The following is an 89,954-nucleotide window of genomic DNA, read 5'->3' as shown; positions in this document are numbered from 1 at the left end:
TTCTCAAAGAACAGACACACAAACCGCTCACACCAGAACACACAGTCCCAGCACTTGCCGAAAGGTTGTTGCCCTCTTCTCCCGAAGGGGCTTCGTTAGTCTAGCAGTCAGTTTCCCTGGCCGCAACTCGACTCGCCGTCGCGCTGCACCTCTTCATCTGACCGTCACGTGAGCGTCCATCCGAGGATGTTCCGCCTCAAGCGACGAGTTACTACTCTAGGTGATCGCGCCTCCGCTTCGCAAATCCCACATCGTGTGACCCGCTCGGCGCTGCGACTGCAAGAGTCGCTCCCGCTCGATCTCCGCCGCTCTCCTGTTCCACTTCCGCAGGCGCTTCACCTGCGGTTTCACCGCTAGATCCGCTTCTGCGTCATGCGTTCCGTGGAGGCAACGAGGACTAACTTATGCCGGGGGCGCCGCTCTCCGCAAGTCGGGGGACCGTGATCTGCGTCGCGCTCCGTTTCCGGAGGGACCTGCTCAGCGTCAACTCGACCCCCACGTCTCCGCAGGCCGCACCGCCCTCACTGCAGCGGCAGTGCGAGCTCCGGCCCTTCGTTCCGCACGTTGCCGACAGCTGTGCCCACTCGATGCCGCGAGACGGATCCCGGGTCGAATGAGGCGAGCAGGCGCTGAAGTGCCGCCTCCGCCCCCTCGCCGTCCAGGCTGGGGTCCGTCCACTCCCCCACACTGCCGACCGGCAGCATGACGGGCATCCGCTCGTGGACGTCGGAGAGGTGGCCCTGAGCCTCGGCCGTCAGAATCGTCGCACTCACGAGCCACCCCGATGCAGCGGCGGGATCGTCGCCGACCTCCGCAAGCTCCGCATCGGACAGCCTCTTGAACTCGAAGAGACCCGCCATGAACAGGTGGTCGTGGGCCGCGGAGTGCATCATCCACGGCTCCTTGCCTGCCGGCCCCGGCACCCACTCGTAGTACGCGTGGACGGGAACGACTGCCCGCTGGCGGGTGAAAGCGGAGCGGAACATCGGCTTCGTCCTCGCGGTCTCCGAGCGGGCGTTGAACGCCCGGTAGCCGAGCTTCAGGTCCTTCGCCCACCCCGGAACCAGACCCCACCGCGCCGATTCCAGCCTGCGCGACACGACTCCGTTCGCGTCCGCACGCTCGACGAGGATCGGGAGGGTTCCACCCGGTGGCACGTTGTAACGTTCCCTGTGGACATAGGAGCTGTGCTCGATGTCGAGCTCGCCCACGAGATCCGCGGGGTCGAGGCCCATGTTGATCCGACCGCACATGCGCTCGATCATTCCACCTCTATAGACTCTGGCCAACCCCCGTCGCACCCCGCCGGCGGGTCAGCGAAGAAGGGCTGGGACGATGACCGCCGGTTTCGATCCGATCGACGAGTCGCGCCGCCAGTGGGTCCTGCGCGGTTGGGAGGACGCGGCGGACGGCATGTCGCTCGTGATCTCCGTCATGCGCGTGCACCAGCTGTTCCTCGCTCAGGTCGACCGGGTGCTGCGTCCGCTGTCCCTCACGTTCTCCCGGTACGAGGTGCTGGCCCTTCTGTCCTTCACCCGCCGCGGAAGCCTCCCGATGAACAAGGTCACCAAGAGGCTGCAGGTGCATGCGACCTCGACAACGAACTCCGTCGACCGCCTCGAAGCCGCGGGACTCGCCCGCCGTCGCCCCCACCCCGAGGACGGCAGGACCACCCTGGTCGAGATCACGGAGGAAGGACGCACGCTGGTCGCTCGCGCGACGGACGAACTCAACCGCTCCGTCTTCCAGCATCCGGGCATCCCGGAAGAAGGGGTCCGCGACGTCCTCCAGCGGGTCACCGAGCTGCGCTCCTTCCTCGAGGGGGACCTCGCGGACCCCTCCCCCTGAGTCGTCGCGCCCCTGAGCCGCGCCCCTCCGCCTGGGGAGGGGCCCCCGCCGCCTGGGGAGGGGGCCCCGCCGGCTGGGGAGGGGGCCCCGCCGGCTGAGGTGAGTGCCCCTTCGGCCGGTACCGCGCCCCCGGATGCACACAGCCGTGACCTGCATTACTTGGACGTCCTAGCAATTCTGCGTACGATGTGAACCATCCCCGCACCTCGCGGCTGAGACCGTCGTTCCACCATCCGTGCTGGTTCACGCCTCGCAGTCGCTCCAGAAGATCGGAGGCTCGCATGTCGCGCAGCACAGCATCGGTCATTCCCTTCGGGCTCACGGAAGAACAGCAGGAGCTGTTCGCCATGTGCCGAACCTTCGCGGACGAAGAACTCGCCCCTCACGCACTGGACTGGGACGTCGAATCGCACTTCCCCGTCGACACCCTCCAGCAGGCGGCGGAGTTGGGCATGGGCGGCATCTACATCGACGAGGAGTACGGCGGCGCCGGCTTGGGCCGGATGGACGCCGTCCTCGTGTTCGAAGCCCTGTCGACCGGCTGCCCCTCCGTCGCGAGCTACATCTCGATCCACAACATGGTGGCGAAGTGTCTCGAACTGTTCGCCGACGAGGAGCAGAAGCAGAAGTGGCTGCTCCCCCTCGCCTCGTTCGAGAAGCTCTCCAGCTACTGCCTGACGGAGCCCAACGCGGGATCCGACGCCGCAGCGCTCAAGACCTCGGCCCGACGCGACGGCGACAGCTACATCCTCAACGGGGTCAAGCAGTTCATCTCCGGGGCGGGCAGCTCCGACCTGTATCTCGTCATGGCGCGCACCGGCCAGGACGGTGCACGGGGGATCTCCGCCTTCATCGTGGAGGACGGCACCGAAGGTCTGAGCTTCGGTCCCAACGAGAAGAAGATGGGGTGGAAGGCTCAGCCCACCCGGCAGGTCTTCATGGAGAACGTCCGCGTTCCCGTCGCCAACCGGATCGGCGAGGAGGGGACGGGTTTCAAGATCGCCATGTCCGGCCTCGACGGCGGCCGTCTCAACATCGGCGCGGCCTCGCTGGGCGGTGCGCAGTCCGCGCTTGAGAAGGCGATCACCTACATGGGTGAGCGGCAGGCGTTCGGGCAGGATCTCACGGGGTTCCAGGCACTGCGCTTCGAGGTCGCGGACCTCCAGACGAAGCTGGAAGCGGCCCGGTCCCTCCTGTGGCGCGCGGCCTCGGCCTATGACGCGAACGACCCCAGCACCAGTCTCCTGTCCGCGATGGGCAAGCTCACCGCCACGGACACCGGGTTCGAGGTGGCCAACCGGGCCCTGCAGATCTTCGGCGGCTACGGCTATCTGGCAGAGTACGGAGTGGAGAAGCTGGTGAGAGACCTGCGGGTCCACCAGATCCTCGAAGGAACCAACGAGATCATGCGCGTGATCATCTCGCGCAGGAGCACAGGAGTGGGATGACGATGGCAGCAACCGGCGACGAAGCCGCAGTTCTCACCCGTGTCGACGGAGGGCTGGGGCGCATCGAGCTCAACAAGCCCAAGGCGATCAACGCCCTGTCGGCCGACATGGTGACGATCATCGACGACACGCTCACGGCGTGGAAGGACGACGACGCCGTGCGGGCGGTCCTCGTGACGGGCAGCGGCGACCGCGGGCTCTGCGCCGGCGGTGACATCAAGGCCATCCACCGGGGCATCGTCGAGGGCACGAACGAAGCCGTCGACTTCTGGGCGGACGAGTACCGCATGAACCATGACATCGCCCACTACCCCAAGCCGTACATCGCGATCATGGACGGCATCACGATGGGCGGCGGTGTGGGCATCTCCGTCCACGGCTCCCACCGGATCGTCACGGAGACCTCGAAGATCGGGATGCCGGAGACGGGGATCGGCCTGTTCCCCGACGTGGGCGGCACGTTCCTGCTGGCCCGCATCCCCCAGAAGGGTGTGGGCATGCACCTCGCGCTCACAGGCCAGCCGATCGGCGCGGGCGACGCGATCCGCTACGGCCTGGCCGACACGTTCGTCCCCCGTGAGCGGATCGAGGACCTCGCCTCCGCCATCGCGGGGTCGGACGACGACGTCGATGCCGTCATCGCGCGGTTCGCGGAGGAGCCGCCTGCTTCCGAACTGGTCGCCGACGAAGACTGGATCGCCTCCGCGTACGACGGAGACACCGCCGCCGAGGTCGTCGCCGCCCTGCGTGCGCACGCGGACGAACGCGCCCGGGCCGCGGGCGACCTCATCGCCACGAAGTCGCCTCTGTCCGTCACCGTCACCTTCGAGATGGTGCGGACCGCGGGCGACATGAGCCTCGACGAGGTCCTGGAGCGCGACTTCCGTGCGGGAAGCGGCATCAGCGCGCAGCCCGATCTGCGGGAGGGCATCCGCGCACAGGTGATCGACAAGGACCGCAACCCGCAGTGGTCGCCCGCTTCCCTCGACGAGGTCGACCCCGCACTCGTGACATCCATCCTCTCCACAGAGCAGACGCGAAAGGTCTTTTCATGAGCACTCCCGCCACCTACGAGACGATCCTCGTCGACTACGCCGACGGCGTGGCGACGATCACTCTCAACCGGCCTGACTCCCTCAACGCCCTCAACATGGCGGTCCTCGAGGACGTCACCGCCGCAGCGGCGGCGGCGGACGCGGACGACAGCGTCCGCGCGATCATCCTCACCGGCGAGGGCAAGGCCTTCGCCGCCGGTGCGGACATCAAGGAGATGTCGTCGCTCGATTTCGCGACGGCCTACCGGAAGAACTGGTTCGCCGGCTGGACGCGCCTCGAAGAGGTGTCGAAGCCGATCATCGCCGCGGTCAACGGCTTCGCCCTGGGTGGCGGCTGCGAACTCGCCATGATGGCGGACATCCTCATCGCCTCCGACAAGGCGAAGTTCGGGCAGCCGGAGATCAACCTCGGTGTGCTCCCCGGCATGGGCGGGTCGCAGAGGCTCACCCGCGCGATCGGGAAGGCAAAGGCGATGGACCTCTGCCTGACCGGCCGCATGATGGACGCGGAAGAGGCGGAGCGATCCGGGCTGGTCGCCCGCGTCGTGGCCCACGATTCCCTGCTCGAGGAGACGAACGCGGTCGCCGCGACGATCGCCTCGAAGTCCCTCATCGCGTCGAGCATGGTGAAGGAGGCCGTCAACGCCGCGTTCGAGACCACGCTGCAGCAGGGCCTCGCGTACGAGCGCCGCCTGTTCCATTCGTCGCTCGCGACGAATGATCAGACGGAGGGCATGACAGCGTTCGTGGAGAAGCGGAAGCCGAACTTCACGGATTCCTGATCCTCCCCTGAATCTTCACCATCACACCCGTGGGCTCCGGTGCGACTTCCCGTCGCCCGGAGCCCACGGTTATGCCGGTCCCGGACGCATGACGCTCACTTTTCGAGCGTTCGACTAAGGGATAAGGTGTGGACACACGTCACAGCAGACGACAGAAGGAGCAGCATGTCACTTCCGGAAGCACTCGCACGCCCGATGAGCGTGCCCGTCATCGCCTCACCCATGTTCATCGCCTCGGGCCTCGATCTCGTGAAGGCGCAGTGCCAATCCGGCATCGTCGGATCGTTCCCCACGCTCAATGCACGTCCGGCAGAGATGCTCGCCGACTGGTTCGACGAGCTCTACGAGGAGAACACCGCGTTCGCCGCCGCGAACCCCGGCAAGCCCGTGGGCCCGGTCGCAGCGAACCTCATCGTGCACCGCACGAACGATCGCCTCGAACACGACCTCGGCGTCGTCGTCGACAAGAAGGTCCCCATCGTCATCACCTCGCTGGGTGCGCGGGAGGACGTCTACGAGGCAGTGCAGTCCTACGGCGGGATCGTCCTCCACGACATCATCAACAACCGCTTCGCCCACAAGGCGATCGAGAAGGGCGCGGACGGTCTCATCGCGGTCGCCGCCGGCGCAGGCGGCCACGCCGGTGCGCTGTCCCCCTTCGCCCTCGTGCAGGAGATCCGTGAATGGTTCGACGGCCCCCTCGCGCTGTCCGGCGCGCTGGGACACGGCCGATCGGTGCTCGCGGCCCAGGTCATGGGCGCGGACTTCGGCTATGTGGGTTCGGCGTTCCTCTCGACACCCGAGGCGAACGTAGTGGACGGCTACCGTCAGATGATCGTCGACTCCACGGCATCCGACGTCGTCTACTCGAACCTCTTCACCGGTGTGCACGGGAACTATCTGCGCGGCTCGATCGAGAACGCCGGACTGGATCCTGACAACCTCGAGGAATCCGATCCGTCGAAGATGTCCTTCGGCTCCGACCGCGACGCGAAGAAGCCGAAGGCGTGGAAGGAGATCTGGGGCTCCGGTCAGGGAATCGGCACCATCAAGGACTCTGTCTCCGCCCGCGATCTCGTCGCCAGGATCGCCGCCGAATACCAGCAGGCCCAGTCCGGACTGGTGCAGGCGGGACTGGTGCAGGCGGCATGAGCACCGTTCGCGTCGGGATGCGCTGGGCGGCCGCTGCGGCCACCGTCCTCCCCCTGCTGGCGGTGACGGCCTGCGGCGGCGGCTCCTCTGAGCCGGAATCCGACGACTCGATGGGGCTCGTCGAACCAGGGGTCCTCACCGTCTGCACGACGATGCCCGCTCCCCCGTTCGAGTTCGAGGAGGGCGGTGAGGCCAAGGGTCTCGAGATCGACCTGGCTCGCGCGCTGGCGGAGAAGCTGGAGGTCGAACCGGAGTTCATCAACTCGCCCTTCGAGTCGATCCAGTCCGCTGCGGCGCTGGAGACCGGACAGTGCGATATCGCACTCGCCGCGATGACCGTGACGGAAGAGCGCGAATCGAAGATGCTGTTCTCCGATTCGATCGTCTACGACAACCTCGCGCTCATGGCGAAGAAGGATGCCGGGTTCACGTCGCTCGACGACATGGGCGACGCGAAGGTCGGAGTCCAGGACGCGACGACCAGCTCCGAGTTCGCGGCCGAACGCGGCCTCAACACGGTCCAGTTCGAAGCGTCGTCGCTCCTGCAGCAGTCGCTGCAGGCCGGACAGATCGAGGCGGGCATCGCGAACATCTCGCTGGTGCTCGCGGTGATGCAGGCGGATGACTCCGTCGAACTCGTCGAAGGATTCGACACGGACGAGCACCTCGCCGCCGCGGTCCAGCTGGACGGCAGCCCGGTCCTCGACGAATTCAACGCACTCCTGGCGGAGATGCGTGAAGACGGCAGCTACGACGAACTCGTCGAAGAGTGGTTCGAAGACGCAGCAGAGCCCGCGAAGGTTCCTGCGGAGGAAGCGAGTCGCGACTGACCGTCGGATCGTTCTTCCTCAGCTGTAGAACACTGGCCGCCCGGTGGATTGTCCACCGGGCGGCCCGTTCGCTTGGCGGACATGAATGGGCGGGGTCAGTCGCCCTTGACGTTGAGGAGCTGCCGGAACTGGTGGACGACGGTCACCAGATCGGAGGCGTCTTCCATGACGCGGTCGATGTTCTTGTATGCCGCGGGGATCTCGTCGATGAAGGCGGCGGAGTTCCGGTACTCGATCCCCTTCATCGCCCGCTGCAGGTCCTCCAGGGTGAACGTCTTCCGTGCGCGGGTCCGTGAGTATTCGCGCCCTGCCCCGTGCGGGGCGGAGCAGAACGCATCGGCGTTCCCCTTGCCTTCGACGACATAGGACGCCGTACCCATCGAACCGGGGATGAGGCCCGCCTGCCCCTGGTGTGCGGCGATCGCCCCCTTCCTGCTGATCCACAGCTCGCGATGCCCGTGTGTTTCCTTCTGCGTGAAGTTGTGGTGGCAGTTGATCCTCTGGGACTCCTGCGGCTCCTCCCCCATGTGGCGGCTGAGCGCCGCAAGCACCCGCTCCATCATCTCGTCACGATTCAGTGCGGCATACCGCTGAGCCCAGTCGAGTTCTGCGATGTAGCGGTCGAACGTCGCCGTCCCCTCGGTGAGGTGTGCGAGGTCGCGGTCCGGCAGGTCGATGCCGGCGTCCTCGCATTCCTGCTGCGCGACACGGATGTGGTGCTGGGCGATCCGGTTCCCCACGCCTCGGGAGCCGGAGTGGAGGAACGCCCACACCCGCGATTCTTCGTCCACGGTGACCTCGATGAAGTGGTTCCCCGACCCCAGCGTTCCCAGCTGCAGGTCCCAGCGCTTCGCGTAGTCGGACGGATCACCCGCAATGCCGCTGTCCGCCCACAGCCGGCGCAGCTCGTCGACCCGCCGGTGCGCTGACACGGACAGATTCCGGTTGCTCTTCCCCGCTGAGAGCGGGATGCGGGCTTCGATGTCCTTCCTCAGACGCGAGAGGTCTCCAGCACCCTTCACCTGTTCCTCGACCCACTGCGTGCGCACGGCGATCATGCCGCAGCCGATGTCGACACCCACGGCAGCCGGGATGACCGCGCCGACGGTGGGGAGCACCGACCCGACGGTCGCTCCCCGGCCCAGGTGCGCATCCGGCATGAGGGCGACGTGAGGCTGCACGTAGCTGAGGTCCGCGGTCTGCTGTGCCTGCCGCAGTGCCGCCGGGTCGATCGCACTCGCCCAGTTGATGAGCTTCGAACCGATCCACTGTCCCGACACGTCATCCTCCTTCTACCCGCCCGGTCGTCATCGGGGCTCTCCACCGGACCCATATGTGTGCCGCCGTCTACGGGCGGCTTCGATCGTCACCGGTCTCTCACCGTATCCCGGCCGGACTGTTCCGTATGGCGCAACAGCGAAGCGCCCCCGCTCCTGCAAGGGTTCTTGCAGGAGCGGAGGCGCTGTCAGACGCAACCGGACTGAACGGCCCGGGGGGCGGGTCAGAAGTCCCAGTCCTCGTCTTCCGTCGATTCGGCCTTGCCGATGACGTAGGAGGAGCCGGACCCGGAGAAGAAGTCGTGGTTCTCATCCGCGTTGGGCGACAGGGCCGCCAGGATCGCCGGATTCACATCCGTGACGTCCTTCGGGAACATCGGCTCGTAGCCCATGTTCATGAGCGCCTTGTTCGCGTTGTAGTGGAGGAACTTCTTGCAGTCCTCCGCCAGGCCGACCTCGTCGTACAGGTCGTGCGTGTACTGGACCTCGTTCTCGTACAGGTCGTAGAGCAGGCTGAACGTGAAGTCCTTCAGCTCGTCCTTCAGCGCCTGATCCGCACCGTCCAGCCCGCGCTGGTACTTGTAGCCCACGTAGTACCCGTGCACCGCCTCGTCACGGATGATGAGCCGGATGAGGTCCGCGGTGTTCGTGAGCCGTGCCCGCGACGACCAGTGCATCGGCAGGTAGAAGCCCGAGTAGAAGAGGAACGACTCGAGGATCACGGAGGCGATCTTCCGCTTGTGCGGGCAGTCACCCTCGTAGTAATCGACGATCACCTGCGCCTTCTTCTGCAGGTGCGTGTTCTCCGCGGACCAGCGGAACGCCTCGTCGATCTCCCGCGTGTTCGCCAGCGTGGAGAAGATCGACGAATACGACTTCGCATGCACGGATTCCATGAACGCGATGTTCGTGTAGACCGCCTCTTCGTGCTGCGTGAGCGCATCGGGGATGAGCGACACAGCACCCACGGTCCCCTGGATCGTGTCCAGGAGCGTGAGCCCCGTGAAGACGCGCATCGTCAGGAGCTTCTCCGGCTCCGTCAGCGACGACCACGACTGCACGTCGTTGCTCAGCGGGACCTTCTCCGGCAGCCAGAAGTTGGCGGTGAGACGGTCCCACACCTCAGCGTCGACCTCGTCCTCGATGCGATTCCAGTTGATCGGATCGATGGGCGAGACCACCTGCGGCATCTCAGTCATGTGATCTCCTCTTGGTCTGTGTGAGTGCGGTGACGGTCAGAGCATGCACGAAACGCAGCCCTCGACCTCAGTGCCCTCCAGTGCGAGCTGGCGCAGGCGGATGTAGTAGATCGTCTTGATCCCCTTGCGCCACGCGTAGATCTGCGCACGGTTGATGTCACGGGTCGTCGCGGTGTCCATGAAGAACAGCGTGAGGGACAGACCCTGATCCACGTGCTGGGTGGCTTCGGCATACGTGTCGATGATCTTCTCGTAGCCGATCTCGTACGCATCCTGGTAGTAGTCCAGGTTGTCGTTCGTCATGAACGGCGCCGGGTAGTACACGCGGCCCAGCTTGCCCTCCTTGCGGATCTCCACCTTCGACGCGATCGGGTGGATCGACGATGTCGAATTGTTGATGTAGGAGATCGAGCCGGTGGGCGGCACCGCCTGGAGGTTCTGGTTGTAGATCCCGTACTCCGCGACATCCGCCTTGAGCTGACGCCAGTCGTCCTGCGTGGGGATGGCCACACCGGCTTCCGCGAACAGCTGCGCCACACGATCCGTGCGGGGCGCCCATTCCTGATCGGTGTACTTCTCGAAGTACTCACCCGTCGCGTACTTCGACCGCTCGAAGCCCGCGAACGTGCGTCCGCGCTCCTTCGCGATCTCCATCGACGCGCGCACCGCGTGATAGGTGACCGTGTAGAAGTACATGTTCGTGAAGTCCAGACCCTCGTCGGAACCGTAGTAGATGTGCTCCCGCGAGAGATACCCGTGCAGGTTCATCTGGCCCAGCCCGATCGCGTGGCTCATGTCGTTGCCACGGGCGATCGACGGCACGGATTCGATGTCCGACGTGTCCGACACCGCGGTGAGACCACGGATCGCCGTCTCGATCGTTCCGCCGAAGTCCTCGGAGTCCATCGTGAGTGCGATGTTGAGCGAGCCCAGGTTGCAGGAGATGTCCTTGCCGACCGTGTCATAGCCCAGATCCGCGTCGTACTGGCTGGGCTCCGAGACCTGGAGGATCTCCGAGCACAGGTTCGACATCGTGATCCGCCCGTCGATCGGGTTCGCACGGTTCACCGTGTCCTCGAACATGATGTACGGGTAGCCGGACTCGAACTGGATCTCCGCCAGCGTCTGGAAGAATTCGCGCGCACTGATCTTCGTCTTGCGGATCCGCGCGTCGTCGACCATCTCGTAGTACTTCTCCGTCACAGAGATCTCCGTGAACGGAACGCCGTAGACACGCTCCACGTCGTACGGGCTGAAGAGGTACATGTCCTCGTTGCTCTTCGCCAGTTCGAACGTGATGTCCGGGACGACGACGCCCAGCGAGAGGGTCTTGATCCGGATCTTCTCGTCAGCGTTCTCACGCTTCGTGTCGAGGAACCGGTAGATGTCCGGGTGGTGGGCGTTGAGGTAGACCGCGCCGGCACCCTGACGTGCGCCCAGCTGGTTCGCGTACGAGAAAGAGTCCTCGAGCAGCTTCATGACCGGGATGACACCGGACGACTGGTTCTCGATCTTCTTGATGGGCGCCCCGTGCTCACGGATGTTCGTGAGCGAGAACGCCACACCACCGCCGCGCTTCGACAGCTGGAGAGCGGAGTTGATCGACCGGCCGATCGACTCCATGTTGTCCTCGATGCGCAGGAGGAAGCACGACACGAGCTCGCCGCGCTGCTTCTTCCCCGCGTTGAGGAATGTGGGGGTCGCCGGCTGGAAACGGCCGGCGATGATCTCCTCCACGAGACGCGTCGCGAGTTCCTCGTCGCCGCGGGCCAGGAACAGGCCCACCATGACGACACGGTCCTCGAAGCGTTCGAGGTAGCGCTTCCCGTCGAACGTCTTGAGGGTGTACGACGTGTAGTACTTGAAGGCGCCCAGGAACGTCTGGAAGCGGAACTTCTTCGAGTACGCGAGATCGGACAGCTGCTGGATGAACTCGAACGAGTACTGGTCCAGCACCTCCTTCTCGTAGTAGTCGTGGTCGACGAGGTAATCGAGCTTCTCCCGGAGGTTGTGGAAGAAGACCGTGTTGTTGTTGACGTGCTGGAGGAAGTACTGGCGCGCCGCCTGACGGTCACGCTCGAACTGGATGCGGCCGTCCGCATCGTACAGATTGAGCATGGCGTTGAGTGCGTGGTAATCGAGGTCGGTCTCTTCGCGGATGATCGCCTCGACGTCTTTTTCTACGCTGATGCTTGACACAGTTCGTCCAATCCCTTGTTGACGTTCTCCGCGTCCTCGGGCATCCCGAGGAGCTCGAAGCGGTAGAGGACCGGCACGCCGCACTTGGCGGCGACGGTGTGCGCCGCACGGCAGTAGTCCTCACCGAAATTCGTGTTCCCCGCGCCGATCACACCGACGAGCCTGTCGCGGTTGTTCTTGACGTTGAGGAACTTGATGACCTGCTTGGGCACCGAGCCGCGGTTGATGCCGGCGCCGAATGTAGGAGTGATGAGCACGAACGGCTCATCGATGACGGGTGTGGGATCCTTCGTCATCAGCGGCAGACGCAGCACCGGATGATGCAGCTTCTGCGCGAACTTGTGGGTGTACTCGGACGGGCTCGAATAGTAGACGACGAGCAAATCTCGTTGCACCACTCAGGCCACAGAGGACGCTGCGCCTGCCTGCTGGCCGAGCGTCCCGATCTTGTCAGGGCGGAAACCTGACCAGTGATCGTCTTCGGTCACCACAACGGGTGCCTGCATGTACCCCATCGCCTTGACGACGTCGAGGGCGCCCGGATCCTTGCTGAGGTCGACCGAGCGGTACTCGACACCACGCGCGTCGAGGGCGCGGAAAGTCGCATTGCACTGCACGCATGCCGGCTTCGTGTACACGGTGATCATAGGGTTTTCCGTCCTTCTCCGCCGCCTGACCGCTGAATGCCCCCCAGCCGTCAGACCACTAGATGTTGTGCTTGCCGCCAACAGTACCCCCATATGGTGTGTTACACCAGTGTGATTCCGGTCGGCCCCGCGTGTCGTGCACACGGGGTGCACACAGCCCGGCCGACTTCTCCACAGGCTGTGAATGACACGCCTGTCGTTCGCTCTGCGGCGTCCCGCGCGGGATGTGCAGCCCTCCCCCTCAGCCCGACGCGGTCGTCGTCCCCAGCCCGTCCCCAGGTCGGACCCACCCGTCCACATTCAAAAATTCTTTTGCGTCGGCCCGCTTGTCGGCACCCCCTGATACGTACCGGCAGGTAACTATTTCCGTCCGGGGCCGCACGGCACTCGTGACGGTCGTTCGGGCGCTCCCTGTGAGCGCCTCCGCTGTTCCCGATCCGGCACACGGGAGCACGCATCGAGTCCGTGCCCACCTATACCGTGGTGTCCAGAGGCGAGCAGGCCCCTCGACAGCAGACACCTCGACACTGCACCACACTGGAGGAGACAGCATGACAGCGCACCAGCCGTCGACGGCGGACACTCGGGAGATCGCCTCTGCCGCAGAGGTCCTCGCCCGGGTCCAGGCCTACCTGGACACCTTCGTCGTCGGACAGCGCCGGCTGTGCGAATCCCTGCTCATCGGCCTCCTCACGGAGGGCCACCTGCTGCTCGAGAGCGTCCCGGGTCTGGCGAAGACGACCGCCGCGTCCGCCCTGTCAGGTGCGGTGTCCGCATCCTTCGCCCGCATCCAGTGCACGCCGGACCTGCTGCCCAGCGACATCATCGGCACGCAGATCTACAACTCGTCGACCGGTGCCTTCGACACCCGGCTGGGCCCGGTGCACGCCCACATCGTCCTGCTCGACGAGATCAATCGCTCCAGCGCGAAGACCCAGTCCGCGATGCTCGAGGCGATGCAGGAGCGGCAGACGACGATCGGCGGCAAGCGCTACGACCTGCCGGACCCGTTCCTCGTCATGGCCACGCAGAACCCCATCGAGCAGGAGGGCACCTACCCGCTCCCGGAAGCGCAGCTCGACCGGTTCATGCTCAAGGACGTCCTGGGGTACCCGACGCCGGACGAGGAGCTGGAGATCCTCCGGCGGCTGGACGACGGGGTGTTCGAGTCGAACCCGGCGCCGGCCTGCACGATCGAAGAGCTGCGGAGCATGCAGGAGTCGGCACGGAACATCTACATCGACCCGGCGATCAGCCGGTATGTCGTGGAGCTCGTGTGGGCCACGCGCGCGGCGGACCGCGTGATCGGGCACCGCGGTGCCTTCATCGAGGCCGGGGCCTCTCCCCGCGCGTCGATCGCCTTCACGCGAGCCTCGCGTGCTCTCGCGCTGATCCGCGGCCGGAACTACGTGATCCCGGAGGACGTGAAGGACCTCGCCCGGCGGATCCTGGGCCACCGGATCGCGTTGACGTTCGAAGGCATCGCAGAGGGTGTCACCACCTTCCAGCTGGTGACGGAGATCCTCAATCGTGTGAGGACTCCCTGATGACCGCGCTCCTCACACGCATCCGCGCCCGGCTCACCCTCCACACGCACAGGCGTGTGGCGAGCCTGCTCGACGGCGGGTGGGCATCGGTGTTCCACGGGCAGTCGCTCGACTTCGACGACCTGCGCGAGTACGTCGACGGCGACGAGGTCCGCGACATCGACTGGAAGGCGTCCGCACGCCACAGCGTCCCCCTCGTCAAGCGGTACACCGACCACCGTCGTCTGCGCCTCGCGCTCGTCGTGGCCACCGGCCGGTCGATGGACGCGATGTCCGCGGGCGGCGAAGTGAAACGCGATCTCGCCATCCTGCTGGCGGGCATGGCCGGCTGGTTCGCGGTGCGCGGGGGCGACGAGGTGTGCCTCGTCGCGAGCGACGGCCACCGCACGCGCCTGGGCCGTCCGGAGTCGAGCGAGGCCGGTCTCGAGCACATCCTGCGCCGGATCCTCGCGCATCGCGGCACGGACGACCGCTCGACGGTCCTCGACCACCTGGAGTGGCTGAGCTCCCGACTCCGCAGGCGGCACCTCGTCATCGTCGTGAGCGACGAGATCGACCTGACGGACGCGCACCTGCGCCTGCTGCGCAAGGTCTCTTCCCACCACGAAGTCCTGTGGCTCACGGTGCTGGAGGCGGACCCCCTCGCGCTCGCGGCGACCGAGGACATCCCGTTCGACATCGGGGCGACGCTCGCAGGCGCCGCGGCAGGCACGGTGAAGGCCGGTGCCACGGTCCCGCGGCTGCTGGCCGCCGACCCCTCCGTCAGCCGCGCCTACCGGGAGGCGGAGGAGGCCCGTCGGCACGACTCCGCCCGCGTCCTGCGATCGGCGGGAATCGTCGAAGAACGGGTAGGGGCCTCGGCGCAGGCGCTGCCGGCCTTCCACCGGGCGGCGGAGAGGCATCGTCGTGCCCGATGAGCTCATCCCCCCGTTGGCGGCTTCCGACCTCTGGGTCGCGGCCGCCGTGTTCGGCGTCCTGCTGGCGGTGTTCGTCGCCTTCCTCCCCCTCATCGGCCGGCTGCGCGGCCGCAGCGTGGGTCCGCGGACCGTTCCCGTCCACGTCCGCAGCCGCTACGGCTCACTCATCGACGACGTGGAGGCCCGCTACCGGGACGGGGAGCTCACGACGAAGGCGACCGCGCAGGAGCTCAGCGCCCTGCTGCGCGACTTCGCGTCCGAGGCGTGGGGCGCGAAGGCGAAGCACATGACGCAGCGCGAGATGCGTGAGGCGGGGATCGCGCCGCTCGCGGACGCGGTCGCGCGGCTCTACGCTGCAGAATTCGAGCGCGATGTCCCGGAGACGGCCGCGGAGGAGCTCCGTGTCGCACGGGAGGTGATCACCCGATGGTGACCACCCCTCTGCTGTGGCTGGCGATCCTCCTGGGCGTGCTCGGCCTCGTCGCCCTCGGGATCGCCTTCGCGCTCCCCGCCCGCAGCCGAGGCCGTGCCCCCGTCGCGTTCCTCACCCGCCTCACGGCCCTGCCGGCGTACGTCCGGGCGCGGCGCCGCATGCTGTGGGGGAGCCTCGCCGGCATCGCCGTCATCTGTCTCACCGCCGCGTTCGCCCTTGCCGGCGTCGCGCGGCCCACCACGATCGAGACGATCAGCCCCAAGCGCCACCTGCGCGACGTCATGCTCTGCCTCGACGTGTCCGGTTCGATGATCGAGTACGACTCGGAGATCGTCGAGGCCTACCTCGAGATCGTGGATTCCTTCGACGGCGAGCGGATCGGGATGACGGTCTTCAACGCGACGGGCGTCACCGTCTTCCCCCTCACCGACGACTACGACATGGCGCAGGAGTTCCTCGAGGAGGCGCACGAAGGCCTCACGTCGTACGGCACGACCGGAATGGACTTCCTCACGTCCACCCAGCCGGAGAACGTTCCCGGCTCCTCGCTGATCGGCGACGGCCTCGTCAACTGCGTGGAGGCCTTCGACCGGAAGGACGAGGAGAGGTCCCGGTCCGTCATCTTCGCGACGGACAACGAACTGGCGGGGGACCCCCTCTTCACCCTCGACGAAGCGGCCCAGCACGCGATCGATCGAGAGGTCCGTGTCTATGCCCTCGCACCCTCGCGGTACTTCTTCCCCGCCTACCTCGAGGAGCTCGAAGCCGCCGTGGACTCCACCGGGGGCGACTTCCACTCGATGTCCGACGGGAGGGCGATCGACCGCATCGTGTCGTCGGTCCAGGCGACGGAGGCCCGGCTGACCGATGGGCGGCTCGTGACACTCTTCCACGACAAACCCGTCGTCCCCCTCACGGGCACGGGTCTGGGCGTCCTGGGACTGCTGGTCCTCGTCTGGAGGCTGCGCCTGTGACCGAGCTCGTCTTCAACCCGCTGCTGCCATGGGCGGCACTCGTCCCGGTCACCGTCGTCCTGATCGCCGGATGCGTCACCCTCGCGGTCCGAACCCGGGGCCGGCGGATGCAGTGGATCGTGCGCTCGACAGCCGTCCTCGTGCTCGCGCTGGCATTCACCCGCCCCGGTGTCCCGGTCACCGCCGTCACGGAACGCAGCGAGGCCGCCCTGGACGTGTTCGTCGTCGTCGACGTCACCGCCTCGATGATCGCAGAGGACTGGGACGGCGACTCGCCACGGCTCGACGGTGTCGAAGCAGACGTCACGGCGCTCATGGAGCAGGCCCCCGAAGCCCGGTACTCGCTCATCACCTTCGCGTCGACCAGCCAGACCGTCCTGCCCCTCACGACCGACGATTCGGCGATGCGGTCCGCCCTCGACGTGCTGCGACCCGAAATCACGCTGTATTCGTCGGGGAGCTCCGTCACCGCTCCTCGCGACCACCTCGTCGCCCGCCTCGAACGCGCAGCCGAGGACCGTCCTGACAGCGCCCGCGTCGTCTTCTACCTGGGTGACGGCGAGCAGACCACGGGCGACGACCCGGAGCCGATGGGCGGGATCGCGGACCTCATCGACGGCGGCGCGGTCTGGGGCTACGGCACCGCGGGCGGCGGCAAGATGAAGGAGACCCGGGGCTACTGGACAGACGAGGACGTCGACTACATCGTCGACCCGTCGACCCGGGCGGACGCCGTGTCGAAGATCGACGAGGGGAACCTCCAGGACATCGCGGACGACATGGGGGTCGACTACGTCCACCGCACAGCGGGCTCCCCGGTGTCCTTCGACTTCCCGGACGTCGACAGGGTCGTCGAGGAGAGACAGGAGACGACCCAGGCGGTGAACGAGTTCACGTGGGCCCTCTTCATCCCGCTCGTCGCGTGGCTGGCGGTCGAATCCGTCCTCGCCGCACGGCGCATCCGCGGCCTGGGACTCCTGAGCGGACCGAGGAGGGCACCGTGAGCGACCCGAGGACCATGCACGGCACGCGGCAGGGCACACAGCAGGACACGCACGACGCACCGCAGCCGCAGCGGCCCCGCCGCGGCAGGCTCATCGCCGTCGGCGCGATCGTCCTTGTCCTCCTCCTGCTCGCCGCGTGGTCGGGATTCGCGCACTGGCAGCTCACCCGGTCCGCTTCGCAGTTCGCCTCCGGCGACTACACGGCGTCCCAGTCGTCGGCACGGACGTTCCTCCGCGTGAGTCCGTTCGAACAGTACAAGGGGCACTTCGCGGAGGGGACCGCGCTGGCGGCCGACGGCGACCTGGACTCCGGTGAAGCCTCGCTCCTCACCGCGCTGTCGAGCTCGCCGCTGCACGCCGAGTGCGCGGTCCGCGTCAACCTCGCGCTCGTCCAGGAGGAGCAGGGCAGCACGTTCCGCGATGCCGAGGAGACCGACGCGGCGAACGAGCGCTACGACACCGCCCGCGCGACCCTGTCCGATGCGCCCGACGAGTGCCGGCCGTCCGGGTCGAGCGCGGACGAGCGGATGACGTCCCAGGAGGAGCGGGTCGGCGAAGCGCAGGACGAGATGAACGACCCGTCCTCCACGGGAGAGGACGAGGGCGGCGGCGATTCCGGCGGCGGCTCGTCCAGCGGTGAGGGGGAGTCCGCGGGCGGCGACAGCCAGACCGGCGGCTCCTCCGGCGACGAATCCGAGGGGTCGCAGGGAGGGTCCGGGGGCGACACCCCGGGCAGTGGGGAGTCCGAGGAGGACCCTGACGAACGGATGGAGGAGCTCGAGGAGCGCCGTCGAGAGTCCGAGGAGCGCCATTCCCAGACGAACGGGGGCGGTTCCGGCTCAGGCGTGCGCGAACCCGGGTCGAAGCCGTGGTGAGCCGACGGCCACCTGTGCCACCATGGCCGTATGGTCACCGCTGATCCCGTCCGGCTCCGCGCCGAATTGCAGACGTTCCCTCCCTACGTTCCCGGCCGCGCGCCGGCAGAGGTCGCGGGGCTCGCCCCGTACCGCCTGTCGTCGAACGAGAACCACCTGGACCCGCTCCCCGCGGTGCTCGAGGCGATCTCCCGACCCGGCGCCGCACCCACGCGGTACCCCGACGACGCCGCGGTGGCGCTGCGACAGCGGATCGGCGAGGTTTTCGGGGTGTCCCCCGACAGGACGATCGTCACGACGGGGGCCTCCGAACTCCTCGTCGCGATCACCCAGATCACGTCGGACATCCGCACGGAGGCCGTGTACCCGTGGCCGTCGTTCGAGATGTATCCCCAGGTGACCGGGCTGGCCGGGGCGAAGCGCCACGCGGTGCCGCTGCTGCCCGACGGACGCCACGACCTCGAGGCGATGGCCCGTGCCGTCACCGGTGACACCGGGATCGTCTTCCTCTGCTCCCCGAACAACCCGACGGGGCCCGTCCTCACGCACGAGGAGCTGACGTCCTTCCTCGCGCGTGTCCCCTCCCACGTGCTCGTCGCCCTCGACGAGGCGTACTGGGAGTTCGCGACGGATCCGCACACCGCCCGCGGGATCGAGCTGCTCGACGAGCACCCGAACCTCGTCCTCCTGCGGACGTTCTCCAAGGCGCACGGCCTCGCCGGGATGCGCGTGGGGTACGCGATCGCCCACGAGGACGTCATCGCGGGGCTCCTCAAGGCCGTCATCCCGTTCGGTGTGACCCAGGTGAGTCAGACGGCCGCAACGATCTCCCTCGACCACCACGACGAAGTCCTCGCCCGCGCCCGCGTCATCGCGGACCAGCGCGATGAGTTCGCGGATGCGCTCCGCGCGCAGGGGTGGACCGTCCCCCAGGCCCAGGGGAACTTCGTCTGGCTCCCCCTGGGCGACCTGTCGGACGAGTTCGAGATCGCGGCGAGCCTGCAGGCCCTGGCGGTCCGCAACCTCGGCGACGGTGTGCGCATCAGCGTGGGGCCGCAGGAGGGACTCGAACGGGTCCTCGAGGTGAGCGCCGCGTTCCTGCGCGACCACCCCCGCCTGGCCCACTGAACCCGGCCCACTGACACGACCCGACGCACCACGACAAGGAGGGCCATGACCCACGATCAGCCGCTCGGACCCGCCGACTACAGCGCCACGCCCCGCTTCGCAGGACCCTCGACGTTCGGCCTGCTCCCCCGCCTCGACGAGGTCGAGGCCGCCCGTCCCGGCGCGGACGTCGACGTGAAGATCCTCGGAGTGCCGTTCGACGCCGGTGTCAGCTACCGGCCCGGCGCACGCTTCGGACCCGACCACATCCGCACGTCCTCGAAGCTGCTGCGGCCCTACAACCAGGCCGTCGACGTGCACCCGTTCGCTGCCCAGCAGGTGGCGGACTGCGGCGACCTGGGTGTGAATCCGTTCGACATCGAGGCGGCCATCACGACCGTCGAGCAGACCGCGGACGCCCTGCGGGCGGACGGGTCGAAGCTGCTCATGCTGGGCGGGGACCACACCCTCGCACTGCCGAACATCCGCAGCGTCCACCGCACGCACGGACCCGTCGCGGTCCTGCACTTCGACGCGCACCTGGACACGTGGGACACCTACATGGGTGCCCCGTACACGCACGGGACACCGTTCCGGCGCGCCAGCGAGGAGGGGCTGCTCGACCTCGAGCGCTGCCTCCACGTGGGGATCCGGGGACCCCTCTACGGCAAGGAGGACCTGGAGGCGGACGGGGTGCTGGGCTTCCAGATCATCCGGTCGGACGACTTCCAGTTCCAACCGCTCACGCAGATCATCGAGCGGATGCACGCACGCCTGGGCGACGCACCCGTGTACCTGTCGATCGACATCGACGTGCTCGACCCGGCCGCCGCACCCGGCACCGGCACTCCGGAGACCGGAGGGCTCACGAACCGCGAGCTGCTCAACGCGGTCCGCGGCCTGGCGGGGCTCAACGTCGTCGGCGCGGAGATCGTCGAGGTCGCCCCCGCCTACGACCACGCGGAGATCACGGGACTGGCGGCCGCCCAGCTGGGCTACGAGATCCTGTCCCTGTGGGCGGGGCAGAAGGCCGGACGCACCGCGGTCGCGGGTCCCGTCGCGGAACACCTCGCGCGCGACGCCGCAGGAGCGCAGCCGGGCAGCAGTCCGACAGGAGGCACACGATGACGGACGCGAACGACAACGGCAACCTCGCCTACGAGAACGGCGGCCTTGCAGTCGTCGCCGCACTCGCGGCCCACGGGGTCGACACGGTGTTCGGCATCCCCGGCACCCACAACCTGGAGTTCTACCGTCACCTCCACCGGTTCGGGATCCGCGCGATCACGCCCCGGCACGAGCAGGGCGCGGGCTACGCGGCGGACGGGTACTTCGTCGTGTCGGGGCGTCCGGGGGTAGTCATCACGACCTCGGGCCCGGGGCTCACGAACGTCATCACCGCGGCGGCGACCGCGTACGCGGAGTCGCGTCCCATGCTCATCCTGTCCCCCGGTGTGCCGACGGGACTGGAGCGGGCCGACGTCGGCATGCTGCACGAGACGAAGGACTCGTCCGGCGCGCTCAGCCACCTGCTGGTCGCCGCGCACCGGACACGGACGGCGGAGGGTGCGGCCCAGGCCATCGCGGACGCGTTCGCCCTGTTCGAAGGGTCGCGTCCGGGTCCGGTCCACATCGAGGTCCCGCTCGACGTGCTCGAAGGGGGCTGGCACGGCACGACCGCCGCCCCCTGGCCGTCCCGCCCGCGTCCCCTCGACGAGGACGCGGTGGACACCGCCGCCGAGGCCCTGGCCGGCTCCGTCCGTCCCCTCATCATCGCGGGGGGTGGGGCCCGCCGTGCCGCCGACCGGATCACTCGGCTGGCCGAGCTGCTGGACGCTCCCGTGGCGACGACGGCGAACGGCAAGGGGATCGTCGACGAGACCCACCCGCTCGCGGTGGGCGCGAACGTGCGGTTCCCCTCGGTGCAGCAGGCGTCGCGCGAGGCCGATGTCCTTCTGGTCCTCGGCACGGAGATCGCGGATTCGGACCTGTGGGGCGGGATGATCGGCATCCAGGAGGAGAACACCACCCAGACGGTGATCCGATGCGACATCGACCCGGACCAGCTGCACAAGAACCTCCGCGGGCAGGTGCTCGTCCTGGGCGACGCCACGGCGTTCGTCGACGGTCTCCTCACACGACTGGGGAAGGGCGACGGCTCCCGGGAGGACGGCACGGCACGGGCCGCGCAGCTGCGCCGGGAGGTCGCGCACGACTTCGATGCGACGCACATCGGGGCGCGGGTCACCGCGCTCGTGCAGGAGGCGGCCGGCCACGACGTCGTCATCGCCGGTGACTCGTCGCGCGTCACCTACGACGGGACCGTCCACGCGCTCGTCGCCCGCACACCCGACCAGCTGCTCTACATGCCCGGCTACGCGACGCTGGGCTACGGGATCCCTGCGGCGATCGGCGGCAGGCTCGCCGCGCCGGACCGCCCTGTGGCCTGCATCGTGGGCGACGGGGCCGCGATGTTCGCGATCCAGGAGATCGCCACCGCCGTCGAACTGGCCCTGCCGATCCCCTTCGTCATCGTCGACAACGGCGGGTACGAGGAGATCGAGCACCAGATGGTGGAGCGCGGCATCGAACCGTTCGCCGTCCGCCTGCACCGGCCGGATTTCGCTCTGCTCGCGGAATCGATGGGTGCCCGCGGTGCGACAGTGGCCCACACGGATCTCGACGAGCATCTGCCGCGGGAGGTCCGCACCGCGCTGGCAGCCGACCGTCCCACCGTCATCCACGTCCTCGAGCAGCAGGCCTGACCGCCCCCGACTGACCCGGACGGAGCCCCCATGGACATCGCCGTCGTCCTCCTCTATCTGCTGGCCATGATCGGGTTCGGCGTGTGGGGCATGCGCCGTGCCCGCACGCAGGAGGACTATCTCGTCGCCGGCAGGCGGCTGGGCCCCCTCCTGTACACGGGCACGCTCGCGGCGGTCGTCCTGGGCGGTGCGTCCACCGTGGGCGGTGTGGGGCTGGGCTACGAGTTCGGCCTGTCCGGCATGTGGCTCGTCTTCTGCATCGGTCTGGGCATCGTCGCGCTCAGTCTCCTCTTCGCCCCGAAGATCCAGCGGCTGGAGATCTACACCGTCTCCCAGATGCTGGAGCTGCGGTACGGCCGCGGGTCCCGCGCGGTGTCCGGCATCATCATGTCCGCGTACGGCCTCATGATCGCCACGACGTCGACCGTCGCCTACGGCAGCATCTTCCACGCGCTGCTGGGCATCGACCGGGTGCCCGCGATCCTGCTGGGCGGATTCGTCGTCATCCTCTACTCGCTGCTGGGCGGCATGTGGTCGATCACGCTCACCGACTTCGTCCAGTTCATCATCCAGACGATCGGGATCTTCCTCATCCTCCTGCCGATCGTCCTCGTGCAGGCCGGCGGCTTCTCCGGCATGAGCGAGGCGCTGGGTCCGGAGGTGTTCGACCCCGTCGGCATCGGTGCCTCCACGATCCTCACGTATTTCCTCATCTACACGCTGGGGCTGCTCATCGGTCAGGACATCTGGCAGCGCGTGTTCACCGCCCGCTCCCCCGGCGTCGCCCGCTGGGGCGGTCTGTCCACTGGCCTCTACTGCCTCCTGTACGCGATCGCCGGTGCTCTCATCGGCACCGCCGCACGCATCCTGGTGCCCGGCATCGAGGTGACCGATGACGTGTTCACCGCCGTCGTCGACCATTCGATGGCGCCGCTACTGGCGGGCTTCGTGCTCGCCGCGGCGCTGTCGGCCGTCATGTCGACCGCCTCCGGCGCCCTCATCGCCGGTTCCACCGTGTTCCGTCAGGACGTCGTCGAGCAGCTCACCCGTCGCCGAGGCCGGGGTGACGACGCGGACACCGGCCCCGCCCACGAACTGGGCGGCGTCGACGAATCGGCCGGCCGCCTGGCCGCGTCCCGCGTGTGGCTCGCGGTGTTCGGTGTCGTGAGCATGGGGCTCGCGTGCGTCATGCCGAGCGTCGTCGAAGCGCTCACCGTCGCCTACAACATCCTCGTCGCGGGTCTGCTCATCCCGATCCTCGGCGGGCTGGTGTTCCGTCGGGGCACGATCGTGGGCGTGCTCGCCGGGATGATCGCGGGATCCGTCACCACCATCGTCATGATGATCACGGTGGGGATCTTCGCGGACTCCCCCATCTACACGGGCCTGGCCGCCTCGATCATCGCCTACCTGGTCGGCTCACTCGTCTCACGCCCCACACCGGAGCCGGTGCTCACGGCGTGGGACGCCCGGCTGCGCCGCTGACCGCATACAGCACGCGGAACGGTCGCCGGCAGTTCACCGAACCGGAGCGGGCTTCCGCAGTGTGACCGCGGCGATGCCGGCGGCGATCACCATGAGGGCCGCGGCGATCGCGGATGTGACCACCACGCCGGAATCGAAGGCGTGCTGCGCGGAGGTGAGCAGCGCCTCGGCGGCGGGGGCCGGCAACCGGTCCGCTACCTCGACGGCACCGCCCAGCGTCTCCCCCGCAGTCGCCGTGTCCGCGGCGCCGAGGTCGCCCGGGACGTCCACCCGGGTGCGGTAGGCGGCGGTGAGGATGCTGCCGAGCACGGCCGTGCCCAGCACCGCACCCGCTTCGTAGGCGGTCTCCGAGATCGCCGAGGCCGAACCCGCCTTCTGCGCTGGCACCGCGGACAGGATGACGTCGTTGGAGATCGTCTCTGCCGCACCCACGCCCGCACCCAGGATCACGAAGGCGACGAGCAGGCCCGTGTCCGACCCCGCTTGGCCGCTCACGAGCACGACCCCGTAGCCCACCGCATTGAGCAGCAGGCCACCGGCGACGACCGCCGCCGCCGGCACGAACCGGACGACCTGCACGACCGCCAGTCCCGCGACGACCGTGACGACGAGCCCCGGCAGCAGGACGAGACCGGCTTCCATGGGGGTCCGTCCGCTCACCAGCTGCAGGTGCTGGGCGATGAAGAACAGGAACCCGACGAGCGAGAACACGCTCAGCAGGTTCGCGATGATCGCCCCGCTGAACGCCGGCACCGTGAAGAGGCGCACGTCGAGCATCGGCTTCGCTCGAGCGAGCTGACGCCTGACGAAGAGCGTGCCGCAGACCGCGGTGACGGCGAGCGCGCCCAGAGGTGCCGCGCCCACACCGTTCTGCGAGGCGTCCTTGATCGCCCACACGAACGGGGTCATCGTCGCCATGACGAGCAGGATGCTCACGGGATCGATGGGACCGGGGTGCGGATCCCGCGATTCGGGGATGAGCCAGAAGCCGAGCGCGAGCAGCGGGACGAGGACGGGGACGGCCAGGAGGAAGACGGAACCCCACCAGAAGTGCTCGAGCAGGAAGCCCCCGACGATCGGGCCCAGTGCGGCACCGCCGGAGAACCCTGCGGCCCAGACCGCGATCGCCGTGCGGCGCTCCGTCGGGTCCTCGAAGACGTTGCGGATGATCGACAGGGTCGCCGGCATGAGCATCGCGCCGAAGAACCCCAGCGCCGCACGGGCCGCGATGAGCGCCCCCGCAGTGGGCGCGAAAGCCGCGACCGCGGACACGACCGCGAAGCCCAGGGAACCGGTGAGCAGCAGCCGCCGCCTGCCGAACGCGTCCCCCGCACTGCCCATGGGGACGAGCAGGCTCGCGAGGACGAGCGGATAGGCGTCGACCACCCACAGCAGCTGTGTGCCCGTGGGTGCGAGCGCCGCAGAGATCCCCGGCACCGCGAAGGCGAGCACCGTGTTGTCTACGGCGATGAGGATGACCGGGAGCATGAGCACGGCCAGCGCGGCCCAGCGGCGGCGGGGGCTGAGGGTCGTCGCGGTGGTCGGCATGAACAGCGTCTTCACGGGTGCTCCGTCGAGAGGGGTCGATCCGGGGTGTGGATCTGAGATGAGTGGGTGAGGTCTGCGGGAGGGATCCTGCGGACAGGAGGTCCCGAACGACCACCCCGAACTTTACCGTCCAGTCGGTACAGTGGCGAGCCCGCAGGATGTGACGTTCGTCAGCCTGCGGTCGTCCGCGGTGCGCCTCCGATAGGGTCGCCAGCATGACGACGGCACGCGAAGGACTCCTCGACGCATTCGAGGGGATGCTCATCGACGAGGGCGAGCGCTCCACGACACTCGACGCGGTCGCCGCGCGGGCACAGGTCTCCAAGGGCGGGCTGCTGTACCACTTCGCCTCGAAGAGCGCCCTGGTCGACGGACTCCTGGAGAGGCTGCATGAGCGGGCGGAGCTCGACGTGGCGGAGATGGAGGGGGCACCGGAAGGTGCCGCAGCGCACTACGTGACGACGTCCGCTGAGGTCGGGACCCCGTTCGACCAGACCTTCCTAGCCGTATTCCGCCTGTCGCTGAGCGCGGAGCCCCGGGCGACGGAGGCGATCCAGCGGATCCGCACCCGCTGGCTGGAGCTCATCGAGGACGAGATCGGCGATCGGGACGTGTCACTCGCCGTGCTCCTCATGGGCGACGGGCTCTACTACAACGCCTCCCTCACCGCGGACACGGACAACGCTGACGACCCCAGTGGGTTCCCCGACATCGACGCGCTGCTGCGCACCCTGGAGCTGCTGCGCTCGAGCGTGCGCGGCTGACGCCCAGCAGACACGCGCGCGGCCCGGCGGGAGTCTCCTCCCACCGGGCCGCGTGCGGTCGGCCGCGTCACATGTGCGACACAGTCGACTCGTGCCGGTCCTGACGCATCGTCCTGGTCGTGTCCGCCAGAGCGTGTCAGTACTCGATGACGACGCGTCCGTCGATCTTGCCGTGGCGCATCTCGTCGAGGATCGCGTTGATGTCCCCGAGCGGACGCTTCGAGAAGGTCGGCTTGATCTTGCCCGCCGCGTAGAACTCGAGCGCCTCGACCATGTCCTGGCGTGTGCCGACGATCGATCCGCGGATCGTGAGGCCCTTGAGGACGATGTCGAAGATCGGGGCGGGGAACTCGCCCGGGGGAAGACCGTTGAACACGATCGTCCCGCCGCGCCGGGTCATCCCGATCGCCTGACCGAACGCGTCCTTGTGGACCGCGGTGACGAGCACGCCGTGGGCGCCGCCCACCGCCTCCTGCACCGCGGTGGCGGGGTCGCCGTCCATCGCGTTGACCACGACCTCGGCGCCGTGCTTCTTCGCGAGCGCCAGCTTGTCGTCCGCGATGTCGACCGCGACGACCCGCATGCCCATCGCGACCGCGTACTGGACGGCGATGTGGCCGAGCCCGCCGATACCGGAGATGACGACCCACTGCCCGGGCTTCACCTCGGTCCGCTTGAGCCCCTTGTACACCGTCACCCCGGCGCAGAGCACCGGTGCGATCTCATGCGGATCAGACCCCTCCGGGATGATCGCCGCGTACGGTGCGTCGACGAGCATGTATTCGCCGAACGACCCGTCGGTCGAATAGCCGCCGTTCTGCTGCTGCTCGCACAGGGTCTCCCACCCCTGCCGGCAGTGCTCGCAGTCCCCGCAGGCGGTCCACAGCCACGCGTTGCCGACCATCTGGCCGACCTCGAGATTCTCGACCCCCTCGCCCAGCTCTTCGACGATGCCCACACCCTCGTGGCCTGGCACCAGCGGGAGCTTGGGCTTGACGGGCCAGTCGCCCTCCAGCGCGTGGAGGTCCGTGTGGCAGACACCGGAGGCGATGAGCTTCACCAGCGCCTGTCCGCGTCCGGGGGTCGGCTTCTCGTACTCGCCCACCGTCAGTTCATGTCCGAAATCTTCGACGATCGCTGCCTGCATTGCAGTCATTGTCCTGCTCCTTGTGAGTCACTCGTGATTGAAACATGGGTGAAACGTCTGGGGTTGGGGACAGCACAGGGCCGGGCGGAGGACCGCCCGGCCCTGGTGATGCGGTGACGACTGCGTGGGCTCAGAAGAAGCCGAGCGCGCTGTCGCTGTAGCTCACCAGCAGGTTCTTCGTCTGCTGGTAGTGATCGAGCATCATGAGGTGGTTCTCACGGCCGATGCCCGACGACTTGTAGCCTCCGAACGCGGCGTGCGCCGGATAGGCGTGGTAGTTGTTGACCCAGACGCGGCCCGCCTGGATCTGACGACCGGCCCGGTAGGCAGTCGTTCCGTTGCGCGCCCAGACTCCGGCGCCCAGTCCGTAGAGGGTGTCGTTCGCGATGGACATCGCGTCGTCGTAGTCCTTGAACTGCGTCGTCGCGACGACCGGGCCGAAGATCTCCTCCTGGAAGATCCTCATGTCGTTCGTCCCCTCGAAGACCGTCGGTGCCACGTAGAACCCGCCGGACAGGTCTCCGCCCAGGTCCACAGCGTCCCCACCGGTGAGGATCTTCGCCCCTTCCTGCTTGCCGATGTCCAGGTAGGACATGATCTTCTCGAACTGGTCGTTCGACGCCTGCGCGCCGATCTGGGTGTCCGTGTCGAGCGGGTTGCCCTGCTTCGTCGCCTTCACCCGCTCCAGTGCGTCCGCCATGAAGCTGTCGTACATGCTCGACTGGATGAGTGCGCGTGACGGGCACGTGCAGACCTCGCCCTGGTTGAGGCTGAACATCGCGTAGCCCTCGAGCGCCTTGTCGTAGAACGCGTCCTTCTCCTGGGCGATGTCGTCGAAGAAGATGTTCGGACTCTTGCCGCCCAGCTCCAGCGTCACGGGGATGATGTTCTGCGACGCGTACTGCATGATGAGGCGGCCGGTCGTCGTCTCACCCGTGAACGCGATCTTGGAGATCCGCTTGTTCGAGGCGAGCGGCTTGCCCGCCTCCGCGCCGAAGCCGTTCACGATGTTGACGACGCCCGCGGGGATCAGGTCCGCGATCAGCTCCATGAGGACGAGGATCGACGCGGGTGTCTGCTCCGCCGGCTTGAGGACGACGCAGTTGCCCGCAGCGAGTGCCGGCGCGAGCTTCCACACCGCCATGAGGATCGGGAAGTTCCACGGGATGATCTGCCCGACCACGCCCAGCGGTTCGTGGAAGTGGTAGGCGACAGTGTCCTCGTCGATCTGCGACAGACCGCCCTCCTGAGCGCGGATCGCTCCTGCGAAGTAGCGGAAGTGGTCGATCGCCAGCGGGATGTCCGCAGCGAGCGGTTCGCGGATCGCCTTGCCGTTGTCCCACGTCTCTGCGACGGCGATCATCTCGAGGTTCTCCTCGATCCGGTCCGCGATCTTGTTGAGGATGACGGCCCGCTCCGCAGGCGTCGTCTTGTTCCATGACGGTGCCGCCTTGTGGGCGGCGTCCAGGGCCAGTTCGATGTCCTCCGCCGTGGATCGTGCGACCTCCGTGAAGGCCTTCCCGGTGATCGGGGTGACGTTCTCGAAGTACTCGCCCTTGACCGGTGGCACCCATGCGCCGCCGATCCAGTTCTCGTAGCGGGGCTTGAAGTCGACGAGTGCTCCCGATGTCCCGGGCTGTGCGTAGACGGCCATGCCGGTCTCCTTCTTCTGCACGACTGTGTGCGTCCGAGCGCCCCGGCCGGATGATCGCGGATCCGCGTCGCATCCGCCGGGCTGTGACTCCAGGATAGGGCGAGCGCCGTTGCACCGACGTTGCGTGGATCACACGGAGGTTCGCTGCGTGGACGACGCGTCTGCTCGTTGCGCGGGGCCCCCGACAGCTCAGTGCGGGGGCCCGCGACGGATCAGCTCGTGGATCCCACCACGGTTCAGTGTGCGGCGTGCTCCGCGTCGATCGCGTCGAGCCGGGCGACGGCCGCGGCCCTGCGCACGTCGTCGGCCGGCAGCAGGCGCAGCGCGAGCATCCACGCCTCCTGGTCGTCCTGCGCGTCCTGACGGCGCAGGTAGGCCCACAGGAGGTCGTGGTCCGCGAACTGCATGACCGCTTCCCGCAGCGATGTGGACAGTGCCGTGCGGAGGTGGGCGATCTCCGGCGCCTCCGATGCGGGCAGCACGTCGCCCCGGCACAGGTGGACGGCGCGTTCGATGTCGCCGTCGGTGAGCGCGTCGTGCGCGGCACGGGCGTCCGTGAGCGGGGGGCGTTCCCGGCCGGTGCCCGCGACCAGCCGGTACGGCCGCGAGGCGAGTTCGACGGACCCGTCCGACGCCTCCGCAAGCACCCTGCGCAGGCGGTGCATCTCCACGCGGACCGTCGTGGCCTCCGGCGCGTCCGCGTAGACCATCTCGCTCAGCTGGGGGCCGCTCAGCCCGTCGTCGTACCAGTCGAGGAGCGTGAGGATCTCCGCGTGCCGCAGGCCGATCTGCTTCTCGCGGCCGTCCTGGGCGACGGCGGGTGCCCCCGGCCCGGTGACCCGCACGACGGGCCGCAGCAGCGTCCCGGACCCCGCCGCCGAGGTGCCGGTCACCACGAGCGGCTCCCCCGCCTCGGCGAAGGCGGCGTCTTCCCCGACCAGCCCGGCCGCAGGCCGTCCCGCAGCGGGATCGTCCGCGGCGGTCAGCGGCGGGGAGCCGGGCGCTGCCCCCTCCCCCACGCCCGCGGCGGGTGACAGCGAGACACCGGAGAACGCGGTGGTCGTCGCCGTATCGGACGGGGCACCCGGCCTCGAACCCGCAGGTTCGGCCGTACCGTCGAAAGCGCCTGGGGGCTGGGCGGCGAGCTCCGCTTCGATCGCGGCGGCGGCAGCGGTGAGGAGCGGGAGGCTGAGAGGGGAGACCGCCTCCGGCCCGCCCGTGATGTCGAGGACGCCCATGAGGGCACGCGTGTGCGGGTCCATGAGCGGCACTGCGGTGCAGCTCCACTCCCGCACGACCGGCGAGAAGTGCTCCTCCCGTGCGACAGAGGCCGATGCGCCAGTGGCGACGACGATGCCGGGGGCGGAGGTGCCCATGCCGGTCTCCGACCAGTCGGCGCCCACCGCGAAGCCCATCGATTCGGATCGTCGCAGCGCGGAGTGGTCCCCCTCGACCCAGAGGAGACGGCCCTGCGCATCGCCGATCGCGACGACCAGGCCCGTGTCCCGTGCGGGTTCGATGAGGAGGCGCCGGACGATCGGCAGAGCGCGCGCCAGCGGACCCTCCCGGCACATCCGCTCCAGTTCGTCCGCGTCGATGCCCAGCGAGGCGCTGTCACGACCCGTGGGCGGCAGCGCGCTGAGCGACCGCTGCCACGACTCCGCCACGATGCTGCGCACCGCGTCCAGACCCTCATCCGAGGCGCGTTCGGACAGACGGCTGAAAGCGCGTGTGACTTCGCGCTGATACTCGCGGGCGAGGACGCCCTCGCCCGCCAATCGAGCCATCTGCATCCTCGCGGCCTTTCGCGTACGGAACCTGCGGTCGCGCCCCTGCGACCGATGCGATGCCACCCCTCCGGGTTGGTGCGAACCCTAGTCGACTTCGCGCAGACCTTCCATCCGGGTTCCGGAGGATGAGCGCGGGGTGGCGAGGCTCCGCCGGACGCGGGCCGTCGCACGCATGAGCAGCAGGACGACGCAGATCGTCACGCAGGTGCCCACGGCGGCCCCGGCGATCACATCGTGCGGAAAGTGCACGCCGTCGATCACACGTGACACGGCAGCGCAGGCGGCAACGCCGTACGCGATCCATGCCCACCGCGTCACCGCCATGAGCACCACCGCGGTGGCCAGAGCGAAGGCGATCGTCGTGTGGTTGCTGGGGAACGACCAACTGTCGGGGCCCGGGCACCGCGGGTCGACCACCAGCTCGACACAGGGGCGCACCTGCGCGAACAGGCGCTTGAGCACCTCGTTCGTCGCATATGCGACGACGACGGATATGCCTGTCACGAGGACGACGAGCACACGGGCGAGGTCCACACGGCGGAAGCCCCAGGCGGTGAGGAAGAACCCTCCGGCGAGCACGTACAGCAGGATGTCGGCCAGCCCGTACGGCAGGTCGATCCCGCTGTGGGCGATCGCGAGGTGCAGCGTGGTGGACGGCCCGACGCCCAGCAGGCAGACGGCAACGACGACCGCCCCTGTGACCAGCCACAGGGCCGCGCGCAGGAGTGTGGATCCGACGCTGCGCAACCGCAGCGCCGCCCGGTCCCGTCGCAGAGGGACGCCTTCGCCCGGCGAACCGCCCGGCAACCGAGAATGCTGGATGACTGTTCCACCTCTTCATACAGTGTGCCCATGGAGTTCAGGCACAGAACCGCGCGTACCTCGCCTCCACTTCCGGAAGCAGCCGACGACCGATGACCCCGCGCAGCACGCACGCGGAGGACGGTCGTCGCACCGCCAGCGACGACCGTAGCAGTCGACCCGGCAGGTGGAGGTCGATCGGGGCGGACATGCGGGCCACCCTGGACCTGCCGCTCACCAACTACTACCTGATCCTCACGTCGTCCATCGCGCTCGTCGTGGTCGGTCTCATCATGGTGCTGTCCGCGACGTCGATCACGGCCTACGACGGGACCGCCGTCTCGTCCTACACCATCTTCTTCCGGCAGGCCCTGTTCGCCGCGACGGGCATCACCGCCATGCTCGTCCTCGCTGCGCTCTCACCCGCGCTGCTGCGCCGACTCGCCTGGCCCGCGATGATCGTGAGCATCGGCCTCGTCGTGCTGCCCCTCATCCCCGGGATCGGGCGCACGGTGAACGGCAGCACGAACTGGGTTCAGATCGGACCCATTCAGGGGCAGCCGTCGGAGCTCGCGAAAGTCGCCGTCGCCCTGTGGCTGGGGGTGATCCTGGCCCGCAAGGCCGGTCGCCTCGACTCCTTCAAGGAATTGGCCGTGCCGATCATCCCCGTGCTGGGCGCCGTGCTTGCGTGCGTTCTGGCCGGCGGTGACCTGGGCACCTCCCTCATCCTGATCCTGCTGAGCCTCGTCGCGCTGTTCACCGGCGGTGTGCCGCTGCGCTGGTTCGCCGCCGCCCTGGTGCCGCTGGCCGTCGGCGTGACGCTGCTGATCGTCACGAGCCCGTATCGCTTGGCGCGGGTGAAAGCACTGTTCGCCGGTCCGGACGCCGCCACGGAGGCCGACGCCCTGGGCCAGAACTGGCAGTCCAGCCACGGCCTCTACGCACTGGCCTCCGGAGGCTGGGCAGGGGTGGGCCTGGGCGCCAGTCGTGAGAAGTGGTCGTGGCTGCCGGAGGCGCACAACGACTTCATCTTCGCGATCATCGGCGAGGAGCTGGGGTTCCTGGGCGGCTGCGTCGTCATCGGGCTCTTCGCGATCCTGGGCTTCGGCCTAGTCCGCCTGGCTCTGCGGGCCGAGGACACGATGGTCCAGGTGACGACGATGGCGGTCTTCGCGTGGGTCATCGGTCAGGCCGCGGTGAACATCGGTGTCGTCACCGCGCTGCTGCCCGTGATCGGGGTGCCGCTGCCGTTCGTGTCGTACGGCGGGTCGGCCATCATCGGGTGTCTGCTGGCGGTCGGGTTGACACTGTCGTTCGCGCGGGCGGAACCCGGCGCCCGGGAAGCACTGGCCCGCCAGCGCCGCAGAACGCGTGAGGCGCTCACCCCGCGCTTCCTGCGCCGACGCCAGGAAGCCTGAAGGCGACGGTCAGCGGTCCTGCGCGGGCGATTCGCCGAGGACGTACCGCAGCACCGCGTGCCCGATCGCACGCATGTGCCCCTCGACCGCCACACGCACCGGCATGGGGCCCGTGTCCGCCCCCGGATCCCAGTGCGCGCCGACAGCGTAGGCCGCGCCTCCGGCTCGCCCGGTGACGACGCCGGCGTCCACCCGCACCCCCGCGTCGTGGCCGGTCTTGTGGCGGAGCACCACTCCCCCGTCAGGCTCGATGTGTGCCAGCGGGTCCAGGTGGAGACCGCCTGCGACCATCGACGTGTCCACCCCTGCCGCGAGCACGTCGAGCACCTGCGCGGAGACCTCCGCTGAGACGATCTCACCCGCGTGCAGCAGCGCGAACAGGCGCGCGAGTTCGTGCGCCGTCCCGCACGACGGCGCCCACGGATGCTCCGGGCCGCGCACGTCCCGGATGGTGTCGAGGAACCCCGTGCTCCCGAACCCGAGGTCCCGTGCCACTGCGCGCACCGCACCCAGTCCGCAGAGGTCGGCGAGCGCGTTCGTCGCGAGGTTGTCGCTCACCGCACCCACGAGCAGGCACGCGTCCTGGACCGTCACCGTCCTGTCACGGAAGAGGTGGAGCAGCCCGGAGTCCGCGACCACGTGGACCGGCAGGACGGGAAGCTCCGCGCCGAGGTCGAGGCGGCCGGCGGCGGCCTGAGAGAAGACCTCGATGAGCAGGAACACCTTCCCCATACTCGCGGTCGGCAGGACGGTGCGGGGTGCGTGCTGGAGCAGCGGGCGGCCCGACGCGAGGTCGGTGACGGCGATCGACCAGGTGACCGGCACCTCGGCGGCGGTGTGCACGACGGGCGGGGGCCCCACGACCGGCGGGCTTTCCACGGCAGAGAAGGGATTTCTGTCCATGACGTCAGGGTATGTCCGCCCAGCACACCCCGCTGTCCCCGTGACGTGTCCTATCGTGGACGGTGCCACCAGACTGTCGACCCAAGGACAAGGACGGATGTCACCGGAAGCGGTGAATCACCCCGACCGCCTCGACCCGGCACGGGGCGGGTCCTCGACGACGGAGAGGCACGCCGCCCTCACGGCCGCTGCACAAGAGGAAGCCCGCGAACTCCCTGCTGGTCATCGGAGGGACCTACGCGGCCAGCGCGCTCCTCTGCTTCCTCGTCTGGTTCCTGATCCTCTTCCTGCTCTTCAACTCGCTCCAGGACTCTGTGGACAGCAGCCAGCCGGCCGGGGCGACTGCCCTGGGAAGCGCGGACCCGGCAGATGCAGCACCTCGCCACAAGTGGTCCGTCGACCGGCAGCGTGCCACCCGCCGCGATCGCTGCAGCCGAACTGGAGCAGTTCCTCATCACGGATGCAGAGACGGAAGATGCCTTCTGAACCCGGACATGACGAATGGCCCCAGCGGCGAGGCCGCTGAGGCCATTCGGATCACAGATGTGGAGATGGCGGGAATCGAACCCGCGTCCGTCGGCGAATCGCCGGGTCTTCTCCGGGCGCAGTCCGTGAAGAGTTTCTTAGGTCCTGGTCACCGCACGAACACGTAGACCAACGGACGGAGTCGAGTAAGAGTCCCACAGACACCCCCGACATGTGTCTGCAGCAGTGGCTTCCTAGCTGACGCCAGGAACCGAGGCGGAAGCTACCCCGGGCTGACGGATTCGCTCAGCTCGCTGTCAGGCAGCGAGGGCGAAATCGGTGCGAGTCTTGGATTCAGCACCTATTGGTTTGCAGAGGACATTAACGAGTTGACTCTGCATTCTCGGCCCGCTTCTCCCAGCTCAACAGCCGGCGTCGAAACCGATCATCCCCTTATTCAGTTGCCAAGAGTCCCACGAGGTGGGACCCGACATCCTCCGACGCTGATCCATCCAGCGCCAGATGATCTACTGTACACCTCTCAACACGGGGTGCACCACTCCTATTCCCGGCCGCCAGACCGGTGATCCACCTGTCAGCTGGACCGGCGGCGCAGGGTCGACTTCATCGCCCTCTCCGCCTCGCGCTTGTCCTGCTTCTCCTTGAGCGCCTGGCGCTTGTCCCAGTCCTTCTTGCCCTTCGCGATCGCGATCTCGACCTTCACGCGCGACCCGTCGAAGTACAGTTCGAGCGGAACGAGCGTCCGGCCGGATTCCTTCACCTTCTGCGAGATCTTGAGGATCTCGCCCTTGTGGAGGAGCAGCTTCCGGCGCCGCCGCGCCGAATGGTTCGTCCACGTGCCCTGCACGTATTCGGGGATGTAGACGTGCTCCAGCCACGCCTCCCCCTGGAAGATCAGGCCGAACCCGTCCGTGAGGTTGGCGCGCCCTTCGCGCAGCGACTTCACTTCCGTCCCGGTGAGGACCAGGCCCGCTTCGTAGGTGTCCTCGATGTGATATTCGTGTAGCGCCTTGCGGTTGCGCGCGATCGACTTCCGTCCGGTGTCCTTGGGCACAGACCCCTCCTCTCCTGCATGTGCGCGTCACCTGCAGGATGCCCGGGGCACCGTCAGCAGGCCGTATTCGACGATTCGTTCGACGACTGTGCGCAGCACCGCCATCGGTGCATGCGAACGCTCCAGTCTACCGCAGCACCGCGGCACGCGGACGCCGGGTCAGGAGGTCCGATCATGAACTCTCGGTCGCCCGGCGAGAAGGGCCTGCGGGCCCGATCGGTCAGGAGATCCAGTCCATCGGGTTGACGTACGACCCGTTCTGCATGACCTCGAAGTGCAGGTGGCAGCCGGTCGACGCACCCGTCGTACCGGAGATCGAGATCGCGTCGCCCTGCTTCACACTCTGCCCCGCGCGCACGAGGTTCCGGGTGTTGTGGTTGTAGGTCGTCGCGATGCTCGCACCATTCGACTTCCCGTGCGAGATGACGACCCGGTTCCCGTAGCCGCCGGCGCCCCCGCTGGACACGACGACGCCGTCCGCGGACGCGTGCACCTCCGTGCCGCAGGGCACGCCGAAGTCCGTTCCGGAATGGAGTCGCCTCACACCCGCGATCGGGTGAGTTCGCCACCCGTAGTGCGAGGTGATCGGGTAGCCGGGAGCAGGGTTCTTGAGGAATCCGTCACCCGGCAGTGTCCGATTGCCGTCGCCGTTGTCCTCCTGCCACTCGCGGATCTGGTCCGCGAGCCGCTCCTGCTCCTCCTTCTGCTTCTCCAGCTCCTCCGCCGTCGAGGCCTGGTTCTCCTCGATCGTCTTCGCGGCGGAGTCCTTCTGCGAGATGAGGGAGTCCAGTTCGTCCTTAGCGTCCCGAGCGGCACGTTCCGCGGACTCCTTGGCGAGCACGACCTCGGCGGCCTCGTCCTTCAGGTCGGAGATCTCGTCCGCGATCGCATCGAGCCGGTTCTGGTTGCTGATGTTCGCCGCACGGCGCTCACCCAGCCGGGTGATCGTCCGCTGCTGGCTGCGCACCGCGGAGTCGACGCGTGTGAGGCCGTCCATCCCGCTGTCGCTCTCCGCCATCTGGAGGAGCATCGCGACATCGCTCGTCACACCCGAATTCTGGTATGCACGCCGCGCGACCCCGACGACGGACTTCTCCGAATCCTCGATCTGGTCCGCGCCCTCGTCGATCTCCTCGCGCAGATCCTTCTCCGCGTTCTCCGCGGACGTGAGGCGCGCCCCGAGCTCCTCGTCCTTGCGCTGGGCCTCCTCGAGCTCGTCGGACGCCTCGCTGACCGCGTCCTCGGCGTCCGGCATCTTCTCTTCAGCGGCCTCCATCTCCGCGACCACACGGGCAAGCTCCTCCGTGAGCCCCTCGTGCTCCTGCTGCAGCTCCTCCACCCGCTCGTCGACCGCGGACTTCTCCTCCGTCGGGTTCGCCAGAGCGGGCGTCATCGGCGCGCACAGGACCAGCGCGAGCACGATTGCGAGCAGGGCGAGGACCCGGCGACGCACGCCTACGGCGGACTGGTGACGAGTGGGCAGCTGCGGGGAAACGAACACGATCACACCTTCATGTACCGACGGAGGGTGAGCCAGGAGGACGCACCGGCCATGACGACGCCCACGACGAGGAGGAGCGGGGTGATGAGCGCCACGTCCCCGACCGTCACGAGGGTGACCCCGGCAAGGCGCGACTGCAGCCATCCGGACACCCCGAAGTGTACGCCCAGACCCAGCACACCCCCCGCCAGCAGGCTCCCCACCGCCGCGGCGAGGACCCCCTCGAGGATGAACGGCAGCTGGATGAAGAGGTTCGACGCCCCCACCAGACGCATGATGCCCGTCTCCCGACGGCGGGTGAACGCGGACAGGCGGATCGTGGTCGCGATGAGCAGCACCGCGCACAGTGTCATGATGCCGGCGATCCCCACCGCCACCGCCGTCGCGATGTTGAGGATCCTGAACAGCTGATCCAGCAGCCTGTTCTGGTCGACCACCTCCTCCACACCGGGGGTGGCTGAGAAGTACTCACTGATGATCCCGTACTGCTCCGGGTCCGCCAGCTGGATGCGGAACGACTCCTGCATCTGGTCCTCCGGCACGGTGCCCTCGAGGCTGGTGCCCGCGAACTGCTCCTCGAAGAGCCGGTGCGCGGTCGCCTTGTCCTCGAAGTGGACCTCCTCGACGTAGTCGTCGAGGTCCGGCGAGCCGAGTGCGGCCTCGATCGCGTCCTTCTGCTCCTGGGTGACCTCCCCTTCGGCACACGTGGGCGCCTCGGAGTCGGGCGGGCACAGGAACACGGCGACCTGCACGCGGTCGTACCAGTAGTCCTTCATCCCCCCGATCTGCATCTGCAGGAGGACGGCGGAGCCGATGAACAGGAGCGACACGAAGGTGACGAGGACGACGGAGATGATCATGGAGAGGTTGCGCCGCAGCCCGGTGAGCACCTCGGAGAAGATGAACGAGGTCTTCACGACTGCGTCACCTCCGGGCGGTAGCCGCCCACCGCGTCGCGGACCGTCACCCCGTCGCGCAGCTCGATCACCCTCCGATTCATCGAATTGACGATCGAGGAGTCGTGGGTCGCCATGAGCACGGTCGTGCCGAAGCTGTTGATCCGCTTGATGACGTCCATGATGTCCTGGCTGGTCGCCGGATCGAGGTTGCCGGTGGGTTCGTCCGCCAGCAGGATGCCGGGCTTGTTGACGACGGCGCGGGCGATCGCGACGCGCTGCTGCTCACCGCCGGACAGTTCGTGCGGGTACCGCTTCTGCTTCCCCTCGAGCCCCACCGTCTCCAGCACGTCCGGGACGAGGGTGGAGATCGCCGCCCGCGACTTCCCGATGACATGGAGTGCGAAGGCGACGTTGTCGAAGACGTTCTTGTTGGGCAGCAGCCGGAAGTCCTGGAAGACGGTGCCGATGCCGCGGCGCAGGTGCGGGACCTTCCAGCTGGGCATCCGCGCCGTCTGCGTCCCGGCGACCGTGATGCGCCCGCGGGTGGGCACCTCTTCGCGCAGCACCAGCCGGATGACGGTCGACTTCCCCGATCCCGAGGCCCCCACGAGGAACACGAACTCCCCCGCCTCCGCCGTGAAGGTCAGATCCGCGAGGGCGGGCGCGGCGCGCTGGTCGTAGGACTTCGTGACCTTGTCGAACGTGATCACACGGACTCCGGGGGCTGGGGGAAGGCAGGGGCAGAACACAGCAGGACACGGGGCGCGTCCACACTCACTCTAGGGGCGAGCGGTCGCCGTGGCCGTGTTTTGCCTGGCCGACCCGCGTGTCGGCGCAGTGCGCGAGCTCCTCTTGCCGCAGCGCGCCGATCACGAGACCCAGCCAACTGCCAGCGCGCACCCATTGCCACGGCGCCCCGGCCCACTAAAGTTCAAGGTGCCTTGCTTTTTGGGGGCAGGTTGCCCGACATGCGGGCAGCGCATGGAAGGAGAGTGACGTACACGATGGTCCATGACAATCACGACATCGATGCACTTGCGAATGCCACCGTCTTCGACAGCGAGGGGAAGAAGGTGGGCACCGTCGGCGACGTGTACTTCGACGACCAGACCCAGCAGCCCGCGTTCGTCTCCGTGAACACCGGACTGTTCGGGATGAAGGAGACCTTCGTCCCCTACGACGCCGCCGATCGGGCGGCGGACGGGATCTCCGTCCCCTTCACGAAGGACTTCATCAAGGACGCGCCCAATGTCGACGCGGACGGCCACCTCACCCCGGAGGAGGAGCGTCGCGTGTTCGAGCACTACGGGATGCAGTACGACGCGACGACCGGCCACCGCAGCCCGGTCAGCGAGCCCGGCACCGCCGGCAGTCCTGGCGCTGCCGGAGACGCGAGCGCTGTGGGTGACGCGGGCGCCGCGGGTGGACCCGGAACCCCGGGAGGCCCCGGCGATGTCGGGTCCCCCAGCACTGCCGGTGACGCGGCTGGAGCCGACCGCGTGGGTCGCGACGCACCGATGGGACGCGACAGCGCCGCAGGGCCCGACCAGGGCATGGCCGCCCACGAGGGGCGGCAGAGGGTCGACACGGAGTCCCGCGAGGCGCGGCCGGCGCGCCTGCGCAAACGGGTGCGCTGATCTGGCGACCGGCAAGCCGGTAGGTCGGTAGGCCGGCTGCGAACCGGCAGCCGCCACTGATCGGGCAGCGCGGCGACGCGGAAGGGCCGGGTCCGCTGAGCGGACCCGGCCCTTCGCTGCCGCGCGGCGGTGAACGTCGCGTCGGCTGGGATCAGGCGTCGACCTCGGCGGCCATCTCCTGCTCCTTGCGCCAGCGGATGCCGGCCTGCAGGAAGCCGTCGATGTCGCCGTCGAAGACAGCGGACGGGTTGTTCACCTCGTGGTTCGTGCGCAGATCCTTCACCATCTGGTACGGGTGCGTCACATAGGACCGCATCTGGTCGCCCCAGCTCGCCTTGATGTCGCCGGCAAGCTCCTTCTTCTGCGCGTTCTCCTCTTCCCGCTTGAGCTGCAGCAGGCGGGACTGCAGGACGCGCATCGCGGCAGCACGGTTCTGGATCTGCGACTTCTCGTTCTGCATGCTCACGACGACGCCCGTGGGGACGTGGGTGATGCGCACCGCGGAGTCCGTCGTGTTGACCGACTGCCCGCCGGGACCCGACGAGCGGTAGACGTCGATGCGCAGGTCGTTCTCGTCGATGTCGATGTGGTCCGTCGGCTCGATGAGCGGCACCACCTCGACAGCGGCGAACGACGTCTGGCGGCGGCCCTGGTTGTCGAACGGGCTGATGCGGACCAGCCGGTGCGTGCCCGCTTCGACGGACAGCGTGCCGTAGGCGTAGGGGGCGTTGACCTGGATCGTCGCGGACTTCACGCCCGCACCCTCCGCGTAGGACGTATCGAGTTCCTGCACCGCGTACTTGCGGTTCTCCGCCCACCGCACGTACATGCGGGTGAGCATCTGCGCGAAGTCCGATGCGTCGTCCCCGCCCGCACCGGCACGCACCGTGATGACGGCGGAGCGCTCGTCGAACTCACCGGACAGCAGGGTCGTGATCTCCAGGTCGCCCAGTTCGCCCCTGAGCTTGTGGATCTCCGCGACCGCTTCGTCGATCGCGTCCTGATCGCCCTCGTCCTCACCCATGGACACGAGCAGCTCGACGTCCTCGATGCGCTGGTCGAACTTGTCGAGCTTCTCCAGCACAGACTGCTTGTGGGACAGCTTCGACGTCACCTTCTGGGCGGCGTCCGGGTCGTCCCAGAGGTCCGGCGCAGCGGCGGCGTGCGTGAGCTCCTCCACCTCGCTGCGCAGGGTGTCGATGTCGGACACCTCGCGGATGGAGGCGAAGATGCGCTGCAGGGTGTCGATCTCTGCGGAGAAGTCAGTGGAGGCCATAGTCCCCCAAGCCTACGGCACGCGCAGGCCCCCGTTCACTTCTGGTCGTAGAGCTTGAGCGCGAGGAACCCGTGGGTGTAGGCGGCACCGGCCCGCAGAGCCGCCGCGACCATCACAGCCCGGGCGAGCTCTTCCTCCGTCGCCCCGGCCTTCTTCGCGTTGCCCACGTGGCCCGCGAGGCAGTACGGGCACTGGGTCGTCGCGGCCACGGCGATCGCGATGAGTTCGCGCACCTTGACGGACAGCACCTCGTCGTCCGGGTCGAAGACCGCGGCGTCGAACTGCTGGAACGCCTCGACCGAACCGCCGGCAGACGTCCGCAGGGTGCGCAGGTGCTTCCGGTCGCCCGGCTCGTGGAAGTGCTCAAGCTCCGCACCCTGCTCGTACGCCTTGTGCGCGAGGAACCCGTGCGTGTAGGCGGCACCGGCGCGCAGTCCGGCGGCGACGAAGACGGCGCGTGCCACCTCCTCACGGCTGGCGCCGGCCTTCTTCGCGTTGCCCACGTGGACGTCCAGGCAGTACGGGCACTGCGTCGTCGACGCCACACCGATCGCGATGAGTTCCTTCGTCCGCAGATCCAGGATCTCGTCGTCCTTATCGAAGACGGCCGCATCGAACGTACCGAACGCCTTCACCTGGGCGGGGGCGACTTCTGCGAGGACCTTCGCGTAGTCGAAGTCCCCCGACTCGTGGTAATGCATCGCTGAGCTCCTTCCGTTCGTGGTGGCGGGCCCCTGAAGGGGACCGCTCACGGAGGCAACGGCACAGTCCTCGCGGCTGTTCCGGATGTGACGATCTGTGTCGCACACCCGGTGTCGGCCGTCCTGTGCCGGCCGCCCTGCCCCGGCCGTCCCGTCCAGGAGGCCGCCGAGGTCTCAGTCCAGACCCAGCAGCCTGGCCCCGTTGTCGTGGAGGATCTTCCGCTCGACCTCCTCCCCCAGCCCCAGTGCGCGGATCGAGTCGATCTGCACCCCGTACGGGTAGGGGATGTTGGGGAAGTCGCTGCCGAGCACCACCTTGTCCTGCAGCGCGACGAGGGGGTCGAGGAGGTCGTCGGGGAACGGCTTCGTCGCCTCCACGAACGGAGTGAAGGTCATGCACGTGTCGAGGCAGACGTTCTCGTAGTCCTGCGCCAGCCCGATGAACTCCCGGTACTCCGGCATACCCGTGTGCGCGATGACCAGCGTGAGCTTCGGATGGCGCCGCAGCACCTCGACGATGGGGTCGAGCCCCGTGTGATTGCCGGGCACGGGCCCCGAGCCGCAGTGGATGACGACGGGGACACCCGCCTCCTCGATCTGCGACCAGACCGGATCGAGCAGCCGGTCCGCCGGATCGTAGCCGCCCACCTGAATATGGGATTTGAAGACCTTCGTCCCGGATTCCAGAGCGCGCTGGGTGTAGGCGGCGGCCTCGGGCTCGGGGAAGAACGTGGAGGTGTGCGCGCAGGCCGGGGTGCGGGCGGCGAAGTCCTGGGACCAGGAGTTCAGCCACTCTGCCATCCCCGGCCTGTGGGGGTAGAGCATCGACGTGAAGCCGATGACGCCCATGTCCCGCAGACGTGCGACGCGCTCCTCTTCCGACCAGCGGTAGGCGATCGGCCACGGCCGCAGACCCCGCTCCTCCGCGCTGTCGAAGTACTGCCACACCTTCGTGAGCACGTTCTGCGGCATGAAGTGCGTGTGGATGTCGACGAGACCGGGGATCCCCAGCTCCGCGGCGACGGCTCGGAGTCGCTGCGGTTCGTCGTCGGGCAGGGAGACGGTCGCGGAGGCGGGCGTGGGCCGGGCGTCGTTGTCAGGCATGACCTCATCGTAGAACGTTCGATCAGTGGCGCGTCGACCCGTCCGGTTATCCACAGCTTCGCGGTGAACACTTCCGTAACCTCACCCGAACGGCTACTTTGAAACTCGTATGAGTCAGCTGAGCGTCCACCCGGCGCTCCACGCTCCGGAATGCGAGGGAGGTGACGTCGTGGAAGCACTGGAGTTCATCCGGTCGGAAGTGCGTGACCTCATCCGCACCCGCGGGATCGATCCGCGTTCGGAGGCCCGCCCCACAGCGGACCTCGTCGACGACGTGATCCGCTCCTATGACGAACGGACCCTGTCCGGGTCCCTCCCCGTCCTCGGCGACGCGGAGGCGATCCGCCGCAGCGTCCTCGACGACCTCACCGGCTACGGGGCGATCCAGAAGTACCTCGACGACCCGACGATCGAGGAGATCTGGCTCAACGGCCCCCACGCCGTCTTCGTCTCCCGCCACGGCGTCTCGGAGCTCACCCCCACCGTGCTGTCGGAGGCGGAGATCGCCGAACTCATCGAGCGACTCCTGCGGACCACGGGGCGACGGGTGGACCTGTCGTCACCGTTCGTCGACGCAGCGCTTCCCGACGGCTCCCGCCTGCACATCGTCCTGCCCGACATCACACGCACATATCCGGCGATCAACATCCGGAAGTTCATCGCGCAGACCCGGAGCCTCGCCGACCTCGTCGAAACCGGATCGCTGACCGGGGCGGCGGCAGGATTCCTCGACGCAGCCGTCGCAGCAGGGGCCAACGTCCTGGTGTCCGGTCAGACCCAGGCCGGCAAGACCACGATGCTCAACGCGCTGTGCGGATCGATCCCCGTCCGCGAACGCGTCATCACGTGCGAGGAGGTGTTCGAGCTCTCAGTCCCCGCCCGCGACTGGATCGCGATGCAGTGCCGCCAGTCCAGCCTCGAGGGCACCGGTGAGGTCCCGCTGCGACGGCTCGTGAAAGAGGCTCTGCGGATGCGCCCCGACCGCATCATCGTGGGCGAGGTCCGCGAAGCAGAGAGTCTCGACATGCTCATCGCGATGAACGCGGGCCTGCCCGCGATGGGTTCCCTCCACGCGAACTCCGCACGCAGCGCCGTGACGAAGATGTGCACACTGCCGCTGCTCGCAGGACCGAACATCGGTTCGTCGTTCGTCACTCCGACGGTGGCCGGGTGCATCGACCTCGTCGTCCACCTCGCCCTGCTGCGCAACGGCAGCCGCCGAGTGCACGAGATCGCGGCGGTCCCCGGAGGAATCGAGGGCGGGACGGTCGAACTCGAGACGATCTTCCAGACGGACTCGTCCGGCCAGCTGGTCCGCGGTCGGGGCTTCAGCCACCTGGGCGAGCGCATTGCGGCGATCGGCAAGAACGTCCACACCCTGCTGGAGGCGGCGTGACCACCACGCTGTCGGCGACGCTGTACGGCATTGTGCTGGCAGCCGGACTCCTCTGCATCTGGTCGTCGTTCTGGGAAGCCCCCGCACGGACGCACCCCCGGCCACGTTTCGTCGAAGACCTGGCGGACGACCTGGTCGCGGCGGACCTCCCCCGCATCACTCCCGGCCACCTCGCGGCGATCAGCGTGGGAGCCGCCGCGTTCGTCTGGCTCACCGGCTACGCGGTGACGGCCTCGGCTCCCATCAGCACCTGCTTCGCCGTCTTCGCGGGTGCTCTGCCCATCGCCGTCGTCCGCCACCGGTCCCGGTCCCGGGAGGTCGAGCGCCGGGTCCTGTGGCCGGATGCGATCGACCACCTCCATTCCGGTGTGCGGGCGGGGATGTCGCTGCCGGAGGCGCTCGCGGCCCTCGCCCACCGCGGCCCTGACGGTCTGCGACCGGTGTTCCAGGTCTTCGAGGACGAGTACCGTGCCACGGGCTCCCTCACGATGGCGCTGGACGCCTTCAAGCAGGCGAGCGCAGACCCGGTCGCGGACAGGATCGTCGCAGCGCTGGGAGTGACCCGCGACGTGGGCGGTACGGAGCTGGGCACCCTGCTGCGGACGCTCGCACACTTCCTGCGTGAGGACGCGCGCACCCGTTCGGAGCTCAAAGCCCGCCAGAGCTGGACCGTCACGGGCGCGCGCCTGGCTGTCGCCGCTCCCTGGCTCGTCCTCGCGCTGCTCGCGACGCGCAGTGAGGCGGCGGCCGCCTACAGCACGCCGGGCGGCGCGCTCCTCCTATTCAGCGGCATGGTCGTGTCGCTTCTGGCGTACCTCCTCATGAAGCGGATCGGACGGCTGCCGAGCGAACCGCGTGTGCTGCGATGAGTGCGGCGCTGTGGTCCCACGTGGACGTCTTCAACCCGGCGGTCGCCGTCATCATGGGGCTCGTCCTGGGGGCGAGCGCTGCCCTCGCCGTGTCCGGGGTCCCCACGCTGAGGCGTCCCACCCTCGCTGACCGCATCGGCCCCTACCTGCGCGACCAGCCGCGGGTCGCCTCCCTCTACGGCGCGCCCGCCACTCCGACGACCGGGGTCATCGGGATCCTCACGAAGGTGGCTGCGGCCTCCGGTGCGTGGCTCACGTCGAGGATGACGACGGACGCGTCCGTTCTGCACCGTCTGGAGCAGCTGGGCGGTACGACGACCGTCGAACGGTTCCGCACCCGCCAGGTCCTCCTCATCCTCGCGGGCCTGGCGGCGGGCTCCGTCGTCGGCGCAGTCTCCGCGGTCACGCGGGGGTTCTCTCCCGTCATCCTGCTGGGCCTCATCGTGCTGGGCGCCGTGCTGGGCCACATCGTCAACGACTGGTGGCTCACGCAGCAGGTGCGGGAACGGGAACGGCGGATCATGGCGGAGTTCCCCACCGTCGCAGAGCTGCTGGCGCTGTCGATGACCGCCGGTGAGGGCACGATCGATGCGCTGGAGCGCGTCTGCCGTTCGACGACCGGCGAACTCAGCCAGGAGCTCGCCCGCGCTCTGTCCCAGGTCCGCATCGGCACGCCGCTGGTCGACGCGCTCGATGAGATGGGGCAGCGCACCGGCAATCCGTCGATCGTCCGCTTCGTCGACGGCATTGCGGTGGCGACCTCCCGCGGCACACCGCTCGCGGAGGTCCTCCGTGCGCAGGCCGCCGATGTGCGCGAGCACGGCAGGCGGACGCTCATGGAGGTGAGCGGCCGCAAGGAGGTGGGCATGCTCGTGCCGGTCGTCCTGTTCGTGCTCCCCGTCACCGTCCTCTTCGCGATCTATCCCACCCTCGCCGTGCTCGATCTGGGCCCCTGACCGTCTCACGAAGGAGAATCATCATGTTCACACGCATCCGGCTCCTCGTCGTCGCCGTGCTGCTCTCCGTCCTCACCTGCGCGCACCGTTCCGCAGCCGCGGCCTCCGCGCCCCGTCGCCGAGGCCGCCGCGAGTCCCTGGTGGACCGCGGGGACGTGCCCGGCTGGGTCCTCATCACCGTGATGACGGCCGCTCTCGTCGTCGCCCTGTGGGCGCTCGCGGGGGAAGCATTCACATCCCTCTTCGTCGACAGCATCAACAAGGTGCGCCAAGCAGGCTGAGGTGTGGGATGAGTACCAGGCAGCCGGCCGCGGGGATCCGCAGGACGCGCCCCGCAGGGACCCGCGGAGCGCGCAGTGGATCACGGCGCGCAGACGACGGCTCCGCCGTCGCGGAATTCGTCATGGTGTCCGCGCTCCTCGCGCTCGTGTTCGCCGCCGTCCTCCAGATCGGTCTGGCGATGCACGTGCGGAACACCGTCATCGACTCCGCGATCGCCGGCGCCCGGATCGCCGCCGCCGCAGACCGCACGGAGGAGGACGGTGCGCAGCACACGGCGCTCCTCGTCTCGACCGCCGTCGGTGCGAGCTATGCGGAGGACATCGCGGTCACGACGGCACCCTCCGGACCGCAGACCCTCATCACGGTGACCGTCCGCACCCCGATCCCCGTCGTCGGGCTCGCGGGACCGGCCGGGGTGTGGGAGCTGCAGGGTCGAGCCTTCGCTGAGGACCCGGCGCTGTGACGGGCCGCTGGCGCACGCGCGCGCACCGTTCTCACCGCAGTGATGCGGGGACCGCCCCGATCGAGTTCATCTTCGGCTCCGTCGTCCTCCTCGTCCCTCTCCTCTACCTGCTCGTCTCCCTCGCGCAGGTGCAGGCAGGCGCCTACGCCGCCCAGTCCACCGCGATCGACGCCGCGCGGTCGGCTGCCCGGCACCCCGCCGGCGCCCAGCAGACCGCGCAGGACGTCGCAGCGCTGCACTTCGCGGACCACGGACTGGAGGACGCGGAGTGGGAGATCGACCTGCACTGCTCCGGCCCCTGCGGCGCGGCCGGAACCCCGATCACCGCGACGGTCGTCGCACGGATCCCCGTCCCCGGCATCCCCGCCGTTCTGGGGGAGAAGAAGATCCCCGTCATGATCGTCCGGTCCGCCCACACCGACCTCAGCGCGCCCGTGGAGGAATGATGGCCCGCCTTCGCCGTCCGACGCCCCGCGCAGCGCGCCCCGACGAGGGGTCCATCACTCCCCTCGCGATCGGCTTCGCAACCATCGCGCTGGCACTCATCCTGCTCGCGGCACTCATCACCGACGTCTGGCTCGCTCACCGGAAGCTCTTCGCCCTCGCCGATTCCGCAGCGCTCGCCGCCGCAGAATCCTTCGACCCCGCGCCGACGCCGGAACCCGGCATCGTCCTCACCGACGAGGGTGTGCGGACGGCGGCCGCTGCGTACCTGTCCGCGGTCGAGGTGCCGCCGCGCTACACCGACATGACGGTGGTCGGACGCAGCCCTGACGGTCTCAGCGCGGAAGTCGAGCTCCGCACGGCGTACGTGCCCGCACTCCTGTCACCGTTCGCCCCGTCCTGGATCGAGCTCGAAGCCCGCGCAACAGTCCGCGGAGCGCTCCGCCTCTGACTCTGCGATCACACACCGGAGGTCACACGATCTCGCGCCGGTCCCGCCACTGCCCGGACACCGGCCTGTGGACGACGGCGCCACCGTCCACAGGTTCCGCACGGACCCCCTGGGTGCGTCCGGACTGCGCCATCCTGCGAAATGTGAACACCGCGATCATCCACACCGTCTCCGGACCGCACCCGTCGAGCCACCGCGTCAGCGCTCCCGGCTGGACATCGGCCGCTCACGTGTCCGAAGCGACTGGCCTCCTCGCGCAGACCCCCGCAGCGACCACCGGCACCTGGTCGGAGTGGGCGAGTGCCCACCCGGTCACCGTCGACGCGAGCGGCCTCACCCTCCTTCCGCCCAACACCCCCGCTCCCGCGGGGCATGCACGGCTCACAGTCCGCTCCGGACCGGAATCAGGTTTCGCGATCGCCCTGCCGCAGGGGGAATGGACTCTGGGCCGCGGGACCGGGGTCGACGTGGTTCTCGCGGACCCGTACCTCTCCCGGCAGCCCCTCGCACTGTCGAACGGACCGGCCGGGATCCGCATCGGCGGCGAACCGCTCGGCCCGGTAGGTCACGCACAGCGCACACACGGGTCCCAGCCGGACGACAGTGCCCGCCGCGTCATCGGTTCGACCACCGTGGACCTGACAGCCGCCGCCGGTGCGGGGTCCGCGACCGAGGCCGCCCCGCCCCACGCGGTAGGGGACGCGGAGCCCCTCGTGTGGCCCGAACCGGAACCCGTTGCCCCTGTGCGGACGCCCTCGTGGATCGTCTACGCCGCCCCGATCGTCATCGGGATCGCCCTCGCACTGATCGTCGGCACGTGGTGGTTCCTGCTCCTCAGCCTGGCGGGGCCCGCGACGGCGACCCTCACACTGCGCACGGAACGACGGCGCTTCCTCCGCGAATCCGCTCGGTCGAAGCGGGCACATCGCCGCGAGATCGTGCAGACCCTCGACGCGCTCACTGCACAGCTGTCCGCATATGTCCGCGGGCTCGACGTCGCCGCGTACAGTGCGCTGGAGCCTGTTCCTCCCCACCGGTCCGACATGCTCGTCCTGGGGACCGGGAGCTGCCTCAGCACCGTCGCCGTCCGCCTGCCGCGAGACCGTCACGCCCGGGTGCGGGCCCGCCGTCGGCTTCCGCCGCACCACATCGACGGGGACTCCGCGTTCCTCATCGCCGAAGACGCGCCCCTGCTCATCGATCGTCGCCTGCCGATACGGGTGTCCGGGCCCGAGGCGCGGGTCCGGTCCGTCGTGCGCGCGCTCGTCGCGGCACACCTGGCTGCCGGGAGCGGTTGCCGCGCCGACGGCGGTTTCCCCGAGTTCTCAGAGCTGGACGACCCCGTCTCCGCATGCGTCGTCTCAGGAGGTCCGCCGCAGCGCTCCGCGGGGATCGCCGACGCTCCGGTGTGCTTCACCGTCCGCGGACCGCAGGCCGTCGAAGACGCCGTCGTCGAGGTCGCCTGCGGTGGACCGGACCGCCCCGACGGTCTCCAGGTCCCCGATCCCCAGACGGTCGGCGAAGCGATCGGTCGACGGGAGGGATCGTTCCCCCGAACAGCAGTCCGTGGACTCGGTGCAGCGCTGAACGGGCAGGCCCGGATCCACGCAGTGAGCACGGCGACGTTCCTGCGCCTGCTTGCCACGATCGGACCGCGTACGGGTACAGGCGCGGCCGTCCTCCCTTCTGCATCGGAGATCCGCACCACGCCGGTGGTTGATGTCCTCCGCCAGTGGGACGTCGCAGGGCGTCGCGGGTCGAGCCCACTCACTGTGCCTATCGGTCGCGCGGTGGCGCGCCCCGACCCACCGGACGGCAGACGGGATCGGGCTCTCACGTCTCCGACGACCCGCCACCGGACGGACCGGCTCCAAGACCCCCTCTTCCTGCTCGATGTCCGTCGCTCCGGCCCTCACGCGCTCGTCGCCGGCACCACGGGCAGCGGGAAGTCCGTCCTCCTCGAGACGTGGCTGGAGGCGCTGTGCCGCACTCACTCCCCCGAAGAGCTCCGGCTCGTCCTCCTCGACTTCAAGGGCGGCGCCAGCCTGTCCCGCTTCCTCACCCACCCGCACACCGACAGCGTCGTCACGGACCTGGACGAGGCCGCCGCGCTGCGCGCCGTTCGCAGCATCACCGCAGAGATCACACGCAGAGAGCGCCACCTCGCGGAGGCCGGTTGCCGTGACCTCGACCAACTGATCGCGCGATCGCACGACGATCCGCTCGTCGCAGCGCTGCCCCGCCTGCTCGTCGTCATCGACGAGTTCCATGTCCTCACCTCCCTCAGCCCCCACATCGTCACGGAGTTCGAGCACCTCACTGCGGTGGGCAGGTCGTTGGGAGTCCACATCGTGCTCGCGACCCAGCGTCCGTCCGGTGTCGTCTCCGCGAGGATGCGTGCGAACATCTCCCTCCGGATCTGCCTGCGGGTCCGGGACGAGGCGGACTCGCACGAGGTGCTGGGGATCCCCGACGCGGCATGGATCGATGCGCGTGTCCCCGGCACCGCTCTCGTGTCCGACGACGCGGGTGTCCACGCGCTTCGCTCCGCAGTGGCCGACAATCCCCAGGAGACGCAGACTCCTCGGCCGCAGATCACGATCACCTCCCTCCTCGATACGACGGAAGTCGTCATCCCCCTGCCCGACGGACCACCGCCAGCCGGAACGACAGCCGCCGGACCACCCGGACCACGGCACGAGGTCATCGCCCCGCCTCTGCCCCCACACCTCACCGTGGACGCCACCCTGCTCGGAGGAGACGGGACAGCGGCCCGGCCCGAGGAGGCGTGTGGCGACTTCACGGTCGTCGGTCTCGTCGACCTGCCGGATGAGAACCGCATCGCCTCAGTGCGCCTGGATCCCGGATCCGGGTCCGTGACCGTCTCCGGCGGACGGGGTCGCGGTTGGTCGACGGCGGTCGACACGCTGGCCCTCGCGTTCCAGGCAGCGGGTCTGCCAGTCGTGCATCTGGGTCCTCACGGCGCCCTCCCGTTCGTCGACCCGCAAGGCATCCTCCGGATGGGCCACTCGCAGGCGTGGATGGTCGACCACCTCATCGGCACGTGTGAGACGACGCGAGAGCCTGTCGTGTGGGCCATCGACGACTGGGACGCGTTCGTCAACGCCCACCAGACCTCGCCACGGGTCGACCGACTCGAGCGACTGCTCACCGGCGGATCCGGGATGCGTTTCATCGTGTCCGGACACCGGCGACTGCTGGCACAGCGCCTTGCCCAGACTGCGACCACCCGGATCGTGTTCCCACCGGCCACGGACACAGATGCGGTCTTCTACGGACTGACGGCTAGCCGGTTCAGCGGTGAGTGGCCTCCGGGGCGCGCAGTGATCCTCGGGGTGGAGTCCCTCACCGATGGCCGGGAGGGCGCGGACCTGCAGATCGTTCAGCACGCTCAGAGGATGGACGACGGAGAGGACAAGCGCCCACACCCCCTCTGGACCGATTTCACGGGTCCCGACCGTTCCACGTCCGGGCCAACACCGCCTGGCGGCACCCTTTCTCCGCCAACCAGCCCCGTGCTGCCGCCCGTTAGCCCCGTAGACGGCATCCGAGTCGGTGTCGATCCCGCCGGGAGATCCGTCACTTGGAGCCCACTCGACGACGGCATCATCCTGTCCGTGCTGGTCGACAGCTCGACGCCCGCGCGTGACCCAGGACCGCCCGCCAGCCTTCTGCGGTTCGCAGAGAGCCTGCGCTCACGCGGGGTCACCGTCGTCCTCGACTCCACCGATCCGGCGCAGAGGGCATCGGCAGACGCCGCTGCTGTGGCAGGAGAGCCGGTCTGCCTGGTCTCCGGTGATCTTGTGCCGGCCTCTACAGGGGCGACGTCCGCAGCACTGAGCGCGTCTCGTCCCGGCCTGCCCCCGCCCTCAGCCGTCGGTGTCGGCGCGCGCGGCCCGGTCCTCCTCTTCGGCGAATGGCCGGAACCTGCTCTGCGCACCGCAGGATTCCGCGGGTGTCCGCCGATCCCGCGCGGTGCCCGCGCGTCTTGGTGGGTCACCGGCGACACCGCGACCCCGATCCGGGTCTGACGCCCCGCGACCCGAACTCCCAGCCTTTTCGGATGGGAATCCGTTGACCGCCCTGCCTTCCACTGCAAAGGTTAAAGAACAAGGAGGCTTGTCACACTTCGTGCAGGCTCCCCTGGACCTCCACACGGAAGGATCGGATCGATGACCGACAGCCACAGCACCCAGAGGTCCTCCACGGGACGACCGACTCCCCCGGAACAGATTCCGGAGTCAGACCCGTCGACAGCGCTCCCCGACCAGCACCCCGTCCCCGTCTCCCCCACACCCGCACATCCCACCCCCGCACGGTCGGCTCCCCCGCAGCCCACTCCTGCACCTCCCACCCCGGCGCACCCGGGCCACATGCAGCCCGCCGCGGTGCGGCCGATCCCCGCACAGCCCACACCGGCGTCACAGGGCGCGGTGCTCGGCAGTGACACGCCCCCGACGTACGGGAAGCACAGTGCGCACGACCCGTCGGACTCGACTGCCGACACGAAGGACGTCGCGACGGAAGAAGGCCGGCGCCTCAAGGAGGAGACCGGCCAGGCGGCGGAGAGCGTGAAGGCGACGGCACAGCAGGAGGCGGGGAGGGTCGCCGACGAGGCGAAGGACCAGGCGTCCTCACTCTGGGACCGGGTCCAGAGCGATGTAAGCGACCAAGCCGGTACGCAGCAGGACAGAGCCGCCCAGGCCGTGCGCTCCGTCTCGAACGATCTCGCGGGGATCTCGCGCGGGGAGGCACCTGAAGGAGCGCTCACGCGCGGAGCGCTCTCCTTCGCCGATGAGAAGATCTCTGCGATCGCCGACCGGCTGGAGAACGCCCGACCGCGCGACCTCGTCGAGGACGTCCGCCGCTTCGCCTCCCGGAAGCCGCTGGTGTTCCTGGGCATTGCAGCGGGTGCGGGTCTGCTCATCGGTCGTCTCACTCGCGGGCTGACCGACAGCGACGGGACGTCCGGCTCTGCAGGTCGTCGCAGCGCGGCAGGTCGTCTCGAGCCCACCGGCCATTCCGAATCCGTCCACCGTCCCGATCCTGCCTACGGCCCCGAATCCGCCCGCGGTTCCCGCTCCGGCGTCTCCGGAGACGCCCCCTCCCCGGGGGATGAGGGGGCCGACCGATGAGTCACGACCCCACCCGCCGCAGTCCGGGCGGGGCGTCTCCACGGTCTGCCGCTTCCGAAGCGCAGGCTGAGGTGCGCGCCGAGCACCAGTCGCTGGGCGACCTGTTCTCGTCACTGAGTCAGAACACGTCCACACTCATCCAGCAGGAGATCGCGCTCGCGAAAGCGGAGGCCACACAGACCGCCAGACGAGCCGGCACCGGGGCCGGACTGCTCACCGGCGCGGGCCTCGCCGCGGTCTTCGTGCTGCTTTTCCTGTCGACCGCCCTGTGGGTGGCGCTCGGTTCGCTGATCGGTGACGGGTGGTCGGGCCTCGTGGTGGCCGCACTGTGGGCCGTCATCGCAGCCGTTCTGGCAGTCGTCGGTCGGAAGCGGCTGAAGGAAGCCACGGGGCTGCCCGAGACCCTGGACACGGCCAAGGAGATCCCACCCACTGTGAACCCTCTGAAGGAAACGCCATGACGCATCCGCATGACCCCCACCACCCGTACCCCACCGATCCCACACTGCAGCCGAGCCCCGGCTATCAGCCCCCGGACAATCCGGAGAAGTCGCCCAAGGAGATCCGCACGGAGATCGAGAGGACGCGCCGGAACCTGGGCTACGACGTCGACGCGATGGCGGAGAAGGTCTCCCCCGCACGCGCCGCCGAACGGCAGAGGAGAAGGATCTCCGACACCGTGAGCTCGTGGAAGGACACCGTCATGGGTTCAGCCGAGGACGCCGGATCCGACCTCCAGTCGCGAGGTCACCATGCAGCGGAGAACGTCCACGGCATGGCCGACTCCGTGAGCGACGCGGCACGCAGCGGTGCCGAATCGGTCCGCGCGGCCGCTGAGCAGTTCCCGGAGCAGGTCACGCAGCGCACGCGGGGCAACCCCCTCGCCGTCGGTGTGATCGCGCTGGGAGCCGGCTGGCTCATCGGGAGCCTCATCCCCTCCTCGAGGCAGGAGCAGCAACTTGCGACGCAGGCGAAGGAGGTGGCGCAGCCCTACCTCGACGAGGCACAGCAGGTGGCGAAGGACATGGGCCAGAACCTTCGTGAACCCGCGCAGGAGGCCGTGCAGAGTGTGCGGGAGCAGGCCCAGTCCGGCGCGGAGAACGTGAGGTCCGAAGCGCAGGAGGAGTCCGGTCACCTGAAGTCGGAGGCACAGACATCAGGTGAGGCTGTGCAGCAGGCCCGCCGCTGACTCCCCGTCAGACGGACACCGGACCCGACGGCAATGCGGCCCGGTCCGCCGGGCACCTGACCGACCCGTCCGCTCAGCGACCGGCCTCCGGGGGACGTACTCTCCGCGGAGGCCGGTTGCGTGAGTCCGGCGATCGTCAGTCGCGGACCAGTGTCGTGTAGGCGGTGAGCACCCGCGCTGTCCCGGCTGCCAGGAGTTCATCGACCAGCGCGGACTCCGTCTGCATCGCGTCCGTGACCTCGACGACGACGGGCGTGTCGACCGACAGCCGTGCGATGAGCGACCGCAGGTCCTCGAGGTTCCCGTCGATGCTGCCGACCGTGAGCTCGGTGGCGTCCTCCCCGCCCGTCGCCGCGAAGACGTCGTCACCGCCCACGGGCGCACCGCCGACCGCGAGGCCGCCCTGCGCGGGCGTCTCTGCTTCCTCATCGTGCCGCTGTGCATAGGACACGGCGAACGCCGTCACGGGTCGCTTGTTGAGGTCCGGCGCTTGCGCACCGGCATCCGCACCGACCGGCCGCCACAGTGCGGCGCCGTGCGCACCTGCCGCTTCGGACAGGAAGCGCGAGTTCACCTGCCCGATGCTCATCGGAGCGGCCGGATCCAGAGCATTCACCCGCTCGTACCATCCGGCGAACGCCTGCGTGAGCGCGACCGAACCGGTATCGATGACCTGGAGGTCCTCCGTCCGGTCGAGCCCGGCCCCGCCCAGGGCTGCTGCCTCGATCCTCACGATCCTCGTCGTGAACAGGTCCGTGAAGCCGTGGGCGCGCGCGAACGGCCCACCGACCGAATCGTCTGCGACGATGCGGGTCCGCAGACCCAGCCCTTCCAGTGGTGTCCCCGCGGCCTCGGCGACGGCGGCCTCCAGCAGAGCGGAACCGACACCGGTACGACGCTCACCCGGGGCCACCTCGACGTGCACCCACGCACGGGTCGGGTGGGCGGGCGACGCGGCGACCGCGGCGGCACCCACGACCACGGAGTCCACGACGGCGACGACCGTGCGGGTGAGCGGGGACTCCCCCGGCTCACGCAGCAGGGCGCGCGCTGCCAGCTGGGCGGGACTCTGCGGGTCGGGCAGCACCTGGGCGAGCGCACGGTCGTCGCCCTCCCTCCACGGGCGGATGGCGACGGATCGGGACGAGGCGGGCGTGCTGGGCGACATGGGGGCTCCTGCGCGGACGGGGCCGTGCACCGGCGGTGCGTCGGACCGGGGACGTGTGCGGATCTGCCCCGATCCTATCGGCGCGGTTCGCCGCTGATGACCGTGTCCGCTCGGGGCGGTACTGTTCGGGAATATGAGTGCACATGACTCCGACACAGCGACGCTGGCCGCACAGCAGGCCGCGCAGGTCCTCAACGACGCGGCGGGCATCGACCGCCACGACATCGCCCTCGTCCTGGGCTCCGGCTGGGGCGGCGCGGCCGACCTGCTGGGCGAGACGATCGCGGACACCGCCGCCGCTGACGTGCCGGGCTTCCACGCTCCGTCGGTGCCCGGCCATGGCGGACGCCTGCGGACGATCCGCCTGCAGAGCGGCGCCCACGCGCTGGTGCTGGGCGCCCGTCGCCACTTCTACGAGGGCCGCGACGCGCAGGCGACCGCCCACGGTGTGCGCACAGCGGCGGCGGCCGGCTGCTCGACGCTGGTGCTGACGAACGGATGCGGCGGGCTGAACCCCGTCTACAGCGCAGGCTCCGTCGTACTCATCGAGGACCACATCAACTTCACCGGCGCCACCCCTCTCACGGGTGCGAACTTCGTCGACCTCACCGACCTCTACTCGACCCGTCTGCGCGGCCTCGCACGTGAAGTGGACCCGGACCTGCCGGAAGGCGTCTACGTCCAGTTCACGGGCCCCCAGTACGAGACACCTGCGGAAGTGCGGATGGCGAAGATCCTGGGCGGCGACCTGGTGGGCATGTCGACGGCGCTCGAAGCGATCGCGGCCCGCGCGGCGGGTCTGGAGCTCATGGGGCTCTCCCTCGTGACGAACCTCGCCGCCGGCATCCAGGAGACCCCGCTCAGCCACGAAGAGGTCATCGAGGCCGGACAGGAAGCCGGTCCGCGGATCTCCCGCCTGCTCGCCCAGATCGTCACCCGAATCGCAGAGGACTGACATGGCTCGTGTCGCAAGCGCCTTCGTCGCGGGATTCGACGCGGACATCGTCCGCGCCTGGATCGCCGACGACCCCGATCCCGTCACTCGCGCCGAACTGAGCGAACTGCTGGAGACGGCCACTGCGGAACCAGGGGCGGCGGCCGCGGAGGCGTCTGCAGACCTGACCGACCGGTTCACAGGGCTGCTGGAGTTCGGCACGGCCGGCCTGCGCGGTGAGATCTCCGGCGGCCCGCACCGCATGAATCGGGCGGTCGTCATCCGGGCTGCCGCCGGGCTGTCCGCGTTCCTGGCCGAGCACACGGCCGGCGGCGATCCGTTCACCGTGGTCATCGGCTGCGACGCCCGCTACGGATCCGCCGATTTCGCGCGTGACACGGCCGCCGTCGTCACCGCCGCGGGGGGCCGCGCCCTCCTGCTGCCCGCAAGGCTGCCCACCCCGGTCCTCGCGTTCGCCGTCCAGCACTTGTCCGCGGACGCCGGCGTCATGGTCACCGCGTCCCACAACCCTCCCCGCGACAACGGGTACAAGGTCTACCTGGGACACCGTCCTCTCACCGCGCTCGACGGTGCGGAGGTCGCCGCGCAGGGTGCCGGTGCGCAGATCGTGCCGCCCGCGGACGCCCTCATCGCCGAACGGATCGCCGCAGTCGACTCCGTGGCGGGTGTCCCACGTGCCGAATCCGGCTGGGAATCGCTGGGGTCCGAGGTCGTCGCCGCCTACCTCGAGTCGCTCACCCGTCTGGGTGCCCAGGCCGACCCGCGCGGCCCGCTGCGCATCGTCACGACCGCGCTCCACGGTGTGGGGGCGACGACGCTGGCCCGAGCACTGGCCGCAGCCGGTTTCGCCGATGTCCGACCCGTCGAATCGCAGCGGGACCCGGACCCGGACTTCCCGACGGTCGCATTCCCCAACCCGGAGGAGGCCGGCGCGCTCGATGAGGCGGTCGCCCTCGCCGACGATGTGCGCGCCGATCTCATCCTCGCGAACGACCCGGACGCGGACCGCCTCTCCGCCGCCGTGCCCGCCCCCGACGGGTCGGGCTGGTACCAGCTGTCCGGCGACGAGGTCGGCCTGCTGCTGGGAGAGGCCGTCGCCACAGGGATCCGAGGATCCGAGGCCGGGGCAGACGAGGCGTCACCGGACGACGCTCTCACCGCGGCCGGGGTCGACTCCTCGGACGGGTCCTCCACGGCGGTGGCGGAGCCTGTGTTCGCGAGCTCGGTAGTGTCCTCGCGTGCGCTGGGAGCGCTCGCGGCCCGTCACGGGATCGCGCACGTGCCGACCCTCACCGGCTTCAAGTGGATCTCCCGCGTCCCGGGGATCGTGTACGGCTACGAGGAGGCGCTGGGCTACTGCGTCGACCCGGTCACGGTGCGTGACAAGGACGGGATCAGTGCGGCCGTGCTGTTCGCCGCGTTCGCCTCGCGCCTGCGGGCTGACGGTCGCTCACTGCCCGACGAACTGGCGCGCATCCGCGCGACGGACGGTGTCTTCCGCACTTCTCCGCTCACGTTCCGACTCGAGGACACGTCACTCATCGCCCAGGCGATGGCCGCGCTGCGCGCAGCTCCCCCTACCGATCTGGGTGGCTCCCCCGTCACGGAGGTCGTCGACATGACGGTGGGATACGGCGACCTCGCGCCCACGGACGGCGTCGTCCTGCTCACGCAGGCGGGTGACCGCGTCATCGTGCGGCCGTCGGGGACGGAACCCAAGCTCAAGTGCTACCTGGAGGCCGTCGAAGCGGTGGCATCCGCGGGGTCCGTGGACTCCACGGGCACTGTGACGTCCGTGAGCACGCAAGGAGCGGGTGGGCCCGCACAGGGGGCAGACGGAACTGAGCAGGGAGCGGGTGGAGGTGAGGACCCGCAGGAGGAGGCGGTCTCGCCGCAGTCACTCGTGGGACCCGCGTGGGATGCCGCCGGTGCCCGACTCACCGGGATCTCGGCGGACCTCCGCACGTTCTTCCGCCTCTGACCCCAGCGGTGCCCCTCTGACCCAGCGGTGGCGGGTCGTCTCTCACCCGTGGCGGGCCATGACCCAGATCGTGACACCCCAGAAGATGTTGATGACGATCGTCTGCACCGCCAGGTACGCGACGAGCACCGTCTCCGACCGGAACGCCAGGACCGCGACGAGGAACGCCACCATGCTTCCCGACGCGACGACGTATGCGACGAGCGCGGACGCTTTCGTGAGGATCGCGCGGTCACGCTCGTCACTGGGTTCGAAGGCGCTGGCCCGCCACACGTCCGACGCACCCCTCCCCCGTCGTGCGAACAGCGCGATGGCGTACTGCGCGACCGCCGCGACGAAGAACACCAGTCCCGTGACCCACGAGTCGTAGACCCAGAACAGCACGCCGGCCACGAGGAACAGCAGCGTGAAGACGGCGTTCATGGGAGAGACGCGGAAGCCGCGCAGCCCTCCCCCACGACCCTGCGACGACTCATGCATCGACATCGAAGACCTCCTCCACCGTCGACCCGAAGAAGCGGGCCAGGTGCACCGCGAGCTTGAGCGACGGGTCGTAGCGCCCTGTCTCCAAGGCGTTGATCGTCTGCCGGGAGACCCCCACCTCGACGGCGAGCGCCTGCTGCGACAGGCCGCTCTCCGTCCGCAGTTCACGGATCCGACTCTCCATGTGTCAAATGTACTTGACACACAGCAGGAACGTAAAGCACGCTTGACACGTAAAGCGCACTTGACACCGCAGTGCGATGATCCATCCCGAAACGAGGACACCACCGTGGACACCCTCTTCACCTTCGCAGAATCCTTCCCGACCGCCCTCCAGTGGCTCGCCGTCATGCTCATCGGGGCGATCCCCTTCGTCGAGAGCTACGGCGGGGCCGTCCTGGGCGTACTCACCGGCGTGCCCGCACCCGTCGCGATCCTCGCCGCGATCATCGGGAACGTCGCCGCCATGGCGCTCACCGTGTGGATCGCAGGAGCCGTCCGGGAGAAGGCGGTGGCGAAGCGCCGGGCACGCGCATCGGTCCCGTCCGACGCCACGATTCGGGTCGACGCCGCGGGTGAGCCGGGCGACGCCGACCAGGCTGCGCCCAGCAAGGGCAAGCAGCGGCTCCGCAGGATGTTCGACCGCTACGGTGTGCCCGGCGTGAGCATCCTCGGCCAGTCGGTGCTCCCCAGCCACATCACCGCCCCGACCCTCGTGGGCTTCGGCGCCTCACGGGGCTCGGTCATCGTCTGGCAGACGGTCGGGATCATCGCGTGGGGCGTGCTCTTCGGCGTGCTCGCCTCAGCCGGCATCACCCTCGCGATGCGGTGAGGTCCGCTCCCGGCGCATGGCGCTGCGCTCCGGTCATCCGGCGAGCAGCGCCAGGCGGCTCAGCGTGCGGGTCGCGTCGCGCGGCGGCTCCTCCGCCTCGAGGAGGCGCGACGGCTCTGCGGCCGCTTGCACCGTAAGGGTCGTGTCCCGGTCGCAGAGGACGTCGATGAGGAGTGCGAATCGCAGCAGCGCATCCCGCCTCGTCGTCGCGAGGTCGGGCACCTCCACCACACTCACCTCGTCGAACCGGTCGGCGAGCCACAGGTACTGGTGCGTGCCGACCGCGGCCTCGCACAGGTCCGCGAACGAGAAGACGCAGCGGGCCCCCTCGACGCGCAGAGCACGGACCGGGATCCCCGCCACCCGGAACTTCTCACCGAGGGTCGCGTCGGTGCGGGTCGCCGCACCCGGGCGGCTGTTCGTCGTCGGATCGTTCCCTGGCTGCCGGTCGACCGTGCCGCTCGTCGGAGCCTCAACGATCCACCGGCCGGCGGCGAAACCGTTCGTCGCCCCATCCCCGGCCCGGGCCTGTGCACCCATGCGATGGTCCGGCCCGTCACCGATCCCCACCACTGTCAGGTGCTGCTCGATGAGCGCGATCGCGGGCTCCATCCGGTGGTGGAACAGCGGGTCCGGCAGCAGCCCCCGCGGCGGATAGTTCGAGGTGGCCACGAGCAGGATCCGCCGCGCGATGACGAACTCGAGCACTGCCGTGAGGAACACCGCGTCGGCCACGTCGTGCACGTGGAACTCGTCGAACACCAGCACCTGCGTGTCTCCGAGCACCCGCGACAGCACGTCTGCGAGTGGTGCCCGCTGCCCCGCGATCTGCCGGTGGAGCTCCCGCAGGAACGCGTGGATGTGCACCCGTTTCACCCGCCGGTCCGCGTGGGTCTCCGCGTACAGGTCTGCGAGCATCGTCTTGCCGCGGCCCACATCGCCCCACAGGTAGAACCCGTGCGGGACCGGCGCGACGAGCGTCTCGAGTGCCGCCTGCTGCCCGTCGTCCAGCAGCTTCCCCGACTGCCGCACTGCTTCCTCGAGAGCCTCCTGGAGAGGTTGCCGGGCGCCACTGCCCGGCCGCACGTCGGTTCGGGAGTGACTCACGTCGTCCACGTGGTCGGTCTCAGTGCTCACGAGGGTCCTCCTCACGCCGCGCGGCACCGAGCAGGTCCCGCACCTGCCCGACCACGACCTCGGGCTCCGTGAGCGGGACGAGATGGGAGGAGGCGGTCGCCTCGACCAGCTCGACCCGCAGGTTGTCGCGCGCGGTCGTCCGGTGTGCGGCGATGAGCGCGTCCCTCGTCGCGCCCTCACGCGGGCCGGGGCGCACCCCGGACACCAGTCGGACCGGCACGTGCTGCGGCTGCCACCCGGCCTCCCGCAGGTCCCGCACGTCGCTGAGGAAACCGGACAGCTCCGCCGCCGAGGCCGCTGCCGCCTCCGCCGTCGCCCCCGCCTGGGCTGCGGCGTCCCGCACAGCGGTGGGGAGCCCCTCGCCCATCCTGTGCAACAGGGGCCGCAGCAGCCCGAACCGGGCCATGCCGACCAGGAGGAAGCGGTTGAGGCGCATCGTCACGGCCGTCGACCGGTGGAAGTACAGGTCCGCGTTCTCGTCGGTCGGGTCGACCAGGACGACACCCGTCACCCCGCGATCGTCGCGAGAGGCGTCATCTCCGCGCTCGCCGCTCCCGGCGCTCCCGGAGCGCGCCGCGGCATGCGCGTCGTCCAGGAGGATCTGCGCGGCACGTCGGACGATCGGACCGCCCCAGCTGTGGCCCACGAGGACGAGTCTGCGATGGGGGAACGCCCGCACCACGTCCACGAGGTCGGCGAGCCCACCCCAAGTACCGCCCGCACCCGAAGCACTGCTCGCTTCCGAAACACCGCTCGCACCCGCGGCGGGGCCTGCCACCATGGTCCTCAGCCAGCGGCCGTCCCGTGTCGGGACGAAGCGGTCGTCCCCCAGCAGGCCGACGCCCGGACAGACGAAGGGCCTCCGCACGCGGCGGTCAACTCCCGAGCTGGTCGAGGATCGTCTTCGACCCGGACAGCCCCAGCCGTGAGGCACCGGCCTCGAGCATCTGCTGGGCCGCCTCGAGTGTGCGGATGCCGCCCGAGGCCTTGACCCCCAGGCGGTCGCCCACTGTCTCCCGCATGAGGGAGACGGCGTGTGCGCTCGCACCGCCCGTGGGGTGGAACCCCGTGGACGTCTTCACGTAGTGGGCGCCGGCGGCTTCGGCCCTGCGGCACGCCTCGACGATCTCGTCATCCGTGAGCGCCGCGGTTTCGAGGATGACCTTGACGATCGCAGCACCCTTCGTCGCCGCTTCCGGTCCGTCCGCCACCGGCAGACCCGCGTCCCGGGCCGCGGCGGCGACCGCGCCGACGACTCCCCGGATGTCCGCTTCGACGACGTCCCATGCGCCGTCCTTGATGAGGCCGATGTTCACGACCATGTCGACCTCCCGGGCGCCGTCCGCGACGGCGCGGGAGGCCTCGGCGGCCTTCACGTCGCTCTTCACGGCACCCGAGGGGAACCCGCACACCGTCGCGACGACCAGGTCACCGGTGTCCGCGAGCGGCAGAGCGGACGGGGACACGCACACGGCGAGCACCCCCAGTCCCCGGGCGTCGGCCACGAGACCCGCGAAATCAGCGGTGGAGGATTCCGGCTTGAGCAGGGTGTGGTCGATGCGTGCGGCGAGTTCCGCTGCGGTGCTTGCGTGGGTCATGGGTCCTCCTCAGGGGACAGCACAGGGTCGTGGGTCTCAACACTAGTCACATTCGGTCATGGCAGTGGCCCGGCGGATCCCGCCGGGCCACTGCGTCTCAGATCTGATCAGTCCGCTCTGGGGCGGCGGATCCGTCCGTCGCGTCAGCTCACACAGCCCGCTGCGCCACGGATCGGTCCGCTGTCAGCTCACACGGTCGATGATGACGGATGTGCGGCCCTGCGCCGCGTTCCCGTCGATGGCCGTGGACCCGTCGAGCATGTCCGCTGCGCGTTCGAAGCGTTCGGGTTCGTCCGTGTGGAGGATGAAGAGCGGCTCGCCCTCCTCGATCGCCTCCCCCACCGTCTTGTTGAGCTCGATACCGGCGGTCGCCATGACGGGCGCGCCCTTGCGGGCCCGACCCGCGCCCAGCCGCCACGAGGCGTAGCCGACGCGCAGCGCGTCCATCTCCGTGATGACGCCGGACTTCGTCGCCCGCACGTACTTCTTCTCCTTCGCCACCGGCAGCGGTGCGTCTGGGTTGCCGCCCTGTGCGCGGATCAGCTTCTTCCACATGTCCATGGCGCGCCCGTCCTTGAGTGCGACGGCCACGTCCACGTCGCCCTTGCCGGAACGGGACACCATCTCCTGTGCCAGTGCGACAGTGAGTTCGACGACGTCGCGAGGACCGCCGCCGGCCAGCACCTCGACCGCCTCCCGCACTTCGAGCGCGTTGCCGACGGTCCGGCCCAGGGGCGCGGACATGTCCGTGATGAGCGCGGAGGTCGTCACTCCGGCCGCATTCCCGATCTCCACCATCGTCTTGGCGAGCTTCTGCGCGTCCGGGATCCGCTTCATGAACGCGCCCGAACCCACCTTGACGTCGAGCACGAGGGTGCCGGTGCCCTCTGCGATCTTCTTCGACATGATCGAGGAGGCGATGAGCGGGAGCGCATCCACGGTGCCCGTGACGTCGCGCAGTGCGTAGAGCTTCTTATCCGCTGGCGCGAGCCCGCTGCCGGCGGCACAGATGACCGCACCCACGTCCTCGAGCTGACTCAGCAGCTGGTCGTTCGTGAGGTCGGCACGCCAACCGGGGATCGCTTCGAGCTTGTCGAGCGTGCCGCCGGTGTGGCCCAGCCCCCGGCCGGACAGCTGCGGCACCGCGACCCCGAACACGGCGACCAGTGGGACCAGCGGGAGCGTGATCTTGTCGCCCACCCCGCCCGTCGAGTGCTTGTCCGCCGTCGGCTTCGTGAGGGAGCTGAAGTCCATGCGCTCCCCGGAGTGCAGCATCGCACGCGTCCACCGGCGGATCTCCGCTGTGTCCATGCCCTGCAGGTAGATCGCCATCGCCAGTGCGGCCATCTGCTCGTCGCCCACGGTTCCGCGGGTGTACGCGTCAATCACCCAGTCGATCTGCTCGGGTGACAGCGTGCCGCCGTCGCGCTTGGTCCTGATGACGTCCACTGCATCGAAACGCTCGCCCATGTTCATCCTTCCGTAGAAGCTGTGCTGGTCACCCTATGCCGTCTTCGGACATCCCACCAGAATTCGGGGGAGTCGTTGTGAAGGTGTCACCGCAGGTGGTCGTGCGGCTGTCGACGTGGCCCGTCGTATGCCTGTCATCGCAGGTGGTCGGGGCCGAATGCCTCGGGCAGCACGGCGGTCATCGGCTGGATGCCGCCGGGCATGTCGAGGAGCAGGTCGGGTCCGCCGAATTCGTAGAGCAGCTGCCGGCACCGGCCGCACGGCACGAGCTTCTCGCCCTCCCCGTCGACGCATGCGAACGCGAGCAGCCGGCCGCCGCCCGTGCGGGCGAGGGAGGACACGAGTCCGCACTCAGCGCACAGTCCGAGCCCGTAGGACGCGTTCTCCACGTTGCAGCCCGTCACGGTCCGCCCGTCGTCCACGAGGGCCGCCGCTCCCACGGGGTAGCGCGAATACGGCACGTACGCGCGGGCCATCGCCTCGCGCGCCAGGTGCCGCAGGTCGTCCCAGGTCACCGCGTGGCCGGGCACTGCGGGATCCGCTGCCGAGGTGCCGGTCACCTCCGCCGGCCGCTCAGCGGCCGCGGGGTCGCCGTCCGTCGACCGGCCGGACGCCGCGTCACTGCTTGGCATAGGCCTTGCCGTTCGCTGCGGGTGCGCGTACCTTCCCGACGAAGCCCGCGACCGCGAAGATCGTCACGATGTAGGGCAGCATGAGCAGCAGGTCGCTGGGCACCGGGGTGCCCATCGTCGACAGCGTGTTTCCGAGGTTCCGGGCGAAGCCGAACAGCAGCGCCGCGAAGACCGCCCCGATCGGGTTCCACTTGCCGAGGATCATGGCCGCCAGCGCGATGAAGCCCTGTCCCGCCGACATCTCCTTGCCGAACGCCAGGCCGGATCCGACCGTGAAGAACGCGCCGCCCAGCCCGGCGATGCCGCCGGCGATGAGCGTGTTGATGACGCGGTTGCGGTTGACGGGGATCCCGACGGTGTCCGCCGCCTTGGGATGCTCGCCGATCGCGCGGGTCCGCAGGCCCCACTTCGAGTGGAACAGCGCGATGTACAGCACCGCGACGACGACGTACATGAGGTAGACGAGGATCGACTGCCGGAACAGGACGGGCCCCAGGACCGGGATGTCCCCCAGCAGCGGGATCGGGATGACAGGGAGCTGCTGGCGTGCGTTCCACATCTCCGGGTTCTGCGTGAGGACCGTGGAGAACAGGAAGTTCGTGAGTCCCACGACCAGCACGTTGAGGACGACGCCGATGATGATCTGGTCGACCCAGTACCGGATCGCGAAGAACGTGAGGACGACGGCGACCAGCGCACCGGCGAACGGCGCGGCGACGAGCCCGGCGTACGGGTTCTTCACGGCGGAGGCGACGACAGCGGCGAGGAACGCGCCGGCGAGCAGCTGTCCTTCGATCGCGATGTTGATGATGCCCGACCGCTCACCGACGAGTCCGCACATCGCACCGAAGATGAGCGGTACGGACAGGGCGAGGGCACCCGCGAGCAGCGGCGTGATCGGGATGCGCCCGGTGTCCGCGCCCGCCCATGTGAGGAACGCGGACAGGAAGAGGACGCCGAAGACGACGGGGAACCAGATGCCGATCTTCTCCCGCTTCGCCGCCAGCCACGTGGCGATCGCGGCCATCGCGACGAGCACGATCCCGATCGCGATCGCGGTGGGCATCGAGGAGACGGTGACCGGCGGAATGCCGAACAGGTCGGTTCCCGCAGCGAAGGAGAAGGTCGTGCTCTTGCCCGCCGCTCCCCCGAACAGGCCGAAGAGCAGCAGCGTCACGAGCGCGAGAGCGCTGTAGACGATCGGGAACTTCCAGTCGACCGGCGTCCGCAGTGCGGCACCGTTCGCGGGGGTCTGGCGTGGTGTGGTCTCAGTCGAGGCGCTCATCGGGCTCCCTTCCCAACCGGTGCGGGCAGTCTGAAGATCGCGCGGACCAGGGGCGGTGCCGCGATGAGGAGGACGATGACGGACTGCACGACGAGGATGATGTCGATGGGCGTGCCCGTCTGAGCCTGCATCGTGTAGCCGCCCGCCTTGAACGCGCCGAACAGGAGGCCCGCGAGGAATGTGCCGAGCGGGCGGGACCGGCCCAGCAGCGCGACGGTGATCGCGTCGAAGCCCAGGGACCCTCCGATCCCCATCGTGAGCCGCTGCTCCGTGCCCAGCACCTGCGACGCGCCCGCCAGTCCCGCCAGGGCACCGGCGATCATCATGACGACGAGAGTGACCCGTCCCACGGAGATGCCGGCGGTGCGTGCCGCGTGCGGGTTCTCCCCCACTGCGCGGAACTCGAAGCCCAGCGTCGACCTCTCCAGCAGCCACCACACGAACACGGTGGCGGCGATGGCGATGAGGAACCCCGCATTGAGGCGGAACGGGTCGGGCAGCAGCGGGAACAGCGACGCGGCCGCATCGACGTCGCGCGACTGCGGGTTCGCGGACCCCGTCTGCCGGAACCACTGCTGTTTGAGCAGGTAGGCGATGAGGTAGCCGGCGATCGAGTTGAGCATGATCGTGACGATCACCTCGTTCGCACCCGTGCGCGCCTTGAGCGCACCGGCGATCCCACCCCAGATCGCGCCGCCCACGATGCCCGCGACGACGGCGACCAGCATGTGGAGACCCAGAGGCAGGGTGAACCAGTAGCCGAAGAAACCGGCGAAGATCGCGCCGAGGATGACCTGCCCCTGACCACCGATGTTGAAGAGGCCGGAACGGAAGCCCAGCGCGATCCCCAGTCCCGCGAGGATCAGCGGGGTCGACGCGACGAGCGATTCCGTGACAGGCCGCACCGCGCGCACGAACGTCTGCGCCTGCCAGTCGAACACCGCACCGCGGAACAGTGCGAGGTACGCCTCACTCACAGTCCGCCAGACGGCCATGAAGAAGTCGGCGGGGCGGGAGAAGAAGTAGCCCAGCGTTCCCTGCACCCCGGAGTCCGAGGCCGCGATGAGGACCGCCCCCACCAGGAGGCCCACGACGATGGACAGCACGGAGACCAGCCAGGATCCGGCGAGGATCTCCCGCAGCACGGTGGGCTTGGGGGCCTCGGCCGCGGGGATGTCGCCCTGGGCGACGGGAACCGTCTGCCCGGTCGCAGTCTTCTCTGTCATGCCGGGTCCTCCTCAGCTGCTGAGATCTCTGTGGCTGCGGAGCCGTCTTCCACGCGTGCCAGGGCTTCGTCCTCGGGCACGCCCGCCATCATGAGGCCCAGCACGTCGCGGGGAGTGTGCGCGGGAACCACGCCGACGACCCGCCCGCGGTACATCACGGCGATCCTGTCCGCGAGGTTGAGCACCTCGTCGAGTTCCGTCGACACGATGACGCACGGGGTGCCCGAATCCCGTTCGGCGATGATCCGCTTGTGGACGAATTCGATCGACCCCACGTCCAGGCCGCGGGTGGGCTGGCTGGCGACGAGCATCCGCAGCGGCCTGCCCAATTCGCGCGACAGCACCACTTTCTGCTGGTTCCCGCCTGACAGCGTGGAGATCGGGTCGTCGATCGAGGAGAGGCGGATGTCGAACTCGCCGACTTTCTTCTCACCCTCGACGCGCACGACGGCCGGCTGCATCGACATCCCCTTGGCGTACGGAGCCTGATCGTAGAGGTCGAGGATCATGTTCTCGCTGATCGTGAACGACCCGATGACGCCGTCGGTCGACCGGTCCTCCGGGACGAAGCCGATCCCGCGGCCCAAGCGCTCCTTGACGGACAGCCCGGCCAGATCCTGGCCGTCGAGCGTGATCGACCCGGCGCGCGGTTCGACGAGGCCGATGATCGCCTCCGCGAGTTCCGACTGGCCGTTGCCGTCCACGCCCGCGATCGCGAGGATCTCTCCGCGGCGCACGTCGAGGCTCACGTCGTCGACGACGACCTGCTCCGACTTGTCGACGACCGTGAGGCCGCGGACGCTGAACGTCGCCTCCCCCGGGTCCGCGTCGTCCTTCTCCGTCGTGAGGTGGACGTCGCGGCCGACCATGAGGCCGGCGAGCTCAGATTCGCTGGACTCCGGCGAGGCCTCGCCGACGACCTTGCCGCGGCGGATGACGGTGATGCCGTCAGCGATGGCACGGACCTCGCGCAGCTTGTGGGTGATGAAGACGATGGAGGTGCCGCCGGCCTTGAGCTGGCGCATGATCTCGATGAGCTCGTCCGTCTCCTGAGGGGTGAGCACCGCGGTGGGCTCGTCGAGGATGAGGATCTGGGCGTCGCGGGACAGCGCCTTGATGATCTCCACCCGCTGCTGCGCACCCACCGGCAGGTCCTCGATGACCGCATCCGGGTTGATGTTGAAGCCGAAGCGGGAGGAGATGTCCGCGACCTTCTTCCGCGCCTGCGCGAGGTCGAGGAGCGATCCGGCCTTCGTCGGCTCGTAGCCCAGCGCGACCGATTCCGCGACGGTGAAGACGGGGACGAGCATGAAGTGCTGGTGGACCATGCCGATGCCGGCGGCCACCGCGTCGCCCGGACCGCTGAACGTCACAGGACGATCATCGATGAGGATCTCGCCCTCTTCCGGCGCGTAGAGGCCGTAGAGGGTATTCATGAGCGTCGACTTGCCCGCACCGTTCTCCCCCAGGAGTGCGTGGATCTCTCCGGGTTCGACGACGAGGTCGATCGCATCATTGGCGGTGAAGGTGCCGAAGCGCTTGGTGATCCCTCTGAGTTCGAGTTTCACGTGCGGGTTCTCCTCCGTGCGGATGGGACGGCGGCCGGTGACGGGTGGGCCGGGCGCCGTGTCAGCGGACGCTGACGGGTCCCGGCGGATGCCGCCCTGCCGCGGACACAGCCTAATCGAAGACTGGCACGGAGGACGGCTCGCCGCCGGGACCCGTCAGAGGTCCTTCAGGGGATCAGGGTGAGCTGGGGCTCTCGACCGTCAGTTCACCGGAGATGATCTGGTCGCGCAGCTCCTGGATCTTCTCATCCAGCTCGTCCGGGACGTCACCCTCGAAGTCGTGGTACGGAGCCAGGCCCACGCCTTCGTTCTCGAGCGTGCCGACGTACGGCTCTGCGGAGAAGTTCCCGTCGACGTCCTCGGCGATCGTGTCCTTGACCGCGTTGGAGATCTCCTTCATCACCGAGGTGAGGATGATGTCGCCGTAGTCGGTCGACTCGTAGCCGTCGGAGTCGACCCAGATGATCTTGGTCCCGTCCACACCCTGCGCGGCCGATGCTGCACCGAGGCCCACGGGGCCCGCGACCGGCATGATGATGTCCGCGTCCTGGGAGATGAACTGCTCCGTGAGCGCCTGGCCCTGGCTCTGGTTGTCGAAGTCGCCGGAGAATGAGCCCTCCTGCGCGTCCTTGTCCCAGCCCAGCAGCTTGACCTCGTCGCCGTCATTGTCCTCGTTGTACTGGTCGACGCCATCAGCGAAGCCGTCCATGAAGATCGTGACCGACGGGATCTGGATGCCGCCGAACGTGGCGACCGTGCCCGACTCCGTCATGCCTGCGGCGAGGTAGCCCGCGAGGAAGGACGCCTCTGCGGTGTTGAAGATGATCGGCTTGCCGTTCTCCAGATCCGCGGGGTTGCCGTCCGCATCGGAGAACGCGGAGTCGATGAGCCCGAAGTGCATGTCGGAGTTGGCCTCTGCCGCGTCGTGGATCGAGTCCTCGAGGAGGAAGCCCACACCCAGCGTGATGTTGCAGCTCTGGGCGACCATGTTGTCCACGTTCGGTGCGAAGTCGGAGTCGCTCTGCGATTCCGCGCGCGCCTCCTCGATGCCCAGTTCCTCGACGGCCTCCTCGAGACCTTCGGCAGCGGACTGGTTGAAGGACTTGTCGTCCCAGCCTCCCGCGTCCGACACGATGCACGCCTTGTAATCAGCGCCGTCGCCGCCCTCTCCACCACCAGCGCCCGAATCCTCCGGTGCCTCTCCACATGCGCTGAGCGCCAGGACGCCCGCTGCCACCAGCGCCGTCGCTGACGCGAAATGCTTACGCTTCACTTGCTGTCTCACTCTCCAGGAGTCCGAGGACGACTCCTCCGATCGCCCGCGCGCGTGCGCGGCCGTAGGTGGTGTCGTCATGCCGATGACCCATCTTCACAGGTTCAGACTGAATTCACCGAATCTACTCACCGGGATGTTCAATCGAAATACAATCGTTGTGAACTACAATGATTCTCATGCTTCCTGAACATCTCAGGTCTCAGCTCTTCCCGGAGCAGGAGACCCAGCACACAGAGTCCCCCCGTCCGACGATCATGGACCTGATCCACGCGAATCAGGTGCAGACGATGGTCTCCCGGACTGCCGCTGCGCAGTTCGCTCATACACACGGGCTCAACCTCATCGACTTCAACGTCGTGCAGTCCGTCATCTCTCTCGGCCAGGACGACGCGACGGCTACGCCCGGGTACATCGCCCGCCAGCTGTCCCTGTCCGCATCGACCCTCACCTCGATCCTCGAGCGCCTGGTGCGCGCCGGCTACCTGATCCGCGAACGCGACTCCGCCGATCGCCGCCGCATCTCGATTTACCACACGGATCGGTCTGCGAAGCTCATGGCGGATTTCTACCGTCACCTCGCGACGCAGTACGAGGCAGCCTTCGAGAACACGGACGACACGCAGGTGCAGTCGCACATCGGGTTCATCTCCGATCTGACGAACGCCAACAGCCGGGTCGTCACCGAGTTCGAGAAGTCCGGTGAGAACCTCCGCAGCGCCACTCAGGGCCGTGCGGCACTCTCGGACCAGCCGCAGGCCGCCGGTGGTGCGGCGTCACAGAGCCAGGCCGCGAGCTGACTCTCTGAGATTCAGGCGGCGAGGCGCCGGTCATCTTCCTTCCGGGAGGTGACCGGTGCCTTCGTCATGGGCCCCTCTGAAGCTGCCGGGGATTCGGGCGCGACGGTGAGGAGGACGAGGACGACTCCGATGAGCGACAGCCCCACCCAGCCGACCGGGGTGAGTCTCTCCCCCACGACCAGCACCGCGAGGAGTGCCGCGACGGCCGGCTCGCTCAGCGTGATCGTCGTCGCCGTGCTCGCACCGACCCGAGCGAGCCCGTAGCCGAACAGCAGGTAGCCGACGAACATCGGGACGAGCCCCATGTAGACGGTCGCCGCGAACGGCACCGCGCCGTCGAGCAGTGGCCGACCCGTCACCACGAGCACCGGCATGAGGAGCAGGCCGCCCAGCCCGAACACCGCACCCATGGCCGCAGCACGGGGCACCCGTTCACGCATGAGCCTGTGCGCAACAGTGGAATAGAGCGCGTACGCCGTCCCCGCCACGAGCCCCAGGCCGATTCCGCCCAGAGTGCGCGCAGCGTCGCCGGGCGCCGCGGCGGCGGTCGAGACGCAGATGAGCGCACTGCCGACGACACCCACTGCAGCAGAGGCGATCCACCACGGGCTGAGTCGCATGCCGCGGGTGAACCGTTCGAGCACTCCGGACGCCAGCGGTGCGGACGCGAGCGAGACGACCGTGCCGATCGCCACCCCGGCCAGCCGCATCGACGAGTAGAACGCGAGGGGGTAGGCGACGACGGCGACGGCCCCCAGCAGCACGAGGTTCATCCGCGCACGCAGCAGCGTGCGGGCCCTGAGGATCGAGCCGATGCCCACGACCCCCTGCAGCAGTCCGCCGACTCCCAGCGCAGCTGCACCGATCGCCAGCGGACTGGCGTCGGGGATGTACGTCGCGGCGGTGCCCGTCGTCCCCCAGAGCACAGATGTGATCGTGATCGCACCGATCGCCAGGAGGCGGGTACGGGGGTCGTTCGCGGCACTCACTGCGAGACCTCGCGGGAGTGCGGAATCTCTCGGGACTGCGGGACCTCGCGGGACTGCGGCGCGTCGTGCGGTCGTGGAGAGTCGACGGACGGCGCACCGATGAGCTGGGCTGCGAGCCGCCGGGCCCGCACGAGGCGCCGGGTCGTCCCGTCCAGCCCCGCCTTCGTCACGGCACCCTCGACCAGGAACGACAGGTGCTCCGCGAGCCCTGGGGCGAGCTCTGCTTGCACAGCGTCGTCTGCGTGCGCGACGGAATCGCCTCCCGACCGCGCGTGCTCTGCGCCTGAAACCATGTCCGCGACCGCATCCTCCAGCAGCCGCTCGACCTCGTCCTTGTGGGCTCGGACGACTGCCCGCCCAGGAGCCCCGACCGGCAGCTCCGCTGCCGCATTGAGGAGCCCGCACCCCCGGAACCCCTGCGGACTCCGCCACTCCGCATGGTCGATGTAGGCGTCGAACACGGCGAGCACGCGCTCCCGCGGCGTCCTCGTCTCCTCGAGGCGGGCCCGGTGCAGCGCGCGCCACTCCTCGTGCCGCTCCTCGAGGAAGGCGAGGACGAGGTCGTCCTTCGACGAGAAGTTGTTGTAGAGGCTCTTGCGCGCCACCCCCGCGCGCGCAGTGACGGCATCGATGCCGGTGGCGTTCACCCCACGGGCATAGAAGAGCTCCGCAGCGGCGTCGAGCAGCCTTCTGCGGGCGGGACGTGTGCGAAGGGCCATGAAGCATGTATACCAGTCTGCCTACTTTCGTGCCACGACTTCCACGATCCTTACGCGCGGATGATAAGAATGACGGAGCATTCCGTCAGACCCGCGCTCCACTGACATCGCGTAGCGGTGCCGCGCCGACCGAAACGAACGCCCATGATTCTGAGAAGTCGAGCTGTACCGCCCCCCGATCCCGCCGCGTCCGGACACGGATCAACACGCGCGGACGAGGGCACGGCGCGTCCGGGCGAGGGCGCGGCACACGCGGGCATGGGAGCGGCACACGCGAAGGCGATCCTGCTGGGAGAGCACGCCGTCGTGTACGGAGCACCCGCGATCGCGATCCCCGTCGACGAACTGGTCACAGAGGTCGTCATCGAACCGTCCACCGGCGGCCTGTGGGTCGACAGCGACCTCTACTCGGGCACCGTGGCGTCCGCGCCCTCTCGACTCCTGCCGGTCACGGCGGCGATCCGCGCTTCGGTCGCACGGACGCAGAGCCTCCTGTCCGCTGCGTCCGCCCCGCCTGTTGCGCGCGAGGACGCCGATGCCTCCGAAGATCTCGACGTGCGGGTGCGCATCCGCAGCACGATCCCGCATGAGAGAGGGCTGGGCTCCAGCGCCGCGGTCGCAGCGGCGATCGCTCGCGCCGTCTTCGACGCCACGGGAACGCGCATGGATGACGACACCCTTTTCGCTCTCATCCAGACCTCCGAGCGCGCGGCGCACGGCAACCCCAGCGGGATCGACGCACGCACCGTGACATCCCCCGTTCCGATCCGGTTCGATCAGGGTGTCGTCTCCCCCATCGCGGTCGGCGCACCCCTCACCCTCGCGTTCGCAGATTCCGGGACCTCCGGGTCGACGACGCAGGCGGTGGGCGCTGTCCGCGCACTGCGGGACCGTGAGCCTGCTCGCACAGAGGCGCTGCTCTCACGACTCGCACAGATCGCGGAAGGCGCGATCACGGACCTGGAGGTCGGGGACCGCGATGCCATCGGAGCCCGCATGAGCGAGGCGCACGGTATCCTGCATCGCGTGGGGGTGAGCTCCGAGCGACTCGACGCCCTCGTCGACGCCGCCCACGCCGCCGGCTCCGCCGGCGCCAAACTGACCGGGGGCGGGCTGGGCGGCTGCGTGATCGCAGTCGCCGATTCACCCGCCCACGCCGATGACCTGGGTGGCGCGCTGCGCCGCGCCGGGGCCCAGAACACCTGGACCGTGGAGGTTCCCGCAGCATGACCACCGCTACAGCCCGCGCGTTCCCGAACATCGCCCTCGTGAAGTACTGGGGGAAGCGGGACGAGGAGCTGATCCTCCCGGTCGCCGGCAGCCTCTCCCTCACACTCGACGCATTCCCCACCACGACGACCGTCACACTCACTCCGGACGCCCAGGCGGACTCCTTCAGCCTGGGCGGCGATGTCGCCACGGGCGAGACCGCACTGCGCGTCACCCGCTTCCTCGACCACGTGAGGGCCCTCGCAGGAGCCGACGTGCCCGCGCAGGTCGTGTCGACGAACGAAGCGCCCACCGGGGCGGGACTCGCGTCGTCCGCGGCCGGGTTCGCGGCCCTCGCCACCGCCGCGTCAGACGCCTACGGGCTCGGCCTGGAGGCGAACGCACTGAGCCGTCTCGCCCGACGCGGCTCCGGTTCCGCGGCCCGCAGCATCGTTCCCGGAGTCGCGATCTGGCATGCCGGACACGACGACTCCACGTCATTCGCCGAACCCGTCGACGCACCGGACATGCGGATGGTGATCGTCACGGTCGACACCGCGCAGAAGGCGGTGTCGAGTCGCGAGGCCATGCGCCGGACTGCGGCCACGTCGCCGTTCTATCCGGCATGGATCACGTCGACCGAGCAGTCGCTCGCGGACATGGTCGACGCGTGTGCGGCCGGTGACTTCACGCGGATCGGTGAGATCACCGAATCCCATGCCCTCCGGATGCACGCCGTCATCCAGGCGTGCGAACCGCCGATCCGCTACCTCGCCCCCGCCTCCGTCGCGGTCTTCGACGCCGTGGCCTCCCTGCGCGAGCAGGGCATCGAGGGCTACGCCACAGCCGATGCGGGACCGAACGTCGCCGTGATCGTCCGCCCGGAGCACGGGGAGGCGCTGCGTGAGGAACTGTCCGCGTTCGGCTCCGCACGACTCGTGGGCCCCGGCCCCGGCGCCGCGCCGTTCACCGCAGCGGATTCCGAGGCTCCCGCGTGATCGAGAAGCGCGCCCCCGGCAAGCTCTACATCGCGGGCGAGTACGGCGTCGTGGAGCCGGGCGGCCCCGCCGTGCTGGTCGCCGTCGACCGCTACATCACCGTGCGCCTCACGGAAGGGTCCGAAGTGGGGCGCGTGCGCTCGAGCGCCTACGGCAGGTCACCCCTCGAATGGGTCCGCGATGCCGCGAGCGATCGGATCCTGCTCGAGCATCAGCCGTCGGACTACGTCTTCGCCGCCATCGCTGCGGTCGAACAGCTGCGATCCGCACGTCATCTCACGCCGCGCTACTACGACCTGGACATCGGCAGCGAACTCGACGATGCGAGCGGCAGGAAGTTCGGCCTCGGCTCCTCTGCCGCTGTCACCGTCGCCGTGATCGCCGCGCTCGACGAGTTCTACGGACTCGCGCTCACCTCGACGGAGCGCTTCAAACTCGCCATGCTCGCCACGATCGAGGTCGCACCGAACTCGTCGGGCGGCGACCTGGCCGCGAGCACGTTCGGCGGCTGGATCCGCTACTCCTCACCGGACCGAGCGAAGCTGCGCGCCTACCGGGCCGCTCACGGTGTCCCCGCCGCTCTCACGGCCACGGACGAGTGGGCCGGCAGCGGGGTCACGCGTGTCCCCGATCCCACGGATCTGCGGCTGCTGGTCGGCTGGACCGGCTCCCCGGCCTCCACGGAGAGGCTCGTCGAGCAGGTGAGCCGCCCGGACGAGCGCCGCGAACTCGTCCCGTACACCACGTTCGGCCTGGACAGCCGCGCATGCGTCGACGCCCTCGTGAGCGCCTTCGCACAGGGAGGCGACGGCGCGCTCGAAGTCATCCGGCGCGTGCGCGGCAATCTCCAGCGCCTCAGCGCATCGTCGGGCGTCCTCATCGAGACCGCGCACCTGCGCTCGCTGTGCGACATCGCAGAGCGGCACGGGGCCTCTGGCAAGCCGTCCGGTGCCGGCGGGGGCGACTGCGGGATCGTGCTCGCGCACGCTGATCGTCCGACGGACGAGATCCTCCGCGAGTGGCGGGCGGACGACATCCTGCCACTCGACGTGTCACCGCACCCTGCCTCAGGAGACATCGATGACTTCTGATCCGACGCGCGCCGCGCGCAAGGACGAACACCTCACGCTCGCCCTCGACCAGCACGGTGACGGCAGCGCGCACAACGAGTTCGACGACCTCGACTTCGTCCACCACGCGCTGGACGGCGTGGACGCGGAACTCGTCGAGCTGCGCGTCACCGTCCCGCACGGTGCCGGTGCACAGCATTCGGCCGGCCAGTGGGAGTGGACGACGCCGTTCTACGTCAACGGGATGACGGGTGGGACCGATCGGACGACCCGCATCAACCGGCAGCTGGCGATCGCTGCGCGGGAGACCGGGATGCCGATGGCCTGCGGCTCCGTCTCCGTCGCACTGGACGACCCCGGCACCGCGGCGGGGTTCACCGTCATCCGGGAGGAGAACCCGGACGGCTTCGTCATGGCCAACCTGGGGGTGGGGAGGCCCGCGGACGATGCGCCGCGCGCGGTCGAACTGTTGGACGCCGACGCCCTGCAGATCCACGTGAACGCGGTGCAGGAGACGGCGATGCCGGAGGGCTCCCGCGATTTCTCCTCCTGGCTGGCCTCGGTCGAACAGCTCGCGACGGCCTCCCCCGTCCCCGTCATCGTCAAGGAGGTGGGGTTCGGCCTCAGCCGGCGCACCCTCCGCCGCCTCACCGACATCGGTGTGGGGGTGGCGGACGTGGGCGGTCGGGGAGGCACGGACTTCCTGCGGATCGAGAACGCGCGACGCGACGACGGGGGCTACGGGATGCTCACAGGCTTCGGGCAGTCCGCACTGGCCTGCCTACTCGAGGCACCCGACCCGCGCCCCACCCTGCTGGCATCCGGCGGTGTGCGTTCGCCGTTCGACGTCGTCAAGGCGCTTGCTGCGGGGGCCCACGCCGTGGGGGTCGCCGGTGCGTTCGTGACGGTCCTCGGGCCCGACGGCTCCGATGACGGAGCGGATCGTCTCATCGCTCTGGTCGACGGGTGGAAGGCCCGCTTCCGGGGTATCTGCGCCCTCCTGGGGGCGACGTCATGCGATGATCTGCGCACGACGGACCTCATCGCCCGAGGCCGCCTGCGGGAGTTCTGCGAGTCCCGTGGCGTGGACGTCACCGCTCTGGCCCGACGTTCGGACGCCCGGCCGGTCTGAGAGCGGGCGTGCACCGAACAGTACGATGAGGCCATGGTGAGCAACGAGCATCGCACTCTCATGGGTGCTTACATTCGGCAGCAGCGACGCATCGCCGACCTGTCGATGCGTCAGGTCTCCAACATGGTCGGGATCTCCAATCCGTACCTCTCCCAGATCGAGCGGGGGCTGCGGGCGCCCTCCGAGGCGGTCGCGACGAGCATCGCGACTGCACTCGGTGTCAGCATCGACGATCTGTACGGGCAGAGCGACAGGCCGTCGCGCACGGCCCGCTCCGAGGGTGAGCGGGAGTCGGGCTCCAGTGCGCGGAGGACGAACGTGCTGGCGGCCATCGACCAGGCGAAGGAGCTCACTCCCGCACAGCGGGTCTCTCTCGCGGAGATCTACCGCTCGTTCGTGCGTTCCAACTCGAACGAGGAATCTGCCTCTGGGACTGACACGCCCGGCAGTGAGACGGCCCCCGGCAGTGAAGCTGACGACAAGGGAGCAGACGACAACGACTGAGGCGCCACATCGTCCTGGCAGCAGGATGACGTGACGCCTCGATCGTTCACCGATGCGGACTCACCGGCTCACCGGTGAGGACTGACGGTTCGCAGTCAGCCCTCGTGCGCGGCCTTGTCATCTGCCTGAGCGGCGGGAGTCTTCTTCGGGGTCGTCTTCTTCGCGGAGGCCTTGGCCGCTGGTGCCTTCTTCGCCGAGGCCTTGGCCGCCGGTGCCTTCTTCGCCGCAGCCTTCGAGGCAACAGTCTTCGTCGCGGGCTTCTCCTGAGCGGCCTTCTTCGCCGTCGTCGTGGCCGCCGGCTTCGCGGGAGGCGCCGACAGCGCGGCGATCCCCTCGAAGATGACGGGCCAGTGAGCAGAGAGCGCGGAATGGCTCATGAACAGGCCCAGGTGCCCGCTCTCGGCGAGCTGGCGTTCGATCTGGTCGGCCGGCGTCGTGACGTGGTCTGCCAGCGCCCACACCTGATCGGCGGGCGTGATGTGATCGGTCTTCCCCGCCAAGAGGAACAGCGGGCAGGAGATCTGGGACAGGTCGACTGTGCGCCCCTCGACTTCGAGTTCACCGTTGACGAGCAGGTTGCGAACGAACAGGTTCTCGACGATCCACAGGTAGAACGCCCCCGGAAGCGGCTGAGTCCACTGGAACCAGTCCTCGAACTTGCGGTAGCGCTCGACGTGCTGCGGGTCGTGAAGGTTCGCGAGCAGTCCCAGGGACTGTGTGAGCTCGTTGAACGGCTGGAGCGCCTTGAACCCGTCCAGCAGGAACCGGCCCGGCAGCAGGCCGTCGTTGGCGGCGACAGCAGAGCGGAAGTACGTCATGTCCGCCTCTGGAGCGAGCACGTCCAACCAGTCCTTCATGAGGCCGTCGCCGGCAGAGAAGTCCACCGGGGCCCCTGCAATGGTGAGACTGGTGACCAGCTCCGGGTGCAGTGCGGTGAAGATGGTGGCGAGCCAGCCACCCTGGCAGTCGCCCACGAGGTTGATCCGGCCGCCGAGCAGATCTGCGGTCTCACGCAGCATCACCATGTAGTCATCGATGGTGGCGTCCTTGGTGTCCTGCGTGGCAGCGACCCACTCCAGCGTGTAGATCCGCTCGCAGCCGCTGTCACGGCCGACCATGATCTGGCTCTGGTCCTGGGAGAAGTCCACGATGCTCGAATCGTGGCCTGCCTGCGGCGGCAGGACCACGGTGGCGACCATGTTCGGGTCCGCGTCCGCTGTGGAGTAGTCGCGCAGCCGCCCCAGCGGCCATTCCTTCACGAACCTGCTGTCGTGCGCCCACTCCGGTCGTTTCCGGTCGGCCATCGTGAGGCTCCACGTGGCGATGTCGTGGACCAGGTCGAACGGTGTGGCCCGTCGATTCAGCGCACTGAACCAGTACGTGAGGGTCGACGTGTTGATCGCGGTCCATGCGCTGAGGCTCTCCGTGAGCATCGAATCGCTGATCGCAGACAGTGCATCGGGCTGGCGTGTGTTGAGCACCCGAACCTCCTAGGTTGCGGAACTTTCGCGGTGTGGACCTGGTGCGTCGCCGGGCCTCGTGAACGTGATTGCATGCGCCGATGCGACGGCACCGCTGAACACACACGTCCGAACGGCCCTGTGGGAATCTGACAGAGCCGTTCGGACTGGTGCAGACGGTGCGATCACACCGGTCTTACTTGAGAAGCTGGCGAGCAGCCTTCACCCACGCGTTGGTGACTTCTTCAGCGAACTGGATCTGGGTTGAGGAAGCGTCCTTGACCCAGTCAGCCTGCTGCGCTTTCGCGAGCTCGCGCTGTGCCTCGAAGAAGCTCTTCGCGGCCTGCTCGTAGTTGTCGATGACAAGAGCGCTGTTGCTCTTCGTGGATTCGGTCACCGCGGAGGCGAATTCCTTGACGCGTTCGGCGTTCTCCTCGAGGCGCTTGGTCGCGTCTTCGGTGATCTTGTTCGTGTTCGTGCTGTCAGCAGCCATGGTGTCTCCTCTGATCGGGGGCTTTCGACGGTTCTGGAATCCATCTGCTAATAAAGTTAGCACACTCTGCTAACTGCAGTAAACCCCTCGCCGGGACTGGCCCGCATCACATGTCCATGCCGCCGTTCACCCCCCAGATCTGGCCCGTGATGTACGACGACTTGTCCGCGCAGAGGAAATGCACCACCCGGGCGATCTCGTCGGGATTGGCGAGTCGCGCCATCGGGATCCTCCCCTTGATCTTGTCGAGAACCTTCTCCGGCACCGCTTCGACCATCTCTGTATTCACATAGCCGGGGGTGACGGTATTCACCGTCAGCCCCGCGCCCCCGTCATTGAGCTTCCCCGCCCGGTCCAGGTGGAAGACCGCCTCACGCGCCAGAGTCTTCGTGAGGCCGAAGAGGCCGGACTTCGATGCCGCGTAGTTCGCCTGACCGATATTGCCCATCTCTCCGATGATCGACGACACGTTGACGATGCGGCCGGAACCGCGTTCGACCATGTGCTTGAGCGCTGCCTGCGCCATGTAGAACGTGCCGGAGAGATTGACCTCGATCACCGCGTCCCACTCCTCGTCCTCCATCTTCAGCACGGTCCGGTCGCGCGTGATCCCGGCGTTGTTGACGAGGATGTCGAGCTTGCCGTGCTGTTCGATGACGTCCGCAACGGTCGTGCGCGCGTCCGCGGGCTTACCGACGTTCCCCGGATGCGCCGTGAACGTCGCGTCCGGATAGGTTTCGCGCATTTCGGCGATGAACGTGTCGGCCCGGCCATGGTCGCTGCCGTACCCCAGCGCCAGATTCGCCCCCTGCGAGGCGAGGCTCCGGCTGATCGCGGCGCCGATGCCGCGCGTGCCGCCCGTGATGAGGGCGACACGGTCGGCCAGCTTCGTTCCTCCGGTTTTCGTACCCTGTTCAGACATCGTTGTCTCCTCCCATGAGTGGTGCAGACCCGGATTACTCGGGGCGGTCGTGCTGGCTGCGTGGTTCGAGCCAGTCGTTGATGCGCGGCCAGATGGTGCCGCGGGCGCGTGATCCTGCCATGAGCCCGATGTGCCCCCCAACGCCGTCGAGGTGTTCGGTGTCAGGGCTCGTGAGGACGTCGAAGACCGGCAGGGTGCCGTCGCGCGGGGCGATATGGTCCTTGCTCGCGGTGACGACGAGGATCGACTGCTGGATCTTCGCGAGGTCCACCTTCCGCCCGCGCAGCCTCATCCTTCCCCTGGCCAACCGGTTCTCCCGGTACATCCATGTGACCCATTGCCGGAAGGCGCGCATGGGGAAGTTCGGGTTGTCGGCCACCCACTTCGCCATGGACTGGTACGCCGTCTTGTCCGCCGTGCCGTCTTCGACGGAGGTGTACAGACGCCACGGTGTACCCAAGAAGTTGGGCACCGGCTTCAGCATCTTGTTGACCGTGTCCACGTACACGCCCGGCAGATACGATGCGCGGTCCTCGAGCCAGTCCAGGTCGAGCGCCTCCGTGTTCAGCAGCGTTTCGTAGGTGGAGCCGGTCACGTCGTACGGCATGGTGAGCGGCACCCAGTTCCGGACCGGGGCATCAGGGTTCAGAGCCAGGTACATGCCCGTCAGCGCAGCGCCGATGCACCATCCGATCAGAGAGATCTCGCGAGCTCCACTGGCGCGGCGCACTTCGCGGATCGCACGCGGGATGTACTCCATGACGTAGTCGTCCAGCCCCGTGTCCGCGTCTTCCTCATCCGCGTACCCCCAGTCCACGAGGAACACGTCGTAGCCCTCCTCCAGGAGGAATTCGACGAAGGAGTTGCCCGGTCGCAGGTCGAAGATGTCCGGACGGTTGATGAGCGCGAACGTCAGCAGGATGGGGACCGGATGCTTCCGCTGCGTGCTGCGGTAGCGGAACAGGGTGGTCTTCCGGTACGTCCAGACGACGTCCTTCGAGGAGACGCCGATAGGTGTATCCGCGGTCGTCAGTTGGATATGGGTGTAGTTCCACAGTGCCGAGTGCATGGTCTCATCCACCCGACTCCGCGTCACGGCCCTTCGCCGGCGCATCGGTGCGCGCACGTCGCTGCTCCGCGAGATCCTCCTCGAGCTGCTCGACGATCTCGAGCACCATCTCGAGCTTGTCCTCCGTGCGGGCGAGCTGGCGGTGCAGCGAGACGACGTCGGCACGGCCGGCGATCCGCAGATTGCGGAGCATGAGGTCCATGGCATCGCTGTTGAGGCGATTCATCGCGACGAGGTTCCCCGCCATCTGCCCCATCATCTCCCCGAACGCCTTCGAGTCGACGACGCCTTCGAGCCCGGGGGCCGCACCCGACAGGAGATCATCGACGAGCTTGCGGAACTGCTCTTGTCCCTGCGCGGTGAAATCCTCAGTCGTCGGGCCCTCATCTCATACGAACCGAGCATCCATCGGAGTGTGTCCGCCAGCACATCGGTGTGCCGGATCCTCAGCGTACAACAGAAAACGTCCGAATTCTGAGGGGTTCGAACAACGGGGAGTACGGTGCCCTCGTCACCCCTGCAACGCTGATATCCGCGGATCGCACCAGCGTGGATGGTCGCTCATTCGAGGGTCTCGGACAGCTCCAGCCACCGCCCCTCGAGCTCTTCCAGCTCCGCTTCGAACCCCTGCTGCTCCTGGGTGAGCTCCGCAAGCCCCGCGAAGTCGCTCTGATCGTGGGCGGCCATCCGTGCGTGCACGTCGTCGACGCTCTTCTGCAGCCTGCTCATCTTCCTCTCGACCGCGCCCAGCTCCTTCTGAGCCGCCCTGCGTTCCGCGTTGGACGGTCCCCCGCCCGAGGTGCCCCCACCTCCCGAGGAACCGCGGCCGGTGCCGGACGACGGGGAGCCGGCCAGCGCCTCGGCGGTGGAACCTCCGGCAGCGGCACCGCCGGCGGCACGGGCAGCCGCCTCCGCGGAGTCCTGCGCCGCGGACAGGCGCAGGTACTCGTCGATCCCGCCGGGCAGATGCCGGACCCCTCCCCCGCGCACGGCGAACTGGTCGTCGGTCACCCGCTCCATGAAGTACCGGTCGTGGGAGATCACCAGCAGGGTGCCCGCCCACGTGTCGAGCAGGTCCTCCATCGCGGCGAGCATGTCCGTGTCCATGTCGTTCGTCGGCTCGTCGAGGATGAGGACGTTCGGCTCGTCCAGCAGCGTGAGGAGGAACTGCAGGCGCCTGCGCTGGCCGCCGGACAGGTCCTGCACACGATTGGCCAGCACGTCCCCCAGCCCCAGCTTCTCCGCGAGCTGTCCCGGGGTGAGGTCGCCCGCGGCGGTCTTGTACTCCGTCTTCTTCCGGCCCAGGAGTTCACGGACGAACTCGCCCATGAGCGGCTCGAGGTCGCGCAGCTGCTGGTCGAGGACCGCGACGACGACGGTCTTGCCGCGCTTCACCCGTCCACGGGTGGGCTCGACGTCACCCGTCAGCAGGCCGGCCAGAGTCGATTTGCCCACGCCGTTGCGGCCCAGGATCCCGATCCGGTCGCCGGGTCCCACCACCCAGTCGAGGTCATCGAGCACCGTCTTGCCCGGATAGTCCACACCCACGTCCGTGAGCTCGAAGACGTCCTTGCCCAGGCGCGAGGTCGCCATGCCGACGAGTTCCACCGTGTTGCGGACGGGCGGGACGTCCGCGATGAGCGCGTTCGCCGCGTCGATGCGGAACTTGGGCTTCGAGGTGCGCGCGGGTGCACCGCGACGCAGCCACGCGAGCTCCTTGCGCATGAGGTTCTGCCTCTTCGCCTCCGCCTGGTCCGCGAGCCTGCGCCTCTCGAGCCGCTGGAGGACGTAGGCGGCGTACCCGCCCTCGTACTGGTCGACGGTGCCGTCGTGGACCTCCCACGTGTTCGTCGTGACCTCGTCGAGGAACCACCGGTCGTGCGTGACGACGAGGAAGGCACCCTGCCCTGCGGGCCACCGGTTCTTCAGGTGCCGCGCCAGCCACGCGATCCCTTCGACGTCGAGGTGGTTGGTCGGCTCGTCGAGGAAGAGGACGTCGTGGTCTCCGGCCAGCAGAGCGGCGAGCGCGACGCGGCGGCGCTGGCCGCCGGAGAGGCTGTCGACGGTCGCCTCGAGGTCGAGGTCGCCCAGGAGTCCGGACATGACGTCGCGGATGCGGGGCACCGCGGCCCATTCGTGGTCGGCCGCGTCACCGACGACGGCCTGGCGGATCGAGGACCCGGGGGCGAAGTCGTCCGTCTGGTGCAGGTACCCGGTCGTCACGTCACGGCGGCGGGTCACGCGGCCGGAGTCCGGCTCCCGGATGCCCGCGAGGATCGTCACGAGGGTGGACTTCCCATCGCCGTTGCGGCCGACGATCCCCACGCGGTCCCCGGCGTTGACGCCGATCGTCACCTCGTCCAGCACAGTGCGGTTGGGATAGCTGAGGCTGATCGTCTCTGCGCCGAGCAGGTGCACAGGAGTCCTTTCGAGGGGTATACGTGTCGAGGAGTGCCCCGGGAGGATTCCACTGGGACCTTCCGGCCGGGGCGACAGGGGCGACCTACAGCCTACTCGCACGGAAAGACGCGGGATGTCGCCCGTGCGTCCTCAGGTCAGAGGCTGGTGTGCACGGCGAGAGCTGTCGCAGGAGCGGGCACGGCGAAGACTCCGCACGCCACCACGATCCAGACGACTGGCCCCGTAGAGCTCCAGCAGAGACCCCGTCCTCACGGAACCGTCGGAGCCCGTCCCTGTTCGGCTGGAGAACTATGTCAGCTGGAGGTCGGTGATGCAGGTGGCACCCTCGTCCGTCGTGGTGAAGCTGGTCGTCCCCGCCCGACCGTCGCGGCTCACCTCGATAGTGCCCTCCGCGATGTCACGGGGCACCCAGAAGCCGATGAACCCGTTGTCGAAGGTGGTCGCCTCTTCGTCGACGAGCACGTCCCCGGTCGCGTCGTCGACGATGCGGACGTCGACGGAGTCATTGTCGAGCTCACCCAGGCACGTCGTGAGGCTGTGGTAGAAGCAGTCGTGCGTCTGGTCCACGTACGGAGCGATCGACAGGTAGGAGAGGTCCTCCGGCATGTCCAGCACCGCCTCGCGCACGCTGTCGGTGAGCACCAGCTCATCAGGGTAGACGGAGGCCATGAGATCAGCGGGCCGTTCGGACACCGCAAGACGGTCCAGATGGTCGATCGCCTCGACCGCGTCCATCCCGGCCAGGCCGAACTCGGAGAGAAGAGCCTCCTCCGCTTCCGGTCCGGACGGGGACGCCAGATCAGGGCCTCCGGGAGCACACCCGGCCAGCGCCAGGGTGAACGCTGCGAGCACTGCAGCCATCCGTTTCACAACTGTCTCCTCATCGCTGCTCACTCCACCGTTCGTCGACGGTGAACAGGCTGTCACGTCACGATGTGCGCGCCGCGCGCGGGGCCCGTCGTCCGCACGACCTCCCGCACTCCGCGCGATGCCTCCAGCAGCACCGCGAGCTCCAGCGCATGGGTCGCATTCTGCGCGAGGAACCCGACGGTGGGTCCGGAGCCCGACAGCAGCACCGCATGCGCACCGGCACGGCGCCCCTCGTCCATGACATGCGCGATGTCCGGCAGCAGCGACACCGCCGCCTCCGTCATGTCGTTGTGCACGTGTGCCGCGAGCTTCTCGATGTCACCGGAGGCCAGCGCTGCGAGGACCTCCGTGGGTTCCGCCAGACGGGCGGGGCCGCTTCGGGTCTCCCCGTCGCCGACTCCCTGCGCGACGTCGGGTCCTTGCTCATCGCCGGAGCTCGCGGGGCTCTGCCCGGCCGACTGCTCCCGCAGCTCGTCGACCCGCCGGTAGACCTCCGGCGTCGACAGCGTTCCCGTCGACGTCGCGAGCACCCAGTGATGAGTGCCCTGCGACAGGACTCGAGTGAGGTCGTCTCCACGGCCTCGGCCCAGGGCGATGCCCCCCAGCAGTGCGAACGGGACGTCCGAACCCAGGGTCGCGGCGATCTGCCGCAGCTGTTCACGGTCCTCGAAGCCCGCGAGCTTCGCCACCGCGACCAATGCCGCGGCCGCGTCAGCCGATCCCCCGCCCATGCCACCGGCGACGGGCACCTGCTTGTCGATCGTGATCTCGACGTTCCCGCCCCAGCCGGTGTGCTCGCGGAACGCGATGACCGCCGCGAGCGCCAGGTTGTTCTCGTCGAGCGGGATCCCCGCACTCGCATAGCGACCCGTCACCTCAACGGAGTCCTCCGCCGCGAGCTCGACGGTGACCGTCTCCGGGGTGCCGAGCGCCTCGAACACCGTGACGAGTTCGTGGTAGCCGTCCGGGCCCGGATCCCCCACACCCAGGTGCAGGTTGATCTTCCCGTGGGCGCGCGCGGTGACGGGCTTGTGGAGGGACCTCGGGCGCGTCATGACGCGTCCCCTGCGTCGCCGTCCTCCGCCCGGTTCGCCGCGTGCGCGTCGACCAGCGCCGCGAAGTCGTCGACGGTGAGCGTCTCCCCGCGCGCACGGGGGTCGATGCCGGCGCGGGTGAGTGCGGCCTCGGCGGCGGTGGCGGAGCCGGCCCAACCGGACAGGGCGGACCGCAGGGTCTTTCGACGCTGGGCGAAGGCCGCGTCCACCGCGGCGAACACAGCGGCACGGTCACCGATGCGCGGCGTCTCGCGGCGAGTGATGCGCACCAGGCCAGAACCCACATTGGGTGCCGGCCAGAATACGTTCTTCCCGATGTCCGCAGCCCGGACCACCTCGCCGTACCACTGCCCCTTGACGCTGGGGACGCCGTACGTGCGCGAACCGGGAGGGGCGGCGAGGCGGTCTGCGACCTCGGCCTGCACCATGACGAGCACCTGGCGGATCGACGGGAACGTCGCGAGGAAGTGCAGCAGCACGGGGACGGCGACGTTGTACGGCAGGTTCGCGACGAGCGCGGTGGGGGCGCCCAGCTCCTCCGGCAGCTCCGTCACCCGCATCGCGTCCGCGTGGACGAGGGCGAACGGCTCCGGCTCGCCGGCCTCCTCCGCACGGGTGAAGACGTCCGCGGCGAACTGGTGGACCGTGTCCGGGAGCCGGGAGGCCAGCAGCGCGTCGATCTCCACGGCGACGACCCGGTGACCCGCATCCAGCAGACCGAGCGTGAGCGACCCCAGACCGGGACCGATCTCCACGACCGTCTGCGGGCCCTCCAACTTCGCCGCCGCCACGATCAGCCGCACCGTGTTCGGGTCGATGACGAAGTTCTGCCCGCGCTGCTTGGTGGGCTTGAGTCCCAGCGAGTCGGCGAGCACGCGGACATCGCGGGCGCTGAGCAGGTTCGTCATGGCATTCACACTAGTGGACGCAGGCACGAACACCAGCCGACAGCGGCACGAGCACCAGCGGGGATGCCGCGACACGTGGGGGCGGGGCGGAAACCGGCTGAATTAGGGTGAGTCGCATGGAAGAGGCCGTGCTCTCGCAACTGTTGGACCCGTCCGCGCTCGCGCTGCTCGACGAGATCGAATACCGACCGTCGAAGGAGCTTGCGATCGCAGGCCGCCTGCGGAAGGACGGGATCGAACCGGCGCTCGCATCGCAGCTGCTCCTCCAAGCGCAGCTGCGGCAGGAGGCGGAGGCGAAGTTCGGCCCCTTCGCCGCCCAGATGCTCTTCACCCGCGACGGCCTGGCGCAGGCGACCCGCCTGTCCGTCGCCGCCCACCACTCCCAGCGGATGCTCGCGACCTCACCCGACATCATCGGGGACCTGGGGTGCGGGCTGGGCGCGGACTCCATGGCGTTCGCCGGCATGGGCGGCGCCACCCGCGTCGAAGCCGTCGACGCCGACCCGGTCACCGCCGCACTCGCCGCATACAACCTCAAGGCGCTCGACACCGTGTCCGTCACGCAGGGGCTCGCCGAGGACGCCGACCTCACCCGCTTCGACGCCGTCTGGCTGGACCCCGCGAGGCGCACCGGCGACGGCCGCACCACCGCCTCCCGGCGACTGTTCGACCCGGAGTCGTTCTCCCCGTCCCTCACGTGGGCGTTCTCCACGGCGGACACCGTCCCGAACGTGGGCATCAAGCTGGGGCCTGCACTCGACCACGACCTCGTCCCCGCCGGGTGGGAGGCCCAGTGGGTGTCCGAGGCCGGCGACGTCGTCGAGGTCGCGCTCTACCACGGCGACGTCCGCGGACGCCCCGGACGCAACGCCCTGCTGACGGGGCCGCGCGGAACCCTCCAGATCCACGAATCGGAGCTGCCGGAGGGCGACGAGGACGGGATCGGCGACCTGGGCGACTACCTCTTCGAACCCGACGGCGCCATCGTCCGCGCGGGCCTGGTGACCGCACTGTGCGGGCCACTGGGGATGCGGCGTGTGAGCGCACCGATCGCCTACCTCACCGGCGACCGGCTGCCGGAGGGATCCGCAGCCGCCGCCGTCACGAGCTACCGCGTCATCGACGTCCTGCCCGCCGGGATCAAAGCGCTGCGACGGGCCCTCGTGGCACGCGGGATCGGCCGCGTCGTCATCAAGAAGCGCGGCGCGGACATCGTCCCGGACCAGGTGCGCCGCCAGCTCAAGCTCCCCGCAGGCGAATCCGCCACCCTCGTCTTCACCCGCCTGGGCGAGGACCACGTCGTCCTGCTCACCCAACCCGTGAGCACCGCACCGACCACCGCACCAGAGTCAGGAGAACAGCGATGACAGATCCACGCAGCCGAGTACTCATCTCCGTCGAGGAAGCGCGGGACGTGCTGAGCGCTGGTGGGGCTGGTGGTGGTTCCGGCGGTGGTTCCGCTGGTGGTTCCGGCGGTGAGGCTGGTGGGGGTTCCGCTGGTAGTTCTGGCGGGGCTGACGGTTCTACCGGGAGTGTGGGAGCAGCTCCGGGTGCTGGTGCCGGCGTGAGTCTGGGTAGGGGAGCAAGTGCACCGGTCGTGCTCGATGTGCGGTGGACACTCCCCCAGCCGGACGGCCGTGAGGAGTTCGCGGCGGGTCACATCCCCGGCGCCCGCTACGTCGCGATGGACATCGACCTGTCCGACCATTCCTCCGGCGACCCCGCCCGAGGCCGCCACCCCCTCCCGAGCGTCGAGGACTTCGAAGCGACCGTCCGCTCCTGGGGCGTCCGGGCAGGCACCCCGGTCATCGTGTACGACGACGTCGCCGGCCAGGCCGCTGCTCGCGCCTGGTGGATGCTGCGCTGGGTGGGCCACGAGAACGTCCGTGTCCTGGACGGTGGGTGGACCGCGTGGCGTGAGGCGGGCCTCCCGGTGGAGACCGGAGCGGCGGGCCAGGATCTGGGCGTCGACGGCTCGGTGGACGACGGTGCAGTGGACGGACGGGTGACCGGGACCTCGGCGGCCGTGGATTCTGGACACAGCGCGGACACCGGCGACGAGTTCGTCGCGCGGCCCGGATCCATGCCGGTCCTCTCCGCGGACGACGCGGCGGCGCTGGCGACATCCGAGACGGGAGTGCTGCTGGATGCCCGCGCCCCCGAGCGGTTCGAGGGGCGCACCGAGCCGATGGATCCACAGGCCGGCCACATCCCCCACGCCCGGAACGCTCCTGCGGGCGGCAACACGGAGGACGGGTTCTTCCGCGCCCCTGACGCCCTGGCCGACTACTACCGCACGGTGGGCGCAGTGCGCGACACGGCAACGGACGAGGGTGCGGCAGCCGACGATGGTGTGGAAGGGGACGACGGTGCGGGACAGCCCGACCGGCCCGTGGTCGGCGCCTACTGCGGTTCCGGTGTGAGCGCGTCCCACACCGTGCTGGCGCTCGCGAGCATCGGCATCGACGCCGCCCTGTTCCCCGGCAGCTGGTCCGCCTGGTCGAACGACCCCACCCGCCCCGTCGCGACCGGCACAGCGGACGACGAGACGGTGACCGGCTGAGCCCCGGCGGACCCCACCGACCACCGGAAAACGGAGTAGGGGCCAGCGGAGTAAGGGCGCCAGCCGAGTAAGGGGCCAGCGGAGTAGGGCGCCGCTACACGCTCCTCACCGCCCGATTCCCCACACACCGCTCTCTGGTTCGAGACCCCGTGTTTTGAACCGGTGCCTCGAACCACACAGCGGTGGCTCGTGGTTCGACTGGTGCGGCAGTGCCCATCGTTCACAGCGGTGGTTCGTGGTTCGACTGGTGCGGCAGTGCCCATCGTTCACAGCGGTGGCTCGTGGTTCGGCTGGTATCCCGTGGTCCGGCTGGTGCTCGGCCACTTCAGGTCACAGGCGCGCTCCACCGAACCCGGGTCGTCCACAGCGTCGCCCACCCCCTTGCCGCAGCGCCATGCCCTCGGGATCCTCAGCGCATGACTGCCATCATCACGCGCACCGATCTGGACCGGATCGGAGTCACCCGCAGCGTTCTCTCCGGTGCTCTCTCCTGCTGCCTCCTCCGCGTTCGCAAAGGAATGTATGTGGTGCTGGGTGACTGCCGACAAGACGCGCATGCCGCCATCGCAGAGTTCGGGATCGGCCGCAAGGAAGACCCGGGAAACCTTGCCGACCACGCACAGCCCGACCGCTCCCACACAGGACAGTGGGAAACACTCCACACGTGGAACGAGAGCCACCGAGGATACGGCCGCTCCCCCGACCTCGAACAGCAGATCGCCGCGGACCTCGAAGCAGTGCACGCGCCTGGTCTCCGCGGGCACGCCGCCAAGTTGCGGATCCTCGCTCGAACGTACGCCTCCGGGTTGTCGGACGACAGCGCTCTGTCGCACGTGTCTGCGGCTCTGCTCTGGGGGCTGCCACTGACTCGTCCAGCTCAGAAACGTGTGGAAGTGGTCCGGCGCGGACGGTCGCGCACATACGCGAAATGCGTCGTCCGCCAGCGGTCCCTCACCGACGAGGACGTCACCGCGATCGGAGGCATTCCCGTCACCACGGTCGCACGAACGCTCCTCGACGTCGCGCTGGACTATCCGCTCGATGTCTCCGTTCCGATGATCGATCATGCTCTGCGATCACGACTCGTCACCCTCGACAGACTCGCCACCCTCACATCCGCCGTTGACGATCGTCGCGGTGCGGTACGCGCACGCACCGCATTCGGCCTCGCCGAGCCCCTCCACGAATCACCGGCCGAATCGATCTGCGGAGTCCGCTTCCATGAGCACGCCATCGTCGGGTTCGAACCCCAGATCACTTTCAGGATGCCGGAGGACGAAGGCATCGCACGGGTCGATTTCCTTCACCGCGAGTCGGCTGTGATCGTCGAGGTGAACGGTGAGATCAAGTACACCGACGGTGATACGGGCGCGCTGCGGGCCAAACGCGAACGCCACCGGGACTATCAACTGCGCAACCTCGGGTACCGGGTCTACCAACTCATGTGGAGCGACCTCTTCCAGCCCAGAGCCTTCCGACGGATCAAACAGGCCGTCGAGTACCCCGACCGGCACTCGGACTCATAGCCGGACCACGCGCCTCCGAACGGTCGCTCCACACACAGCACGTTGGTGGACTCTCACCAGACACCGCGCTTCGGCCTGCCCCACGAAACACCGCGCTTCGGCCCACCCCACCAGACACCGCGCTCTGGTTCGAGAACACCCCGCAAACCACGGTGTGATGTCTCAGTACATAATTGACAACTAGGTCTCAAGACATAGTTGACAC

At 68.8% G+C, this 89,954-nt stretch carries 84 protein-coding genes and 1 other RNA gene; 42 read left to right on the top strand and 43 right to left on the bottom strand.

What is annotated here, in order from left to right:
* Positions 1–521: 521 nt before the first annotated feature.
* Positions 522–1,265, bottom strand: a complete 744-nt coding sequence (locus JFC09_RS15675) for an SOS response-associated peptidase (RefSeq protein ID WP_198394983.1) — start codon at positions 1,263–1,265, stop codon at positions 522–524.
* A 70-nt stretch (positions 1,266–1,335) separates the two neighbouring features.
* Between JFC09_RS15675 and JFC09_RS15670 the strand changes: the two genes are divergently transcribed.
* From JFC09_RS15670 to JFC09_RS15645, 6 genes are all read left to right on the top strand, one after another.
* Complete coding sequence (locus JFC09_RS15670) at positions 1,336–1,848, top strand: MarR family winged helix-turn-helix transcriptional regulator (RefSeq protein ID WP_198394982.1); 513 nt, start codon at positions 1,336–1,338, stop codon at positions 1,846–1,848.
* 281 nt (positions 1,849–2,129) lie between these two features.
* On the top strand, positions 2,130–3,296 hold the full coding sequence (locus JFC09_RS15665; RefSeq protein ID WP_198394981.1) for an acyl-CoA dehydrogenase family protein: 1,167 nt from the start codon (positions 2,130–2,132) through the stop codon (positions 3,294–3,296).
* Positions 3,293–4,351 (top strand): enoyl-CoA hydratase/isomerase family protein, encoded by a 1,059-nt coding sequence (locus JFC09_RS15660; RefSeq protein WP_198394980.1) that lies wholly within the window; start codon positions 3,293–3,295, stop codon positions 4,349–4,351. Before JFC09_RS15665 ends, JFC09_RS15660 begins: the two co-directional genes overlap by 4 nt.
* Complete coding sequence (locus JFC09_RS15655) at positions 4,348–5,133, top strand: enoyl-CoA hydratase (protein ID WP_198394979.1); 786 nt, start codon at positions 4,348–4,350, stop codon at positions 5,131–5,133. The genes JFC09_RS15660 and JFC09_RS15655 overlap by 4 nt, the downstream gene beginning before the upstream one ends.
* A 165-nt stretch (positions 5,134–5,298) precedes the next feature.
* The gene (locus JFC09_RS15650) at positions 5,299–6,285 is read left to right on the top strand and encodes an NAD(P)H-dependent flavin oxidoreductase (RefSeq protein WP_198394978.1); all 987 of its coding nucleotides are present in this window, start codon (positions 5,299–5,301) and stop codon (positions 6,283–6,285) included.
* Entirely contained in the window at positions 6,282–7,115 is an 834-nt protein-coding gene (locus tag JFC09_RS15645; protein WP_232483691.1) for an ABC transporter substrate-binding protein, read from the top strand. Before JFC09_RS15650 ends, JFC09_RS15645 begins: the two co-directional genes overlap by 4 nt.
* 95 nt (positions 7,116–7,210) lie before the next feature.
* On the opposite strand, the gene JFC09_RS15640 is transcribed toward JFC09_RS15645, so the two are convergent.
* The 5 genes from JFC09_RS15640 to nrdH form a co-directional block, all read right to left on the bottom strand.
* Positions 7,211–8,395: an RtcB family protein gene (locus tag JFC09_RS15640; protein ID WP_198394977.1), complete on the bottom strand. Its 1,185-nt coding sequence runs from the start codon at positions 8,393–8,395 to the stop codon at positions 7,211–7,213.
* Positions 8,396–8,616: 221 nt separating this feature from the next.
* Positions 8,617–9,591, bottom strand: coding sequence for a class 1b ribonucleoside-diphosphate reductase subunit beta (gene nrdF, locus JFC09_RS15635; RefSeq protein WP_198394976.1), 975 nt, complete (start codon positions 9,589–9,591; stop codon positions 8,617–8,619).
* Positions 9,592–9,627: 36 nt separating this feature from the next.
* The gene (gene nrdE / locus JFC09_RS15630) at positions 9,628–11,790 is read right to left on the bottom strand and encodes a class 1b ribonucleoside-diphosphate reductase subunit alpha (protein WP_198394975.1); all 2,163 of its coding nucleotides are present in this window, start codon (positions 11,788–11,790) and stop codon (positions 9,628–9,630) included.
* Positions 11,772–12,173 carry a class Ib ribonucleoside-diphosphate reductase assembly flavoprotein NrdI gene (nrdI, locus tag JFC09_RS15625; protein WP_198394989.1) on the bottom strand — a complete coding sequence of 134 codons (402 nt, stop codon included), beginning with the start codon at positions 12,171–12,173 and terminating at the stop codon, positions 11,772–11,774. Before nrdI ends, nrdE begins: the two co-directional genes overlap by 19 nt.
* Positions 12,174–12,188: 15 nt before the next feature.
* Positions 12,189–12,437 carry a glutaredoxin-like protein NrdH gene (nrdH, locus tag JFC09_RS15620; RefSeq protein ID WP_198394974.1) on the bottom strand — a complete coding sequence of 83 codons (249 nt, stop codon included), beginning with the start codon at positions 12,435–12,437 and terminating at the stop codon, positions 12,189–12,191.
* 551 nt (positions 12,438–12,988) lie between these two features.
* Between nrdH and JFC09_RS15615 the strand changes: the two genes are divergently transcribed.
* From JFC09_RS15615 to JFC09_RS15570, 10 genes are read left to right on the top strand one after another with little or no spacing between them, the layout of a single operon-like run.
* Positions 12,989–13,984, top strand: a complete 996-nt coding sequence (locus tag JFC09_RS15615; RefSeq protein ID WP_198394973.1) for an AAA family ATPase — start codon at positions 12,989–12,991, stop codon at positions 13,982–13,984.
* Positions 13,984–14,901, top strand: a complete 918-nt coding sequence (locus JFC09_RS15610) for a DUF58 domain-containing protein (protein ID WP_198394972.1) — start codon at positions 13,984–13,986, stop codon at positions 14,899–14,901. The genes JFC09_RS15615 and JFC09_RS15610 overlap by 1 nt, the downstream gene beginning before the upstream one ends.
* Positions 14,891–15,334: a hypothetical protein gene (locus tag JFC09_RS15605; protein ID WP_198394971.1), complete on the top strand. Its 444-nt coding sequence runs from the start codon at positions 14,891–14,893 to the stop codon at positions 15,332–15,334. The genes JFC09_RS15610 and JFC09_RS15605 overlap by 11 nt, the downstream gene beginning before the upstream one ends.
* Positions 15,328–16,308 carry a vWA domain-containing protein gene (locus JFC09_RS15600; RefSeq protein ID WP_198394970.1) on the top strand — a complete coding sequence of 327 codons (981 nt, stop codon included), beginning with the start codon at positions 15,328–15,330 and terminating at the stop codon, positions 16,306–16,308. Before JFC09_RS15605 ends, JFC09_RS15600 begins: the two co-directional genes overlap by 7 nt.
* Positions 16,305–17,312, top strand: coding sequence for a vWA domain-containing protein (locus JFC09_RS15595; protein WP_198394969.1), 1,008 nt, complete (start codon positions 16,305–16,307; stop codon positions 17,310–17,312). The genes JFC09_RS15600 and JFC09_RS15595 overlap by 4 nt, the downstream gene beginning before the upstream one ends.
* Complete coding sequence (locus JFC09_RS15590) at positions 17,309–18,187, top strand: tetratricopeptide repeat protein (protein ID WP_198394968.1); 879 nt, start codon at positions 17,309–17,311, stop codon at positions 18,185–18,187. Before JFC09_RS15595 ends, JFC09_RS15590 begins: the two co-directional genes overlap by 4 nt.
* Positions 18,188–18,217: 30 nt before the next feature.
* Positions 18,218–19,315 (top strand): histidinol-phosphate transaminase, encoded by a 1,098-nt coding sequence (locus JFC09_RS15585; protein WP_198394967.1) that lies wholly within the window; start codon positions 18,218–18,220, stop codon positions 19,313–19,315.
* A gap of 45 nt (positions 19,316–19,360) precedes the next feature.
* Entirely contained in the window at positions 19,361–20,422 is a 1,062-nt protein-coding gene (speB, locus tag JFC09_RS15580) for an agmatinase (RefSeq protein WP_198394966.1), read from the top strand.
* Entirely contained in the window at positions 20,419–22,059 is a 1,641-nt protein-coding gene (locus JFC09_RS15575; RefSeq protein WP_198394965.1) for a thiamine pyrophosphate-binding protein, read from the top strand. Before speB ends, JFC09_RS15575 begins: the two co-directional genes overlap by 4 nt.
* 30 nt (positions 22,060–22,089) lie before the next feature.
* A complete protein-coding gene (locus JFC09_RS15570; RefSeq protein ID WP_198394964.1) occupies positions 22,090–23,544 on the top strand; it encodes a sodium:solute symporter in 1,455 nt (484 codons plus the stop codon).
* A gap of 33 nt (positions 23,545–23,577) precedes the next feature.
* Here JFC09_RS15570 and JFC09_RS15565 read toward each other — a convergent pair whose 3' ends face one another.
* On the bottom strand, positions 23,578–25,092 hold the full coding sequence (locus JFC09_RS15565; RefSeq protein WP_198394988.1) for an MFS transporter: 1,515 nt from the start codon (positions 25,090–25,092) through the stop codon (positions 23,578–23,580).
* Positions 25,093–25,307: 215 nt separating this feature from the next.
* Here JFC09_RS15565 and JFC09_RS16765 point away from each other — a divergent pair, with 215 nt between their 5' ends.
* On the top strand, positions 25,308–25,856 hold the full coding sequence (locus tag JFC09_RS16765) for a TetR/AcrR family transcriptional regulator (RefSeq protein WP_198394963.1): 549 nt from the start codon (positions 25,308–25,310) through the stop codon (positions 25,854–25,856).
* A 136-nt stretch (positions 25,857–25,992) separates the two neighbouring features.
* Here JFC09_RS16765 and adhP read toward each other — a convergent pair whose 3' ends face one another.
* The 4 genes from adhP to JFC09_RS15540 form a co-directional block, all read right to left on the bottom strand.
* The gene (gene adhP / locus JFC09_RS15555) at positions 25,993–27,012 is read right to left on the bottom strand and encodes an alcohol dehydrogenase AdhP (protein WP_198394962.1); all 1,020 of its coding nucleotides are present in this window, start codon (positions 27,010–27,012) and stop codon (positions 25,993–25,995) included.
* A gap of 121 nt (positions 27,013–27,133) precedes the next feature.
* Positions 27,134–28,657 (bottom strand): acetaldehyde dehydrogenase ExaC, encoded by a 1,524-nt coding sequence (gene exaC, locus JFC09_RS15550; RefSeq protein WP_198394961.1) that lies wholly within the window; start codon positions 28,655–28,657, stop codon positions 27,134–27,136.
* Positions 28,658–28,893: 236 nt separating this feature from the next.
* On the bottom strand, positions 28,894–30,444 hold the full coding sequence (locus tag JFC09_RS15545; RefSeq protein ID WP_198394960.1) for a sigma-54-dependent transcriptional regulator family protein: 1,551 nt from the start codon (positions 30,442–30,444) through the stop codon (positions 28,894–28,896).
* Positions 30,445–30,531: 87 nt separating this feature from the next.
* Entirely contained in the window at positions 30,532–31,254 is a 723-nt protein-coding gene (locus tag JFC09_RS15540; RefSeq protein WP_198394959.1) for a phosphatase PAP2 family protein, read from the bottom strand.
* Positions 31,255–31,361: 107 nt separating this feature from the next.
* Between JFC09_RS15540 and ftsW the strand changes: the two genes are divergently transcribed.
* The gene (gene ftsW / locus JFC09_RS15535) at positions 31,362–32,666 is read left to right on the top strand and encodes a putative lipid II flippase FtsW (RefSeq protein WP_198394958.1); all 1,305 of its coding nucleotides are present in this window, start codon (positions 31,362–31,364) and stop codon (positions 32,664–32,666) included.
* A gap of 9 nt (positions 32,667–32,675) precedes the next feature.
* Here the strand turns inward: ftsW and JFC09_RS15530 are convergent, their stop codons facing one another.
* The 6 genes from JFC09_RS15530 to ftsE all read right to left on the bottom strand — a co-directional run bounded on the left by JFC09_RS15530 (position 32,676) and on the right by ftsE (position 38,219).
* Positions 32,676–33,569 carry a serine hydrolase gene (locus JFC09_RS15530; RefSeq protein ID WP_198394957.1) on the bottom strand — a complete coding sequence of 298 codons (894 nt, stop codon included), beginning with the start codon at positions 33,567–33,569 and terminating at the stop codon, positions 32,676–32,678.
* Between the two features lie 543 nt (positions 33,570–34,112).
* Positions 34,113–34,487, bottom strand: a transfer-messenger RNA (tmRNA) gene (gene ssrA / locus JFC09_RS15525).
* Positions 34,488–34,629: 142 nt separating this feature from the next.
* Entirely contained in the window at positions 34,630–35,109 is a 480-nt protein-coding gene (gene smpB, locus JFC09_RS15520; protein ID WP_198394956.1) for an SsrA-binding protein SmpB, read from the bottom strand.
* Between the two features lie 220 nt (positions 35,110–35,329).
* Positions 35,330–36,610, bottom strand: coding sequence for a peptidoglycan DD-metalloendopeptidase family protein (locus JFC09_RS15515; RefSeq protein ID WP_332839798.1), 1,281 nt, complete (start codon positions 36,608–36,610; stop codon positions 35,330–35,332).
* 2 nt (positions 36,611–36,612) lie between these two features.
* Complete coding sequence (gene ftsX, locus JFC09_RS15510) at positions 36,613–37,527, bottom strand: permease-like cell division protein FtsX (protein WP_198394955.1); 915 nt, start codon at positions 37,525–37,527, stop codon at positions 36,613–36,615.
* Entirely contained in the window at positions 37,524–38,219 is a 696-nt protein-coding gene (gene ftsE / locus JFC09_RS15505; RefSeq protein ID WP_198394954.1) for a cell division ATP-binding protein FtsE, read from the bottom strand. Before ftsE ends, ftsX begins: the two co-directional genes overlap by 4 nt.
* A gap of 294 nt (positions 38,220–38,513) precedes the next feature.
* Here ftsE and JFC09_RS15500 point away from each other — a divergent pair, with 294 nt between their 5' ends.
* Entirely contained in the window at positions 38,514–39,146 is a 633-nt protein-coding gene (locus JFC09_RS15500; RefSeq protein ID WP_198394953.1) for a PRC-barrel domain-containing protein, read from the top strand.
* A gap of 151 nt (positions 39,147–39,297) precedes the next feature.
* Here JFC09_RS15500 and prfB read toward each other — a convergent pair whose 3' ends face one another.
* From prfB to JFC09_RS15485, 3 genes are all read right to left on the bottom strand, one after another.
* A complete protein-coding gene (gene prfB, locus JFC09_RS15495; RefSeq protein WP_198394952.1) occupies positions 39,298–40,422 on the bottom strand; it encodes a peptide chain release factor 2 in 1,125 nt (374 codons plus the stop codon).
* 35 nt (positions 40,423–40,457) lie between these two features.
* A complete protein-coding gene (locus JFC09_RS15490; RefSeq protein WP_198394951.1) occupies positions 40,458–41,123 on the bottom strand; it encodes a carboxymuconolactone decarboxylase family protein in 666 nt (221 codons plus the stop codon).
* Positions 41,124–41,297: 174 nt separating this feature from the next.
* A complete protein-coding gene (locus JFC09_RS15485) occupies positions 41,298–42,227 on the bottom strand; it encodes an amidohydrolase family protein (protein WP_198394950.1) in 930 nt (309 codons plus the stop codon).
* Between the two features lie 169 nt (positions 42,228–42,396).
* Between JFC09_RS15485 and JFC09_RS15480 the strand changes: the two genes are divergently transcribed.
* From JFC09_RS15480 to JFC09_RS15430, 11 genes are all read left to right on the top strand, one after another.
* A complete protein-coding gene (locus tag JFC09_RS15480) occupies positions 42,397–43,623 on the top strand; it encodes a CpaF family protein (RefSeq protein ID WP_198394986.1) in 1,227 nt (408 codons plus the stop codon).
* Entirely contained in the window at positions 43,620–44,492 is an 873-nt protein-coding gene (locus JFC09_RS15475; RefSeq protein WP_198394949.1) for a type II secretion system F family protein, read from the top strand. The genes JFC09_RS15480 and JFC09_RS15475 overlap by 4 nt, the downstream gene beginning before the upstream one ends.
* Positions 44,489–45,448 carry a type II secretion system F family protein gene (locus tag JFC09_RS15470; RefSeq protein ID WP_198394948.1) on the top strand — a complete coding sequence of 320 codons (960 nt, stop codon included), beginning with the start codon at positions 44,489–44,491 and terminating at the stop codon, positions 45,446–45,448. The genes JFC09_RS15475 and JFC09_RS15470 overlap by 4 nt, the downstream gene beginning before the upstream one ends.
* A gap of 23 nt (positions 45,449–45,471) precedes the next feature.
* Complete coding sequence (locus tag JFC09_RS15465) at positions 45,472–45,729, top strand: hypothetical protein (protein WP_198394991.1); 258 nt, start codon at positions 45,472–45,474, stop codon at positions 45,727–45,729.
* A gap of 8 nt (positions 45,730–45,737) precedes the next feature.
* Positions 45,738–46,193: a TadE family protein gene (locus tag JFC09_RS15460; protein WP_198394947.1), complete on the top strand. Its 456-nt coding sequence runs from the start codon at positions 45,738–45,740 to the stop codon at positions 46,191–46,193.
* The gene (locus tag JFC09_RS15455; protein ID WP_198394946.1) at positions 46,190–46,639 is read left to right on the top strand and encodes a hypothetical protein; all 450 of its coding nucleotides are present in this window, start codon (positions 46,190–46,192) and stop codon (positions 46,637–46,639) included. The genes JFC09_RS15460 and JFC09_RS15455 overlap by 4 nt, the downstream gene beginning before the upstream one ends.
* Positions 46,639–47,088 (top strand): pilus assembly protein TadG-related protein, encoded by a 450-nt coding sequence (locus tag JFC09_RS15450; protein WP_198394945.1) that lies wholly within the window; start codon positions 46,639–46,641, stop codon positions 47,086–47,088. The genes JFC09_RS15455 and JFC09_RS15450 overlap by 1 nt, the downstream gene beginning before the upstream one ends.
* 143 nt (positions 47,089–47,231) lie before the next feature.
* The gene (locus JFC09_RS15445; protein ID WP_198394944.1) at positions 47,232–51,140 is read left to right on the top strand and encodes an FtsK/SpoIIIE domain-containing protein; all 3,909 of its coding nucleotides are present in this window, start codon (positions 47,232–47,234) and stop codon (positions 51,138–51,140) included.
* Positions 51,141–51,281: 141 nt separating this feature from the next.
* Positions 51,282–52,244, top strand: a complete 963-nt coding sequence (locus JFC09_RS16760; RefSeq protein ID WP_198394943.1) for a hypothetical protein — start codon at positions 51,282–51,284, stop codon at positions 52,242–52,244.
* Positions 52,241–52,705: a phage holin family protein gene (locus JFC09_RS15435; protein ID WP_198394942.1), complete on the top strand. Its 465-nt coding sequence runs from the start codon at positions 52,241–52,243 to the stop codon at positions 52,703–52,705. The genes JFC09_RS16760 and JFC09_RS15435 overlap by 4 nt, the downstream gene beginning before the upstream one ends.
* Positions 52,702–53,433 (top strand): DUF3618 domain-containing protein, encoded by a 732-nt coding sequence (locus JFC09_RS15430; RefSeq protein WP_198394941.1) that lies wholly within the window; start codon positions 52,702–52,704, stop codon positions 53,431–53,433. The genes JFC09_RS15435 and JFC09_RS15430 overlap by 4 nt, the downstream gene beginning before the upstream one ends.
* Positions 53,434–53,569: 136 nt before the next feature.
* Here the strand turns inward: JFC09_RS15430 and JFC09_RS15425 are convergent, their stop codons facing one another.
* Positions 53,570–54,601, bottom strand: a complete 1,032-nt coding sequence (locus tag JFC09_RS15425; RefSeq protein WP_198394940.1) for a GNAT family N-acetyltransferase — start codon at positions 54,599–54,601, stop codon at positions 53,570–53,572.
* A gap of 133 nt (positions 54,602–54,734) precedes the next feature.
* On the opposite strand from JFC09_RS15425, the gene JFC09_RS15420 reads away from it, so the two are divergent.
* Positions 54,735–55,556: a purine-nucleoside phosphorylase gene (locus JFC09_RS15420; protein ID WP_198394939.1), complete on the top strand. Its 822-nt coding sequence runs from the start codon at positions 54,735–54,737 to the stop codon at positions 55,554–55,556.
* 1 nt (position 55,557) lies between these two features.
* Entirely contained in the window at positions 55,558–57,537 is a 1,980-nt protein-coding gene (locus tag JFC09_RS15415) for a phospho-sugar mutase (RefSeq protein WP_198394938.1), read from the top strand.
* Positions 57,538–57,579: 42 nt separating this feature from the next.
* Here the strand turns inward: JFC09_RS15415 and JFC09_RS15410 are convergent, their stop codons facing one another.
* Both JFC09_RS15410 and JFC09_RS15405 read right to left on the bottom strand, forming a co-directional pair.
* Positions 57,580–58,023 (bottom strand): hypothetical protein, encoded by a 444-nt coding sequence (locus JFC09_RS15410; RefSeq protein WP_198394937.1) that lies wholly within the window; start codon positions 58,021–58,023, stop codon positions 57,580–57,582.
* Positions 58,010–58,204, bottom strand: a complete 195-nt coding sequence (locus tag JFC09_RS15405) for a helix-turn-helix transcriptional regulator (RefSeq protein WP_198394936.1) — start codon at positions 58,202–58,204, stop codon at positions 58,010–58,012. Before JFC09_RS15405 ends, JFC09_RS15410 begins: the two co-directional genes overlap by 14 nt.
* Before the next feature lie 105 nt (positions 58,205–58,309).
* Here JFC09_RS15405 and JFC09_RS15400 point away from each other — a divergent pair, with 105 nt between their 5' ends.
* Positions 58,310–58,852: a hypothetical protein gene (locus JFC09_RS15400; protein WP_198394935.1), complete on the top strand. Its 543-nt coding sequence runs from the start codon at positions 58,310–58,312 to the stop codon at positions 58,850–58,852.
* Positions 58,853–58,885: 33 nt separating this feature from the next.
* Here JFC09_RS15400 and zapE read toward each other — a convergent pair whose 3' ends face one another.
* The 9 genes from zapE to JFC09_RS15355 all read right to left on the bottom strand — a co-directional run bounded on the left by zapE (position 58,886) and on the right by JFC09_RS15355 (position 69,041).
* Complete coding sequence (gene zapE / locus JFC09_RS16755) at positions 58,886–59,989, bottom strand: cell division protein ZapE (RefSeq protein WP_198394934.1); 1,104 nt, start codon at positions 59,987–59,989, stop codon at positions 58,886–58,888.
* Entirely contained in the window at positions 59,979–60,857 is an 879-nt protein-coding gene (locus JFC09_RS16975; RefSeq protein ID WP_198394933.1) for an alpha/beta fold hydrolase, read from the bottom strand. Before JFC09_RS16975 ends, zapE begins: the two co-directional genes overlap by 11 nt.
* Positions 60,858–60,864: 7 nt before the next feature.
* Positions 60,865–61,587 carry a 2-deoxyribose-5-phosphate aldolase gene (deoC, locus tag JFC09_RS15385; protein ID WP_198394932.1) on the bottom strand — a complete coding sequence of 241 codons (723 nt, stop codon included), beginning with the start codon at positions 61,585–61,587 and terminating at the stop codon, positions 60,865–60,867.
* A gap of 183 nt (positions 61,588–61,770) precedes the next feature.
* Entirely contained in the window at positions 61,771–63,057 is a 1,287-nt protein-coding gene (locus JFC09_RS15380; RefSeq protein ID WP_198394931.1) for a thymidine phosphorylase, read from the bottom strand.
* A gap of 134 nt (positions 63,058–63,191) precedes the next feature.
* Positions 63,192–63,533 carry a cytidine deaminase gene (locus JFC09_RS15375; RefSeq protein ID WP_232483697.1) on the bottom strand — a complete coding sequence of 114 codons (342 nt, stop codon included), beginning with the start codon at positions 63,531–63,533 and terminating at the stop codon, positions 63,192–63,194.
* A gap of 142 nt (positions 63,534–63,675) precedes the next feature.
* Positions 63,676–64,974, bottom strand: coding sequence for an ABC transporter permease (locus JFC09_RS15370; protein ID WP_198394929.1), 1,299 nt, complete (start codon positions 64,972–64,974; stop codon positions 63,676–63,678).
* Positions 64,971–66,200 (bottom strand): ABC transporter permease, encoded by a 1,230-nt coding sequence (locus JFC09_RS15365; RefSeq protein ID WP_198394928.1) that lies wholly within the window; start codon positions 66,198–66,200, stop codon positions 64,971–64,973. The genes JFC09_RS15370 and JFC09_RS15365 overlap by 4 nt, the downstream gene beginning before the upstream one ends.
* Positions 66,197–67,768, bottom strand: a complete 1,572-nt coding sequence (locus JFC09_RS15360; protein WP_198394927.1) for an ABC transporter ATP-binding protein — start codon at positions 67,766–67,768, stop codon at positions 66,197–66,199. Before JFC09_RS15360 ends, JFC09_RS15365 begins: the two co-directional genes overlap by 4 nt.
* Positions 67,769–67,943: 175 nt before the next feature.
* Positions 67,944–69,041 (bottom strand): BMP family lipoprotein, encoded by a 1,098-nt coding sequence (locus tag JFC09_RS15355; RefSeq protein ID WP_332839797.1) that lies wholly within the window; start codon positions 69,039–69,041, stop codon positions 67,944–67,946.
* 179 nt (positions 69,042–69,220) lie between these two features.
* On the opposite strand from JFC09_RS15355, the gene JFC09_RS15350 reads away from it, so the two are divergent.
* Entirely contained in the window at positions 69,221–69,841 is a 621-nt protein-coding gene (locus JFC09_RS15350; RefSeq protein ID WP_198394925.1) for a MarR family winged helix-turn-helix transcriptional regulator, read from the top strand.
* Positions 69,842–69,852: 11 nt separating this feature from the next.
* Here the strand turns inward: JFC09_RS15350 and JFC09_RS15345 are convergent, their stop codons facing one another.
* Entirely contained in the window at positions 69,853–70,830 is a 978-nt protein-coding gene (locus JFC09_RS15345; RefSeq protein ID WP_198394924.1) for a DMT family transporter, read from the bottom strand.
* Positions 70,827–71,549, bottom strand: a complete 723-nt coding sequence (locus JFC09_RS15340; protein WP_198394923.1) for a TetR/AcrR family transcriptional regulator — start codon at positions 71,547–71,549, stop codon at positions 70,827–70,829. The genes JFC09_RS15345 and JFC09_RS15340 overlap by 4 nt, the downstream gene beginning before the upstream one ends.
* 258 nt (positions 71,550–71,807) lie before the next feature.
* Between JFC09_RS15340 and mvk the strand changes: the two genes are divergently transcribed.
* From mvk to JFC09_RS15315, 5 genes are read left to right on the top strand one after another with little or no spacing between them, the layout of a single operon-like run.
* Positions 71,808–72,779, top strand: coding sequence for a mevalonate kinase (mvk, locus tag JFC09_RS15335; protein WP_198394922.1), 972 nt, complete (start codon positions 71,808–71,810; stop codon positions 72,777–72,779).
* Complete coding sequence (gene mvaD, locus JFC09_RS15330; protein ID WP_198394921.1) at positions 72,776–73,756, top strand: diphosphomevalonate decarboxylase; 981 nt, start codon at positions 72,776–72,778, stop codon at positions 73,754–73,756. Before mvk ends, mvaD begins: the two co-directional genes overlap by 4 nt.
* On the top strand, positions 73,753–74,847 hold the full coding sequence (locus JFC09_RS15325; protein WP_198394920.1) for a phosphomevalonate kinase: 1,095 nt from the start codon (positions 73,753–73,755) through the stop codon (positions 74,845–74,847). The genes mvaD and JFC09_RS15325 overlap by 4 nt, the downstream gene beginning before the upstream one ends.
* Complete coding sequence (fni, locus tag JFC09_RS15320) at positions 74,837–75,958, top strand: type 2 isopentenyl-diphosphate Delta-isomerase (RefSeq protein WP_198394919.1); 1,122 nt, start codon at positions 74,837–74,839, stop codon at positions 75,956–75,958. The genes JFC09_RS15325 and fni overlap by 11 nt, the downstream gene beginning before the upstream one ends.
* 33 nt (positions 75,959–75,991) lie before the next feature.
* The gene (locus tag JFC09_RS15315) at positions 75,992–76,462 is read left to right on the top strand and encodes a helix-turn-helix domain-containing protein (RefSeq protein ID WP_198394918.1); all 471 of its coding nucleotides are present in this window, start codon (positions 75,992–75,994) and stop codon (positions 76,460–76,462) included.
* A 95-nt stretch (positions 76,463–76,557) separates the two neighbouring features.
* Here JFC09_RS15315 and JFC09_RS15310 read toward each other — a convergent pair whose 3' ends face one another.
* The 9 genes from JFC09_RS15310 to rsmA all read right to left on the bottom strand — a co-directional run bounded on the left by JFC09_RS15310 (position 76,558) and on the right by rsmA (position 85,660).
* Positions 76,558–77,943 (bottom strand): alpha/beta fold hydrolase, encoded by a 1,386-nt coding sequence (locus JFC09_RS15310; RefSeq protein ID WP_198394917.1) that lies wholly within the window; start codon positions 77,941–77,943, stop codon positions 76,558–76,560.
* A gap of 175 nt (positions 77,944–78,118) precedes the next feature.
* Entirely contained in the window at positions 78,119–78,415 is a 297-nt protein-coding gene (locus JFC09_RS15305; protein ID WP_198394916.1) for a hypothetical protein, read from the bottom strand.
* A 106-nt stretch (positions 78,416–78,521) separates the two neighbouring features.
* Entirely contained in the window at positions 78,522–79,337 is an 816-nt protein-coding gene (fabG, locus tag JFC09_RS15300) for a 3-oxoacyl-ACP reductase FabG (protein WP_198394915.1), read from the bottom strand.
* Positions 79,338–79,371: 34 nt separating this feature from the next.
* Positions 79,372–80,418 carry an alpha/beta fold hydrolase gene (locus tag JFC09_RS15295; RefSeq protein ID WP_332839796.1) on the bottom strand — a complete coding sequence of 349 codons (1,047 nt, stop codon included), beginning with the start codon at positions 80,416–80,418 and terminating at the stop codon, positions 79,372–79,374.
* Positions 80,411–80,653 carry a hypothetical protein gene (locus JFC09_RS15290; protein WP_198394914.1) on the bottom strand — a complete coding sequence of 81 codons (243 nt, stop codon included), beginning with the start codon at positions 80,651–80,653 and terminating at the stop codon, positions 80,411–80,413. Before JFC09_RS15290 ends, JFC09_RS15295 begins: the two co-directional genes overlap by 8 nt.
* A 314-nt stretch (positions 80,654–80,967) precedes the next feature.
* Entirely contained in the window at positions 80,968–82,824 is a 1,857-nt protein-coding gene (locus tag JFC09_RS15285) for an ABC-F family ATP-binding cassette domain-containing protein (RefSeq protein ID WP_198394913.1), read from the bottom strand.
* Positions 82,825–83,115: 291 nt separating this feature from the next.
* Positions 83,116–83,688: a CueP family metal-binding protein gene (locus JFC09_RS15280; protein ID WP_198394984.1), complete on the bottom strand. Its 573-nt coding sequence runs from the start codon at positions 83,686–83,688 to the stop codon at positions 83,116–83,118.
* 62 nt (positions 83,689–83,750) lie between these two features.
* Complete coding sequence (locus JFC09_RS15275; protein ID WP_198394912.1) at positions 83,751–84,752, bottom strand: 4-(cytidine 5'-diphospho)-2-C-methyl-D-erythritol kinase; 1,002 nt, start codon at positions 84,750–84,752, stop codon at positions 83,751–83,753.
* Positions 84,749–85,660: a 16S rRNA (adenine(1518)-N(6)/adenine(1519)-N(6))-dimethyltransferase RsmA gene (gene rsmA / locus JFC09_RS15270; RefSeq protein WP_198394911.1), complete on the bottom strand. Its 912-nt coding sequence runs from the start codon at positions 85,658–85,660 to the stop codon at positions 84,749–84,751. The genes JFC09_RS15275 and rsmA overlap by 4 nt, the downstream gene beginning before the upstream one ends.
* Positions 85,661–85,776: 116 nt before the next feature.
* On the opposite strand from rsmA, the gene JFC09_RS15265 reads away from it, so the two are divergent.
* The 3 genes from JFC09_RS15265 to JFC09_RS15255 all read left to right on the top strand — a co-directional run bounded on the left by JFC09_RS15265 (position 85,777) and on the right by JFC09_RS15255 (position 89,749).
* Positions 85,777–87,027, top strand: coding sequence for a class I SAM-dependent methyltransferase (locus JFC09_RS15265; RefSeq protein WP_198394910.1), 1,251 nt, complete (start codon positions 85,777–85,779; stop codon positions 87,025–87,027).
* A gap of 197 nt (positions 87,028–87,224) precedes the next feature.
* Positions 87,225–88,223: a sulfurtransferase gene (locus JFC09_RS15260; RefSeq protein WP_332839795.1), complete on the top strand. Its 999-nt coding sequence runs from the start codon at positions 87,225–87,227 to the stop codon at positions 88,221–88,223.
* Positions 88,224–88,639: 416 nt separating this feature from the next.
* A complete protein-coding gene (locus tag JFC09_RS15255) occupies positions 88,640–89,749 on the top strand; it encodes a hypothetical protein (protein ID WP_198394908.1) in 1,110 nt (369 codons plus the stop codon).
* The last annotated feature ends 205 nt before the right edge of the window (positions 89,750–89,954 follow it).

The sequence above is a fragment of the Brevibacterium yomogidense genome (assembly GCF_016107685.1).
In the GTDB taxonomy this organism is placed as follows: domain Bacteria; phylum Actinomycetota; class Actinomycetes; order Actinomycetales; family Brevibacteriaceae; genus Brevibacterium; species Brevibacterium yomogidense.
The sequence above is the reverse complement of the archived record's forward strand: the minus strand, read 5'-3'. Positions and strand labels throughout refer to the sequence as shown.

Coding starts and splice junctions, on each gene's coding strand:
- JFC09_RS15675 (WP_198394983.1), bottom strand. CDS start 1,265: ATGATCGAGCGCATGTGCGGTCGGATCAACATGGGCCTCGACCCCGCG.
- JFC09_RS15670 (WP_198394982.1), top strand. CDS start 1,336: ATGACCGCCGGTTTCGATCCGATCGACGAGTCGCGCCGCCAGTGGGTC.
- JFC09_RS15665 (WP_198394981.1), top strand. CDS start 2,130: ATGTCGCGCAGCACAGCATCGGTCATTCCCTTCGGGCTCACGGAAGAA.
- JFC09_RS15660 (WP_198394980.1), top strand. CDS start 3,293: ATGACGATGGCAGCAACCGGCGACGAAGCCGCAGTTCTCACCCGTGTC.
- JFC09_RS15655 (WP_198394979.1), top strand. CDS start 4,348: ATGAGCACTCCCGCCACCTACGAGACGATCCTCGTCGACTACGCCGAC.
- JFC09_RS15650 (WP_198394978.1), top strand. CDS start 5,299: ATGTCACTTCCGGAAGCACTCGCACGCCCGATGAGCGTGCCCGTCATC.
- JFC09_RS15645 (WP_232483691.1), top strand. CDS start 6,282: ATGAGCACCGTTCGCGTCGGGATGCGCTGGGCGGCCGCTGCGGCCACC.
- nrdF (WP_198394976.1), bottom strand. CDS start 9,591: ATGACTGAGATGCCGCAGGTGGTCTCGCCCATCGATCCGATCAACTGG.
- nrdH (WP_198394974.1), bottom strand. CDS start 12,437: ATGATCACCGTGTACACGAAGCCGGCATGCGTGCAGTGCAATGCGACT.
- JFC09_RS15615 (WP_198394973.1), top strand. CDS start 12,989: ATGACAGCGCACCAGCCGTCGACGGCGGACACTCGGGAGATCGCCTCT.
- JFC09_RS15610 (WP_198394972.1), top strand. CDS start 13,984: ATGACCGCGCTCCTCACACGCATCCGCGCCCGGCTCACCCTCCACACG.
- JFC09_RS15600 (WP_198394970.1), top strand. CDS start 15,328: ATGGTGACCACCCCTCTGCTGTGGCTGGCGATCCTCCTGGGCGTGCTC.
- JFC09_RS15585 (WP_198394967.1), top strand. CDS start 18,218: ATGGTCACCGCTGATCCCGTCCGGCTCCGCGCCGAATTGCAGACGTTC.
- speB (WP_198394966.1), top strand. CDS start 19,361: ATGACCCACGATCAGCCGCTCGGACCCGCCGACTACAGCGCCACGCCC.
- JFC09_RS15575 (WP_198394965.1), top strand. CDS start 20,419: ATGACGGACGCGAACGACAACGGCAACCTCGCCTACGAGAACGGCGGC.
- JFC09_RS15570 (WP_198394964.1), top strand. CDS start 22,090: ATGGACATCGCCGTCGTCCTCCTCTATCTGCTGGCCATGATCGGGTTC.
- JFC09_RS15565 (WP_198394988.1), bottom strand. CDS start 25,092: ATGCCGACCACCGCGACGACCCTCAGCCCCCGCCGCCGCTGGGCCGCG.
- JFC09_RS16765 (WP_198394963.1), top strand. CDS start 25,308: ATGACGACGGCACGCGAAGGACTCCTCGACGCATTCGAGGGGATGCTC.
- adhP (WP_198394962.1), bottom strand. CDS start 27,012: ATGACTGCAATGCAGGCAGCGATCGTCGAAGATTTCGGACATGAACTG.
- exaC (WP_198394961.1), bottom strand. CDS start 28,657: ATGGCCGTCTACGCACAGCCCGGGACATCGGGAGCACTCGTCGACTTC.
- JFC09_RS15545 (WP_198394960.1), bottom strand. CDS start 30,444: ATGGCTCGATTGGCGGGCGAGGGCGTCCTCGCCCGCGAGTATCAGCGC.
- ftsW (WP_198394958.1), top strand. CDS start 31,362: ATGACCCCGCGCAGCACGCACGCGGAGGACGGTCGTCGCACCGCCAGC.
- JFC09_RS15530 (WP_198394957.1), bottom strand. CDS start 33,569: ATGGACAGAAATCCCTTCTCTGCCGTGGAAAGCCCGCCGGTCGTGGGG.
- JFC09_RS15500 (WP_198394953.1), top strand. CDS start 38,514: ATGGTCCATGACAATCACGACATCGATGCACTTGCGAATGCCACCGTC.
- prfB (WP_198394952.1), bottom strand. CDS start 40,422: ATGGCCTCCACTGACTTCTCCGCAGAGATCGACACCCTGCAGCGCATC.
- JFC09_RS15490 (WP_198394951.1), bottom strand. CDS start 41,123: ATGCATTACCACGAGTCGGGGGACTTCGACTACGCGAAGGTCCTCGCA.
- JFC09_RS15485 (WP_198394950.1), bottom strand. CDS start 42,227: ATGCCTGACAACGACGCCCGGCCCACGCCCGCCTCCGCGACCGTCTCC.
- JFC09_RS15470 (WP_198394948.1), top strand. CDS start 44,489: ATGAGTGCGGCGCTGTGGTCCCACGTGGACGTCTTCAACCCGGCGGTC.
- JFC09_RS15465 (WP_198394991.1), top strand. CDS start 45,472: ATGTTCACACGCATCCGGCTCCTCGTCGTCGCCGTGCTGCTCTCCGTC.
- JFC09_RS15460 (WP_198394947.1), top strand. CDS start 45,738: ATGAGTACCAGGCAGCCGGCCGCGGGGATCCGCAGGACGCGCCCCGCA.
- JFC09_RS15450 (WP_198394945.1), top strand. CDS start 46,639: ATGGCCCGCCTTCGCCGTCCGACGCCCCGCGCAGCGCGCCCCGACGAG.
- JFC09_RS16760 (WP_198394943.1), top strand. CDS start 51,282: ATGACCGACAGCCACAGCACCCAGAGGTCCTCCACGGGACGACCGACT.
- JFC09_RS15435 (WP_198394942.1), top strand. CDS start 52,241: ATGAGTCACGACCCCACCCGCCGCAGTCCGGGCGGGGCGTCTCCACGG.
- JFC09_RS15430 (WP_198394941.1), top strand. CDS start 52,702: ATGACGCATCCGCATGACCCCCACCACCCGTACCCCACCGATCCCACA.
- JFC09_RS15425 (WP_198394940.1), bottom strand. CDS start 54,601: ATGTCGCCCAGCACGCCCGCCTCGTCCCGATCCGTCGCCATCCGCCCG.
- JFC09_RS15420 (WP_198394939.1), top strand. CDS start 54,735: ATGAGTGCACATGACTCCGACACAGCGACGCTGGCCGCACAGCAGGCC.
- JFC09_RS15415 (WP_198394938.1), top strand. CDS start 55,558: ATGGCTCGTGTCGCAAGCGCCTTCGTCGCGGGATTCGACGCGGACATC.
- JFC09_RS15410 (WP_198394937.1), bottom strand. CDS start 58,023: ATGTCGATGCATGAGTCGTCGCAGGGTCGTGGGGGAGGGCTGCGCGGC.
- JFC09_RS15405 (WP_198394936.1), bottom strand. CDS start 58,204: ATGGAGAGTCGGATCCGTGAACTGCGGACGGAGAGCGGCCTGTCGCAG.
- deoC (WP_198394932.1), bottom strand. CDS start 61,587: ATGACCCACGCAAGCACCGCAGCGGAACTCGCCGCACGCATCGACCAC.
- JFC09_RS15380 (WP_198394931.1), bottom strand. CDS start 63,057: ATGGGCGAGCGTTTCGATGCAGTGGACGTCATCAGGACCAAGCGCGAC.
- JFC09_RS15375 (WP_232483697.1), bottom strand. CDS start 63,533: ATGGCCCGCGCGTACGTGCCGTATTCGCGCTACCCCGTGGGAGCGGCG.
- JFC09_RS15370 (WP_198394929.1), bottom strand. CDS start 64,974: ATGAGCGCCTCGACTGAGACCACACCACGCCAGACCCCCGCGAACGGT.
- JFC09_RS15365 (WP_198394928.1), bottom strand. CDS start 66,200: ATGACAGAGAAGACTGCGACCGGGCAGACGGTTCCCGTCGCCCAGGGC.
- JFC09_RS15350 (WP_198394925.1), top strand. CDS start 69,221: ATGCTTCCTGAACATCTCAGGTCTCAGCTCTTCCCGGAGCAGGAGACC.
- JFC09_RS15340 (WP_198394923.1), bottom strand. CDS start 71,549: ATGGCCCTTCGCACACGTCCCGCCCGCAGAAGGCTGCTCGACGCCGCT.
- mvk (WP_198394922.1), top strand. CDS start 71,808: ATGGGAGCGGCACACGCGAAGGCGATCCTGCTGGGAGAGCACGCCGTC.
- mvaD (WP_198394921.1), top strand. CDS start 72,776: ATGACCACCGCTACAGCCCGCGCGTTCCCGAACATCGCCCTCGTGAAG.
- fni (WP_198394919.1), top strand. CDS start 74,837: ATGACTTCTGATCCGACGCGCGCCGCGCGCAAGGACGAACACCTCACG.
- JFC09_RS15315 (WP_198394918.1), top strand. CDS start 75,992: ATGGTGAGCAACGAGCATCGCACTCTCATGGGTGCTTACATTCGGCAG.
- JFC09_RS15305 (WP_198394916.1), bottom strand. CDS start 78,415: ATGGCTGCTGACAGCACGAACACGAACAAGATCACCGAAGACGCGACC.
- fabG (WP_198394915.1), bottom strand. CDS start 79,337: ATGTCTGAACAGGGTACGAAAACCGGAGGAACGAAGCTGGCCGACCGT.
- JFC09_RS15290 (WP_198394914.1), bottom strand. CDS start 80,653: ATGGCGGGGAACCTCGTCGCGATGAATCGCCTCAACAGCGATGCCATG.
- JFC09_RS15280 (WP_198394984.1), bottom strand. CDS start 83,688: ATGGCTGCAGTGCTCGCAGCGTTCACCCTGGCGCTGGCCGGGTGTGCT.
- JFC09_RS15275 (WP_198394912.1), bottom strand. CDS start 84,752: ATGACGCGCCCGAGGTCCCTCCACAAGCCCGTCACCGCGCGCGCCCAC.
- rsmA (WP_198394911.1), bottom strand. CDS start 85,660: ATGACGAACCTGCTCAGCGCCCGCGATGTCCGCGTGCTCGCCGACTCG.
- JFC09_RS15265 (WP_198394910.1), top strand. CDS start 85,777: ATGGAAGAGGCCGTGCTCTCGCAACTGTTGGACCCGTCCGCGCTCGCG.
- JFC09_RS15255 (WP_198394908.1), top strand. CDS start 88,640: ATGACTGCCATCATCACGCGCACCGATCTGGACCGGATCGGAGTCACC.